102 protein-coding genes and 5 pseudogenes (2 of these 107 running past the window's edge) are annotated in these 113,169 nt (G+C 70.0%); 52 read left to right on the forward strand and 55 right to left on the reverse strand.

Annotation, left to right across the window (positions count from 1 at the left end; all coding sequences use genetic code 11):
* On the forward strand, positions 1-2,787 hold the 3' portion of the coding sequence (locus ACGFZQ_RS29380; protein WP_393842885.1) for a BTAD domain-containing putative transcriptional regulator. Its footprint begins 480 nt before the window's first position; only the last 2,787 of its 3,267 coding nucleotides appear in the window; the start codon falls outside the window, past its left edge; its stop codon occupies positions 2,785-2,787.
* Between the two features lie 19 nt (positions 2,788-2,806).
* Here ACGFZQ_RS29380 and ACGFZQ_RS29385 read toward each other — a convergent pair whose 3' ends face one another.
* Both ACGFZQ_RS29385 and ACGFZQ_RS29390 read right to left on the reverse strand, forming a co-directional pair.
* On the reverse strand, positions 2,807-3,640 hold the full coding sequence (locus tag ACGFZQ_RS29385; RefSeq protein ID WP_382526189.1) for an ABC transporter permease: 834 nt from the start codon (positions 3,638-3,640) through the stop codon (positions 2,807-2,809).
* Positions 3,637-4,644 carry an ATP-binding cassette domain-containing protein gene (locus ACGFZQ_RS29390; RefSeq protein WP_351731989.1) on the reverse strand — a complete coding sequence of 336 codons (1,008 nt, stop codon included), beginning with the start codon at positions 4,642-4,644 and terminating at the stop codon, positions 3,637-3,639. The genes ACGFZQ_RS29385 and ACGFZQ_RS29390 overlap by 4 nt, the downstream gene beginning before the upstream one ends.
* Positions 4,645-4,761: 117 nt before the next feature.
* Here ACGFZQ_RS29390 and ACGFZQ_RS29395 point away from each other — a divergent pair, with 117 nt between their 5' ends.
* Complete coding sequence (locus tag ACGFZQ_RS29395; protein WP_393842886.1) at positions 4,762-5,277, forward strand: GNAT family N-acetyltransferase; 516 nt, start codon at positions 4,762-4,764, stop codon at positions 5,275-5,277.
* A gap of 171 nt (positions 5,278-5,448) precedes the next feature.
* On the opposite strand, the gene panB is transcribed toward ACGFZQ_RS29395, so the two are convergent.
* Complete coding sequence (gene panB, locus ACGFZQ_RS29400) at positions 5,449-6,324, reverse strand: 3-methyl-2-oxobutanoate hydroxymethyltransferase (protein WP_393842887.1); 876 nt, start codon at positions 6,322-6,324, stop codon at positions 5,449-5,451.
* Positions 6,325-6,516: 192 nt separating this feature from the next.
* Between panB and ACGFZQ_RS29405 the strand changes: the two genes are divergently transcribed.
* The 4 genes from ACGFZQ_RS29405 (at position 6,517) to ACGFZQ_RS29420 (ending at position 11,479) form a co-directional block, all read left to right on the forward strand.
* Complete coding sequence (locus ACGFZQ_RS29405) at positions 6,517-8,115, forward strand: MFS transporter (RefSeq protein ID WP_382526177.1); 1,599 nt, start codon at positions 6,517-6,519, stop codon at positions 8,113-8,115.
* 84 nt (positions 8,116-8,199) lie between these two features.
* Positions 8,200-8,847, forward strand: a complete 648-nt coding sequence (locus tag ACGFZQ_RS29410; RefSeq protein WP_393842888.1) for a TetR/AcrR family transcriptional regulator — start codon at positions 8,200-8,202, stop codon at positions 8,845-8,847.
* Between the two features lie 201 nt (positions 8,848-9,048).
* Positions 9,049-10,101, forward strand: coding sequence for an endonuclease/exonuclease/phosphatase family protein (locus tag ACGFZQ_RS29415; protein WP_393842889.1), 1,053 nt, complete (start codon positions 9,049-9,051; stop codon positions 10,099-10,101).
* A 154-nt stretch (positions 10,102-10,255) separates the two neighbouring features.
* Entirely contained in the window at positions 10,256-11,479 is a 1,224-nt protein-coding gene (locus tag ACGFZQ_RS29420) for an MFS transporter (RefSeq protein WP_393842890.1), read from the forward strand.
* Between the two features lie 1,005 nt (positions 11,480-12,484).
* Here the strand turns inward: ACGFZQ_RS29420 and ACGFZQ_RS29425 are convergent.
* Both ACGFZQ_RS29425 and ACGFZQ_RS29430 read right to left on the reverse strand, forming a co-directional pair.
* Positions 12,485-12,841: an ATP-binding protein gene (locus ACGFZQ_RS29425; protein ID WP_351692675.1), complete on the reverse strand. Its 357-nt coding sequence runs from the start codon at positions 12,839-12,841 to the stop codon at positions 12,485-12,487.
* Positions 12,838-13,065, reverse strand: a complete 228-nt coding sequence (locus ACGFZQ_RS29430) for a hypothetical protein (RefSeq protein ID WP_393842891.1) — start codon at positions 13,063-13,065, stop codon at positions 12,838-12,840. Before ACGFZQ_RS29430 ends, ACGFZQ_RS29425 begins: the two co-directional genes overlap by 4 nt.
* A gap of 133 nt (positions 13,066-13,198) precedes the next feature.
* Here ACGFZQ_RS29430 and ACGFZQ_RS29435 point away from each other — a divergent pair, with 133 nt between their 5' ends.
* Together ACGFZQ_RS29435 and ACGFZQ_RS29440 are read left to right on the forward strand one after the other, a co-directional pair.
* Entirely contained in the window at positions 13,199-14,062 is an 864-nt protein-coding gene (locus ACGFZQ_RS29435) for a helix-turn-helix domain-containing protein (RefSeq protein ID WP_393842892.1), read from the forward strand.
* Positions 14,034-14,240: a DUF397 domain-containing protein gene (locus ACGFZQ_RS29440; RefSeq protein WP_393842893.1), complete on the forward strand. Its 207-nt coding sequence runs from the start codon at positions 14,034-14,036 to the stop codon at positions 14,238-14,240. Before ACGFZQ_RS29435 ends, ACGFZQ_RS29440 begins: the two co-directional genes overlap by 29 nt.
* Before the next feature lie 66 nt (positions 14,241-14,306).
* Here ACGFZQ_RS29440 and ACGFZQ_RS29445 read toward each other — a convergent pair whose 3' ends face one another.
* The 3 genes from ACGFZQ_RS29445 to ACGFZQ_RS29455 all read right to left on the reverse strand — a co-directional run bounded on the left by ACGFZQ_RS29445 (position 14,307) and on the right by ACGFZQ_RS29455 (position 17,836).
* A complete protein-coding gene (locus tag ACGFZQ_RS29445; protein WP_393843032.1) occupies positions 14,307-16,223 on the reverse strand; it encodes a protease pro-enzyme activation domain-containing protein in 1,917 nt (638 codons plus the stop codon).
* Positions 16,224-16,547: 324 nt separating this feature from the next.
* Positions 16,548-17,174 (reverse strand): DUF305 domain-containing protein, encoded by a 627-nt coding sequence (locus ACGFZQ_RS29450; RefSeq protein WP_351732012.1) that lies wholly within the window; start codon positions 17,172-17,174, stop codon positions 16,548-16,550.
* Positions 17,174-17,836: a DUF3105 domain-containing protein gene (locus ACGFZQ_RS29455; RefSeq protein ID WP_393842894.1), complete on the reverse strand. Its 663-nt coding sequence runs from the start codon at positions 17,834-17,836 to the stop codon at positions 17,174-17,176. Before ACGFZQ_RS29455 ends, ACGFZQ_RS29450 begins: the two co-directional genes overlap by 1 nt.
* Before the next feature lie 460 nt (positions 17,837-18,296).
* On the opposite strand from ACGFZQ_RS29455, the gene ACGFZQ_RS29460 reads away from it, so the two are divergent.
* Positions 18,297-19,658 carry a glutamine synthetase family protein gene (locus ACGFZQ_RS29460; RefSeq protein ID WP_351732023.1) on the forward strand — a complete coding sequence of 454 codons (1,362 nt, stop codon included), beginning with the start codon at positions 18,297-18,299 and terminating at the stop codon, positions 19,656-19,658.
* Between the two features lie 230 nt (positions 19,659-19,888).
* Positions 19,889-21,322, forward strand: a complete 1,434-nt coding sequence (locus tag ACGFZQ_RS29465) for a hypothetical protein (protein WP_351732026.1) — start codon at positions 19,889-19,891, stop codon at positions 21,320-21,322.
* Positions 21,323-21,343: 21 nt separating this feature from the next.
* Here the strand turns inward: ACGFZQ_RS29465 and ACGFZQ_RS29470 are convergent, their stop codons facing one another.
* The 5 genes from ACGFZQ_RS29470 to ACGFZQ_RS29490 all read right to left on the reverse strand — a co-directional run bounded on the left by ACGFZQ_RS29470 (position 21,344) and on the right by ACGFZQ_RS29490 (position 26,073).
* Entirely contained in the window at positions 21,344-22,168 is an 825-nt protein-coding gene (locus ACGFZQ_RS29470; RefSeq protein ID WP_393842895.1) for an HAD family hydrolase, read from the reverse strand.
* A 74-nt stretch (positions 22,169-22,242) separates the two neighbouring features.
* Positions 22,243-23,265 carry a TolB family protein gene (locus ACGFZQ_RS29475; protein ID WP_393842896.1) on the reverse strand — a complete coding sequence of 341 codons (1,023 nt, stop codon included), beginning with the start codon at positions 23,263-23,265 and terminating at the stop codon, positions 22,243-22,245.
* Positions 23,262-24,530 (reverse strand): MFS transporter, encoded by a 1,269-nt coding sequence (locus ACGFZQ_RS29480; RefSeq protein WP_393842897.1) that lies wholly within the window; start codon positions 24,528-24,530, stop codon positions 23,262-23,264. Before ACGFZQ_RS29480 ends, ACGFZQ_RS29475 begins: the two co-directional genes overlap by 4 nt.
* Before the next feature lies 1 nt (position 24,531).
* Complete coding sequence (locus ACGFZQ_RS29485) at positions 24,532-25,404, reverse strand: alkaline phosphatase family protein (protein ID WP_393843033.1); 873 nt, start codon at positions 25,402-25,404, stop codon at positions 24,532-24,534.
* A 159-nt stretch (positions 25,405-25,563) separates the two neighbouring features.
* Positions 25,564-26,073, reverse strand: a complete 510-nt coding sequence (locus ACGFZQ_RS29490; protein ID WP_393842898.1) for a pyridoxamine 5'-phosphate oxidase family protein — start codon at positions 26,071-26,073, stop codon at positions 25,564-25,566.
* A 145-nt stretch (positions 26,074-26,218) separates the two neighbouring features.
* Between ACGFZQ_RS29490 and ACGFZQ_RS29495 the strand changes: the two genes are divergently transcribed.
* On the forward strand, positions 26,219-29,272 hold the full coding sequence (locus ACGFZQ_RS29495) for a bifunctional [glutamine synthetase] adenylyltransferase/[glutamine synthetase]-adenylyl-L-tyrosine phosphorylase (RefSeq protein WP_393842899.1): 3,054 nt from the start codon (positions 26,219-26,221) through the stop codon (positions 29,270-29,272).
* Between the two features lie 140 nt (positions 29,273-29,412).
* Here ACGFZQ_RS29495 and ACGFZQ_RS29500 read toward each other — a convergent pair whose 3' ends face one another.
* Complete coding sequence (locus ACGFZQ_RS29500) at positions 29,413-30,234, reverse strand: phosphatase PAP2 family protein (RefSeq protein WP_393842900.1); 822 nt, start codon at positions 30,232-30,234, stop codon at positions 29,413-29,415.
* Between the two features lie 82 nt (positions 30,235-30,316).
* Entirely contained in the window at positions 30,317-31,339 is a 1,023-nt protein-coding gene (locus ACGFZQ_RS29505) for a LacI family DNA-binding transcriptional regulator (RefSeq protein WP_393842901.1), read from the reverse strand.
* 394 nt (positions 31,340-31,733) lie between these two features.
* Between ACGFZQ_RS29505 and ACGFZQ_RS29510 the strand changes: the two genes are divergently transcribed.
* The 5 genes from ACGFZQ_RS29510 (at position 31,734) to ACGFZQ_RS29530 (ending at position 38,492) form a co-directional block, all read left to right on the forward strand.
* Positions 31,734-33,008: an extracellular solute-binding protein gene (locus ACGFZQ_RS29510; protein ID WP_393842902.1), complete on the forward strand. Its 1,275-nt coding sequence runs from the start codon at positions 31,734-31,736 to the stop codon at positions 33,006-33,008.
* 103 nt (positions 33,009-33,111) lie between these two features.
* Positions 33,112-34,116, forward strand: coding sequence for a sugar ABC transporter permease (locus ACGFZQ_RS29515; RefSeq protein WP_351732053.1), 1,005 nt, complete (start codon positions 33,112-33,114; stop codon positions 34,114-34,116).
* A gap of 13 nt (positions 34,117-34,129) precedes the next feature.
* A complete protein-coding gene (locus ACGFZQ_RS29520; RefSeq protein ID WP_393842903.1) occupies positions 34,130-35,041 on the forward strand; it encodes a sugar ABC transporter permease in 912 nt (303 codons plus the stop codon).
* 210 nt (positions 35,042-35,251) lie between these two features.
* Positions 35,252-36,967, forward strand: a complete 1,716-nt coding sequence (locus ACGFZQ_RS29525) for a glycoside hydrolase family 13 protein (protein WP_393842904.1) — start codon at positions 35,252-35,254, stop codon at positions 36,965-36,967.
* A 151-nt stretch (positions 36,968-37,118) separates the two neighbouring features.
* Complete coding sequence (locus ACGFZQ_RS29530) at positions 37,119-38,492, forward strand: alpha-amylase family protein (RefSeq protein ID WP_393842905.1); 1,374 nt, start codon at positions 37,119-37,121, stop codon at positions 38,490-38,492.
* Here the strand turns inward: ACGFZQ_RS29530 and ACGFZQ_RS29535 are convergent.
* A pseudogene (locus ACGFZQ_RS29535) lies at positions 38,468-38,620 on the reverse strand (transcriptional regulator); the annotation flags it as partial. The gene ACGFZQ_RS29530 and the pseudogene ACGFZQ_RS29535 sit on opposite strands and share 25 nt — an antisense overlap.
* A gap of 2 nt (positions 38,621-38,622) precedes the next feature.
* Between ACGFZQ_RS29535 and ACGFZQ_RS29540 the strand changes: the two are divergent.
* A pseudogene (locus ACGFZQ_RS29540) lies at positions 38,623-38,958 on the forward strand (SDR family NAD(P)-dependent oxidoreductase); the annotation flags it as partial.
* 152 nt (positions 38,959-39,110) lie between these two features.
* Here ACGFZQ_RS29540 and ACGFZQ_RS29545 read toward each other — a convergent pair.
* Together ACGFZQ_RS29545 and ACGFZQ_RS29550 are read right to left on the reverse strand one after the other, a co-directional pair.
* Positions 39,111-39,716 (reverse strand): DUF4232 domain-containing protein, encoded by a 606-nt coding sequence (locus ACGFZQ_RS29545; protein WP_393842906.1) that lies wholly within the window; start codon positions 39,714-39,716, stop codon positions 39,111-39,113.
* A 135-nt stretch (positions 39,717-39,851) separates the two neighbouring features.
* Positions 39,852-41,924: a carbohydrate-binding module family 20 domain-containing protein gene (locus ACGFZQ_RS29550; RefSeq protein WP_393842907.1), complete on the reverse strand. Its 2,073-nt coding sequence runs from the start codon at positions 41,922-41,924 to the stop codon at positions 39,852-39,854.
* A gap of 209 nt (positions 41,925-42,133) precedes the next feature.
* On the opposite strand from ACGFZQ_RS29550, the gene pulA reads away from it, so the two are divergent.
* From pulA to ACGFZQ_RS29565, 3 genes are all read left to right on the forward strand, one after another.
* Positions 42,134-47,500 (forward strand): pullulanase-type alpha-1,6-glucosidase, encoded by a 5,367-nt coding sequence (gene pulA, locus ACGFZQ_RS29555; RefSeq protein WP_393842908.1) that lies wholly within the window; start codon positions 42,134-42,136, stop codon positions 47,498-47,500.
* Between the two features lie 72 nt (positions 47,501-47,572).
* Positions 47,573-49,195 carry a SpoIIE family protein phosphatase gene (locus ACGFZQ_RS29560; protein WP_393842909.1) on the forward strand — a complete coding sequence of 541 codons (1,623 nt, stop codon included), beginning with the start codon at positions 47,573-47,575 and terminating at the stop codon, positions 49,193-49,195.
* A gap of 35 nt (positions 49,196-49,230) precedes the next feature.
* Positions 49,231-49,587: a 5-carboxymethyl-2-hydroxymuconate Delta-isomerase gene (locus ACGFZQ_RS29565; RefSeq protein WP_393842910.1), complete on the forward strand. Its 357-nt coding sequence runs from the start codon at positions 49,231-49,233 to the stop codon at positions 49,585-49,587.
* 120 nt (positions 49,588-49,707) lie between these two features.
* On the opposite strand, the gene ACGFZQ_RS29570 is transcribed toward ACGFZQ_RS29565, so the two are convergent.
* The 4 genes from ACGFZQ_RS29570 to ACGFZQ_RS29585 form a co-directional block, all read right to left on the reverse strand.
* Positions 49,708-50,397: a TetR/AcrR family transcriptional regulator gene (locus ACGFZQ_RS29570; RefSeq protein ID WP_393842911.1), complete on the reverse strand. Its 690-nt coding sequence runs from the start codon at positions 50,395-50,397 to the stop codon at positions 49,708-49,710.
* A 56-nt stretch (positions 50,398-50,453) separates the two neighbouring features.
* On the reverse strand, positions 50,454-51,482 hold the full coding sequence (locus ACGFZQ_RS29575) for a PDR/VanB family oxidoreductase (RefSeq protein ID WP_393843034.1): 1,029 nt from the start codon (positions 51,480-51,482) through the stop codon (positions 50,454-50,456).
* Positions 51,482-52,387, reverse strand: coding sequence for a metal-dependent hydrolase (locus tag ACGFZQ_RS29580; RefSeq protein WP_393842912.1), 906 nt, complete (start codon positions 52,385-52,387; stop codon positions 51,482-51,484). The genes ACGFZQ_RS29575 and ACGFZQ_RS29580 overlap by 1 nt, the downstream gene beginning before the upstream one ends.
* Positions 52,388-52,475: 88 nt before the next feature.
* Positions 52,476-54,404, reverse strand: coding sequence for a hypothetical protein (locus ACGFZQ_RS29585; RefSeq protein ID WP_393842913.1), 1,929 nt, complete (start codon positions 54,402-54,404; stop codon positions 52,476-52,478).
* Between the two features lie 159 nt (positions 54,405-54,563).
* Between ACGFZQ_RS29585 and ACGFZQ_RS29590 the strand changes: the two genes are divergently transcribed.
* On the forward strand, positions 54,564-54,971 hold the full coding sequence (locus ACGFZQ_RS29590; protein WP_351732087.1) for a hypothetical protein: 408 nt from the start codon (positions 54,564-54,566) through the stop codon (positions 54,969-54,971).
* 78 nt (positions 54,972-55,049) lie between these two features.
* On the opposite strand, the gene ACGFZQ_RS29595 is transcribed toward ACGFZQ_RS29590, so the two are convergent.
* The 9 genes from ACGFZQ_RS29595 to ACGFZQ_RS29635 all read right to left on the reverse strand — a co-directional run bounded on the left by ACGFZQ_RS29595 (position 55,050) and on the right by ACGFZQ_RS29635 (position 64,377).
* A complete protein-coding gene (locus tag ACGFZQ_RS29595; RefSeq protein WP_393842914.1) occupies positions 55,050-56,609 on the reverse strand; it encodes a DUF1996 domain-containing protein in 1,560 nt (519 codons plus the stop codon).
* 173 nt (positions 56,610-56,782) lie between these two features.
* Complete coding sequence (locus ACGFZQ_RS29600; protein WP_351732092.1) at positions 56,783-57,433, reverse strand: response regulator transcription factor; 651 nt, start codon at positions 57,431-57,433, stop codon at positions 56,783-56,785.
* On the reverse strand, positions 57,418-58,683 hold the full coding sequence (locus tag ACGFZQ_RS29605; protein ID WP_393842915.1) for a sensor histidine kinase: 1,266 nt from the start codon (positions 58,681-58,683) through the stop codon (positions 57,418-57,420). Before ACGFZQ_RS29605 ends, ACGFZQ_RS29600 begins: the two co-directional genes overlap by 16 nt.
* A gap of 169 nt (positions 58,684-58,852) precedes the next feature.
* Complete coding sequence (locus ACGFZQ_RS29610; RefSeq protein ID WP_393842916.1) at positions 58,853-59,863, reverse strand: SDR family oxidoreductase; 1,011 nt, start codon at positions 59,861-59,863, stop codon at positions 58,853-58,855.
* A 65-nt stretch (positions 59,864-59,928) separates the two neighbouring features.
* A complete protein-coding gene (locus tag ACGFZQ_RS29615; RefSeq protein ID WP_393842917.1) occupies positions 59,929-60,519 on the reverse strand; it encodes a winged helix-turn-helix domain-containing protein in 591 nt (196 codons plus the stop codon).
* Between the two features lie 329 nt (positions 60,520-60,848).
* On the reverse strand, positions 60,849-61,787 hold the full coding sequence (locus ACGFZQ_RS29620) for a DUF6891 domain-containing protein (RefSeq protein WP_393842918.1): 939 nt from the start codon (positions 61,785-61,787) through the stop codon (positions 60,849-60,851).
* 82 nt (positions 61,788-61,869) lie between these two features.
* Entirely contained in the window at positions 61,870-62,901 is a 1,032-nt protein-coding gene (gene glnII / locus ACGFZQ_RS29625) for a glutamine synthetase (protein WP_393842919.1), read from the reverse strand.
* Positions 62,902-63,185: 284 nt separating this feature from the next.
* Positions 63,186-63,887, reverse strand: coding sequence for a hypothetical protein (locus tag ACGFZQ_RS29630; RefSeq protein WP_351732105.1), 702 nt, complete (start codon positions 63,885-63,887; stop codon positions 63,186-63,188).
* Positions 63,888-64,008: 121 nt separating this feature from the next.
* Positions 64,009-64,377, reverse strand: coding sequence for an arsenate reductase family protein (locus tag ACGFZQ_RS29635; RefSeq protein WP_351732108.1), 369 nt, complete (start codon positions 64,375-64,377; stop codon positions 64,009-64,011).
* 124 nt (positions 64,378-64,501) lie between these two features.
* Between ACGFZQ_RS29635 and ACGFZQ_RS29640 the strand changes: the two genes are divergently transcribed.
* From ACGFZQ_RS29640 to ACGFZQ_RS29665, 6 genes and pseudogenes are all read left to right on the forward strand, one after another.
* Positions 64,502-65,374 carry a hypothetical protein gene (locus ACGFZQ_RS29640; RefSeq protein WP_393842920.1) on the forward strand — a complete coding sequence of 291 codons (873 nt, stop codon included), beginning with the start codon at positions 64,502-64,504 and terminating at the stop codon, positions 65,372-65,374.
* Positions 65,374-66,021, forward strand: a pseudogene (locus tag ACGFZQ_RS29645) (caspase domain-containing protein); the annotation flags it as partial. The gene ACGFZQ_RS29640 and the pseudogene ACGFZQ_RS29645, both read left to right, overlap by 1 nt.
* Positions 66,022-66,414: 393 nt before the next feature.
* A complete protein-coding gene (locus ACGFZQ_RS29650) occupies positions 66,415-66,969 on the forward strand; it encodes a peptidylprolyl isomerase (protein ID WP_393843035.1) in 555 nt (184 codons plus the stop codon).
* Between the two features lie 211 nt (positions 66,970-67,180).
* Positions 67,181-67,495 carry a hypothetical protein gene (locus ACGFZQ_RS29655; RefSeq protein WP_393842921.1) on the forward strand — a complete coding sequence of 105 codons (315 nt, stop codon included), beginning with the start codon at positions 67,181-67,183 and terminating at the stop codon, positions 67,493-67,495.
* 19 nt (positions 67,496-67,514) lie between these two features.
* Positions 67,515-67,931: a DUF2252 family protein gene (locus tag ACGFZQ_RS29660; protein ID WP_393842922.1), complete on the forward strand. Its 417-nt coding sequence runs from the start codon at positions 67,515-67,517 to the stop codon at positions 67,929-67,931.
* A 233-nt stretch (positions 67,932-68,164) separates the two neighbouring features.
* Positions 68,165-68,449: a hypothetical protein gene (locus ACGFZQ_RS29665; protein WP_393842923.1), complete on the forward strand. Its 285-nt coding sequence runs from the start codon at positions 68,165-68,167 to the stop codon at positions 68,447-68,449.
* A 28-nt stretch (positions 68,450-68,477) separates the two neighbouring features.
* Here ACGFZQ_RS29665 and ACGFZQ_RS29670 read toward each other — a convergent pair whose 3' ends face one another.
* The 6 genes from ACGFZQ_RS29670 to ACGFZQ_RS29695 all read right to left on the reverse strand — a co-directional run bounded on the left by ACGFZQ_RS29670 (position 68,478) and on the right by ACGFZQ_RS29695 (position 71,677).
* Entirely contained in the window at positions 68,478-69,062 is a 585-nt protein-coding gene (locus ACGFZQ_RS29670; RefSeq protein ID WP_393843036.1) for a hypothetical protein, read from the reverse strand.
* 2 nt (positions 69,063-69,064) lie between these two features.
* On the reverse strand, positions 69,065-69,985 hold the full coding sequence (htpX, locus tag ACGFZQ_RS29675; RefSeq protein WP_393842924.1) for a zinc metalloprotease HtpX: 921 nt from the start codon (positions 69,983-69,985) through the stop codon (positions 69,065-69,067).
* 137 nt (positions 69,986-70,122) lie between these two features.
* Entirely contained in the window at positions 70,123-70,380 is a 258-nt protein-coding gene (locus ACGFZQ_RS29680) for a hypothetical protein (RefSeq protein WP_393843037.1), read from the reverse strand.
* A 192-nt stretch (positions 70,381-70,572) separates the two neighbouring features.
* On the reverse strand, positions 70,573-70,710 hold the full coding sequence (locus ACGFZQ_RS29685) for a hypothetical protein (protein ID WP_393842925.1): 138 nt from the start codon (positions 70,708-70,710) through the stop codon (positions 70,573-70,575).
* 27 nt (positions 70,711-70,737) lie between these two features.
* Positions 70,738-70,998 (reverse strand): hypothetical protein, encoded by a 261-nt coding sequence (locus ACGFZQ_RS29690; RefSeq protein ID WP_393842926.1) that lies wholly within the window; start codon positions 70,996-70,998, stop codon positions 70,738-70,740.
* Between the two features lie 343 nt (positions 70,999-71,341).
* Positions 71,342-71,677 carry an EthD domain-containing protein gene (locus tag ACGFZQ_RS29695; RefSeq protein ID WP_393842927.1) on the reverse strand — a complete coding sequence of 112 codons (336 nt, stop codon included), beginning with the start codon at positions 71,675-71,677 and terminating at the stop codon, positions 71,342-71,344.
* A 151-nt stretch (positions 71,678-71,828) separates the two neighbouring features.
* Here ACGFZQ_RS29695 and ACGFZQ_RS29700 point away from each other — a divergent pair.
* Positions 71,829-72,194: pseudogene (locus ACGFZQ_RS29700) on the forward strand (MerR family transcriptional regulator); the annotation flags it as partial.
* A 321-nt stretch (positions 72,195-72,515) separates the two neighbouring features.
* On the opposite strand, the gene ACGFZQ_RS29705 reads toward ACGFZQ_RS29700, so the two are convergent.
* The 4 genes from ACGFZQ_RS29705 to ACGFZQ_RS29720 form a co-directional block, all read right to left on the reverse strand.
* Positions 72,516-73,007 carry a hypothetical protein gene (locus ACGFZQ_RS29705; protein ID WP_393842928.1) on the reverse strand — a complete coding sequence of 164 codons (492 nt, stop codon included), beginning with the start codon at positions 73,005-73,007 and terminating at the stop codon, positions 72,516-72,518.
* Positions 73,008-73,416: 409 nt separating this feature from the next.
* Positions 73,417-74,007: a hypothetical protein gene (locus tag ACGFZQ_RS29710; RefSeq protein WP_393842929.1), complete on the reverse strand. Its 591-nt coding sequence runs from the start codon at positions 74,005-74,007 to the stop codon at positions 73,417-73,419.
* Entirely contained in the window at positions 74,004-75,620 is a 1,617-nt protein-coding gene (locus ACGFZQ_RS29715) for a sensor histidine kinase (protein WP_393842930.1), read from the reverse strand. The genes ACGFZQ_RS29710 and ACGFZQ_RS29715 overlap by 4 nt, the downstream gene beginning before the upstream one ends.
* Complete coding sequence (locus ACGFZQ_RS29720; protein WP_393842931.1) at positions 75,617-76,306, reverse strand: response regulator transcription factor; 690 nt, start codon at positions 76,304-76,306, stop codon at positions 75,617-75,619. The genes ACGFZQ_RS29715 and ACGFZQ_RS29720 overlap by 4 nt, the downstream gene beginning before the upstream one ends.
* Positions 76,307-76,408: 102 nt before the next feature.
* Between ACGFZQ_RS29720 and ACGFZQ_RS29725 the strand changes: the two genes are divergently transcribed.
* Positions 76,409-77,350, forward strand: a complete 942-nt coding sequence (locus tag ACGFZQ_RS29725; RefSeq protein ID WP_393842932.1) for a DUF3152 domain-containing protein — start codon at positions 76,409-76,411, stop codon at positions 77,348-77,350.
* On the opposite strand, the gene ACGFZQ_RS29730 is transcribed toward ACGFZQ_RS29725, so the two are convergent.
* From ACGFZQ_RS29730 to ACGFZQ_RS29740, 3 genes are all read right to left on the reverse strand, one after another.
* Positions 77,323-77,850, reverse strand: a complete 528-nt coding sequence (locus tag ACGFZQ_RS29730; RefSeq protein WP_393842933.1) for a DDE-type integrase/transposase/recombinase — start codon at positions 77,848-77,850, stop codon at positions 77,323-77,325. The genes ACGFZQ_RS29725 and ACGFZQ_RS29730 overlap by 28 nt on opposite strands.
* 25 nt (positions 77,851-77,875) lie before the next feature.
* Positions 77,876-78,466: a hypothetical protein gene (locus tag ACGFZQ_RS29735; RefSeq protein WP_393842934.1), complete on the reverse strand. Its 591-nt coding sequence runs from the start codon at positions 78,464-78,466 to the stop codon at positions 77,876-77,878.
* Positions 78,467-78,737: 271 nt separating this feature from the next.
* A complete protein-coding gene (locus ACGFZQ_RS29740; RefSeq protein ID WP_393842935.1) occupies positions 78,738-79,226 on the reverse strand; it encodes a substrate-binding domain-containing protein in 489 nt (162 codons plus the stop codon).
* 658 nt (positions 79,227-79,884) lie between these two features.
* Here ACGFZQ_RS29740 and ACGFZQ_RS29745 point away from each other — a divergent pair.
* From ACGFZQ_RS29745 to fumC, 3 genes are all read left to right on the forward strand, one after another.
* Positions 79,885-80,757, forward strand: coding sequence for an SDR family oxidoreductase (locus ACGFZQ_RS29745; protein ID WP_393842936.1), 873 nt, complete (start codon positions 79,885-79,887; stop codon positions 80,755-80,757).
* Positions 80,758-80,903: 146 nt separating this feature from the next.
* A complete protein-coding gene (locus ACGFZQ_RS29750) occupies positions 80,904-82,559 on the forward strand; it encodes an NAD-dependent malic enzyme (protein ID WP_393842937.1) in 1,656 nt (551 codons plus the stop codon).
* A complete protein-coding gene (fumC, locus tag ACGFZQ_RS29755) occupies positions 82,556-84,013 on the forward strand; it encodes a class II fumarate hydratase (protein WP_393842938.1) in 1,458 nt (485 codons plus the stop codon). Before ACGFZQ_RS29750 ends, fumC begins: the two co-directional genes overlap by 4 nt.
* An 80-nt stretch (positions 84,014-84,093) precedes the next feature.
* Here the strand turns inward: fumC and ACGFZQ_RS29760 are convergent, their stop codons facing one another.
* A complete protein-coding gene (locus tag ACGFZQ_RS29760) occupies positions 84,094-84,492 on the reverse strand; it encodes a VOC family protein (RefSeq protein ID WP_393842939.1) in 399 nt (132 codons plus the stop codon).
* A gap of 244 nt (positions 84,493-84,736) precedes the next feature.
* Here ACGFZQ_RS29760 and ACGFZQ_RS29765 point away from each other — a divergent pair, with 244 nt between their 5' ends.
* Entirely contained in the window at positions 84,737-84,895 is a 159-nt protein-coding gene (locus ACGFZQ_RS29765) for a winged helix-turn-helix domain-containing protein (RefSeq protein ID WP_393843038.1), read from the forward strand.
* A 442-nt stretch (positions 84,896-85,337) separates the two neighbouring features.
* Complete coding sequence (locus tag ACGFZQ_RS29770; protein ID WP_393842940.1) at positions 85,338-86,372, forward strand: sensor histidine kinase; 1,035 nt, start codon at positions 85,338-85,340, stop codon at positions 86,370-86,372.
* Between the two features lie 337 nt (positions 86,373-86,709).
* Here the strand turns inward: ACGFZQ_RS29770 and ACGFZQ_RS29775 are convergent, their stop codons facing one another.
* The gene (locus tag ACGFZQ_RS29775) at positions 86,710-87,312 is read right to left on the reverse strand and encodes a TetR/AcrR family transcriptional regulator (RefSeq protein WP_393842941.1); all 603 of its coding nucleotides are present in this window, start codon (positions 87,310-87,312) and stop codon (positions 86,710-86,712) included.
* Between the two features lie 110 nt (positions 87,313-87,422).
* Between ACGFZQ_RS29775 and ACGFZQ_RS29780 the strand changes: the two genes are divergently transcribed.
* From ACGFZQ_RS29780 to ACGFZQ_RS29800, 5 genes are all read left to right on the forward strand, one after another.
* Positions 87,423-88,025 (forward strand): carboxymuconolactone decarboxylase family protein, encoded by a 603-nt coding sequence (locus tag ACGFZQ_RS29780; RefSeq protein ID WP_393842942.1) that lies wholly within the window; start codon positions 87,423-87,425, stop codon positions 88,023-88,025.
* A gap of 12 nt (positions 88,026-88,037) precedes the next feature.
* Positions 88,038-88,667 (forward strand): carboxymuconolactone decarboxylase family protein, encoded by a 630-nt coding sequence (locus ACGFZQ_RS29785; protein WP_393842943.1) that lies wholly within the window; start codon positions 88,038-88,040, stop codon positions 88,665-88,667.
* A gap of 100 nt (positions 88,668-88,767) precedes the next feature.
* The gene (locus tag ACGFZQ_RS29790) at positions 88,768-89,673 is read left to right on the forward strand and encodes an MBL fold metallo-hydrolase (protein WP_393842944.1); all 906 of its coding nucleotides are present in this window, start codon (positions 88,768-88,770) and stop codon (positions 89,671-89,673) included.
* Positions 89,674-90,043: 370 nt separating this feature from the next.
* Positions 90,044-90,892 (forward strand): oxidoreductase, encoded by an 849-nt coding sequence (locus ACGFZQ_RS29795; RefSeq protein ID WP_393842945.1) that lies wholly within the window; start codon positions 90,044-90,046, stop codon positions 90,890-90,892.
* Positions 90,892-91,506, forward strand: a complete 615-nt coding sequence (locus ACGFZQ_RS29800) for a TetR/AcrR family transcriptional regulator (RefSeq protein ID WP_393842946.1) — start codon at positions 90,892-90,894, stop codon at positions 91,504-91,506. Before ACGFZQ_RS29795 ends, ACGFZQ_RS29800 begins: the two co-directional genes overlap by 1 nt.
* A 414-nt stretch (positions 91,507-91,920) precedes the next feature.
* On the opposite strand, the gene ACGFZQ_RS29805 is transcribed toward ACGFZQ_RS29800, so the two are convergent.
* Complete coding sequence (locus tag ACGFZQ_RS29805; RefSeq protein ID WP_393842947.1) at positions 91,921-92,412, reverse strand: GbsR/MarR family transcriptional regulator; 492 nt, start codon at positions 92,410-92,412, stop codon at positions 91,921-91,923.
* A gap of 124 nt (positions 92,413-92,536) precedes the next feature.
* Here ACGFZQ_RS29805 and ACGFZQ_RS29810 point away from each other — a divergent pair, with 124 nt between their 5' ends.
* The 4 genes and pseudogenes from ACGFZQ_RS29810 to ACGFZQ_RS29825 form a co-directional block, all read left to right on the forward strand.
* On the forward strand, positions 92,537-94,102 hold the full coding sequence (locus tag ACGFZQ_RS29810) for a GMC family oxidoreductase (protein ID WP_393842948.1): 1,566 nt from the start codon (positions 92,537-92,539) through the stop codon (positions 94,100-94,102).
* Positions 94,103-94,146: 44 nt separating this feature from the next.
* Complete coding sequence (locus ACGFZQ_RS29815) at positions 94,147-95,589, forward strand: aldehyde dehydrogenase family protein (RefSeq protein ID WP_393842949.1); 1,443 nt, start codon at positions 94,147-94,149, stop codon at positions 95,587-95,589.
* Positions 95,586-96,752 carry a M20 family metallopeptidase gene (locus tag ACGFZQ_RS29820; protein ID WP_393842950.1) on the forward strand — a complete coding sequence of 389 codons (1,167 nt, stop codon included), beginning with the start codon at positions 95,586-95,588 and terminating at the stop codon, positions 96,750-96,752. The genes ACGFZQ_RS29815 and ACGFZQ_RS29820 overlap by 4 nt, the downstream gene beginning before the upstream one ends.
* A 222-nt stretch (positions 96,753-96,974) precedes the next feature.
* Positions 96,975-97,079 (forward strand): annotated as a pseudogene (locus ACGFZQ_RS29825) (transposase); the annotation flags it as partial.
* Between the two features lie 378 nt (positions 97,080-97,457).
* Here ACGFZQ_RS29825 and glnA read toward each other — a convergent pair.
* Positions 97,458-98,867 (reverse strand): type I glutamate--ammonia ligase, encoded by a 1,410-nt coding sequence (gene glnA, locus ACGFZQ_RS29830; protein WP_351732124.1) that lies wholly within the window; start codon positions 98,865-98,867, stop codon positions 97,458-97,460.
* 211 nt (positions 98,868-99,078) lie between these two features.
* Between glnA and ACGFZQ_RS29835 the strand changes: the two genes are divergently transcribed.
* Entirely contained in the window at positions 99,079-99,546 is a 468-nt protein-coding gene (locus tag ACGFZQ_RS29835; protein WP_351732125.1) for an RDD family protein, read from the forward strand.
* An 84-nt stretch (positions 99,547-99,630) separates the two neighbouring features.
* Here the strand turns inward: ACGFZQ_RS29835 and ACGFZQ_RS29840 are convergent, their stop codons facing one another.
* A complete protein-coding gene (locus tag ACGFZQ_RS29840; RefSeq protein ID WP_393842951.1) occupies positions 99,631-101,325 on the reverse strand; it encodes an FAD-dependent oxidoreductase in 1,695 nt (564 codons plus the stop codon).
* 162 nt (positions 101,326-101,487) lie between these two features.
* Here ACGFZQ_RS29840 and ACGFZQ_RS29845 point away from each other — a divergent pair, with 162 nt between their 5' ends.
* The 7 genes from ACGFZQ_RS29845 to ACGFZQ_RS29875 are packed head-to-tail and all read left to right on the forward strand — an operon-like array spanning position 101,488 to position 106,652.
* Positions 101,488-102,549: a SchA/CurD-like domain-containing protein gene (locus tag ACGFZQ_RS29845; protein WP_393842952.1), complete on the forward strand. Its 1,062-nt coding sequence runs from the start codon at positions 101,488-101,490 to the stop codon at positions 102,547-102,549.
* Between the two features lie 40 nt (positions 102,550-102,589).
* A complete protein-coding gene (locus ACGFZQ_RS29850) occupies positions 102,590-103,006 on the forward strand; it encodes a cupin domain-containing protein (RefSeq protein WP_351732132.1) in 417 nt (138 codons plus the stop codon).
* Positions 103,003-104,277, forward strand: coding sequence for a beta-ketoacyl-[acyl-carrier-protein] synthase family protein (locus tag ACGFZQ_RS29855; RefSeq protein WP_351732135.1), 1,275 nt, complete (start codon positions 103,003-103,005; stop codon positions 104,275-104,277). The genes ACGFZQ_RS29850 and ACGFZQ_RS29855 overlap by 4 nt, the downstream gene beginning before the upstream one ends.
* Positions 104,274-105,518, forward strand: coding sequence for a ketosynthase chain-length factor (locus ACGFZQ_RS29860; protein WP_393842953.1), 1,245 nt, complete (start codon positions 104,274-104,276; stop codon positions 105,516-105,518). Before ACGFZQ_RS29855 ends, ACGFZQ_RS29860 begins: the two co-directional genes overlap by 4 nt.
* A gap of 46 nt (positions 105,519-105,564) precedes the next feature.
* A complete protein-coding gene (locus ACGFZQ_RS29865) occupies positions 105,565-105,816 on the forward strand; it encodes an acyl carrier protein (protein ID WP_351325347.1) in 252 nt (83 codons plus the stop codon).
* Between the two features lies 1 nt (position 105,817).
* Positions 105,818-106,297: an SRPBCC family protein gene (locus ACGFZQ_RS29870; protein ID WP_351712734.1), complete on the forward strand. Its 480-nt coding sequence runs from the start codon at positions 105,818-105,820 to the stop codon at positions 106,295-106,297.
* Between the two features lie 22 nt (positions 106,298-106,319).
* Positions 106,320-106,652, forward strand: a complete 333-nt coding sequence (locus tag ACGFZQ_RS29875; protein ID WP_351732139.1) for a TcmI family type II polyketide cyclase — start codon at positions 106,320-106,322, stop codon at positions 106,650-106,652.
* Between the two features lie 78 nt (positions 106,653-106,730).
* On the opposite strand, the gene ACGFZQ_RS29880 is transcribed toward ACGFZQ_RS29875, so the two are convergent.
* The 6 genes from ACGFZQ_RS29880 to lipB all read right to left on the reverse strand — a co-directional run bounded on the left by ACGFZQ_RS29880 (position 106,731) and on the right by lipB (position 112,182).
* On the reverse strand, positions 106,731-107,795 hold the full coding sequence (locus tag ACGFZQ_RS29880) for a methyltransferase (protein ID WP_351732142.1): 1,065 nt from the start codon (positions 107,793-107,795) through the stop codon (positions 106,731-106,733).
* 43 nt (positions 107,796-107,838) lie between these two features.
* Positions 107,839-108,930 (reverse strand): nitrous oxide reductase family maturation protein NosD, encoded by a 1,092-nt coding sequence (locus ACGFZQ_RS29885; RefSeq protein WP_393842954.1) that lies wholly within the window; start codon positions 108,928-108,930, stop codon positions 107,839-107,841.
* A 150-nt stretch (positions 108,931-109,080) separates the two neighbouring features.
* Positions 109,081-109,782 carry a DUF4191 domain-containing protein gene (locus ACGFZQ_RS29890; protein WP_351732147.1) on the reverse strand — a complete coding sequence of 234 codons (702 nt, stop codon included), beginning with the start codon at positions 109,780-109,782 and terminating at the stop codon, positions 109,081-109,083.
* A gap of 70 nt (positions 109,783-109,852) precedes the next feature.
* Positions 109,853-110,050: a hypothetical protein gene (locus ACGFZQ_RS29895; RefSeq protein ID WP_351732150.1), complete on the reverse strand. Its 198-nt coding sequence runs from the start codon at positions 110,048-110,050 to the stop codon at positions 109,853-109,855.
* A gap of 214 nt (positions 110,051-110,264) precedes the next feature.
* Positions 110,265-111,254 carry a lipoyl synthase gene (lipA, locus tag ACGFZQ_RS29900; protein ID WP_393842955.1) on the reverse strand — a complete coding sequence of 330 codons (990 nt, stop codon included), beginning with the start codon at positions 111,252-111,254 and terminating at the stop codon, positions 110,265-110,267.
* Positions 111,255-111,381: 127 nt separating this feature from the next.
* Entirely contained in the window at positions 111,382-112,182 is an 801-nt protein-coding gene (gene lipB, locus ACGFZQ_RS29905; protein WP_351732155.1) for a lipoyl(octanoyl) transferase LipB, read from the reverse strand.
* Positions 112,183-112,430: 248 nt separating this feature from the next.
* Between lipB and ACGFZQ_RS29910 the strand changes: the two genes are divergently transcribed.
* Positions 112,431-113,169: the 5' portion of a regulator gene (locus tag ACGFZQ_RS29910; protein WP_393842956.1), read on the forward strand. The gene runs 731 nt beyond the window's last position; the window shows 739 of its 1,470 coding nt (coding positions 1-739); it begins with the start codon at positions 112,431-112,433; the stop codon falls past the right edge of the window.

Below are 113,169 nucleotides of genomic sequence, written 5' to 3' on the forward strand. Positions count from 1 at the left end.
GCCCGCCACACCGCCGCCCTCGCCCTCGGCCACGCCGAACAGGCCCTGCCCGAGCTGACCGCCCTGTGCGACGCCCACCCCCTGGACGAGCCCCTCCAGACGCTGCGGCTGCGCGCCCTGCACAGCTGCGGCCGCACCGCCGAGGCGCTGGCCGCCCACGACGCCGTACGGCACCTCCTCGCCGACCGCCTCGGCTCCGACCCCGGGCCCGAACTGCGCGCCCTGCACGCCGAGTTGCTCGACCCGGCGGCGGAGCCCGAGGAGCCGTCCCGGCCCGGTAACCTGCGCGCCCGGCTCACCTCCTTCGTCGGACGCGAGGCCGACCTGGAGGTCATCCGGGGCGATCTCGCCGGCGCCCGCCTGGTCACCCTGCTCGGGCCCGGCGGGGCCGGCAAGACCCGGCTGTCCCAGGAGGCCGCCGAGACCGTGCGGACCGCCGCCCGGGACGGGGTGTGGCTGGCCGAGCTGGCCCCCGTCGACGACCCGGCCGACGTCCCCGAGGCCGTGCTCAGCGCGCTCGGCGCCCGCGAGACCGTGCTCTACGGCGCCGGCGCCGAGGGTATGCGGGCCGCCGCCGACCGGCACGACGACCCGGTCGAGCGGCTCGTCGACCACTGTTCCCGGCGCCGGATGCTGATCGTCCTCGACAACTGCGAGCACGTCGTCGACGCGGCGGCCGACCTGGCGGCACAGCTGCTGGAGCGCTGCCCGGACCTGACGATCCTCGCCACCAGCCGCGAACCCCTCGGCGTCCCGGGGGAGTTGCTGCGCCCGGTGGAGCCGCTGCCCGAGCCGGTGGCGCTGCGGCTGTTCGCCGACCGGGGCGGTGCGGCCCGGCCCGGCTTCACGGTCGACGCCGACGAGGAGACCGCGGCGGCCAGCGCCGAGATCTGCCGCCGCCTGGACGGACTGCCGCTCGCCATCGAGCTGGCCGCCGCCCGGCTGCGGATGCTCACGCCCCGCCAGATAGCCGACCGGCTCGACGACCGGTTCCGCCTGCTGACCTCCGGCAGCCGTACCGTGCTGCCCCGCCAGCAGACCCTGCGCGCGGTCGTCGACTGGTCCTGGGACCTGCTCGACGCGGCCGAACGGGACGTCCTCGGCCGGCTCTCGGTCTTCGCGGGCGGCTGCGACCTGGCCGCCGCCGAGGCGGTCTGCGGTCCCGCCGCCCTCGACGCCCTCGCCTCCCTGGTCGACAAGTCCCTGGTCGTCGCCGCCCCTTCGGCCGGGCAGGAGATGCGCTACCGGCTCCTGGAGACCGTCGCCGAGTACGCCGGCGCCCGCCTCGACGAGAGCGGCGGGCGCGCCGCGGCCGCGCGCGCCCATCTGACGTACTACCGCGAACTCGCCCGCACCACCGACCCGTTGCTGCGCGGCTCCGGCCAGCGTGCCGCCGTGGCCCGGCTGGAGCTGGAGTACGAGAACCTGCGCACCGCCATCCGCCACGCCATCGCCGCCAAGGACGAGCAGGAGGCGCTGTGCCTGGCCCACTCCCTGGTCTGGTACTGGCAGTTGCGTGACAAGCGGGTCGAGACCCGCACCTGGTGCGCCGACATCATGGCCCTCGGCCCGGACCCCTTCGCCGAGCCGGTCCGCCGTGCCGAACCGGTGTGGCAGCGCGTGCACGACACCCCGCCGCCGTACACCGGGGAAGTCCTCGTCGAGGCCCGGCGTGGCATCCATCTGGCCCATCTGGCCTGTATGGACACCGAGTTGGAGGTCTGGCAGACCCCGGCCGCACAGGCCAAGATGCGCGCCGTCGTCCAGGCCTACGAGCCCGGCCAGCCGCAGACCTGCCGGGCCCCCGGCATGTTCTGGTTCTTCGCGGTGATGCTGACCGGCGGCCTGGAGCAGCTGCGCACCATCGTCGACGCCGGCGTCGAGACCAGCCGTCGTACGCCCGGCTACGAGTGGGAACTCGCCGGCGCCCTCCAGCTGCGCGCCAACGTGTTCGCCAACTTCGCCACCTCGGCCGGTGCCGCCACCCGCGACGCCGACGAGGCCCTGGAGATCTTCCGGCGCCTTGGGGACGACTGGGGCACCGCCGAGGCCTTCTCCGCGCGCGCCGAGTCCCGGGAACGCATGGGGGAGTACCGGGCGGCCGCCGCCGACTACGAGGCCGCCATCGAGTGCGCCGAACGGCTCGACGCCCGCACCCAGGTCGCCGTGCTCAACGCCCGCCTCGGCATGGCGCTGCTCGAACTGGGTGAGATCGAGCGCGGTGAACGGCTGCTTCGCGAGGTCATCGCCGACCACGACAGCAGCCACAACGAGGCGATGCCCGCCGCGCGGCTCTTCCTCACCGTGTGGCTGCTGCTGACCGACCGGATCGCCGAGGCCCGCGAGCAACTCCGGCTGCTGCGCGCCCAGTTCAAGATCTCCCACTTCGTCGTGTTCGACGCCATGATCCTCATCCAGGAGGCCTGGGTGGACGCCCTCGACGGCCTCCACGCGGACGCCCTGGCCAAGCTGCGCGAGGCGATATCCCACGCCGACGACCCGCTGTCCCAGGCCGTCACCCCGCACTCCGGCTCCTCCAGCCTGACCGTCGCCGCCTTCGCCCTGGCCGGGATGGACGACGGCGCCCGCGCCCAGGACGCCGCCCGCTGTCTGGGCGCCGCCGAAGCACTGCAGCCGCCCGGCCATGTCCCCTCCGGTATCGAACGCAGGCTGCGCGCCCGCGCCGAGGACCGGGTCCGCGCCGCGCTCGGCGACGCCGCCGCCTACGAGGCCGCATACGCCGAGGGCGGCGGCCTCTCCCTCGTGGAGGCCACCGCCCTGCTCTGATCCGGGCTGCCGGACGACGTCAGCTCTTGGTGCGGAACTTGTGGATCGCGTACGGTGCCGCCACCGCCGTGATCCCCACCGACCAGGCCAGCGTGATCCACAGGTCGTGGGCGACCGGGCCGCCGATCATCAGTCCGCGGGCCGCGTCGGCGAGCGTGGACAGCGGGTTGTAGTCGGTGAAGGCCTGCAGCCAGCCCGGCATCGACTGCGTCGGCGCGAAGATCGACGAGCCGAACTGCAGCGGGAACAGCACCAGGAACCCCATCGCCTGCACGGACTGCGCGCTCTTCAGGATCACGCCGAGGGTGAGGAACACCCACATGATCGAGGAGGCGAACACCGCGGACAGGCCCACGGCGGCGAACAGTCCGGCCCAGTGGGTGATGTGGAACCCGACCAGCACGGCGACGACCATCAGCACGGCGGTAGCGAACAGCATCCGCACCAGCTCGACGGAGATCTTCGCGAACAGCACCGAGCCGCGCCCGATCGGCAGCGACCGGAACCGGTCCATCACACCGGAGTTGAAGTCCTGGCTGAACCCGGTGCCGACGCCCTGCGAGAGCGTCATGCTCATCATCGCGATCATGCCCGGGATGACGTACTGGACGTAGCCGTCCTGGCCGCCGCCGAGGGCCTGCCCGATCGAGCCGCCGAAGACGTACACGAACAGCAGCGTGAAGACGACCGGCATCAGCAGGGCGTCGAACATGGACTCCGGGTCCTGCCGGATCCACAGCAGGTTGCGGCGGATCAGGGCCCCGGTGTGCCGCAGGTGGCCGCGCAGCGGGATCCGGGCGTCGGCGGCGCCCGGGACGGGGGTGACGGCCGGGGTGGTGGTGACGGCGCTCATACGGCGACCTCCTCGCGGTCGTCGGCGGGCGTGGCGTCCTGCGGGGCACTGGCACGGTGGCCGGTGAGGGACAGGAAGACCTCGTCCAGGCTGGGCAGTTCGGTGACGATGGAGCTGATGGTGATACCGCGGGCGGTGACGGCGCCGACCACGGCGGTCAGCTGCTCGTCGCTGAGGATCGGCACCAGCAGGGTGCCCCGCTCGGCGTCCACGGTGGTGGTGGCGAGCCCGGTGATCCCCAGCTCGTCGATCATGGTGGCGAGCGGCCGCACCTGGAGCGGGTCGACCGGCTGCACACGCAGCGTCCGCCCGCCGACCTTGGCCTTCAGCTCCTCCACCTTGCCGCCGGCGATGACCTTCCCGCGGTCCACGACGGTCAGCTCGGAGGCGAGCTGCTCGGCCTCCTCCATGTACTGGGTGGTCAGCAGCACGGTCACGCCCTCGCCGACCATCGCCTTGACCTCGTCCCACACCTCGTTGCGGGTGCGCGGGTCGAGACCGGTGGTCGGCTCGTCCAGGAAGAGCACCTGGGGGTGCCCGATCATGGAGGCGGCGAGGTCCAGCCGGCGGCGCATGCCGCCGGAGTAGGTGCTTGCCGGGCGCTTGGCGGCGTCGGTCAGCGAGAACCGCTCCAGCAGCTGGTCGGCCCGGGCCCGGGCGTCCTTGCGGGACAGGTCGAGCAGCCGCCCGATCATGTAGAGGTTCTCCCAGCCTGGCAGCTTCTCGTCGACCGAGGCATACTGCCCGGTCAGTCCGATCACCCGGCGCAGCTGGCGGGGCTGGCGCAGGACGTCGTAGCCGGCGACGGTCGCCTGCCCGGCGTCGGGTTTCAGCAGGGTGGACAGAATCCGGACAATGGTCGTCTTGCCGGCCCCGTTCGGCCCGAGGACACCCATCACGGTGCCCTCGCGGACGTCCAGATCAACTCCGTCGAGAGCCTTGGTGTCGCCGTAGTGCTTCACCAGCCCCCGGACGGTCACGGCGGTGTTGTCGATTCGCGTCATGGGAAGAACCGTGCCAGGCCCCACCGACAAACCACCGACAGGCCGCCGACACCCGCGTACGTCCTGCCGACAACCCGCCTACGAGCCGCCGACACGGGGCGGCGTAGCGTGCCCGCCATGACCGTCCTCGCTGCTGGGAGCATCGGCACCGACCGGCTGGAGCTGCTGCCGTTGCGCGTCGGGCACGCCGGGGAGATGGCCGCGGTGCTGTCCGACCCGGCCCTGCACACCTTCACCGGCGGCACCCCGGACACCCCCGAGGCCCTGCGCTCGCGCTACCGGCGCCTCACCGCGGGCTCCCCCGACCCGGCCGTCTCCTGGCTGAACTGGGTGATCCGGCTCCGCGCCGAGTCGTGTCTGACGGGCACGGTGCAGGCGACGGTCGCCGGCCCGGTCGCCGAGATCGCGTGGGTGGTGGGGACCCCGTGGCAGGGCCGTGGCATCGCCACCGAGGCGGCCCGCGCCCTGGTCGCCTGGCTCACCCGGCAGCCCGTACACACCGTCATCGCCCACATCCACCCCGACCATCACGCGTCCGCCGCCGTGGCCACGGCCGCCGGCCTCACCCCGACCGACGTATGGCACGACGGCGAGATCCGCTGGCACCGGGAGATGACCCCACCTCCCTGTTGACCACCACCGCCCGCGACCACGAACCCCCCGACGACCACCGCAACCATCAATTGAGCAACCCCCCCGGCGAGCACCACCTCCGCGAGAGCGGCGCCGGTTTAGGCGCAAAGAGGGGCCAGCCCGCCGACGGGGGAAGATCGGCGGGCTGGCCGTGGTGTTTCCGCAGTGGTTCTAGTGGACGGAGTGCTCCTCCAGCGGGAACGTTCCGCCGACGACGTCCTCGGCGTAGGCGCGGGCCGCGTCGCCCATGACCTCGCGCAGGTCCGCGTACTTCTTCACGAACTTCGGCACCCGGCCCGAGGTCAGGCCCAGCATGTCCGTCCAGACCAGGACCTGTGCGTCGGTCTCGGGGCCGGCGCCGATGCCCACCGTCGGGATGTGCAGCATCCGGGTCACCTCGGCCGCCAGCTCCGCCGGGACCAGTTCGAGTACGACCGCGAACGCGCCCGCGTCCTGGACCGACTTGGCGTCGCGCAGCAGCTGCTGGGCCGCCTCCTCGCCGCGGCCCTGCACGCGGTAACCCATCGCGTTGACGGACTGCGGGGTCAGGCCGATGTGCGCCATCACCGGGATGCCGGACTCGCCGAGGAGCCGGATCTGGTCGTGCGAGCGCTCGCCGCCCTCCAGCTTGACCGCGCCGACACCGGCCTCCTTCACCAGCCGGGTCGCCGAGCGCAGCGCCTGCGCCGGACCCTCCTGGTAGGAGCCGAAGGGGAGGTCGCCGACGATGAGGGCGCGCTGGGTGCCGCGGACCACGGCCGCCGACAGCATCGTCATCTCGTCCAGGGTGACGGGTACCGTCGACTCGTACCCGAGGTGGCAGTTGCCCGCCGAGTCGCCGACCAGGAGCACCGGGATCCCGGACTCGTCGAAGACGGAGGCGGTCATCGCGTCGTACGCGGTGAGCATGGGCCACTTCTCGCCGCGTTCCTTGGCGAGGGCGATGTCGCGGACCGTGATGCGGCGGGTGCCCTTCCCCCCGTACAGCGTCCTGCTGCCGTCGGAGGGGCTGTTCTGCACAGGCTGGGCAGCCGAGAGCTGCGTCATGGCAACGGCTCCTTCAAATCATCTCGAGGCACCCTGACGGTGTCCCCGGATCGGTTCCATGGTGGCACTTCGTGCCGTCCTCGGCCAGAGGACCGCCGTGTGATCCATCGGTCACCCGCCTTGCGTAAGGCCTCGGTAAAGGAATTCAGATACGAGACGGGTCCGTATTGAAATGGGCCTAGGCTCGTCGTCATGACAACTCCTGCCGACCGCGCTGCAACCGGCCCGCGCATATCCGAGGAGGTGCACCGGCGCCGCTGGGCGATCCTCGGCGTGCTCATGTTGAGCCTGCTGATCGTGGTGCTCGACAACTCGATCCTGAACGTCGCCGTCAAGACCATCTCCACCCCGGCCCCGGTCGGTCTCGGCGCCACCCAGAGCCAGCTGGAGTGGGCGATCAACGCCTACACCCTGGTCTTCGCGGGCCTGCTGTTCACCGCCGGCCTCGTCGGTGACCGGCTCGGCCGCAAGAAGGTGCTGATCGGCGGCCTCGTCGTGTTCGGCCTCGGATCCGCCCTGGCCGCCGAGTCCGGCTCCCCGGGCGAGCTGATCACCTACCGCGCCCTGATGGCCCTCGGTGCCGCCTTCGTGATGCCCGCCACCCTCGCCGTCCTGATGAACGTCTTCGAACGTCAGGAACAGCCCAAGGCCATCGGTATCTGGGCCGGCGGTGTCGGCCTCGCCATCGCGATCGGCCCGATCACCGGCGGTGTGCTGCTCGACCACTTCTGGTGGGGCTCGGTCTTCCTCGTGAACGTACCGATCGTGATCGTCGCGCTCGCGCTGATGGTGTGGCTGGTGCCCGACTCGCGCGACCCGCGTCCGGGCCGCCTCGACCCCGTCGGCGTGGTGCTCTCCGTCGTCGGTCTGGTCCTGCTGGTCTACGGCATCATCAAGGGCGGCGAGCTGGCCGACTTCACCGATGCCAAGGTGCTCGCCACCATCGCCGCCGGGGTCGTGGTCCTCGTCGGCTTCGTGATCTTCGAGATGCGCAGCGACCATCCGTCCCTGGACGTCACCTACTTCAAGAACAAGGTCTTCTCGGCCGCCATGGCCGCCATCGCGCTGGTCTTCTTCGCGCTGATGGGCGTGACCTTCTTCTCCGTCTTCTACACCCAGAGCGTGCGCGGCTACTCGCCGCTGCAGTCCGGTCTGCTGCTGCTCCCGCTGGCCCTCGCCCAGCTGATCTTCGCGCCGCGGGCCCGGCTGGTCGTGGAGCGGATCGGCAACAGGGCCACCACCACCGGAGGCCTGGTGCTGATCGCGGCGATGCTGGGCATGTTCGCCACCTTCGAGGCCGACACCCCGATCTGGCTCCTTGAGGTCGTCTTCTTCCTGATGGGCACCGGCATGGCGCACATCATGACGCCGACCTCGGTCGTCATCATGCAGGCCCTGCCCCGGGAGAAGGCCGGTTCCGCCTCCGCGCTCAGCAACACCTTCCGCCAGGTCGGCGGCGCCCTCGGTATCGCCGTCCTCGGCTCGGTGCTGTCGACGTCGTACCGCAACAGCATCGAGGGCAAGCTCGGCGCGCTGCCGCCCGGGCTGCGCGGGACCGCCGGCGAGTCCATCGAGGCCACCCTGGGCGTCGCCCAGAAGCTCGGGGCGCAGGGCAAGGCCCTGGTCACGCCCGCCAACGACGCCTTCCTGCACGCCATGCACATGACCGCCCTGTGCGGTGTGGGTGTCGCGCTGCTCGGTGCCGTGGTCACGGCCCTCTTCCTGCCGGGCAGGCCGCCGGCCGGTCAGCAGGGCGAGCGGGAACAGGAGTTGGTCGCCGCCGCGGAGTGAGCGGACGCACGATAGAGCACGGGTCGACGGGGGGAGGCTTGGGCTGCGGGAGAATTCCCGCAGCCAGTGAGAGGACGGTATGACGTGAGGCTTGCCGACAGTCGGCCGCGGTCCGTGGGTCCCGCCCGCGGCCGGCCCCGCAGCGAGGCGGTGGAGAGCGCCATCCTGGAAGGGGTCATGAAGCTCCTGGAGGAAGGCGTTCCGCTCGCCGAGCTGTCCATCGAGCGGATCGCCCGGACCGCCGGCGTCGGCAAGGCCACCATCTACCGCCGGTGGAACGGCAAGGAGGAGCTCTTCGTCGACGTCATGCGCGCCGCCGAGCCCCCCGACCCCGAACTCCCCGGCACCTCCATGCGCGACGACCTCGTCGTGATGCTCGAAGCGCTGCGGCAGCGGGGGCTGATGAACCGTTCGTCGGCGATCCTGCACAACGTCTTCGCCCAGATGAAGAGCAGCCCCCGCATCTGGAACGCCTATCACGTCAACGTCATAAACCCGCGGCGCGAACTCGGCAAGGAGGTGCTGCGCCGCGGCCAGCAGAACGGTGAACTCCGCGCGGACGTCGACATCGATCTGGCCAACGACATGTTCACCGGCCCGATGTTGGTCAGGGCCATTCTGCGCCCGGACGCGGAGCTCCCCGAGGGCCTGGCCGAACAGATCGTCGACTCGGTACTGGCCGGTCTACGGCCCGTCAGCTCACCGCACCCGCAGCTGCCGTCGCAGCCGTGAGGGCTCTTGTCGCCGTCGGCGGAATGTGCACGTTTCGTCACAGTCCATCCTGACCCGGCGGTAACCGGAACCCTATCGGCCGGTGTGTTCGTCCTCGTCTTCCGTACGGCCGTCATGTGACGGCGGGATCGGAGCCGATCATCCCCTAGGGTCGTATCCCGGGGGACGACGGTGTGCACGGCGGGTTGTGAGGCAGGCGGTATGGCGCAGCAGGCGTACATGACGGAGACGGACAACGGCGGCTCGGGGCCCGAGCGTCGGGGAGACCGGTTCCGGCGCCTGGTGAACCGCCTGCTGACCGGCTGGCGCGACGACCCACGCATCTGGCGCCGGGGCATCGTCCTCGCCGTCATCGCCCTGCTGCTGGCCGGCGTGATGCTGATGCACTCCCGCATCCCCAACGCCATCGGCAACCTCGGCAGTCTCACCGAGACGTTTCTGCCCTGGCTGGGCCTGTTGATCCCGGTGCTGGTGCTGCTCGGCGTCCTGCGCAAGTCGGCGACCGCGCTCATCGCCGTCCTGCTCCCGGCGATCGTCTGGCTGAACCTGTTCGGCGGACTGCTCACCGACAAGGCCGGCACCGGCGGCGACTTCACGGTCGCCACGCACAACGTGAACGCCGATAACCCCGACCCGACCGGCACCGCCGAGCAACTCGCCGCGTCCGGCGCCGACGTGGTGGCCCTGGAGGAGCTGAAGGCGTCGGCCGTACCGGCGTACGAGAAGGCGCTGTCGGCGACGTACAGGTACCACGCGGTCGAGGGCACCGTGGGGGTGTGGAGCAAGTACCGGCTGACCGGCGTCAAGGCCGTCGACATCAAGCTCGGCTGGACGCGCGCGATGCGGGCCACGGTCGCCACCCCGGAAGGGGCCCTCGCGGTCTACGTCGCGCATCTCCCCTCGGTGCGGGTCAAGATGAACGCCGGGTTCACCGCCCGGCAGCGGGACACGAGCGCGGACGCGCTGGGCGAGGCCATCGCCGACGAGAGCCTGCCGCGGGTGATCCTCCTGGGCGACCTCAACGGCACGATGAACGACCGTTCCCTCAACGGCGTGACCTCGCAGATGCGTTCCACGCAGGGCGCCGCGGGCAGCGGGTTCGGGTTCAGCTGGCCGGCCGCGTTCCCGATGGCCCGTATCGACCAGATCATGGTCAAGGGCGTGGAGCCGGAGAGCTCCTGGACCCTGCCGAGGACCGGCAGCGACCACCTCCCCGTCGCCGCCCGTGTGAACCTGACCACATCGGATTCGTAGAAGCCCCTGGTCAGGCCGGTGCGATCGCCTTTGTAAGGACAATCGGACACCGCACTGTAACCTGCCGGAATACTGGGCCTGGGATGCTTTGTTCCGCAGCTGAACTTAAATACGTCCGCACGGAACCCCGCTCCCCGAAAGGCAAAGCCCTCTCATGCCCCTGGCCCTGCTCGCCCTGGCCGTCGGCGCTTTTGGTCTCGGCACCACCGAGTTCGTGATGATGGGCCTGCTGCCCGACGTCGCCGACGACCTGCACATATCGATCCCCACCGCCGGCCACCTGGTCTCGGCGTACGCGCTCGGCGTCGTCATAGGCGCCCCGCTCCTCGCCGCGCTGACCGCGCGCATGCCCCGCCGCACGGTCCTCATCTCCCTGATGGCCCTGTTCGTGGCGGGCAACGCGCTGTCGGCCCTGGCCCCCACGTACGACTGGCTGCTCGCCGCCCGCTTCCTGAGCGGCCTGCCGCACGGGGCGTTCTTCGGCGTCGGCGCGGTGGTCGCCACCAACCTGGTGGCACCGGAGCGCAAGGCCCGCTCGGTCTCCCTGATGTTCATGGGCCTGACGGTCGCCAACATCGCGGGCGTTCCCGTCGCCACCCTCATGGGCCAGCACCTGGGCTGGCGGGCGACCTTCCTGGGCGTGAGCCTGATCGGCGTCGCCGCGATGGCCGCGGTCGCGCTGCTGATCCGAGGGGCCGACGCCCCGGCCCCGGTCTCCGGCCTGCGCGGCGAACTGACCGCCCTGCGCTCCCTCCCGGTCTGGCTGGCCCTCGCCACGACGGTCGTCGGGTTCGGCGCGCTCTTCTCCGCGTACAGCTACATCACGCCGATGCTGACGGACTCCGCCGGGTACGCCGACTCCGACGTGACCCTGCTGCTGGCGCTCTTCGGCGTCGGCGCCACCGCCGGCAACCTGATCGGCGGCCGCCTCGCCGACCACGCGATGCGCGGCACGCTCTTCGGCGGCCTGGCCTCCATGGTCGCGGTGCTGCTGCTCTTCCCCGTCCTCATGCACGCGCAGTGGAGCGCGGCCCTGGCGGTGACGCTGCTGGGCGTGGCCGCCTTCATCACCGGCTCCCCGCTCCAGCTGATGGTCATGGAACGCGCGGCGGCGGGCCCCTCCCTCGCCTCCTCCGCCAACCAGGCGGCCTTCAACCTCGCGAACGCGGGCGGCGCCTGGATCGGCGGCGTGGCGTTGGCAGCGGGCTTCGGTGTCACCTCCCCGTCGCTGGCGGGCGCGGCGCTCGCGGTCCTGGGCCTGGGCGTGGCGAGCGTGGCGTTCGCGGTGGACCGGCGGCGGGATGCCCCGTCGACGGGCGGCCGGAAACGGGTGGTCGCCTCCCACGTACCGGAGGCTACGGAGCCGGTGCATTCCTGACACTCCGACCGGACGCACTGGCCGACCGGACGCCTTGGCTGACCGGACGCCCTGGCCGACCGGACGCCTTGGCCGAGGTGATGGACCCGCGCGTTCGTCACCTCTGAAGCCAGACCGTCGTCGACCGGCCCCTGTCGCCGCGGACGACTCCGCGGAACCCTCCGTGGTCGAGGGAGACACGGCGTGCCTTGGCCGAGAGGTTGCTGTGAGGCCGCTCGCTTCCTGTGATTGTCGTGCCTCCACGGCCCGCGTCAAGGGCGCTGCGTTCCGCTGCGCTCCACTCCGCGTCGCCTGACGGCGATCGGCCTGCGGCCGCCCCTTGACCCGGTCCGTTCCAGCACGGGGAAGAAGCGAGCGAGCGGCCCGAAGGAGCGGTGGCCCCGCCCGGCGCTGCCCGCCGGGTGCGCTGCGAAGATGCCGTCGGCGGAGGGGCGCAGTCGCGTCTCGCCTGCACGCCGGGAGGGCCAAGCGGCGAGCGGCCGGCCTTGTGTGGCGATTGGCGGATTTGTGCCAGGCGCCTGGAGTGAATCCGTGGTCTGGGTGGCTCGTCCGGCGCGGAGGTGGCACACATCATCCAATTCCCGTATCTCTGCGAGCAGAGGGGCGGATGAGATGGCCGGGTAGGCCTTCGGTAGTGGTTCCGGGCGTGCCTCCCGCGCCCGTGCCTCCCCACGCCCCACCCTCCGACGGCCGCCAAGCCGACCCGGCGTCCATGCGAGACGCGACCGCGCCCCAAGCCGCCGCGCGAACGCAGCCGGCGCGAAGGGTCGGCGGGCCTGAGTCGGCCACTTTCCCCGGGCCGCCCGCTCGCTTCTTCCCCGTGCTGGAGCGAGGCGTGTCAAGGGTGACCCGGAGGGTCATCGCCGAAGGCGACGCGGAGTGGAGCGGAACGCAGCGCCCTTGACCCGGCTCGCGGAAGCGCGACACTGAGACGAAGCGGGCGGCCCCACGGCAACGTGTCGGCGTCTGCTCACATCAACCGCCCCTCGGCGACTTCGGCGCGGCTCAGTTCCGCAGCTCGCACCAGACCGTCTTGCGGTCCTGCCCCTGCTCCACGCCCCACCGGTCGGCAAGCGCGTCCAGGAGGGCCAGGCCGCGGCCGGACTCCTCCGTTGCGGTGGCGGACAGCAGGACGGGCGATGCGCCGGGGGCGGGGTCGGTCACCTCGATACGGGTGTGGTCGGGGGATGCCGTAGGGATGACACGGACCGTCACGGGGGCACCCTCGCCCACGTGGTCGATGACGTTCGTCAGCAACTCCGTTGCGCACAGCCGTACTTCGAAGGCGTGGCCGCGTAGCCAGTGGCGCAGTTCCGGTGCGGCCTTCGGGGTGGCCAGGAGGTGGAGTTCCAGGTGCGTCATCGCTCTGCCGCCGCCGTCATCCTGAGCGCGGCGGCGAGGGCCCGGGCCGTGGCCGTGTTGCAGTTCCCGAGCGCGACGAGGCCGGCGGGTGGGGTGTACGTACCCGCGAAGCTCGGCAAATCGACTCGGAGCGATGGGAGCGTGATGCCGTGCTCGGCGAGGGCGGTGCGGAGGTCCTCGACGCACAGGGCGACGTCGTAGGCCGTGGGGGAGTGGTCGGGCATGAGAGGGGGCAACTTCCTGTGCGGTGTGTGACGAACACCTCACAGGCTGTCGATCGGCTCGCTACCGTGGAAGAGCATTCGCGTCCGCGACGCGAACTGCGGAAACGGCCCGGTGAGTTACGGCGGTGAGCACGTGGTGCGGCGCAAGGACATCGACGGCTCGGTGAGCGTCCCGACCTTCTACGGCAAGGAGTTGCGGTGGAAGCGGGAGGCGGCGGGACTGTCGTTGGAGAAGCTCGTCGAGGGCAGCTTCTACGGCAAGTCCCACCTGAGTGACATCGAGCGCGGGGAGCGCCGGATGCCGTTGGAACTGGCCCGGCATGTGGATCGGGTGCTGGGGACGGACGGGTACTTCGAGCGGCATTGCGAGGATGTGCGGAGGGCGAGAAGAGGGCCGCATGCCGCGTACTTCGAGAAGGTCTTGGAGGCGGAGAGGCACGCGGAGTCGATCGAGGAGTGGTGCCCCAGCACGTTCCCCGGGCTGCTTCAAACGGCCCCGTACGCAAGGGCGTTGGTTCAGGCTGCCCATCCGTCGGCGTCCGATGACTGGATCGAGGAGAAGGTGCAGGCCCGGCTCGATCGTGCCGGTCTCCTCGACGACGGCCACTTGGTTCCGGAGTACTGGGCCGTCCTGCACGAGTCGCTTCTCACGGACGCCATCGTGCCGCCGCAGGAAATGACCGCGCAGCTTGACCGCATCACGGAGTTGGCGGACCGACGCAGGATCACTCCGCAGATCGTTCCGCGGAATTGCGGCGCGTATCCCCTCATGGCCGCTTCGATCACGATCATGGCCTTCCCGGACGCCCCACCACTGCTGTACGTCGAGGCGTCGTACAGCGGGGACACCATCGACGATCCGGCCCTCGTGAGTCAGTACCGCAAGGCATACGATCGGCTCAGGGCCGTTGCGCTGTCACCAGACACGTCCCTCGCCATGATCAAGGCAGCGGCAGAGGATTACCGAAATGGCAAGCAAACGAGTCGACTTGAGTGACGCGCTCTGGTTCAGGAGCAGTTACAGCAACGGTGATGGAGGGAACTGCGTCGAAGTCGCTCACGGAGTCCCCGGCCTCATCCCCGTCCGCGACTCGAAGGCGGCCCCCCACGGCCCCGCCCTGCTCCTCCCCGCCACCGCCTGGGCCCCCTTCATAGCCTCCCTCAAGTCGGCGTAACGCAAAGGGGCGTGGGGGCCTCCGAAGAGAAGGACCCCACGCCCCTTAGTCAAGCCGCGCAGCGGATCAGTGCTTGCGGTGCGCCTTGTACGACTCCACGTAGCCGTTCGCCGGGGTACCGACGCCCGTCACGTCGTCGTAGCCCTTGACCGCGGACAGGGAGCTGTCCTTGCCGAGGCTGCGGACCGAGGTCAGCAGGCCGTCGGTGGCGTCGTAGCCGTTGGCGAAGTCGACGCGGGCGACCGCGAGGTCCTTGCCGGTCGGCTTGTCCGTGACGTCGTGGTAGGCCTTCGTGCCGTACTTGGAGTAGATCAGCGGGTTGGCGAAGCCGATCGCCTTGCCGCCGCCCGCCTCCTGCGCGAGGGCCTGGACCGCCGCGATGACCGGAGCGGCCAGCGAGGTGCCGCCGATGCGGTACTCGCTGTACGCCTCGGTGCCGTCCGCCTGGGTCTGCGTCTGGCCGACCTTGAAGCCGGTGTTGGGGTCGGCGATCGCCGAGATGTCCGGGACCACGCGGTTGCCGGAGGCGCTGTTGGCCTTGGCGAGCGCGTCCGGGACGACACCCTTCTGGTACGACGGCTCGTTCACCGTCTTGCTGGTGCCGCCGCCCGCGCCCGAGGTGAACGGGCCGGGGAAGCCGGTCCAGCTCTTCCCGTCGGCCGACAGCGAGGCCTTCTCGGTGCCCCAGCCGGTCTCCCACAGGTACTTGTCGCCCTTGCCGACGGCCAGCGAGGTTCCGCCGACCGCCGTCACCCAGGCGGAGTTGGCCGGGGTGTCGACCTGCTTCGTGTCGGTGTTGGCGACCTCGTCGCCGTTGTCACCGGAGGAGAAGTAGAAGCCGATGCCCTGCACCGCGCCCAGCTGGAATACCTGGTCGTAGGCGGCCGCGAGGTCCGGGGTCTGGTTGGCCTCGATGTCGCCCCAGGAGTTGGAGACGATGTCGGCCAGGTGGTTGTCGACGATCTTGCTGAGGGAGTCCAGCAGATCGTTGTCGAAGCAGGACGCGGCGCCCACGTAGGTGACGTCGGCGTCCGGCGCGACCGCGTGCACGGCCTCGACGTCGAGGGTCTCCTCGCCGTACCAGCCGGAGGCGTCACACTCGTCGGCGCCGGTGTTCGTGTAGTTCGAGGGCAGCACCTGGTGCAGCTGGCTCGTCTTCCACGCGGCGTCGCCGTGCGCCTTGGCGTAGGTGCCGGCGTCGTAGGCGATGGTCGGCGAGGCGAACGCGTCGGTGATCGCGACGCGCACGTGCTTGCCGGTGTACTTGCCGGCGCCGTAGGCGGCCCGCAGCTGCTTGCCGGTGTAGCCCTCGACGGCGTACGGGATCTTGGTGCCGTACGCGTCCGGCAGCGTGGTCGCGGTCTTCGAGCCGTAGTACGACGAGAACGGCCCGGAGTTCTTGAACACGCCGGCCGGGGGCGGCAGCGTGTCGTCGTGGGTCGCCTTGTGCGGCGCGTTGTCCAGGCCGGTGACGGTGAGGATGGAGCTGCTCACGGCCGCCGGCACCGACGCGGTCTTCACCGGCGCGCGGTAGGTCTTCGAGCCCTTGGCGTAGTTGTGCAGCTGGGTGCCGAACGCCTGCTCGACGGTGGACACGTCGCCGGCGACGGCTATGTAGTGCTGGGTGACCTCGGTGACCTTCAGGCCGGAGGCGGCCAGCCAGGACTTGACGGCCTTCACCTGGGCCGCGGTGGCGCCGAAGCGGGCCTGCGCCTGCTTGGCGCTGAGGTACTTGCCGTAGTACGGCGAGCTGGGGTCGGACACCGCCTTCGCGTAGGCCGCGAGGCCGCTGGCGTTCCGGCCGGCCAGGTAGACCCGGGCCTTGACCTGCGCGCTGTCGGAGGTGGCGCCCTTGTCCGCCTTGGCCGTGGCCCAGGTGGGCTTGGTGCCCTTCAGGGTGTCACGGGCCGGGCTGTCCGCGGCGTGGGCCGCGGGTATGCCGAGTGCGAGCGCGCCGGCGATCATCGGCAGTGTCGCTGCCATGCTCACGCTGGCCCGCACCTTGGCACGGTTCGATCTCATACTGCCCCCTGCTATGCGGTTCGACGCATGGAGTGGTCGGTCAGGCGTGATCATCGGGAGGCCGGCGGCGGAACGGCCCGTGAATGGATCACACGATGGACGTCACTCTTACGGTGAACTGTTCATGCCAGGGGAATGAAAAGGCCAAGGAAACCCCAAGGGGGCGTTGATTAGGGGTTTTTGACCGGATTTCGACGCCGCACCAAACGTTACGGATCGATTGCGATTGCCCGTAAGCCCTTGCGGTGCCGTTAAGTCGACAAATCCCCCACCCTGTACGCCAGTTCAGGCGCGCGGCTCGGCGCCCCGCTCCTTCAGCATCTGGGCCATCGTCGTCAACTCCGACTGCTGCGCGTCCACCATGCCCTGGGCGAGGTTCTTCTCCACCGTGACGGTGCACTTGGCCACACACCCCTCGGCCATGTGGATACCGCCCTTGTGATGGTCCGTCATCAGCTGCAGATAGAAGATCTCCGCCTGCTTGCCGTTGAGTGTCCCCAGCTTCTTCAGCTCGGTGTTGGTCGCCATGCCCGGCATCAGCGCACCGTCCTTGCCGGAGGCCATGTCGCCCATGCCCATCCAGGTCATCGGCGGATCGGCCGACACCTTCGGCAGCCCCCACAGGTCCAGCCAGCCCAGCAGCATGCCGCGCTGGTTGGCCTGCGTCTGCGCGATGTCGTAGGCGAGGCGCCGTACGTCGGTGTCCTTCGTGCGGTCGCGCACGATGTACGACATCTCGACGGCCTGCTGGTGATGGACCGCCATGTCCCGCGCGAACCCCGCGTCCGCCGAGTCGGCGCTCGGGACCGTAACGCCACCGCCGTCGCCGTCCTCGCCCGCGACCGCGTAGGTGATCGCGCCGGCCGCGACCAGCACCGCCACCGCGGAGCCCGCGATGAGCACCGACCGCATCACTGGCCCTTACCGCCCGTGCACGCGGCACCCGGCTCGGGGGTCTGCTTGCCCTGCACGAACTCCTCGAAGAACTTGCCCACGTTCGGGTCGTCGGCCCCGGTCACGGTGCGCTGGTGCGCCCACGCCGTCATCATGATCGGGTCCTTCTGCTTGTCGTCCGGGCTCATCAGCGTGTACGGCGTCTGCTTCACCTTCGCCGCGAGCGCGTCGACGTCGGCCTTCTTCGCCTTGCTGTTGTACGTCACCCAGACCGCGCCGTGCTCCAGCGCGTGCACGGCGTTCATGTTGTCGATCGCCTCGGTGTAGACGTCGCCGTTGCAGTTCTGCCAGACCGGGTTGTGGTTGCCGCCCACCGGGGGCTCGGTCGGGTAGTGCACGGTCGTCGTCACGTGCGTCCGGCCCAGCGTGCCCTTCCAGGTGTTCACCCCGTCCTTGCCGGTCACGAAGTGCCCCGAGGTCTTCGCGTCGGCCGCCGTGGTGTCGTCACCGGACCGGTTCTTCACCAGCACCACACCGCCGACCACGAGGCCGGCGACGACCACCACGCTCGCGGCGATCGTGAGGATCCGGCCGCGACGCTCACGCGCCTGCTCGGCGCGCCGCATCTCCTCTATGCGCGCCTTGCGCTCGGCGCTGTTGCTCTTCTTCGCGGAACCCATGGGATGTGTCCTTCTGGGGGAAAGGGACGTGGAAGGTGGGGCCCGCTGATCGTAATGGGGGAGATGGGGCCGGTCGTAGGGAGGACACAGGAAAGACCTGGAAATGCCGGTGATTCGACAGGAAACCGATAATCGGAACGCGGGGGCGCGCATGGGTGTGGGGTGTGGCCCGCGCCAGGCACCGGGCATCGAGTGGGTCTGCATCTGATATTCATCTTCATGAGTCGGGTGTGACGTGCGCCGGAATCGGATCGGCCATTACGGATGTCGGTGCGAGCAGGCAAGATGGGCGCCAGGGCGGTACACCTGCCGTACGGGAGCCGTTCAGGCCGAGGACGCCGGGGCGATCATGGTCCGCAACGCGCATGAAATGCTGTTGTGGTGTGATGCTCAGGTGCCCGACCGCCTCCTGTGGGACCGGGAACAGGCGGCCTGACCAGCAAGGATGGGGAAGCGGAAGATGGACAAGCAGCAGGAGTTCGTGCTCCGGACCTTGGAGGAGCGGGACATCCGGTTCGTACGCCTGTGGTTCACGGACGTGCTGGGCTTCCTCAAGTCCGTCGCCGTGGCCCCGGCCGAGCTGGAACAGGCCTTCGACGAGGGCATCGGCTTCGACGGCTCCGCGATCGAGGGCTTCGCCCGGGTCTACGAGTCGGACATGATCGCCAAGCCGGACCCGTCCACCTTCCAGGTCCTCCCGTGGCGCGCCGAGGCCCCCGGCACCGCCCGCATGTTCTGCGACATCCTCATGCCGGACGGCTCCCCGTCCTTCGCGGACCCGCGGTACGTGCTGAAGCGTGCGCTGGCCCGCACCTCCGACCTGGGCTTCACCTTCTACACCCACCCGGAGATCGAGTTCTTCCTCCTGAAGGACCGCCCGATGGACGGTTCCCGCCCCACCCCGGCCGACAACTCGGGCTACTTCGACCACACCCCGACCAACGTCGGCATGGACTTCCGCCGCCAGGCGATCACCATGCTGGAGTCGATGGGCATCTCGGTCGAGTTCTCCCACCACGAGGGCGCGCCCGGCCAGCAGGAGATCGACCTGCGGTACGCGGACGCGCTGTCGACGGCCGACAACGTCATGACGTTCCGCCTGGTCATGAAGCAGGTGGCGCTGGAGCAGGGCGTGCACGCGACCTTCATGCCGAAGCCCTTCTCCGAGCACCCCGGCTCGGGCATGCACACCCACCTCTCCCTCTTCGAGGGCGACCGGAACGCGTTCTACGAGTCGGGCGCGGAGTTCCAGCTCTCCAAGGTCGGCCGTTCCTTCATCGCGGGCCTGCTGAAGCACGCCGCGGAGATCTCGGCGGTCACCAACCAGTGGGTGAACTCCTACAAGCGCATCTGGGGCGGCTCCGAGCGCACCGCCGGCGCCGGCGGCGAGGCCCCCTCCTACATCTGCTGGGGTCACAACAACCGCAGCGCGCTGGTCCGGGTTCCGATGTACAAGCCCGGCAAGACCGGCTCGGCGCGCGTCGAGGTCCGCTCCATCGACTCCGGAGCCAACCCGTACCTGGCCTACGCCCTCCTGCTGGCGGCCGGCCTCAAGGGCATCGAGGAGGGCTACGAGCTCCCGCCGGGCGCCGAGGACGACGTCTGGGCCCTCTCCGACGCGGAGCGCCGCGCGATGGGCATCGAGCCCCTCCCGCAGAACCTCGGCGAGGCCCTCACCCTGATGGAACGCAGCGACCTGGTCGCCGAGACCCTCGGCGAACACGTCTTCGACTTCTTCCTCCGCAACAAGCGCCAGGAGTGGTACGAGTACCGCTCCGAGGTCACCGCGTTCGAGCTGCGGAAGAACCTGCCGGTGCTGTAAGGGCGGGTCGCCGGCAAGGGCGGGTCACCGTCCTGGCCCGAGCCGGTGTCGACGGCCCCCGTGTGCTCTCGCGGCCACGGGGGCCGTCACTCGTTCGGCGGGTTCGGGCCGGGATGTTCGAATTGACACCGGGTTGCCGGGACCCCGTACTGAACACGAGGGACTTCTGGCCAGTTTCCCTGTGGGGGGATTCCACCACCCGTGATCCATCCCGCCTTCAGGGAGGCACCGTGACGGTGCAGCAACAGCAATCCACGATCCCGACGATCCTGGTGTACGAGGAGGACCCCGGATCCTTCGGGCACGTCAACATGCCCGTGCCGCATGCCGTTCCGCAGCTCGACACCCAGCCCTTCCCCGCCGCCATCGCCGAGACCGCACCGCAGCCGGACAGCGCGGGACCGGGCACCGAGGCGTTCCGCTACTGGGTCGCGGCCGACGCGCTCAGCAGCGCATGCCAGGCCTGGGGCCCGCTCGTGCCGACCGGCACGCACTGGCACCCGACGGTCGGCCGCGCCCTCACCGCCCATCTCGACGCCGGAAACGACCTCAACGCCTTCTACGACCGCAGGGGCTTGTGGTTCTTCCGCCGCACGGTGGCCGGCGTCACCGTCGCCTCGTGTGAGAGCGGCGACGTCGTCAGGCACGAGGCCGGACACGCGATCCTCGACGCCCTGCGCCCCCGGCTGTTCAGCGCGTCGAGCGCGGAGGCGGCCGCCCTGCACGAGGCGTTCGGCGACATCAGCGCGCTGGTGTCGGCACTCCGGCAGGAGTCGCTGCGCAGCTCCGTCCTGGCCGAGACCCAGGGCGACCTCGAAGTCTCCTCGCGGGTGTCCCGGATGGCCGAGCAACTGGGCTGGGCCATCCGCCAGGCCCACCCGGGCGGGGTCGACCCCGACTGCCTGCGGAACATGTCGAACAGCTTCTTCTACCGCGACCCGGTGCTGCTGCCGCCGAGCGGCCCCGCGAACATGCTGTCCAGCGAGCCGCACTCGTTCTCCCGGGTGTTCAGCGGCGCCTTCCTGAAATGCGTCGCCGGGATCTTCCGGCAGCAGGACCTGCAGGACCAGGCCGGTCTGGGCCTCGCGGTCGAGATCGCCGGGCAGCTGCTGGTGGACGCCGTCGTCGCCGCGCCCGTGGTGTCGGCCTACTACGCGCAGGTCGCCGGCCACATGATCGCCGCCGACCAGCGCCGCAACGGCGGCCGCTACGGCCCGTTCCTGCGCTCGGCGTTCGTCCGGCACGGCATCCTCTCCCTGGAGGCCGCCACGTCGATCACCGAGTCGGAGGTGTCGCGCCGGAGCGTCGGCATGGCCGAGGCGACGCCGGGCGGCGGTGACGAGGAGGGGCTGATGCCCGTCACGGTCCACGGGGCGACGTACGGCCTGAACCAGCCGATCACCCTGTCCGCCCCGGCGGAGGAACGACGGTTCGGTATCGCGGCCTCCGACCCCGCCGGCGGCTCACTGCGGCCCGCCGACCCCGACCGGGTCGCCACGTCGTTCCTCGAGGACCTCGTCCGGCGCGGCCGTGTCGACGTCCCCGAGGAGTACCGCACCGCCTCGGCGGTCGTCGACAACAGCCCGTCGCGGATCAAGACCCACGAGATCGCCCGGAGCTCGACCGGCGAGGGCCTCGCCCTGGTCCGGCGCTTGTTCGACTGATCCACCGGGAGAGCTTCGGCGTCAGCCGAAGAAGCGCAGACGGCGGGCGGTCAGCCGCCCGTCGTCCTCGCGCCTGACGACATGCGTCGTATCCGCCGTCGGCTCCTCACCCTCGAACACCGCCTCGCCGCGCGCCAGCAGGTCGTTGACGAACTTCTCGGCCGCGACCCGCTCGGCGTCCCCGTCCGGCTCCGCACCGCCGAGCACGTCCGGCTCCTCGCCGGCCCGCACGCCGTCACCGGTGGTGTCCACCGGCCCGCGCAGGTCGACCGTGAACCCCGCCCGCTGCAGCGCCTCGGCGCCCCGCGTGGTCACCATGGCGAGCGCGAGGCGCTCGGAGACGACCTCCACGACGACGGCCTCGGTCGCGTCCACGGCCGTGTCCAGATCCGGGCCGTCCGGGCCGGCGGGCGACTCGATCCGGGCCCGGAGCACCGGACGGTCCTCCGTGGCGGCCCGGGTGAACACAGGGTGGGCCGCCGTACGCATCCCCGCCTTCCGTGCGAACGCGCGCTCGCGGGCGTCCTCGCCCACGAAGACACAGCCGTCGGCCGTCCCACCGGCGCTCGCGACGGCCCGGTCGAAGAGGGCGCGGCTGTCCTTCGCGCCCCAGTGCACGAGGGCCACGTCGGTGAAGCGGCCCGGGAACGCCTCGTGCAGCGCGGCCGCCACCCGTTCGGCGTCACCCTGGTGGGTCCCGGGGTTGGAGATGATGCCCTGGCGCAGCTCGCCGAGGTCGTCGAGCACGGCCAGGACACGCGGCAGGGGACGGAGCGCCAGGGAGCCGTCCGGGTTCAGCCGGGGTTCCGCCAGGGTCGCCCCGATGTCGAAGAAGATCACAGGCATGGGAAGTGCCTCCCCACGGCGGACGCCTTCGAGTCGCAACCGCCCGGGACAGGGCCCCACATTCACCCGGGCGGCTACGGACCGACGTACGCCGGTGACACCGCCGAGGCGCTGATCCGCCGCGGTTTTCCCGATCCGTCCGCCGGTACCTCGTACAGGTCCGCCCCGTAGTCGCCCGGCAGCGCGTACACGACCGTACGCGCGTCCTTCCAGACCGCCTGGTCGTCCACGCTTCGGGTCTCCGCCAGCGGTGTCTCGCGCATCGTCCTCAGGTCCAGGACGTACAGGCGCCAGGGGGAGTCCTTGGGGAGGCCCTTCACGCGCTTCTTGTAGGCGATGCGCGTGCCGTCGGGGGAGAGGGACGGGCACTCGACGTTCGGGTGGAGCGTGGTCACCGTGCGGGTGCGGAGGCTGCCGCGCACGAGGTACGTCGTGCCCTTCGTCGCCAGGGTCGCGTAGAAGGTGTCGTCGTCCGAAGCGAAGGTCAAGCCCCAGAAGTTGACGTCCGCGGACTGGTAGGAACGGCCGTCCCTGACGATCCGGAACGCCTCCAGGGACGGGATCAGTCTCCCCGTGCGCGTGTCGGCTATGGCCGTACGCGTCGAGAAGTTCGTGCCCGCGTACGAGTCGCCGCCCACGAACGCGGTCCATGCGGCGTAGTGGCCGGTGGGGGAGACCCGGGCGCGGGAGGGGATGCCCGGGACGTCGTAGTGGGCGCGCGTGTGCAGCTTCGCGTCCAGGATCAGGGCGCGGTAGGTGTCCGAGACCGGGCCGTGCACGGCCTGGAGGCACACTCCCGTGCCTGAAGCGGCGTAGAAGCGCAGGCATTTCACGCCGGAAGCCGTGCGCGGGCCGGCCGGGTCGGTCGCCGGGGTCGTCGTCAGTTCGTCCCGGTGCGGGCCCCAGGCCATGTTGCGGAAGATCATGTTGCCGGGGGTGGTGAGCGTCACCGTTCCCGAGGTGACCTTCGGGCCGCCCGCCTGGGTGTGGTCGCGGCGCTCCGCCCGCGCCGACGCGTGCAGGACGGAGGCCAGGGCTGTCGCCCCCAGCGCGGCCAGGGCCGCGACGAGGATCAGGATGCGGGACCTCAGGGTCATACGGCAGCCTTCCGGAAGGGGCGCAGGGTCAGGGCGTACGCGGCGCACACCGCCAGGGCCACCGCCGACACGCTCAGCGCCGTACGGTCGCCCCACAGCGTCCAGGCCGCCCCGAACGCCAGTGAGCAGGCGAAACGCGCCCCCGCCTGGCCCGTCTGGACCAGCGCCAGGCCCGACGAGCGCAGCGCCTCCGGCACGCTGTCCGACGCGGCCGCCATCAGGACCCCGTCGGTCGCCGCGTAGAACGTGCCGTGCAGGGCGAGGACCACGTACGGCAGCGCCGTGCCGTGCCAGGACGTGAGCAGCGACGCGTACGTCAGCAACAGGGCTCCGTGACCCGCCAGGAACACCCGCCAGCGGCCCCAGCGGTCCGCCAGCCGGCCCAGGGGGACGGCCAGGAGGAGGAACCCGGCCGCCGTGCCCAGGGGGAGCAGGGCGAACCAGCGGTCCGGGACGCCGAGCCGCCGTTGCAGCAGCAGGTACACGAACGAGTCGCTCACCGTGGCGAGGCCGAGGAGCAGGGCGCAGACGGTGATGCGGCGCAGGTCCCGGTTGGACAGCAGGCCCACGGCCGCGCGCAGCGTGGGGCGCGCCGCCGCGTCGGCCGTACGAGAGCGTTCACCCGGTACGAAGAGCACCAGGACCAGTACCCCGACCACCGCCACGCAGAAGCTCACCGTGAAGACCGCGTCGTAGCCGTCCACCGTCGCCCGCAGGATCAGGAACGCCGCCAGGGGGCCGAGCAGGGCGCCCGCCGTGTCCATCGCCCGGTGCACGCCGAAGGCGCGGCCCCGGGTCTGAGGGGTGCTGGAGAGGGAGATCAGGGCGTCGCGCGGAGCCGTGCGCAGGCCCTTGCCCGTGCGGTCCGCCGCGAGGACCAGGCCGATGGGGGTCAGGGTGTGGGCGATCAGCAGCAGGGGCTTGCACAGCGCCGAGAGCGCGTAGCCCGCGCCCGCCACCCACTTGTGCCGGCCGCCGCCGCGGTCGGCGAGGTGGCCGCCGACCAGGCGTACGACCGCCGAGAAGCCGTTGTAGACGCCGTCCAGGAGCCCGAAGCCCAGCGGGGACAGGCCCAGGCCCGTCACCAGGTACAGCGGGAGGACCGCGGTCACCATCTCGGAGGACACGTCCGTGACCAGGCTGACCGTGCCGAGGGCGAGGACGGTGGGAGCGACCGCGGTGCGGTACCGCCCGGCTGTCACCGGCCGGGCGGTACCTTCCGCGGACGCCGCGGGAGTGCTCGCGCGGCTGTCCGCTACATACACGTCAGGACGCCCAGATCCCGGTGATGTCGTCGGCCGAGGCCGCGTTGCCCGCGTGCGCGCTCAGGCCCTGGCCGTCCTCCAGGGTGCGCAGCAGGTCGTAGTGGTTGTAGGTGGTGGAGGAGGTCGACCCCGCCTTGACCGGCTGCCCGTACAGGACCGTCGGGATGCGGTTGCCGGCCAGGCGGTTGTCCTCGTCCATGGTGACGACGAGGAGGCTGTTGTGGGTCTTGGCCCAGGTCGCGTACGCGCCGAGGTTGTTCTTCAGCCAGGTGTCACCGGTGGACACCGAGCAGTCGTGCATGTCGCTGCACAGGTTGGGGGTCACGAAGGAGAGCTGGGGCAGGGTGGTGTAGTCGGTGGGGAACTGGGCGAACGTCTTCGCGGTCGACGTCGGCACGTTGCTGAAGCCGAACCACGGGTTGTGCTTGCGCGCGTAGTTGCCGCTGCTGCACGTGGTCGAGCCCTGGCTGGGCAGGGTCTCGTTGTAGCTGGCCCAGGTGCGGCCGGCCGCGAGCTGCTCGGAGGCCAGGTTCGCCGCCGAGGAGAAGCCCGCGGTGTAGCAGCCGTCGTCGGTGATGCCCTGGGTGGCGCCGGAGAACAGGGCGAAGTAGTTCGGCTGGCTCGGGTGGGTCTCGGCGTACATCTGGGTCAGGTTGGCGCCGCCGGTCGCCAGCGAGTTGATGTACGGGGCGCTGGAGGAGCCGACGACCTGGCTGTAGGCGTGGTTCTCGAAGACCACGACGATCACGTGGTCCGGGGTCGGTACGGCACTCGCGGCGTGCGCGGACGTGCCGCCGAGCCCGGTCCACAGGCCGATCGCGGCCGCGGTGAAGGCGGTGGCGGAGGCCACCGTCGTACGGGCTCGGCGCAGCATGGCCGAACGTGCGGAACTGCCGGACACATCAACCTCCGGTGGTGGGGGAAGGGAGGGACTGGTGGCGGTACGGACAGAGCATGCACACGCCAATTATCCCCTGTCCCACCGCGCCCGGCCAGACGGATGAAGAGCCGGTGAACTGCTCCCGCAGGACGCCTAGTCGGGCCACGTCCACTTCGTCTGGCCGAACGGCTCGCCCTTGCCGAAGCCGAGGACCTTGCGGGGCCGCACCGCGAAGACCAGGGCCGGCCCGGGCGCGTGGTGGAAGCAGCCGTCGGCCACCTCGTAGTGCCAGACGGGGCCGTACTTCGCCGCCCAGGCCGCCGCCAGCTCGCGCAGCCGGCCGTCGTCGGTGACCCGTACCGCCTCGCCCTCGACGGTCAGGTCGTACCCCTTGTCCCAGCCGTTGGTGCCGGTGGTCAGGACGACGTGCGGGTTCCCGGTGAGGTTGCGCTCCTTGCGTTCGCCGGGGCCGGTGCAGAAGTGCAGGGCGCCGTCGTGCCACACCGCGAGCAGCGGGGTGACATGCGGCCGCCCGTCCGGCCGAACCGTGGAGAGCCAGAACAGCTCGGCGCCGGTGAGCAGCTTCTCCGCCTCGGACCAGTCGTGGGCCCGGGTGCCGGGGCTGCTGTAGCGGGCGTCCAGCACACCCTCGGGTTCGCGCATGATGCCTCCTTCGGTTACCTGCCGGTGCGGACCCGGTACAGACCACGATCCCGCCGGAAACTCATCGGCGCTCGTGGCAGGGTCTGCGGTTAGGCTCTGGCGTGGACGACCTTGATCCGGTTCTCGATCCCTGGGGAGGCCGCGGATGACGCCGGGGCGCAGGAGCAGTACCTTCACGCGACTGCTGCGGCACGGCTTCACCGATGCCTCGGCCGCCGAGCGGCTGCTGGACAGCCCCGAGCTGGCGGCCGTACGCGACGACCCGGTCCTCCTGGAGGCACTGGGTGCCACCGCCGACCCGGATCTCGCCCTGCACGGCCTGGTACGGCTGCTGGAGGCCCAGCCCGGCCCCACCGCCCACCGGGAGCTGCTCGACACCCTGATAGCGGCCAAGCCGCTGAGGGACCGCCTCCTCGGCGTCCTCGGCGCCTCCGCGGCCCTCGCCGACCATCTGGCCCGGCATCCCCGGGACTGGGAGGCCCTGGTCACCTACGAGCCCCGGGACCTGCACCCCGGGGTGGCGGAGTTCGAGCGCGGCCTGGCCGAGGCCGGCGACCCGGTCGGCCTCCGGGTCGCCTACCGGCGCTGCCTGCTGTCCATCGCCGCCCGGGACGTCTGCGGCACCACCGACGTCGCCGAGACCGCCGCCGAGCTCGCCGACCTCGCCACCGCCACCCTGCGCGCCGCCCTCGCCCTGGCCGAGCGCGCCGCGCCCGAGGACGCCGCCGCCTGCCGGCTCGCGGTGATCGCCATGGGCAAGTGCGGCGGCCACGAGCTGAACTACGTCTCCGACGTCGACGTCATCTTCGTCGGCGAGGCCGCCGCCGGCGCCGACGAGGCCAAGGCCCTGCGCTCCGCCACCAAGCTCGCCTCGCACATGATGCGGATCTGCTCGGAGACCACGGTGGAGGGCTCGATCTGGCCGGTCGACGCCAACCTCCGGCCCGAGGGCAGGAACGGCCCGCTGGTGCGCACCCTCAGCAGCCACCTCGCCTACTACCAGCGCTGGGCCAAGACCTGGGAGTTCCAGGCCCTGCTCAAGGCCCGCCCGGTCGCCGGCGACCGCGAACTGGGGCAGGAGTACATCGACGCCCTCGAACCGCTGGTCTGGAAGGCCGCCGAGCGCGAGAACTTCGTCGCCGACGTGCAGCAGATGCGCCGCCGGGTGGTGGAGAACATCCCCGTCGCCGAGGTCGACCGCGAGCTGAAGCTCGGCCCCGGCGGCCTGCGCGATGTCGAGTTCGCCGTCCAGCTCCTCCAGCTGGTGCACGGACGGGCCGACGCCACCATCCGCTCCGGCACCACCCTCGTCGCCCTCCAGGCCCTCGCCGCCGGCGGCTACGTCGGCCGCGCCGACGCCACCCAGCTCGACGACGCCTACCGCTTCCTGCGCTCCATGGAGCACCGCATCCAGCTCTACCGGCTGCGCCGCACCCACCTGGTCCCCGAGGACCAGGCCGACCTGCGCCGCCTCGGCCGCTCGCTGGGCCTGCGGACCGACCCGGAGACCGAGCTGATCCGCGAGTGGAAGCGGCACACGGGTGTCGTACGACGCCTGCACGAGAAGCTCTTCTACCGCCCGCTGCTCGACGCGGTCGCCCAACTCGGCCCCGCCGAGGCCAGGCTGAGCCCGAAGGCGGCCCGGGAACGCCTGGAGGCGCTCGGCTACGCCGACCCGGCCGCCGCCCTGCGCCATCTGGAGGCCCTCGCCTCGGGCGTCACCCGCAAGGCCGCGATCCAGCGCACCCTGCTGCCCGTCCTGCTGGGCTGGTTCGCCGACTCCGCCGACCCGGACGCGGGCCTGCTGAACTTCCGCAAGGTCTCCGACGCCCTCGGCAAGACCCCCTGGTACCTGCGGCTGTTGCGGGACGAGGGCGCCGCCGCCGAGAACCTCGCCCGGGTGCTGTCGGCCGGCCGGCTCGCCCCCGACCTGCTGATGCGCGCCCCCGAGGCGGTCGCCCTGCTCGGCGACGGCGACGGTGTCCGCGAGGGCGGCAGCCCCGGCGGTGGGCTGGAACCCCGCGAACACGCCCAGCTGGAAAGGGAGATCCTCGCCGCCGTCGGCCGCGCCGACAACGCCGAGGACGGCGTTCGGGCCGCGCGCGGTGTCCGCCGCCGCGAGCTGTTCCGTACGGCCGCCGCCGACATCGTCGACTCCTACGGCACCGAGACCAATCCCGCCCTGGCCGACCAGGGCGCCCTGGTGGACCGGGTCGGCGGCGCGGTCTCCGACCTCACGGCGGCGACCCTGGCCGGCACCCTGCGGGCGGTGGTCCGGTGGGGGTCCCCCCGCTCGAGCGAAGCCGAGAGTGGGGGAGGCTGGGGCGACACCCTGCCGACCCGGTTCGCGATCATCGCCATGGGCCGGTTCGGCGGGCACGAGCTGGGCTACGGCTCCGACGCGGACGTGCTGTTCGTGCACGAGCCGCGGGACGGAGTGGCCGAGCGGGAGGCCGCCGACGCGGCGAACAAGGTCGTCTCCGAGATGCGGCGGCTGCTCCAGATCCCGAGCGCCGACCCGCCCTTGCTGATCGACGCCGACCTGCGGCCCGAGGGCAAGTCCGGGCCGCTGGTGCGCACGCTCAAGTCCTACGAGGCGTACTACCGCCGGTGGTCCCTGGTGTGGGAGTCGCAGGCCCTGCTGCGGGCCGAACCGGTGGCCGGTGACGAGGAGCTGGGGCGCAGCTTCATCGACCTGATCGATCCGCTGCGGTATCCGGCCGAGGGCCTCGGCGAGGACGCGGTACGCGAGATCCGGCGGCTGAAGGCCCGTATGGAGTCCGAGCGGCTGCCGCGCGGGGCCGACCCCAAGCTGCACACCAAGCTCGGGCCGGGCGGGCTGTCCGACGTCGAGTGGACCGTGCAGCTGCTCCAGTTGCGGCACGGCTGGGCCGAGCCGGGGCTGCGGACCACCCGGACCCGCGAGGCGCTGGCCGCGGCGTGCGCGGCGGGGCTGCTGGGGGCCGAGGAGGCCTCGATACTGGACGAGGCGTGGGTACTGGCCACGCGGGTGCGGAACGCGGTGATGCTGGTGCGGGGGCGGGCCGGCGACACGTTTCCTCCGGAGAGCCGGGAGCTGGCCGCGGTGGGCCGGTACCTGGGGTACGGGGACGGGCATGTGGGGGACATGCTGGACGCGTACCGGCGGACCGCGCGGCGGGCTCGGGTGGTGGTGGAGGAGCTTTTCTACGGGGCGTAGGAGGGGGCGAAGATCAGGACCGTCCCGGCGAAGCCCACGAAGAGGTCGGTCGGGCGGGTGCCGGACAGGACGCGGGGTGCGGCCCACCGCCGCCGGACCGGCCGTCCCCCCGGCCGCGTCGGCCCGAGCCGCCCGCCGGGCTACGCCCGTCTCGGCAAGGTGTGCGGCAGCGTGCCGTACCACAGGCCTGCCAGGGTGAGGCCGAAGGTCAGGCAGAGCATGCCGCCCGCGGCGTCGAGCCAGAAGTGGTTGGCCGTGGCGACGATGACCAGCAGGGTCGCCGTCGGGTAGAGGAGGCCCAGGATGCGCGCCCAGGGTGCCGATGCCAGGGCGAAGATCGTCAGGCCGCACCACAGGGACCAGCCGATGTGCATGGACGGCATCGCGGCGTACTGGTTGGACATGTGCTTGAGGTCGCCGGAGGCCATCGAACCCCAGGTGTGGTGGAGCATCACCGTGTCGATGAAGCCGCCGCCGTTCATCAGCCGCGGCGGGGCGAGCGGGAACAGGTAGTAGCCGAGCAGGGCCACGCCCGTCGTGGCGAAGAGGGCGAGGCGGGCCGCCGCGTAGCGGCCGGGATGGCTGCGGTAGAGCCACACCAGCACACCCAGCGTCACCACGAAGTGCAGTGTCGCGTAGTAGTAGTTCATTCCGACGATCAGCCAAGTCGCCGAGTTCACGGCGTGGTTGACCGAGTCCTCGACGGCGATCCCCAGATGGTGCTCGGCCCGCCAGATCCAGTCCGCGTTGCGCAGCGCCTGCGCCCTCTGCTCCGGGACCGCGTTGCGGATGAGCGAGTAGCTCCAGTAACTCACCGCGATCAGCAGGATCTCGAACCAGAGCCGGGGCCGGCGCGGCGTGCGCAGCCGGCGCAGGAACCCCTGTTCTCCCTCGCCCGTGACGGTCCGCGGAAGGGTCTGTTGTGCCCGCCCTTCCGGCTCTGTCACGGTCGAGTCACTCATAGGAACAGAGTCTGCCAGAAAAGACATCCTCGACAGATCATCCCAAGGTTGGGTTCAGCGTGCATGTTCTACGGCGGGACGACTACTTCCCTGGTACCGCTGCCGTAGAACCGCGTACCACCAGTTCCGGCATGAAGACGAACTCGCTGTGCGGAGCCGGCGTCCCCCCGATCTCCTCCAGCAGGGTGCGCACCGCGGCCTGCCCCATCGCCGGGACCGGCTTGCGGATCGTGGTGAGCGGCGGGTCGGTGAAGGCGATCAGCGGGGAGTCGTCGAAACCGACCACCGAGATGTCCTTGGGGACGTCGAGACCCCGCTGCCGGGCCGCCCGTATCGCGCCGAGGGCCATCATGTCGCTGGCGCAGACGATCGCCGTGCAGTTGCGGTCGATCAGTGCGGTGGTCGCCGCCTGACCGCCCTCCAGGGTGTAGAGGGAGTGCTGGACCAGCTCGGTCTCGATCGTCCCGGCCGGCAGCCCCAGCTGGTCCTGCATGGCCCGGACGAAGCCCTCGATCTTGCGCTGCACGGGGACGAAGCGTTTCGGGCCGAGGGCGAGGCCGATCCTCGTGTGCCCCAGGGACGCCAGATGCGTCACCGCCAGCGCCATCGCCGCCCGGTCGTCGGGGGAGATGAACGGCGCCTGCACCTTGGGCGAGAAGCCGTCCACGAGGACGTACGGCACGCCCTGCGCCCGTAGCCGCTCATAGCGCTGCATGTCGGCGGTCGTGTCCGCGTGCAGGCCGGAGACGTAGATGATGCCCGCGACCCCGCGGTCCACCAGCATCTCGGTCAGCTCGTCCTCCGTGGACCCGCCGGGGGTCTGGGTGGCGAGCACGGGGGTGTAGCCCTGCCGGGTCAGCGCCTGCCCGATGACCTGGGCCAGAGCCGGGAATATCGGGTTCTCCAGCTCGGGGGTGATCAGCCCCACCAGGCCCTCGCTGCGCTGCCGCAGCCGTACCGGACGCTCGTAGCCGAGCACGTCCAGGGCGGCGAGCACGGACTGGCGGGTGGTGGCGGCGACGCCCGGCTTGCCGTTGAGCACCCGGCTGACGGTCGCCTCGCTCACCCCCGCCTGCGCTGCGATGTCGGCAAGCCGTGTGGTCACGGCACTGGACTGTACCGGCCGTATGTCCCCTTGCACACCGATCGGGCGCCTGATGCGGCCTGGGGGGCGGCCCGGTGCGGGCTGCTGCGTCATCGCACTCCCTCGTGAAACGTGATGGCAAGAGCTTGCAGAGTCTTGCACAAGTGGCCGTCGTAGCGCTCTACCGCCGTAAACAAGCAGCAAGCAAGCGTCTCACGGTGGTCGCCGACAGGTCACGCCCGGATAACTTCGGAGATCTCTTGCACTTTTTTGCTGCAAGGTCTTTCGTCGCGCTTACATCGCTGTTACGTTCCCTGACGCCCGGCCGCCGCAACGGCGCTGTCGGCACGACGGCGAGGACGGCGGACGGGGCCGCCCTCGCATCACTCGGGCTTTTCACCCTCAAGGAGAACTCATGCGGCGTGGCATAGCGGCCTCCGCGCTGGTGGCGTCCCTCGCCCTCACGGCGACGGCGTGCGGCGGGAGCGACAGCGACAGCAAGTCGGACGGCCCGGTCACCATCACCTGGTGGGACACCTCCAACGCCACCAATGAGGCACCGACGTACAAGGCCTTGGTCAAGGAGTTCGAAGCCGCGAACAAGGACATCAAGGTCAACTACGTCGACGTCCAGTTCGACCAGGCGCAGAACAAGTTCGACACGGCCGCCCAGTCCGGCAAGGGCGCCCCCGACGTGCTGCGCTCCGAGGTCGGCTGGACCCCGGCCTTCGCCAAGGCCGGCTACTTCCTGCCGCTGGACGGCACCAGCGCGCTCGCGGACAAGGACAAGTTCCAGTCCAGCCTGATCACCCAGGCCCAGTACGAGGGCAAGACCTACGGCGTCCCGCTGGTCACCGACACCCTCGCGCTCGTCTACAACAAGGCCCTGCTGAAGAAGGCCGGCATCGCCGAGGCCCCCAAGACCTGGGCCGAGGTGAAGACCGACGCCGCCAAGATCCAGGACAAGGCCAAGGTCACCGGCTACTGGGGCCCCGAGGCCGCCTACTACACGCAGCCCTTCCTCTACGGCGAGGGCACCGACATGGTCGACGCCGCCGCCAAGAAGATCACCATCACCTCGGCGGCGGCCGAGAAGGGCTACCAGACCTGGCTGGACCTCTACTCCGGCAAGGGCCTGCAGAAGGCGGACACCACCGCCGACGCCTACGCCCACCGCCAGGACGCCTTCGTCAACGGCAAGGTCGCCATGACCATCGAGGGCCCCTGGGAGATCACCAACTTCTACAAGGGCTCCGCGTTCAGCGACAAGTCCAACCTCGGCATCACCACCGTCCCGGCCGGCTCCACCGGCAAGGCGGGCGCCCCGACCGGCGGCCACAACCTCTCCATCTACGCCGGCATCGACAAGGCCCACCAGGAAGCCGCCGAGAAGTTCGTCGCCTTCATGACCTCCGCCAAGTCCCAGACGGAGATCGCCCTGAAGAACTCCACCCTGCCGACCCGCTCCGACGCCTACACCGCCGAGGTCAAGGCCGACCCGGGCATCGCCGGCTACCAGGCCGTCCTCTCCTCCGCGCAGCCGCGTCCGGCGCTCGCCGAGTACTCCTCACTGTGGGGTCCGGTCGGCACCGAGCTGACCAAGATCGCCGGCGGCAAGGAGTCCCTCGGTAAGGGCCTGGGCACCGCCGAACTCGGGATCGAGAAGCTCGTCCCCGACTTCAGCAAGTAAGCCCCGGGTGGCCGTCGGATCCCCCTGACACATGGGGGGAGGGATCCGGCGGCCACCGGCCTGTGCCCAGCCCGATCCCGGAAAACCCAGAAGGTGTCGAACCATGACAGTCGCCATCGACCGTGCGACCGGCAAGCGCCACGGAGACCGCGCGCCCCGCCCCGGGCTGGGCCGCCGGCTCCGCACCAACTACCAGAAATACTGGTACGCCTACGCGATGATCGCCCCCGTGGCCGTCGTGCTCGGGGCGCTCGTCATCTACCCGCTGGTGTACGGCTTCTACCTGACGCTGACGGACGCCAACAGCCTCAACACCGCCCGCACCATCGGCGTCAACCACATCGACGCCACCTACAAGTTCATCGGCCTGGACAACTACAAGGACATCCTGTTCGGCCCGACGTCCTACGACCGCTTCTGGTCGCACTTCGTCTGGACGATCGTCTGGACCGCGCTCTGCGTCACCCTGCACTACACCATCGGCCTGGGCCTGGCCCTGCTGCTCAACGAGAAGTTCCGCGGCCGCACCTTCTACCGCATGGTCCTGGTGCTGCCCTGGGCGGTGCCGACCTTCGTCACCGTGTTCGGCTGGCGGTTCATGCTCGCCGACGGCGGCATCATCAACGCGACGCTGCACTTCCTCCATCTGCCGCAACCCGACTGGCTGGAGGACACCTTCTGGCAGCGGGCCGCCGCCATCCTCGTCAACACCTGGTGCGGTGTGCCGTTCATGATGCTCTCGCTGCTCGGCGGCCTCCAGGCCATCGACGGCACGCTCTACGAGGCCGCCGAGATGGACGGCGCCACCGCCTGGCAGCGCTTCCGGTACGTCACCCTGCCGGGGCTGCGGTCGGTCAGCTCCACGGTCGTCCTCCTCGGCATCATCTGGACGTTCAACCAGTTCGCCGTCATCTTCCTGCTCTTCGGCAACACCGCCCCGGACGCGCAGATCCTGGTCACCTGGGCGTACTTCCTCGGCTTCGGACAGCAGCCACGTGACTTCGCCCAGTCCGCCGCCTACGGCATGCTGCTGCTGGCCGTCCTGATCGTCTTCACCTCCTTCTACCGCCGCTGGCTCAACCGCAACGATCAGCAGCTCGCGATCTGAGGCAGGAGTTTTCATGAGTACGACCACTGTCGAGACCTCCGCCCAGGTCGCCGAGGAGGCCCCTGTGACCAGCAGTCCGCGCCGTGTCCGCCGCCGGGACGAGCGCGGCCCGCTCGGCACCGCCGTCACCCACGGCATCCTGGGCGTCGCGAGCCTGATCGCGTTCTTCCCGGTGGCCTGGCTGATCTTCCTCTCCCTCGGCCCGGACAAGGACGACTACCTCCATCCGAGCGGCATCTGGCACAAGATGACGCTGGACAACTACTCCTTCGTCCTCCAGCACACCGGCTTCTGGGACTGGTTCAAGACGACGATGATCGTCGTCGGCGGCACCACGGTCATCGGGCTGATCCTCGCCTCGACCACCGGCTACGCCGTCTCCCGGATGCGCTTCCCTGGCTACCGGAAGTTCATGTGGCTGCTGCTGGTCACCCAGATGTTCCCGATCGCCGTGCTGATCGTGCCGATGTACCAGATCCTGTCGAACCTCGGCCTCATCGACAGCTACCTCGGCCTGATCCTGGTCTACTGCACCACGGTCGTCCCCTACACGGCCTGGCTGCTCAAGGGCTACTTCGACACGATCCCCTTCGAGATCGACGAGGCCGGCCGGGTCGACGGGCTCTCGCCCTTCGGCACCTTCGTGCGGCTGATCCTGCCCCTCGCGAAGCCGGGCCTCGCGGTCGCCGCGTTCTACAACTTCCTCACCGCCTTCGGGGAGGTCGCCTTCGCCTCCACGTTCATGCTCAGCGACGACAAGTACACGTTCGCGGTGGGGCTGCAGAGCTTCATCAGCGAGCACGACGCGCAGCGCAACCTGATGACCGCGACGGCGGTGCTGATCGCGATACCGGTGGCCGTGTTCTTCTACCTGGTGCAGAAGAACCTGGTGACCGGGCTCACCGCGGGCGGTACCAAGGGGTGACCGGCGGTTGCCGAGAAGCCGCCTCGGCCGTCGTTCGTCTGCGGCGCCGTTGTGGCTGGTCGCGCAGTTCCCCGCGCCCCTTTCGGGCGCGGGGTGGCGGCCGCGGTCACCATCCGACCCCGCTGTGACCGCGGCCGCCTCGTCACCCCGCCCGTCTCCATATCCGCATCCACCTCTGACCCGATGACTCCGTTACATATCAAGGACGCCATGAGCCAGCAGCAATCCGCCGCACCGGCCACCGCCACGACCACCGTCGCCCGTCGCCGCGACTGGTGGCGGGACGCGGTGATCTACCAGGTCTATCCGCGCAGCTTCGCCGACAGCAACGGCGACGGGATGGGGGACCTGGAGGGCGTACGTTCCAGACTCCCGTACCTGCGTGACCTCGGTGTCGACGCCGTGTGGCTCAGCCCGTTCTACGCCTCCCCGCAGGCCGACGCCGGCTACGACGTCGCCGACTACCGGGCCGTGGACGCGATGTTCGGCAACCTGCTCGACGCGGACGCGCTGATCCGGGACGCCCATGAACTGAGCCTCAGGATCATCGTCGATCTGGTCCCGAACCACTCCTCCGACCAGCACGAGTGGTTCAAGCGGGCGCTGGCGGAGGGCCCCGGCTCGCCGTCGCGGGACCGCTACCACTTCCGGCCGGGCAAGGGCGAGAACGGCGAACTCCCGCCCAACGACTGGGAGTCCATCTTCGGCGGCCCGGCCTGGACGAGGGTGGCGGACGGGGAGTGGTACCTGCATCTCTTCGCCCCCGAGCAGCCCGACTTCAACTGGGAACACCCCGCCGTCGGCGACGAGTTCCGCTCCATCCTGCGCTTCTGGCTGGACATGGGCGTGGACGGCTTCCGTATCGACGTGGCGCACGGTCTGGTCAAGGCGGCGGGTCTCCCGGACCTCGGCGGCGGCGACCAGCTGAAGCTGCTGGGCAACGATGTCATGCCGTTCTTCGACCAGGACGGTGTGCACGAGATCTACCGCCAGTGGCGGCACGTCCTCGACGAGTACGCCGAAAATGAGTGGGGGCCCGAAGGGCCTTCCGCAGAAGGGCGGTGGTGGGCGACGGGCGGGCGCATCTTCGTCGCGGAGGCCTGGACGCCGACCGTGGAGCGCACCGCCAACTACGTCCGCCCGGACGAGCTGCACCAGGCCTTCAACTTCCAGTACCTGAGCACCGACTGGGACGCGAAGGAACTGCGCACCGTCATCGACCGCACCCTGGAGGCCATGCGCCCGGTCGGCGCCCCCGCCACCTGGGTCCTCTCCAACCACGACGTCACCCGGCACGCCACCCGCTTCGCCAACCCGCCCGGCCTCGGCACCCAGATCCGCACGGCCGGAGACCGGGCGCTGGGCCTGCGCAGGGCGCGGGCGGCCACCCTCCTCATGCTCGCGCTGCCCGGATCGGCGTACATCTACCAGGGCGAGGAGCTAGGGCTTCCGGACGTCGTCGATCTGCCCGACGAGGTCCGGCAGGACCCCGCGTACTTCCGTGGTGCCGGGCAGGACGGCTTCCGGGACGGCTGCCGGGTACCGATCCCGTGGACGCGGGAGGGCTCGTCGTACGGCTTCGGCGGCGGGGGCAGCTGGCTGCCGCAGCCCGCGAGCTGGGGCGAGCTGAGCATCGAGGCACAGACCGGGGTGGCCGGTTCCACCCTGGAGCTGTACCGCACCGCGCTGCGCGTCCGTCGTACACAGTCCGATCTGGGCGCGGGCGAGGCGGTGGAGTGGCTGCGTGCCCCGGAGGGCGTACTCGCCTTCCGGCGCGGGGAGTTCGTGTGCGTCGCGAACACCAGCGGGGAGTCGGTGACCACTCCGGCGTACGGTCAGGTGCTCCTGACCAGCGGTGAGGTGACCGAGGCGGGCGGCGAGGCGAAGCTGCCGGCCGACACCACCGTGTGGTGGACGACCGCCTGACGGACCGTCACTCGGTAACTTCTTGCGGCAATTTCTGAGGGCCCGCTACCCATCCGGGGAGCGGGCCCTTAACATCTGCGCAACCGCAAGGTTTCAGCAACCTTTCAGCAAGAGCCTTCAACGGCGCCTTCAAAGACGAAGGAACCCCCACATGGCACCCAAGACCCTCTCCGCCGCACTGGCGCTCGCCGCCTGCAGCATTGTCATGACCCCGTCCGTCGCGTCGGCCTCCCCGCCCGGCACCAAGGACGTCACCGCCGTCCTCTTCGAGTGGAAGTACGCCTCGGTCGCCAAGGAGTGCACCGCCACTCTGGGCCCCGCCGGCTACGGATACGTCCAGGTCTCCCCGCCCGCCGAGCACATACAGGGCTCGCAGTGGTGGACGTCGTACCAGCCCGTGTCGTACAAGATCGCGGGCCGGCTCGGCGACCGTACGGCCTTCCAGAACATGGTGAACACCTGTCACGCGGCCGGCGTGAAGGTGGTCGTCGACACGGTGATCAACCACATGTCGGCGGGCAGCGGCACCGGCACCGGCGGCTCGTCGTACACGAAGTACGACTACCCCGGCCTGTACTCCTCCTACGACTTCGACGACTGCACCTCCCTCGTCTCGAACTACGCCGACCGCTGGAACGTCCAGCACTGCGAACTCGTCGGCCTCGCCGACCTGGACACCGGCGAGGAGTACGTCCGCAAGACCATCGCCGGCTACATGAACGACCTGCTGAGCCTGGGCGTCGACGGCTTCCGCATCGACGCGGCCAAGCACATCCCGGCCGAGGACCTGGCCAACATCAAGACCCGGCTCACCAACCCGTCGGTCTACTGGAAGCAGGAGGTCATCTACGGCAGCGGGGAGGCCGTCCAGCCGACCGAGTACACCGGCAACGGGGACGTCCAGGAGTTCCGCTACGCCTACGACCTCAAGCGCGTCTTCAACAACGAGAACCTCGCCTACCTGAAGAACTACGGCGAGGGCTGGGGGTACATGAGCAGCTCGGTCGCCGGCGTCTTCGTCGACAACCACGACACCGAGCGCAACGGCTCCACGCTCAACTACAAGGACGGCGCCAACTACACCCTGGCCAACGTCTTCATGCTCGCCTACCCCTACGGCGCCCCGGACATCAACTCCGGCTACGAGTGGACCGACGCCGACGCGGGGCCGCCCAACGACGGTACCGTCAACGCCTGCTGGCAGGACGGCTGGAAGTGCCAGCACGCCTGGCCGGAGATCATCCGCATGGTCGCCTTCCGCAACGCGGTACGCGGCGAGTCGGTGACGAACTGGTGGGACGACGGAGCCGACGCGATCGCCTTCGGGCGGGGCGCCAAGGGCTACGTCGCCATCAACCACGAATCGGGCTCGCTGACCCGGACCTACCAGACCTCCCTGCCGGCGGGGACGTACTGCAACGTGCAGGCGAACACCTCGGTGACGGTGAACGCGAGCGGTCAGCTCACCGCCACCCTGGCCTCGAACACCGCCCTCGCGGTCTACGCCGGGAAGTCGACCTGCTGAGGATCCATCCGCTGGGTACCGATCACCGACAGCAGCCGCAGCGCCTCCTCGGACCGTGAGCCCGGAGTCGCGGTGTAGATCACGACCTGCTGGTCCCGGTCGGTGAGGTCGAGGGCGTCGCAGTTGATACAACTCGTCCGTCGGCAGCCTGGGCGCCAACCCCGTCCTGCCGGTCTACGGCGCCCTGAAACGCGCCGTCAACAGCCTCACCGAGTCCGCCGCCGTCACCTACGGCCCCGAGGGCATCCGCGTCAACGCGATCGCCCCCGGCGGCACGCTCACCGAGATGGTCCGCGCCTGGGAGGAGGCCACCCCCGGCGTCATCGACCGCATGAGGTCCACGACCCCGCTGGGCCGCACGGCCGCCCCCGACGAGATCGCCGAGCCCGCCGCCTGGCTGCTCAGCGACCGCGCCTCCTGTGTGACGGGCGCGGTCCTGCGAGTGGACGGCGGGGCGCGGGCCTAAGCGGGCCCGGCGAAGTCCGCAGCGGTTCGGCAGCGCCCCGAAGGGGCGCGGGACTGTATCGATATGCGGCTTCGCCGCGTGGGCGCGACCAGCCACGACGGCGCCGCAGTCGGCAGCCGGCACATCGCGGCACTTCCGGCGCAGCGCTCAGGTCACGGAGTGACGTTGATGTGCCTGGCCAGCGCGGTGACCGAGAGGTCGGCGTGGTCGACCCACTGGGGAAACGCCAGCGTCTTGTGCTTGGTCGAGGCGGGCGGCGTGATCTCCAGGTAGGAGGCGTGCACCGCACCCGAGGTGCCGGTGTTGGCGTGGGTCCAGGCGACGACGGCCTCGGCGCTCTGGCCGTCCTTGAGGACCAGGGTCTTCTTGCCGGGGTCCTTGGCGTACCAGGTGCTGCCCCAGTGCGTGTGGGTCGTGACCGCCTTGTGCGCGGAGTTCTCCAGGCCCAGGCCGGGGTAGCCGCGCAAGGCGCAGGTCTTGCCGCTGAGGTTGCGCAGCCGGATGACGACACCCTGGTGGTTCATGCCGCCGGCGAGCTGCTGGCCGAAGGTTGCCTTGAGCGCGGCGGCGGAGCAGGTGGGCGCGGCCTTGGCGGCGGCCGGGGTCGCCGCATTGGCGGTACCCGCCCAGACGAGGCCCAGACCGGCGAGGGCGGCCGCGCCTCCGGCAAGCTTGGCGCGGCTGATCCCGCGGCGGGCCCGGTGCCTGCCCGCGAACCCGGCGGTGTCGGTGCTGTAGGTGTTCAGGTCTTCGTTCACGGCGACGACGCTCCACTCGTGTCGTGAGGCACGGGGCGTGGTCTGCGCCCCGTGCCGTCCTCTGGTGCCTTACACGAGGTTCGATGCACGACACCGCGGATTTGTTCGCGCCGTGCCGCGGGAAACTTTCCGGGCCTACTTCCAGCTGTCACTCGTCGTGTAGCCGGAGGAGCTGCCCGTGGTGTAGGAGCGGTTCGTGCCCGACTCCCACGTCACGTTCCCGGAGCTGTCCTTTTTGATGAATTTATAGGTAAATGTCGTGCTCTTCGGGACGATCACCAGCTTGCTCCATGTCGGGTACGACTCCGACGACAGCGGGATCGCGTCGCTCGTGTTCCAGGAGCCGAGGGACGCGATCGAGCCGACGACGTAGACGTTGGTGCCCCAGTCGGTGGTGGCGTACTCGTTGAAGGTGACGTCGGTGGCCGAGTCGCTCGCCACGTTCCAGGAGTTGTTCAGCGAGATCGCCGAAGTCGTCGTGGCCGCCGCTCTGTTGGCGTTCGACTCCCAGGTGACGTTCCCGGAGCTGTCCTTCTTCACGTATTTGTAAGTGAAGGACGTGTTGATCGGCACGTTCACCGCGCCCGACCAGATCGGGTAGCCGGAGGACGACAGCCGGACCGCCTTCGAGGTGTCCCAGCCGCCCAGGGCGGAGATGGAGCCGACGACGTAGACATCGGTGCCGCTCGTCGTCGGGGCGTACTCGTTGAACGTCGCGCTCACCGTCGACGTCGAGCCACCGCCACCTGTGTCGTCGCAGCCGACCGTGCACGTGTAGTCGGCGTTGTAGAAGGCGACCGCGTCCTTCGCGGGGATGGTGATCGACGCGTTCCCGCCGGAGACCGTCACCGTGCTCGCGCCGCCGTCGACGACGTTCGCGTACGTGCCGTCCGCCATGCCGGTCGCGAAGGTGTAGGTGGCCGCGCCGGAGCCGTTGTTGACGGCGAAGAAGCCGGCGCCGCTGCGGCCGAAGCCGATGACGGAGGACGACTTGGTCGACCAGTCGGAGACGGCCGCGCTGCCGGCCGCGTTGTGCCAGGCCACCATGCCGACGACCGCCGTGTCCCGGTCCAGGCAGTTCCAGCCGTTGGAGCAGTCGGTGTCGGTGACGAACCCGGCCGAGTTCGGCGGCGCCTGGTCGCTCTGCGTCCACTGCCAGCTGGAGTAGATGGTCGGCGTCGACCACTTGTAGGCGAGCTCGAAGAGGTTGGCGAGCTTGTAGCTGTCGCCGTCCTTGTAGCTCATGTGCAGGCCGTTGCGCTCGGTGTCGTGGTTGGTCACGAAGGACACCGAGTTGGCGGCGGGCAGGATGCCGCTGCTCTCCAGGGAGGACAGGTCGCTGACGTTGCCCTGGAACGCCGACTTCATCCTGCTCGCGTAGGTGAAGTCGAGGACGTCACCCGAGCCGTAGTAGTCGCTGGGCTGCGGGGTCGAGCCCGGGTACACCTCGTCGAAGACGTACGGCGCCGCACCGGACGTCGTGGTGTTCAGCCTGGCGACGATGGCCGCCATGTCGGTGGCCGGGATGTGCTTGGCCGAGTCCACCCGGAAGCCGTCGACGCCCAGGGCGATCTGCTTGTTGAGGAAGGCGGCGAGACCCGAACGGACGTTGTCCGCACTGGTCTTGAGGTCCGGCAGGCCGAGGAGTTCGCAGTTCTGGACCTGGGTGAGGTTGGAGTAGTCCTGGATGGTCAGGTCGGAGGTGGGGCAGTCGGCGGAGGTGTGGTAGTCGCCGGGGTCCCATTCGGGGGTGTCGTACTTGCTGGTGAGCGTGGTGCCGTCGTAGCCGGTGCCGGTCTGCGCGGCGGTGTGGTTGATCACCGCGTCCGTGTAGACCTTCACGCCCGCCGCGTGACAGGCGGAGACCATCGACGCGAACTGGGCCGCCGTACCGAAACGGCTGTTCAGGGTGTACGAGTACGGCTGGTAGACGTCCCACCAGTAGTAGCTGGACTGCTTGAGGGACTCGGAGGGCGGGGCGACCTGGACCGCGCCGTAGCCGGCCGGGCCGAGGACGTTGGTGCATTCGGACGCGATCGAGTTCCAGTTCCACTCCCACAGGTTGGCGATCACATCGCCCTTGGCGGTGGTGTCCGCCTGTGCGGGCGAGGCCGGGAGGGCGATCACGCCGGCCAGCGCGAGGGCGCCCGCGGCCAGTGCGCCCGCTGTGCGGCGGAGGACACCCGGGGGTCGGTGTCTGGTGGTCATGTGCGGCTCCGAAAGGCTCGGAAAGGCTCGGAAAGGATTGGGGCAGGCTTCAACAACCCGTGAGAGTGCGGCAGTTGGGATACCGCGTCAATACACCTCGTGAAAGTTCTTGCTGTGAATTGCAAGCCTCTTGCTGTAAGCCTTTCGGCGGCGGTACGGTCGCGCGGGGTCGGACCCAAGAGAGCCGCAATCGCTAGGAGTTCACACCGGTGATACATGTCAGACGGGTCGCGGCCGTCGCCGTCGCCGCCCTCGCCGCCGCGCTCGTGCAGCCCCTCGCCGCACACGCCGCCGCCCCGCCCGCACCGCCCTCCGACGCGAAGCTCGCCGCCGAGCCCGCCCGGCACGACGACACCCGCGAGCAGTTCTACTTCGTCATGCCGGACCGTTTCGCCAACGGCGACACCGGCAACGACCAGGGCGGCCTCACCGGCTCCCGCCTCTCCACCGGGTACGACCCCACCGACAAGGGCTTCTACCAGGGCGGTGACCTCAAGGGCCTGACCAAGCGGCTCGACTACATCAAGGGGCTCGGCACCACCGCCCTCTGGATGGCCCCCATCTTCAAGAACAAGCCGGTGCAGGGCACGGGCAGCAACGCCTCGGCCGGCTACCACGGTTACTGGATCACCGACTTCACCCAGGTCGACCCGCACTTCGGGACCAACAAGGACCTGGAGACCCTGATCTCCAAGGCGCACGCCAAGGGGATGAAGGTCTTCTTCGACGTCATCACCAACCACACCGCCGACGTCGTCGACTACGAGGAGAAGTCGTACGACTACCTCTCCAAGGGCGCCTTTCCCTACCTGACCAAGGACGGGCAGCCCTTCGACGACGCCGACTACGCGGCCGGCGGCAAGAGGTTTCCGGCCGTCTCCGCCGCCTCCTTCCCGCGCACGCCGACCGTGGCCGACGACAGCAAGGTGCCGTCCTGGCTCAACGACCCGACGATGTACCACAACCGGGGCGACTCGACCTTCGCCGGCGAGTCCGCCACCTACGGCGACTTCTCCGGCCTCGACGACCTGTGGACCGAGCGTCCCGAGGTCGTCAGCGGGATGGAGAAGATCTACCAGCGGTGGGTGCGGGACTACGACATCGACGGCTTCCGGATCGACACCGTGAAGAACGTCGACATGGGGTTCTGGACCCAGTGGGCGACCGCGCTCGACACGTACGCGGCCCGGCACGGCCGTGAGAACTTCTTCATGTTCGGCGAGACCTACTCCGCCGACACCTCGGTCACCTCCCCGTACGTCACCCAGGGGCGGCTGGACGCGACCCTCGACTTCCCCTTCCAGGACGCGGCCCGCGCCTACGCCTCCCAGGGCGGCAGCGCGCAGAAGCTCGCCTCGGTCTTCGGCGACGACTACAAGTACACGACCGACAAGGCCAACGCCTACGAGCAGGTCACCTTCCTCGGCAACCACGACATGGGGCGGATCGGGTACTTCCTGGAGCAGGACAACCCGAAGGCCACGGACGCCCAGCTGCTGGCCAAGGACCGGCTCGCCAACGAGCTGATGTTCCTCAGCCGCGGCAACCCGGTCGTCTACTACGGCGACGAGCAGGGCTTCACCGGCTCCGGCGGGGACAAGGACGCCCGGCAGACGATGTTCGCGTCGAAGGTCGCCGACTATCTCGACGACGACGAGATCGGCACCGAGCGCACGCATGCGAGCGACGCCTATGACACCAGTGCACCGCTCTACCGGCAGATCAGTGCTCTCTCCAAGCTGCGCGCGGCCAACCCGGCCCTCGCCGACGGCGTGCAGACCGAGCGCTACGCGGCCGACGGCGCCGGCGTCTACGCGTTCACCCGGACGGACGCCAAGACCGGCCAGGAGTACGTCGTCGCCCTCAACAACGCCGAGGCGCCGAAGACCGCGTCCTTCACCACCGGCTCCGCCGACATGCGCTACCGCGCGCTCTACGGCACGGACGGGGCGCTGACCTCCGACGGCGCGGACCGGCTGACCGTCACCGTCCCGGCCGGATCCGCCGTCGTCTACAAGGCCACCGGCCCCCTCGACAAGCCCGCCACCAGCCCGGAGATCACCCTCGCCGCCCCGGCCGCCGGCGCCACCGGCACCGTCGACCTCACCGCGGACGTCACCGGTGGTCAGCTCGACCGGGTCGTCTTCGCCGCCCAGGTCGGCAACGGCGGGTGGACCACCCTCGGCTCCGGGGACCACGCCCCCTACAAGGTCACCCAGACCCTCGCCGAGGACCTCCCGGCCGGCACCGCGCTGCGCTACAAGGCGGTCGTCGTCGACTCGGCGGGCCACCGGGCCTCCGCCACGGCCGAGAGCAGCTCCGGCACCCCGCCCGTCCCCGAGACCCCCACCGCCTCCTCCCGCGACTACGCGATCGTCCACTACAAGCGCACCGACGGCGACTACGCCGACTGGGGCCTGTACGCCTGGGGTGACATCGCCGACGGCGAGGCGACCACCTGGCCCGCCGGGCACCCGTTCGTCGGCCGCGACTCGTACGGCGCCTTCGCCTACGTCAAGCTGAAGTCCGGCGCCTCGAACGTGGGCTTCCTCGTCGTCGACAAGGACGGCGACAAGGACGTCTCCGTCGACCGCTCCATCGACGTCACCAGGACGGGCGAGGTCTGGATCGAGCAGGGGAAGGCGGACGTGATGACCGAACGGCCCGCCTACCCGGCCCAGGACACCACCAAGGCGGTCATCCACTACCACCGTGCCGACGGGAACTACGACGGTTGGGGCCTGCACGTCTGGACGGGCGCCGCGAACCCCACCGACTGGTCGAGCCCCCTGAAGCCGGTGGCGACCGACGCCTACGGCGCGGTCTTCGAGGTACCGCTCACCGAGGGCGCCACCAGCCTCAGCTACATCATCCACAACGGTGACGAGAAGGACCTCTCCGCCGACCAGTCCCTGGACCTCACCTCCAGCGGCCACGAGGTGTGGCTGTTGAACGGCCAGGAGAAGTACCTGCTCCCGCAGCCCGCCGGCAGTGCGGCCGCCCTCGACCTGACCACCTCCGCGGCGGTCTGGATCGACCGGTCCACGGTCGCCTGGGACGGCGCCGACGGTGCCGCCTCCACCCAGCTCCTCTACTCCCACGACGGTTCGATCGCCGTCGCGGACGGGACGCTGACGAGCGACGACGAGCGGTGGCTGCGGCTGACGAAGACCACCCTCACCGACGCCCAGAAGGCCAGGTTCCCGTATCTGAAGGACTACACGGCCTGGTCGGTCGACCCGCGCGACCGCGACCGGGTGCGCGAGGCGCTCGACGGACAGCTCGTCGCCTCCCAACGGGCGGCGAACGGGGCGGTGCTGGCCGCGACCGGCGTACAGATCGCCGGGGTGCTCGACGACGTGTACGCCAAGGCGACGACGGCGAGTCTCGGTCCGGTCTTCCACCGCGGAAAGCCGACCCTCTCCGTCTGGGCGCCGACCGCGCAGAGCGTGGGCCTCGAACTCGACGGCTCCACCGTGGCCATGAAACGGAACCCCGCCACCGGCGTCTGGTCCGTCACCGGCCCCAAGTCCTGGAAGAACAAGCCCTACCGGTATGTCGTGAAGGTCTGGGCGCCCAGCGTCCGGAAGCTGGTGACCAACAAGGTCACCGACCCCTACTCGGTCGCTCTCACCGCCGACTCCGAGCGCAGTCTCGTCGTCGACCTGGCCGACAGGTCCCTCACCCCGGGCGGCTGGTCGACCTACACCAAGCCCAAGGCCGTGCCGCTGAAGGACGCCCAGATCCAGGAGCTGCACGTCCGGGACTACTCGGTGGCGGACTCCACGGTCCCGGCCACCGACCGGGGCACGTACCTGGCCTTCACCGACAAGGGCAGCGACGGCTCGAAGCACCTGCGCGCGCTCGCGAAGTCCGGGACGTCGTACGTCCATCTCCTCCCGGCCTTCGACTTCGCCACCGTGCCCGAGAAGAAGGCGGACCAGGCGAGCCCCGACTGCGACCTGGCCTCCTACCCGGCCGACTCCGACCAGCAGCAGGAGTGCGTCGCCGCGACCGCCGCCAAGGACGCCTACAACTGGGGGTACGACCCCTACCACTTCACGGTCCCCGAGGGGTCGTACGCCACCGACCCGGACGGCACCGCCCGCACGGTCCAGTTCCGGCAGATGGTCAAGTCGCTGAACGAGGACGGCCTGCGGGTCGTCATGGACGTCGTCTACAACCACACCGCGGCGAGCGGGCAGGCGGACACCTCCGTCCTCGACAGGATCGTGCCCGGCTACTACCAGCGGCTGCTCGCCGACGGCTCGGTCGCGAACAGCACCTGCTGCGCCAACACCGCGCCCGAGAACGCCATGATGGGCAAGCTGGTGGTCGACTCGATCGTCACCTGGGCCAAGGAGTACAAGGTCGACGGCTTCCGCTTCGACCTGATGGGCCACCACCCGAAGGCCAACATCCTGGCGGTCAGGAAGGCCCTGGACGCGCTGACCCTGAAGAAGGACGGCGTCGACGGCAAGAAGATCATCCTGTACGGCGAGGGCTGGAATTTCGGCGAGGTCGCCGACGACGCCCGGTTCGTCCAGGCCACCCAGGCCAACATGGCCGGCACCGGCATCGCCACCTTCTCCGACCGCGCCCGGGACGCCGTACGCGGCGGCAGCCCCTTCGACGCGGACCCCGGCGTCCAGGGCTTCGCGACCGGGCTCTACACCGACCCCAACGCGTCGACGGCCAACGGCACTCCGGCCGAGCAGAAGGCCCGGCTGCTGCACTACCAGGACCTGATCAAGATCGGCCTGAGCGGCAACCTGGCCAGGTACCGGTTCACCGACACCGACGGCAAGGAGGTCACCGGCGCCGAGGTCGACTACAACGGCTCGCCCGCCGGCTACGCGGACGCGCCCGGCGACGCCCTCGCCTACGTCGACGCGCACGACAACGAGTCGCTGTTCGACGCGCTGACGTACAAGCTGCCGGCCACCACCAGCGCCTCCGACCGGGCCAGGATGCAGGTCCTCGCGATGGCCACGGCCGCCCTGTCGCAGGGTCCGTCGCTCTCCCAGGCGGGTACGGATCTCCTCCGCTCCAAGTCCCTGGACCGCAACTCCTTCGACAGCGGAGACTGGTTCAACGCCATCCACTGGAACTGCTCCGACGGCAACGGCTTCGGGCGCGGGCTGCCCATGGCCGCCGACAACGCGTCCAAGTGGCCGTACGCCAAGCCGTTGCTGGGTTCGGTGCGCGTCGGCTGCGCGGAGATCGACGGGGCCTCGGCCGCCTACCGTGATCTACTGAGAATCCGTACGACCGACAGCGTGTTCTCGCTGGACACGGCTGGACAGGTGCAGTCGAAGCTCTCGTTCCCGCTGTCCGGGAAGGACGAGACGCCCGGCGTGATCACCATGGAACTCGGAGACCTGGTCGTCGTGTTCAACGCGACGCCGGAGCGGCAGGAGCAGCGGGTGGGCGCGCTGGCCGGCACCGGTTACCGGCTGCATCCGGTGCAGGCGGCCGGCGCGGATTCCGTCGTCAAGTCCGCATCGTACGACCGGGAAGCGGGTACGTTCATCGTTCCGGGACGCACCGTGGCGGTGTTCTCCCGGACCGCATGACATCCGCACTACTTTGGTGGGGCAGGCCCAGAACCGGGTGCTGCCCCACCGGCGTTGTCCAGGGGCTGGTAAATGGACGTCAACGGCAAGCTGACAGACACCACCGTGCTGATCGTGGACGACGAGGCCGCGAGCCGGTACGCGATGGGCACCGTGCTGCGCCGGGCCGGTCACGAGGTCGTCCCGGTCGCCTGCGGCCAGGAGGCGCTCAGCGAACTCGACGTACGGCTGCGCAAGGGCCACCTGCCCGACGTGGCCCTCATCGATGTGCACCTGCCGGACATGAGCGGCTTCGAGCTGTGCCGCCGGCTCAGGGAGCGGCCGCACATGGCCGGTCTGCCCGTGGTGCACTTCTCGGCCCTGACCTCCGCCCCGGCGGACCGCTGCCCGGGGCTGGAGACGGGCGCCGAGGCGTATCTGACCGTGCCCGCCGAGCCGGAGGACATCGAGGCGGCGGTCCGGACCGCGGTCCGTGCCGCCCGGCTGCGCGCCGACAACCAGGCGCTGGTACGGCGGCTGAGGCAGCTGTCGGAGACGATCGTCACCATCCAGTCGGCGCGCTCGCTGCACGAACTGGCCGACGCGGCGGCGGACGGCGCCGCCCGGCTGCTCGGCTGCCCCGCCGCCGTCTTCGTCCTCGACCGGGACGGCGAGCTGTACCGCGGCCTGAGCCGGGAGCGCACCTCCCTCGCCCTGCCCGACGAGGGCGCCCACCGGGACGTGGCCGGGCTGCTGCGGCGGCTCACCCGAGGGCAGTCCGGGGTGCAGATCACCACCGTGCCGGCCCCGCTGTGGCCCGCCGGGTTCTTCCGGCCCGGGGTGCAGCACGACGCCCGGCTGGCGGTGGTCCTCACCCAGGACGGCAAGGCGCCGGTCTGCCTGGCCACGCCCACCCGCGGGCTGCGCCGGGTCAGCCCCGACGGCGAGGCACTGCTGGCCCAGCTGGCCCAGGCCACCGCGCTGGCCGCCGAGCCGCTGCTCATGTACCAGGTGGAGCGGCATGTCGCGCTCACCCTCCAGCACAGCTTCCTGCCCCGCCCGCACCGGCTGCCCGAGCTGCCGGGCGTCGACATAGCGGTGCGTTACGAGCCCGCCTCCCAGGAGACCGAGATCGGCGGCGACTTCTACGCCGCGCTACGGGTCGGCGACGGCGTGCTCACCGCGGTGGGGGACGTCGTCGGGCACTCGCTGGACGCGGCCACCGTCATGGTCGAACTGCGGCACGCGCTGCGCGCCTACTGTCTCGCGGAGAGCGACCCGGCCGCGCTCGCCGAACGGCTCGACCAACTGCTCCAGCACTACCACGCCGAGGTCACGGCCACCCTCTGCCTGGCCCTGATCGACCCCGGCACCGGGCGCACCCGGATCGCCAACGCCGGCCACATCCCGCCGCTGATACTGGGCGACGACGGCAGCGCCGAGTACGTCAAGGCGTCCGGTCCGCTGCTCGGCGTGGGCCTGCCGCACCCGCCGCCCACCGAACTGGTCCTCGGACCCGCCGACCGGCTCCTCATGGTCACCGACGGCCTGATCGAGACCCGGGGCACCGACCTCACGGTCTCCATGGAACACCTCCGCGCCGCCGCCGTCGGCGCCCTGCCCGGCCTGGAGGCACTCTGCGACACGCTGCTGGCCTGTTTCGGACGGGACCGTGAGGACGACGTCGCCCTGCTGGCACTGAGCCTGGCGGACTAGGCTGGCCACCAGTTCCACGTTGACCAGGAGGGTCCATGCCGCAGATCACCGTCGACCACACCGCCGCCGCGGAGGGCGTCTTCGACCGGGAGGGCTTCGCCCGGGCCCTGCACACCGCCGTCGTCGAGATCGCGGCCGCCAAGCCCGAGGCCTGCAAGACGCTGTTCCGCGCCGCGGACGGGACCGCCTTCGGCTATGACGCCGAGGGGGCGCATGTCATCGTGCACGTCACCTTCGGCCTGCTCGCCGGCCGCACCGACGAGACGAAGGCGAAGCTGACCGAGACGACCCTGGAGCTGCTGCGGGAGCACCTGAAGCCGGAGGGGTTCGTGCTGCACGCGTCGGCGGAGGTCCGCGATCTGGATCCGTCGTACCGGAAGTACGAGGGCTGAACGCTTCGCTGTAAGCGCCGTGGTGTGTCGTCGTTCGGCTGCGGCGCCGTCGTGGCTGGTCGCGCCCCGCGGCGGAGCCGCATATCGATGCAGCCCCGCGCCCCTATGGGGCGCTGCAGCTCAGCCCGCCAGCGCGAGCAGTCGGACCGCCAGGTCCGCGAACGGGCCGTCGCCCGGCTCGTCCTTGACCATCCGCTTCAGCAGGGTGCTCATCTCGTCGTCCTGGGCGGCGCTGACGGCGGCCAGCGCCGCGAAGTCGTGGACGAGCTGGACCTCCAGTTCGGCGCGGGGGATGCGCCGGCCGTCCAGCCAGATCAGCGCGGTCGACTCGGCGAGGGAGATCCAGGAGCGGACGACCAGTTCCAGACGGGCCGGTGCCTCGGTGACGTCGAGATGCGTGAGGATCTGCTCGTAGGCGGCCTGCCGTACGGAGTCGATGAGCGCGTTGGTCGCGGAGGAGCCGACCGCCGGGCCGCCGCGCATCAACGCGGCGAAACCGGGCCCGTGTTCGTCGACGAAGTCGAAGAAGCGCCGCATCACCCGCAGCAGCCGCGCCCCGAGCGGGCCTTCCTGCGGCTCGGCGAAGCGGCCCGCGAGATCCTCCGAGGCACGCTTCAACGCGGCCTCGTACAGGCTGAGTTTGCCGGGGAAGTAGTGGTAGACGAGGGGCCGCGAGATGCCCGCGGCCGACGCTATCTCGTCTATCGAGACCTCGTCGGGCGATCGACGGCTGAACAGTTCGAGGGCGACGCCGATCAACTGCTGCCGCCGCTCCTCGACTCCCAATCTGCGGCGTACCCCGGTACTCATACGAACACCTTACCGATCGGATCCGGCCTTCAACGGACCTGACCCGTCATGGGCGTTCACAGATCCAGCACAAGTCTCCCCCCGCGTGCCCGGGATACGCAGATCAGCATCGAGTCGGCACGCTCCGTGTCCGTCAGCAGCTCGTCCCGGTGCTCCACCTCCCCGGCCAGCACCCGCTGCCGGCAGGTCCCGCAGAACCCCTGTGCGCAGGAGTACGCCGTGTCGGGCAGTTCCGTCCGCACCGCGGCCAGCACGGTCGAGTCGGCCGGCACCGTCAACGTCCGTCCGCTGCGCCGCAGTTCCAGCTCGAACTCCTGGTTGCCCGCGCCGGCGGTGCCCGGCGCGAAGCGTTCGAGGCGGACGGCGGGGAACCGTTCCTCCACCGCCGCCGTCAGCCCCTGCGGGCCGCAGCAGTACACCAGCGCACCCTCGGGGACCGTCAGCGCGTCGAGGTCCGGGCGGCCGTCCTCGTCCTCCGCGACGACCGTGACCCGGTCGTCCCCGGCCAGCTCCGCCAGGAACGGCATCGACGCCCGGCTCCGCCCGCAGTACAGCAGCCGCCACTCCGCACCCGCCGGCACGGCCCGCACCATCGACAGGATCGGGGTGATGCCGATGCCCCCGGCGACGAAGACATAGGAGTCGGCCCCGACGAGCGGGAAGCGGTTGCGCGGCCCGCGGACCTCCAGCTCCATGCCCTCGGCCACCTGCTCATGGACCTCCCGGGAGCCGCCGCGCCCGTCCGTGACCAGCCGCGTGGCGATCGTGTACGACGAGGTGTCCACCGGGTCCCCGCACAGCGAGTACTGCCGGACCAGCCCCGACGGCAGCACCACGTCGAGATGCGCTCCCGGTTCCCAGCCCGGCAACCGCCCGCCTTCCAGGCGCAGTTGCACGACGCCGTCCGCGACCGTCTGGCGCGAGGCGACCCGCAGCCGCAGCGCCCGGGAGCGCGGCTGTCCGGAGGTCGGCGGGTCCAGGGCCGGCATCGGCCACAGCGGCGAGACCTCGATACGGCGTCTCATGGCCCGCTTGACGAGCAGCGCGGCGCCCGCGAGGGCGACGACGGTCCGCAGCCTCGGTATCACTCGGCCCCCTTCCCGGCGTGCTCCGCGGCCAGCGCGGCGGGGGAGGAGGCGAGGTAGGCGACGGCCTGGGCGGTGGAGCCCTCCTGGGAGGGGTGGTAGCCGCGGCCCAGGTACCTCGGTATGGACCTGAGCATGTCGCCGGTGGCGGGCAGGGTGCCGCGCCGGCCGGCGAGATAGAAGTCCTTCAGCCGGGCCCGGCCTTCGAGGAGCGTCGGGTCGTTCGCCATGAAGAAGCGGGCGCCGCGCTGCCACAGGAACACGATCGCCGCGAACGCCGTCGCCCAGGTCCGCACCCGCCGCCGGTAGCCGCCGTCGACGTGCTGGAACAGGTCGAAGGCGACCGACCGGTGCTCGACCTCCTCGGCGCCGTGCCAGCGCAGCAGGTCCAGCATGGTCGGGTCGGCGCCGCGCCGGTCCAGTTCGTCGGCGTTGAGCACCCAGTCGCCGAGGAAGGCGGTGTAGTGCTCGATGGCCGCGATCAGCGCGACCCGTTCGAGGAGCCACCAGCGGCGCGCCCGTCCCGGCGGCAGGGTCCGGTCGCCGAGCAGCTTCTCGAAGAACCAGTCGACCTGCGCGGTGTACGGCGCCGGGTCGAGCCCCAGCTCCTTGAGGTGGGGCAGCACCTCGTCATGGGCCTGGGAGTGCATCGCCTCCTGCCCGATGAACCCGACGACGTCCGCGCGCAGCCGCTCGTCGTGGATCAGGGGCAGCACCTGCTTGTAGACGTGCACGAACCAGCGCTCGCCGGCGGGCAGCAGCAGATGCAGCACGTTGATGGTGTGCGTGGCCAGCGGATCGCCGGGCACCCAGTGCAGCGGGGTGTCCTGCCAGGCGAAGGACACGTTGCGGGCCGTGAGCGCGATGTGCTCGGACGCCACCGGTTGCGGCTGCTTGTTGGACATGGCGTCAATGTACTGACGGGTAGGCAGCGTGGGAAGACCTGTGGCAGAGCTTGTTTACGGAAGTGTCAGCAAGGGTCAGCGGAGGTTCTCACCGTAGCCCGCTGATCTCGCTCCCGTCCTCCAGCCTCCCCGTCAGGTCGGCCTGCGCCCCCTGCTTCGCCTTGGCCGCCAGCAGTGTCCCCTGAGCCGACGCGGTGACCCCGCCGGTCGCCCGGATCGACGCCGTGTCGCGGCTGCCCGCGGCCAGCAGGTACCACTGCCCAGCCCCGGACTTCCACAACACTCCGGCCAGCACCTGCGGATCACGCGGACCGCACGCCGTCACGCCGGACCCCTTCGCCGCCACCGCCCCGAACCGGCCGCCCGGCGTCCGGAACTGGGCCAGTGACGCCGCGCCGTCACCCCGCCAGGTCTCCGCACGCGTGCACACCCACGACGCGGTGCCGCCGGCGTCCGGCAGCGGCTGCTCCGCGAACGCCCAGGCGTTGACGCTGCGCACCCCGGCGGACCGCTCCGCGGACAGCGAGCAGGCGAACGGCGCCCAGTCGCGCAGCGCCTTCGCGCCCGAGGCCTCGTCGGTGTACCCGGGCCGGCCCGAGGTGAGGCGGGCCGGCACCAGTTCGCCCAGGTCGGTCGAGAGGTGCGCACCCTGCGCGTCGGTCAGCTGGAGCGTGTTCCAGGACGTGCACGCCCCCTGCTGGAGGGCGGGGCTGGCCAGCGGACCGGTCACCCCGTCGGTCAGCCCGAGGTCCATCGCCCCCGCGGTCGGTTTCACCAGGTCCCGCTCGGCCGCCCTGGTCACCCAGGGAGCCGTCAGATAGCGGACGTTGCCGTCGGAGCGGCCCAGTACCATCGCCTCCGCCTCGACGCCGGCCGCGCCGTCGACGCGGGCGAAGTCCAGGGCCGCGCCCTGGGTGCCGTCCTTAGGCTCGGCGTAGCGGGCGATGCGCAGACCGTCGTAGAAGATCACCACCCGGGCGCTGTCGACGACGCCCGCGTACAGCAGCTGGGGCGGTCCTGCCGGGCCGCCGGTCTGGGTGCCGGGGGTCGCCGAGACGCGGACGGTCTCGCCGGGGCGGGCCCAGACGGCGAGGGCGCGGCGCAGCAGCGCGGTGTCGCCGGTGAGGGCGCCGCGCGCGGGCCAGGCGGAGAAGTCGGTGCGGGCGGCGGTCTTCCAGGCGGTGGCCGGGGCCCTCGTCAGCTGGGCCGGGTCCAGGGCGGCCTGGGCGGCCGGGTTCTGCGCGTACACCGGCGCGGCCGCGCCGTCGGCGCCCCAGCCGCCGCCCGGCAGTGCGACCAGCGCCCCGCACACCGCGAGCGCGGCCGCGGCGGCCAGCGCGGCCTTGGAGTGCTGGCGGCGCCGCATCAGATCGGTGGGCCGCACCTGCAGGGAACAGGGGTCGAACTCGGGGGAGTCGAGCAGCGGGTACTCGGCCGGCACGCCGTTCGCCTCGGCGAGCGCGCCGTCCGGGTCCGCCACCGCGGCCTCCCGGAGGATCTTGCGGACGTCGCCGTCGGGGAGCTGCTCGAGACCGCGCAGGGCATAGGCGGCGCGGGCCGGGCCGGACAGGGCGGCGAGGCGCTGGTCCAGGGCGAGTTCGTCGGCGCCGCCGGAGCGCGGGAAGAGCCTGAGGCCCCACACCTGGGGGAGCAGCGGCGGCAGCTGCGCCCGCTTGGGCCACGCGGTCAGCCTGAGCGGCAGGCCCGCCTCCAGTGCCGTACGCACCACTTCGAGGCGGACCAGGGCGTACCCGGGGTCGGTGTTCCGGCCGGTGGACTGGGCCGGGATCACCGGGGCCTGCTTACGGCCCCGCGGCAGCGCCCGCTGGACCAGGGAGTGCGCGGTCAGGACGCGGCGGCCCCGGGGCAGGCCCGGCGGCAGCACCAGATAGGCGAGCCGGACCAGCCGTGGGTAGTGCTCGACGAGCGCGGCCTCGGCCTGCTCGACATCGACGGCCGGACCCAGGGCTCCGGCGGAGGCTGCTGCGTGACGCTGGGCTACATCCTGTGACTGCACGTCCTGAAGAACGAGCGACTCGTTGGTAGGTCACCGCCACCCGGGTGACCACGGCATCCTGGACCCCTATTCGATTTGAGCGCCCCGCGCCCCACAGCCGTATCGAAGGGGAGGGCCCCGAAGCCATTCCCGGGGCCGGCAACGCGACCGGAGGAACAGATGAGGTTGACCCGACCGATGCTCGCCGTGGCCGGCGCGGCGGCCGTACTGGCGCTGGCGGGCTGTGGATCCGGTGACAGCAGCGCGGAGGCGAAGATACCGGTCACCGCGACCGGCAGCCTGGAGAGCCTGGCCGCCAAGGTGAAGTGCACGCCGGACATGCAGATCGACTCCGACGAGGTCCGCCAGGCCATCTGCAAGACCACGGCCGGCAAGTTCGTCTTCGCCACCTTCGCCACCGACCGCGGCCAGCGCGAGTGGATCAACGACGCCAAGGACTACGGCGGTTTCTACCTCGTCGGCCGCAAGTGGGTCGCCGTCGGCGACGACAAGGTGGTCAAGGCGCTCCGGACCACGCTGGGCGGCGAAGAGGAGATCGGGACCGACCACAGCAAGCACACCAGCTGAACCTCCCGGCACACACGAGAAGGCGGGCGGTGGGATCTCCCACCGCCCGCCTTCTCGCTGTCGGCTGCTAGGTGTTGCTCACTGGCACTTGCGGCCGGTGTTGATGCAGTTGGCGATCTTCGCCGCCAGATTGTTCTTGGTGACGCTGATGAAGTCGTCGTGGTCGGTCGACGGCTTGTGCAGCTGCTCCGGGAAACCGTCCACGGCGTAGGCGTTCTTCACCGTGCCGTCCGCCTGGATGGTGGGGGGCGTGATCTTGTAGACCAGGCTCATCGTCAGCTGCGGGATCGCCTTGAAGCCGTTCCCGCAGACTCCGCTCGCCGGGTCCGCGAAGGCCACGTGCGAACGGTGGTTGGCGCTGTCGACGTTCACGCCGTCCCAGCAGCTCTGGAAGGCGAAGATGCGGACCACGTTGCTGCCCTGCGGGCAGATCGGGTACTGCTCCGTCAGCTGCACCTTGTTCTCGAAGCCGGTGCAGCTCCAGTGCGCGTTGGCGTTGGCCAGACCGTTGGTCGTGGTCTTGGCGTCACCGGTGATGATGCGCAGGAACTGCGGCATCGCGACGACCTTGCTGGCCGGGCTGCCGACGTACTTGATCTGCGCCGACTGCGGGGTCAGGATCTTGCCGACGTTGCCTTCCTTGCCACCGCCGTCCGCGTTCTGGTCGAAGTCCTGCGAACCGTCCTGGACACGCACGACCGGCCAGTAGTACGACGACAGGTCGCTCTGGTTCTGGCAGGAGCTCGGCGCCGCCAGCATCGAGTCGTTGGTGGCGAACGCGTTGACCTTCTGGTTGCCGACGTAGTCGTGCAGGTGGTGCGCGCCGTTGGTCACGCCGGGCGCCACGATGACGTTGTCGGTGTTGTGGTTCTTGTTCGCGTTCACACCGCAGCGGGTGGTGAAGGTACCGGTCGAAGCGTTCTGCTGCTTCTGCGGCTTGGCCAGGACGTTCGGCGCGACCTTCGTGATGTCCACGAAGTCGGCCGCGACCGGGCCGTTGCCCGCCTGCCCGCCGATGTTGGCCGGGGCGCTGGCGCTGGCACTCGGGGCGGCCGTGGCCTGGCCGTTGTTCCCGTTGTTGTTCCCGCCGTTGTTCTGCCCGCCGTTGTTCTGGCCGTTGTTGTTCTGACCACCGTTGTTGTTACCACCGCCGGCGGTGGTCTGGTTGGCGGTCTGCGTGGTGCAGGCGGCGAGCTGGGCCAGCGAGCTGTCGAACTGTCCGCCGACCCGGGTGATGTCGATCCGGATCCGGTCGATCGTGGCCGCCCGCTTCTCCTTCAGGGGGCCGACGATCGCGTTCTGCACGAAGTTCGCGTCGTTCGCCTGGGCCTGACGGGTGGAGGCGAGACGGGCGTAGGCCTCGGTGATCTGCTTGTCGAGTTTCGCCAGTTCCGCCGCCACCCCCATCTTGGCCTTGGCGGGCACGTTCGTCAGCTTCTGGCCGACGTCCGGGCAGGAGATCGTCGCGACCGAGGCGGCGGCGGCCTTCGTGTAGTTCTGCGCCGAGTTGTTCGACTCGTGAGCCGAAGCGTTCATCTGCGCATAGAGCAGCCCGCCCCCGCCGAGTGCGACAGCCGCCGATGCGGCTATGACCTTGACGGTCAGCGGCGAACGGCGTTTGCGTATGTTGCGTCCCATGGAACTCCTCAGACCTTCCTTGCGGGGCGGCATCGAGGCGCCCGACAGGAGTGAAGCGGCGTCCTTTCATACGCAGCCCGTCTCAGACGTGTTCAGGCGTCTCACAAATTCATCAGAGACTTGTTACGTACTTGGGGCACAACTGCCGTTTGAGCAGGGAGATTTCTGGAAAATCAGCGGTCGCGGTCCAGATACGCGAGCACCGCCAGGACGCGCCGATTGTCGTCGTCCGACACCTCAAGTCCCAGTTTGGTGAAGATGTTGGAGGTGTGCTTCGCGATGGCCCGTTCCGTGACGACGAGCTGCCCGGCGATCGCCGCGTTCGAGCGGCCCTGCGCCATCAGCTCCAGCACCTCCTGCTCGCGCGGTGTCAAGCCGGCGAGCGGCCGGTCGCCGGAACGCCGGGACAGCAGCTGCTGGATCACCTGCGGGTCCATGGCCGTACCGCCCGCCGCGACCCGCCGTACGGCGTCCACGAACTGCTCCGCGTCGAACACCCGGTCCTTCAGCAGGTACCCCACCCCGCCGCTGCCGTCGGCCAGCAGCTCCCGCGCGTACAGCTGCTCCACGTGCTGGGAGAGGACCAGCACCGGCAGCCCCGGCCGGTCCTGCCGGGCCCTGAGCGCGCACTGCAGCCCCTCGTCGGTGTGCGTGGGCGGCAGCCGTACGTCCACCACCGCCACGTCCGGCTCCAGCTCGGCCAGCGCCCGGGTGAGTTCGGGGCCGGTCTCGACGGCGGCCGCGATCTCGAAGTCGTAGGCCTCCAGCAGCCGGACCAGCCCGTCGCGCAGCAGGAACAGGTCTTCGGCTAGGACAACGCGCACGGAATCTCCATGGTGACCATGGTGGGGCCGCCCGCGGGGCTGCTGACGGCCAGGACGCCGTCGAATGTACCGAGCCGCCGCTCGACCCCGGCGAGCCCCGACCCGGCGCCGATGACCGCGCCGCCGCTGCCGTGGTCGGTGACCGAGATCCGCAGCATGCCCTCACGGTGATGCAGGTCCACCCAGATCCGGTCGGCGCCGGCGTGCTTGACCGCGTTGGTCAGCACCTCGCTCACCGCGAAGTACGCGGCCGACTCCACCGGCGCGTCCGCCCGGCCCGGCAGGTCCACGGTCACCTCGGTGGGCACCGGCAGCCGCAGCGCCAGCGCCCGTACCGCGTCCCCGAGGCCGCGCTCGGCCAGCACCGGCGGATGAATGCCCCGCACCAGGTCGCGCAGTTCCCCCAGGGCCTCCACGGACGCCCGCCGGGCCTGCGCGAGCAACTGCCTCGCCTTCTCCGGATCCTTGTCCAGGAGCATCTCGATGGTCCCCAGGTCCATGCCCATGGCGACCAGCCGGGCCTGGGCCCCGTCGTGCAGATCCCGTTCGATCCGGCGCAGCTCGGCCGCCGAGGTGTCCACCGCGTCCTTCCGGGTCTCGGTCAACACCCGCACCCGCTCGACGAGTTCGCCCTGACCGGTGTCGAGGACGGCGCGGGTGAGGTTGAAGTGGACGGTCAGCAGGGCCGGGGCGTAGCGGAAGGCGGCGACGAGGATGACGGCGCCGAGCCCGGCGGCGGCGAACGCGGTGGCCTGCCCGCTGACCGGCACGAAGCCGTACCAGTAGCCGTCCCCCAGCACCCGCCACAGCCCGGCGGCCACCGCGAACCCCTCGAAGGGATAGAACACGAGCACCGCCGGCAGCAGCGCCGTCACGAACCCGGCCGTCATGTCCACCAGCAGCCACAGCACGTCCCGCCCGACCTGCGGGTCCTGGAGCAGTGCGAGGGTGCGGGTCCAGGGGTTGGCGTTCGCCGGCACCGGCCGGTACGCCGACGGGATCCGCACCCCGCACCACTCGTGGGCGAGCCGCCGCCGGACGTCCGCCACCTCCCGGACAGCCTCCAGGATCCGGGGCGTCGTGACGATCCCGACGCCGATGGGGATCAGCGCGACGGAGACCGCGGTCAGGACAGAGCAGAGGATCGAGATCGCCGGCATCACCAGCGCCAGCACCAGCCCCCGTACGGCGGCCAGCAGCACCTCACGCGCCCTGCCGCGGAAGCCACCGCTGTTCGTGTTCGTCGTCATGCGGCCAGTCTGTCCGACCGGATATGCAGGGGTCACTGGGCCGAACCCCCATGTCAAGGGGTGGTGCTACGTACACCCCGGGACTGCAGCGCCCCGATAGGGGCGCGGGGCTGTGTCCGACATGCGGCTCCGCCGCGTGGGCACAAGCCCCCACCGACCCGCAGATTGATCACGACCCTCCTGCCGGAAGGCCAAGCACCCTCGCCTCCACCGCCGGGTCCAGCCCCAGGGCCGTACGGCCCGGCTTGAGCGGCGCCTCGTCACCGATCTCCTGGAGCCACCGCCACGTATCCGCCACGGTCTCCTCGGCCGACCGGCACACCAGCCCCGTCGCCACCGCCCGCGACACGTCCATGCGATGCATGGCGTCGTGCGACTCGCTCCCCGGCGGCACCCACACCGGCAGCTGAACCCACGGCTCGATCCCGGCGGCGAGGACCACCTCGGGGTCGGTCCAGCGGAGCTCCGCCGCCGAGCCCGTGATCCGGCGGCACGCCTCCAGCAACGCGCCCATCGTGGTGTGGCCGGGCGGGCAGACCAGGTTGTACGGCCCGGACAGGCCCTTCTCGACCGCGCCCAGGGTCCACTCGGCGAGATCGCGGGCGTCCACGAACTGGACGGGCAGGTCGTGCGGGCCCGGTGCCAGCACCGGGCCGCCCCGGGCGATCCGGTTCAGCCACCAGGGCAGCCGGCCGACGTTCTCGTACGGCCCGAGGATCAGCCCGGCCCGCACCAGTACCGAGCCGTCCGCGCCGAAGGACTCCACGGCGGCCAGCTCACCGCCCCGCTTGTCCTGCGCGTACTCGGTCGGCCCGGCGTCGGCCGCGGCCCCCGTCACCAGTGCCGTGTCCTCGGTGAAACCGGCCGGGCGCGGCCAGTCGTACACCGAGCAGCTCGACACGTACGCGTACCGTCCGGCGCGGTCCCGCAGCAGCCGTGCCGTCTCCCGCACGGCGCGGGGCGCGGCCGACCAGGTGTCGACGACCGCGTCCCATTCGGTGCCGCCGGCGAGGGCGGCGAGACCGTCGGGCGCGGTGCGGTCGCCGTGCAGCGCCCGCACGCCCGGCGGGGGCGGTTGCTGTCCCCGGTGGAAGACGGTCACCTCCCAGCCGCGCTCCAGCGCCGCCGTCACGACGGCCCGCCCCACGAACTCGGAACCACCCAGTACGAGAAGTCTCATGCCGGTGATCGTGCCCGGAAGGGACGCCGGACGGAACGGGACTCTGCCGAGGGCAGAACGGCTCGTCAGCGGCCGGTCGGCGGGGTGTACTTGTAGCCGACCCGGCGGACCGTCTGGATCGCGCCCCGATGCTCCGCGCCGAGCTTGCGGCGCAGCCGGGCGACATGGACGTCGACCGTGCGGCCGTCGCCGACATGGCCGTAGCCCCAGACCGTGGTGACCAGCTGGTCGCGGGTGTGCACCCGGTTCGGGTGCGCGACCAGATGGGCGAGGAGCTCGAACTCCAGGTAGGTGAGGTCGAGTTCACGCCCGTCGACCTGGGCGGTGCGCTGCCCGGAGTCGACGGTGACGAGCGGCAGGATGCCGCTCGCGGCCCGCCCGGCCGCTACGTCGGCCTGCTCCTCGGCGTCCGGCACCGCGACGGGCAGGAACGGCGGCCGCTGGTCCGCCGGCACCAGCACCAGGTAGCCGATCATCGGCGGCTGGCCCGGCAGGGCGGGCAGGGTGTGCTGCGGGGCGGGCAGCCAGGTGGCGCCCGGCGGCAGGAAGTCCGCCATGTCCACCACCTCGTCCCGGTCGACGGCACGCAGCCGATGCCGGGCGGTGGAGGAGGCGGCGAGGGCGGAGGCGGGGGAGAGAGAACGAGTGGTCGCCATGAGACGTCAGCTCTTTCGCGCGAGGAGTTCGTCGGTCGGGACGACGGCCGCGATTCGTGGTCGGGCGCGCCGGGGACGTTCTGCGTTCCGCGCTGGCCGAAGGCCGGGGTGTACGGCTTTAGAGGGCCCGCGCGTTCATCGCGCGGCAACACACCCGGTCGAAGTCGTGGTGCTGACGGGAAGGCCAGAAGGGCTCGAGGTCATGGCGACCCGTCGCGGTGTACCTCTGGTAGCTGGCCATGCGCCCATTGAAGCAGACACAGCCCGGAAACAGGACCCTCCTCTCACTGCTTGGACGCGTCCCCGGCGGGATCCTGATGCCGCCCGCCTCATCCCACCAGCCGTTTGTGCCAGGTCAGCGGGGCGAGCTCGATCGCCTTGTCCGGATTGCCGTCCCACACTGCGGACAGCCCGGCGGCGGTCAGTGCGGCGACCACCGCGCGGCCGACGGACGTGGTGGTCCCGGCCGAGCCGTCGAAGCCGCCGTAGTAGAGGCTGAGGCCGTGGCCCTCGGCGGCGGAGCGGGTGCCCTGGTGGTGGAAGAAGACGAAGCCCCGGGCGCCGCCCGCGTCCTCGGCCTCGGCGCCGATCTCGGTCATGCCGCAGGAGCGGCAGCAGGTGAAGTCCTCGCGGGCGACCACGCCTTCGCGCTCCAGGGCCGTGAACGCCCGCGTCAGCCGGTCCGGGTCGGTGAGCCCGGTCCACGCCCGCTGCTCCGCCACCCGCGCCATCCAGAGCCGCTCCACGATCTCGCGCGCCTGGGCCGGGGAGACCGGCGCGGCGCCGTCCCGGTCGTCGTCCGCCATCAGGTCCACGGTCTCCCGGACGAGCCGGTCGATCCCCAGGTAGCCGTCCCGGAGCAGGGCGTGCACCTGCTCCTCGGCGCGGGCCGCCACCTCGGCCGCGAGCGGGGGTATCTCCTCGCTCGGCGGCACCGGGACCGGTTCCCAGGCCACGCCCGCGTCCCACCCGTCGTCCTCCCGCGCCCAGCCGGCCAGCAGGTCCGCCACCCGGTCCGGGTCCGTGAGGTCGGTACCGGAGAACTCGTCCGCGCCGCGCCGGTGTTCGAGGCGGTAGTCGCCGCCCGCCTCGTGCCACACCTGCGCGAACACCTTCGGCAGGTCCGGGACGCGCTGGGCGATCAGGAAGCGGTTCCCGGGCGCACCGAGCCCGCGCACCGCCTGCCGCAGCTCCTCCGGCGAACTCCACAGACACCTCTGCCCGTTCTCCGTCCAGGTGTTGACGGCGAGCACCTCGTCGATCTCCATACGCCCACCATGGCACGCGCCACTGACAACGCCGCAGGGGCGCCCACCGTGACGGTGGACGCCCCTGCGGGGAGCTCGCGGATCAGACCTGGCCGGCCTTGTCCAGGGCGGTGCAGCAGGTGTCGACGATCAGCCGGGTCACCAGGTACGGGTCGACGTTGGCGTTCGGGCGGCGGTCCTCGATGTAGCCCTTGCCGTCCTTCTCGACCTGCCACGGGATACGGACCGAGGCACCGCGGTTGGAGACGCCGTAGGAGTACTCGTTCCACGGGGCGGTCTCGTGCAGGCCGGTCAGGCGGTCGTCGATGCCCGCGCCGTAGTTCTTGACGTGGTCGAGCGGCTTGGAGCCCTCACCGAGCGACTCGCACGCGGTGATGATCGCGTCGTAGCCCTCGCGCATCGCCTTGGTGGAGAAGTTGGTGTGCGCGCCGGCGCCGTTCCAGTCGCCCTTGACCGGCTTGGGGTCGAGGGTGGCGGAGACGCCGAAGTCCTCCGCGGTGCGGTAGAGCAGCCAGCGGGCCACCCACAGGTGGTCGGAGACCTCCAGCGGGGAGACCGGGCCGACCTGGAACTCCCACTGGCCGGGCATGACCTCGGCGTTGATGCCGGAGATCGCCAGACCCGCCTTCAGGCAGTTGTCCAGGTGGGCCTCGACGATCTCGCGGCCGAAGATCTCGTCGGCGCCGACACCGCAGTAGTAGCCGCCCTGGGGGGCCGGGAAGCCGCCCTCGGGGAAGCCCAGCGGACGGGCGCCGTCGAAGAAGGTGTACTCCTGCTCGATGCCGAAGATCGGCTCCTGCGCGGCGAACTTCTCCGCGACCTCGACCAGCGCGGCACGCGTGTTGGAGGAGTGCGGGGTGAAGTCGATGTCCAGGACCTCGCACAGGACGAGTATGTCGTCGCCGCCGCGGATCGGGTCCGGGCAGGTGAAGACCGGCTTCAGCACACGGTCCGAGGAGTGCCCCTCGGCCTGGTTCGTGGAGGACCCGTCGAAGCCCCAGATCGGCAGCGCGTCGAGACCGGCGGGGGCGCCCGCGATGATCTTCGTCTTCGAACGCAGCTTGGCCGTCGGCTCGGTGCCGTCGATCCAGATGTACTCAGCCTTGAAGGTCACGGGCCACATCCTTCGGGGTGGGTCGGGCGCACTTGCGGGTGCAGTGGCGCTACGGCACTGGGGCGCCTCGGTGTTGCCCGGCAGCCTGTCAACAGGCGATTTCCCGATCATTGCTCGAATGTGAACCCGGTGTTACCTGGTGGTTCTGTGGCGCGACTCACGTTGTGAGACGCGGGCAGGCGGGGTACGGAGCCCATTTCGGGCGCCGTGCGCCATCCCTGCGCGGCGGCCGCCGGCTTTCCCTCCGTGAAAGCCGGCGGCCGAGCCGTGACACGCTTCGTCGATCAGCCGACCTTCTGGATCAGGGCCCGGCGGATCAGGAACTTGCCGGGTTCCCGGACCTGCTCGAAGGCGGCGTTGTTGAGCAGCACGCAACTGCCGGACACCGAGGTGACCTTCACCGTCGTGGACTTGTTGTTGTCCAGGTTGGTGACCTTCAGCGTGGTTCCCGCCGGGAACTGGTTGCTGGAGGCGGCCGGGGCACCGGCCTCGCCGGACAGCGTGACGGTCGAGCCGTTGCAGACCTGCTGGCCCGCGGCGGCGGCACCGCCTCCGGTGTTCCCGGTGGCCGCGCTCTTCGAGGGCGCCGGCGTGGCGGCCTGCTGGCCCGTCTGACCGGTCTGGCCCGTCTGCGTCCCGCCCGCCGCCTGGGAGCCCTGAGCCGACTCCCCAACGACGCAACCGGACGCCTTCTGCTGGACCTTGATCTGCGCGATCACCGCTTCGCGGTTGGTGATCCGGGCCGCCGACTGGGCGTCCGGGTTCGCCTTCTGGTCCGCGATGAACTTCTGGTTGTTGCCGAGGGCGGTGGCCAGCCCCGAGCAGACGGTCGAGTCCGCGGCCGACGACAGTGTCTTCGCGTTCTGCGGGGTCTGCGCGGCGTTCGAGGTGGACGCCAGGACGAAGGCCCCGCCGCCGGCGACGGCGGCGGCGCCGACCAGCAGTGCGATCGACTTCTTGGCGCCGAGACTTCTCCTACGCGACATGCGCGCCTCCTGAAGAGGGGTGGGGGAGCGTACGCCGCTATGTACGAGGTATCGAACGCCGTTACTCAGCGGTTACAGGAGTCGCTGAAGTAACGTACGTCACATCGGAGTTGAGGGATATTCAACTCCTGCCCCTGGCCAGCGCTTCCTGCACGGCCTCGTCGGTGCGGGCGACGAGCGCCGTCCCGTCGTCCGCGGTGATGATGGGCCGTTGGATGAGCTTCGGGTGCTCGGCGAGCGCCGTGATCCAGCGGTCGCGCGCCGCCTCGTCCCGCGCCCACCCCTTCAGCCCCAGCTCCTTCGCCGCCGCCTCCTGGGTGCGGGTGATGTCCCAGGGTTCGAGCCCGAGCCGTTCCAGTACGGCCCTGATCTCGCCCTCGCTCGGCACGTCCTCCAGATAACGGCGGACGGTGTAGTCGGCCCCCTCGGCATCGAGCAGGCCGATCGCGGTACGGCACTTCGAGCAGGCCGGGTTGATCCAGATCTCCATACCGGCCACGGTAGCCAAACCACCGCGCCGGCCGGCCGCACCGGTGACCCGGCAGCGCAGACGGATCACCCTCGGCGGCCTTTTTCCCTATCGTGGTCGGACGGCGAACGGAATCGGGGGAGCGATGCGGGTCCTGATAGCGACGACGGCGGACGGCGGGCAGGACGCCGTACGAGATCTGTACCGATGGCTGCGCGAGGATCCCGACGTGCGCCGCTCGGCCACGCCCACGCTGGTGCCCGCACCGGACGCGGCGGGGGAGCACCCGGGCACCGCCATGGGCGCGGTCGAGATCATCGACCTGGTCCTCGGCCAGGGCTTCTCGGCGCTGAACCTGGCGCTCGCGTACGCCGCCTGGCGCGGCCAGCGGCCGGCCGCCCCGCCGATCGTCATCCAGCTCGGGGACGGCCGGTCCGTCACCGTGCACGACGGATCGGCCGAGACGGTACGCCGCATCGTCGCCGCCCTGGAGGAACCGACCGGCCACCCACAGCCCGCGGACCCGGCCTCGGCCCCGGCCCCGGCCCTGGGCGCGGCCCCGGCCCCGGCCCTGGGCGCGGCCCCGGCCCTGGGCGCGGGCGCGGGCGCGGCCCCGGCACTGGGCGCGGCCCCGGCACTGGGCGCGGGCGCGGCCTCGGACCCGGCCCTGGGCGCGGCCCCGGCACTGGGCGCGGGCGCGGCCTCGGACCCGGCCCTGGGCGCGGCCCCGGCACTGGGCGCGGCCCCGGCACTGGGCGCGGGCGCGGGCGCGGCCCCGGCACTGGGCGCGGACGCGGCCTCGGACCCGGCCCTGGGCACGGACCCGGCCCCGGCCCCGGACGGGACCGGGGCGGGAACCCCGGGAACCCCGGGAACCCCGGGAACCCCGGGAACCCCGGGAACCCCGGGAACCCCGGGAACCCCGGGGACGCCGGGAACCCCGGGGACGCCGGGAACCCCGGGAGGGTCGGGGACGCCGGGAGCGCCGGGAGCGCCGGGAACTCCGGGAGGGTCGTGATGGGCCTGCCCGACCCGGTCGCCTCCCGCGCGCTGCTGATCGGCGTGAGCGACTACGCCACCCTGCCCGGACTGCCCTCCGTGGCCGACGGCGTCGACGACCTCGCGGCCCTGCTCCGCGCCGCGGACCTGTGGGGACTGCGCCGCCCCAACTGCCGCGTCCTGCACGACCCCGCGTCCCCGGAAGCGGTCCTGGACGCCGTCCACGAAGCCGCCGCCGAGGCGACCGACCTGATGCTGGTGTACTTCGCGGGCCATGGACTGGTGTCCCAGGACGGCGACCTGTACCTGGCCCTGCCCCGCGCGGACGCGAGCCGGCTCTACCGGGCGGTGCCCTACGACGCGATCCGCCGGATGCTGGTGTACGAGTGCGACGCGCCCCGCAAGGTCGTCATCCTCGACTGCTGCTACAGCGGCCGGGCGATGACCGGCCACCTGGGAGCGGACGCCACGCTCGCCAACCTGGCCGAGGCGGACGGCACCTATCTGATGACGGCCGCGACCGAGACCAGGACGGCCTGGGCGCCGGAGGGGGAGAAGTACACCGCGTTCACCGGCGAACTGATCGCCGCGCTCGGCCGGGGCGTGCCCGGCGGGGCCGAACTCCTGCAGATGGACACCCTGTTCTGGCACGTCCACCGGGAACTCACCGCCAAGTCCAGACCGAAGCCGCAGCAACGCGCACGCAACGGCGGACACGGCATCACGCTCGTACGGAACCGGTGGACCGAAAGCGGGGCGGACACGGCGGGCACCGGTAGGGCGGACATGGCGGGCACCGGTAGGGCGGACATGGCGGGCACCGGTGGAGTGGGCGCGGCGGGCACCGGTGGAGTGGGCGCGGCGGGTGCCGGTGGACTGGGTGCGGCGGCTGGTTGGGAGGGCGCGGCGGCTGGTGGGACGGCGGTGCCGCTCAGCCCTGCTGCTGGGGCGGCCGCCGCGGAGCCCGTGCAGGCGGCGGTGCCGCGCAACCGGGCTGCTGGGGCGGCCGCCGCCGAACCCGTCCGGGCGGCGGTGGCGGTCAACCGGGCGCCCGCCGGCGTGCCGGCCCGTCACCGCGTCCCCGACGGCGAACTCCACGCCGTCCTGCACACCAGCGCCGGGGACATCGCGCTGCGGCTCCTGCCGGACCACGCGCCCGACACCGTACGGAACTTCGTCGAACTCGCCGAGGGGAAGCGGGAGTGGACCGACCCGCTCAGCGGTCGCAGAACCCGCGCCAGGCTCTACGACGACACCGTCTTCCACCGGGTGATCGAAGGGTTCATGATCCAGGGCGGCGACCCGCTGGGAACCGGAACGGGCGGCCCCGGCTACCAGTTCCGGGACGAGTTCCACCCCGACCTGAAGTTCGACCGGCCGTACCGGCTGGCGATGGCCAACGCCGGCCCGAACACCAACGGCTCGCAGTTCTTCGTCACCGTGGCATCCACCACCTGGCTGAACGGCAAGCACACCATCTTCGGCGACGTCCTCGACGCGGCCGGCCGGCGGGTCGTCGACGCCATCGCCGCGACTCCCACCGGGTCGGGCGACCGTCCCCGTGGGGATGTCGTCCTGCGCGGCGTCAGCGTGCTCGGATCCGGCCACGCGTGAGAGGTCGGCGGCCAGCCTTGTTCGAATATCTGCGGCCTCATACGCACCATCAGAAACCGCCGAAACGGAACCGCGATTCCCTTCGTCACCTGCTGTTTTGACGGATCGTTCGGAGTCCCCGATTGTCAGTGGCGGCCAGTACACTGGAAGCAGTGTTCGAGAGAGTCGCCGGGGTGTCCGGAGGCCCTCTGACCGCGACAGGAGGATGCCTGTGCCGGCTGCCGCACTGAAGCCGAAGCCCTTGCCGACCCAGTCCACCGCGAAGCGTGCCGTCCTGCTCGACTCGCCCTACGCGCCGGCGGAGAAACGCCCGCTGCCGGCCGGGCGCCCACGCGAGTGGTACGTCACGCACAACCGCCGCCTCAAGGCCATGCGCCTCGCCATCGCCCTGCTCGACTCCGGCGTCTACCTGCCCAACCAGGCGCGCGACGAGACGATCCGGAGCACGGCGGAGAGCATCGGCGTCCATCCGCCGTCGGACACCACGTGCCACATGGTGCGCGCACTGATGCGCTACTCGCGGTGAGCCGGTGGCGCCGGGTGCCGTGTGTCCGACGCGGCTCCCGGCGCCTTCGTCACCGGGGCTCCCGCCCCCGGTCACCCGTCCTCACCGAGGAGCGCCGGCTCCTCCTCGGCCGCTGCCGCTTCGTCGACGCGGCCCGCAGTTCCGTGCCTTCTGCCGGCGCCGGCTGCGGGGCATGAAGGGCTCCGCAGCGATCGCCGCCATGGACCCGAAGGGTCTGCGGGGCTACGCCGCCCGGTGCGACAGGACCCTGGCACGCGCCCACGTCCGCTCCGGCGACCGCATCGCCGTCGCCGCCTGCCTGGGCGGCACCGACACCTTCGGCCACGCGCTCACCGACTTCGCCCTCGCCTGCCTACGCCGACCAGACACCACCGACCACGCCGTCCTCGACGCGGCCGTCACGGCGGGCGTCCTGACGGCGGCACCGGGGGTCTGAAAGCCGACCTGCCCCCTCATACGGGCGCTCCCCGAAAACGGGATGCACGCCGAGTGACCGGATCCCTACGCTGGAGACGCGTTCCGGAGCCGTCCACCACCGCTTTCCGAAGGGCCGACCGCGCCCTGGGGACTCGGGGCTACTCTGCTACGCACCGACGGACGGCCGCCCGTCCCCCGCGTGCCGTCGGGTCCGTCGACCGCTCACACACGCTCACGCCACGGAGGCCCGTCATGGGCACCATCGTCCTATCCGGAACTGTCGTCCTGGTCATCCTCGGATTCGGAAACCACAACTGGTGGCTCGCCGCCGTCGCCCTGCTCTTCCTGTACGTCCACTACGGGCGCGGCTCGTCGTCGGCATCCTCGTCGGGCGGTTCGTCCGGCGGGGGCGGGGGCACACCGAACGACTACAAGACGTACCGCGACCGCCGTGACCGCCAGGCCAAGTGGGAGCGCCGCTACCGGCGCGAGCGCCCCCTGGAGTTCCGGCGTCAGGAGCGGAACAAGGGTCAGTAAGGGCCCGTAGGCGGGTGTCCCCGGCCGGTCAGAGGCCGGGGGCGCCCCATACCGGGAACCAGCGGCTGAGGTCCTGCTCGATCCGCAGGTCGTTCGCGAGGGTCGCCTTCACCTGCAACTCCAGTGCGCTGTCCCGCCGTTCGCCGGACCCGGGCAGCGGCGCGAAGGGGTAGAACGTCGCCCGCTTGTAGAGATAGACGAGCGCGAGTCTGCGCCCGCGCTCGTCCTCGAAGGAGGCCAGGGAACAGAGCAGTTGCGGGCCGAAGCCGTTGACCTCCATCGAACTGTTCACCGCGTGCAGGTCGTTGACCAGCTGCGGAAGCTGGTCGGGGGTGCGCCGCGAGACCAGCCAGGAGTAGCCGTAGTCGTCCTGGTGCAGCTCGACCGGGGAGTCGCCCCGGTCGGTGTCCGCGTCGAGCAGCGCCTGCACCTCGCGGTGGGTCTGCTCGAAGGCCGCGCCCTCCACGGTGGCGAAGCACACCGCGCCCAGGCCGGTCGGCCGGAACCCGGCCGCCGCCTCCAGGGTCACCGCCGCCGACGGCAGCGCGAACAGCTGGTCGAGGTCGGGAGCGACGGGCTTGGTGCGGCCGAGCAGGATGTCCAGGAACCCCATGCTCACCCGGCCTTCCCGGGCTTCGCCGCCTCGCCCAGCTCCGCCGAGATCCGCCCCAGCTGCTCCAGCCGTGCCTCCAGGGTCGGGTGGGTGGAGAAGAAGCGCTCGATGCCGGGCTCCTTGCCGGTCGCCGGGGTGAAGTAGAACGCGTTGAAGGCCTGGGCGGTCCGCAGGTCCTTGGTCGGGATCCGGGCGATGTCACCGGAGACCTTGGTGAGCGCCGACGCCAGCGCGGAGGGCCGCCCGGTGAGCTGGGCGGCCGCCCGGTCGGCGGCCAGCTCCCGATACCGGCTCAGCGCCCTGATCAGCAGGAAGCTGAGCGCGTACACGGCCGCGGAGACCCCGATCACGATGGCGAAGACGGCGGCCGTGTTCTGGTCCCGCCTGCCTCCACCGAAGATCTGCGAGTAGAAGGCGAACCGCACGATCAGCCCCGCGATCACACCCAGGAACGACGCGATCGTGATCACGGCGACGTCCTTGTGCGCCACGTGCGACAGCTCGTGCGCGAGCACCCCCTCCAGCTCGGCGGGCTCCAGCCGCCGCAGCAGGCCCGTGGTCACACAGACCACGGCGTGATCGGGGTTCCGCCCGGTGGCGAACGCGTTCGGCATGTCCATCGCGGACACGGCGACCACGGGTTTCGGCATGTCGGCGATGGCACACAGCCGGTCCACCACCGCGTGCAACTCGGGATACTCCTCCCGCTCCACGACCCGCCCGCGCATGGCGAACATCGCGATCCGGTCGGAGAACCAGAACTGTGCCACGAACATCGCGCCCACCAGTACGACGACCAGCAGCCACGACTTCAGCAACACGATCAACGCGGCAACGAAGCCGACGTACAACAACCCGAGCAGGAACAGCGTGACCGTCATACGCACGGTCAGTCGCCGGTCGCTCCGGAAGCGGCTCTGCATCTGCCATCACCCCGCAGTCAGGCACTCGTCCCGCTGTCCAGTGTGCACCTGCCGGGGGCAATGAGGAGGCCCCGAACGTGCCTAGTAGCGGCAAAAGGTCGCTGTGAACGTGCGGTGCCGTCACGGCGGCGGCCGGGTCAGTACGGCGACCGGGTCTGTAGGTACCCCAGCAGGATGATCACCGCCGCCACACACCCCAGTACCAGGACCGTGGACACCCACGACGACCGGCGTGGCTCCGCCGGCCCCGGGTCGGCCCGGAACGGCACCGGGTCCGGTGGGTTCTCCTTCCAGCGCGCGGCCAGCATCCGGGCCCGCGCCGACGGCTCCTTGTGCTCCGCCCGGTCGGCCCAGCGCAGGTCGAACTCCTGCTCCTCGTCACCCTGTTGGGACATCATGGTTCCCCCGTCTCGAACATGAGTACAGCCGCACGATACGACGAAGCCCCCGCCCTGAGAAACCAGGAACGGGGGCGTCGAGGGCCGGAATCGGCCTCTGTCACACGTCGAAGTAATGCACGTCCAGTCTTCTGGCCTGCGCTTTCGTCCCGTCGTCAAGATCGTCTTGCACAGGCGTTGCACATCGGGTCAGGCCGTGTGCTGGTAGATGCTGCGCAAGGCGGCGCGCAGCTTGGTGCCGGTGTTCGGCACGCGATGCACGTATCTACGCAGGGTGAAGGCCGGGCCGGAGTGGCCCAGCCGGTCGGCGAGCGTGTAGACCTCCACGCCGTGGCTCGTGCTCCATGCCGTGTGCTATGCATCGGCCGTAGCGCTCATGTCGTCACCGCGTCCTTGCGCCGCGTACTCGAGAGCGGCGAGTTCGGAGTGCAACGACGCCCCCGCCTGACGCACCGCGCCCAGCCCTCTGGCCCACTCAAGCAGTTCGCGGTAGCCGACGGAGCCCAGCAGATTTCCGGCTCTGGTGGCTTCGGTGATCACGCCCGCGCCCAGGGTGTCCCCGGAGGCGGATGCTCTGACGATGAGGACCAGGACGACGTCGTTGACCGCAGGCACGCGCCCTGCACACGGCCTGGGGCTCGCCCCGCAAGTGCCGGCCCTCGTCCTCGGCGCCGCCCGCCCTCGCGGGTAAGAGGGCGCGCAGACAGGGCTGGTGGCGGCACCCCGGCTGCGAAGCAGGCACAGGTCTTGGCGATCACGGAGTTGCGACGCTCTGTGATCGCTGGAGAGACCTGTCCCCGCGCTGCCGTAACTATGCTTTCACAGCCTCAGGTATGCAGAGAGGGCCAACCACGCCACATGGGCTACGGCCAGGGCGGGAACGATCGGCGAACCTGAGCCACCATCACAATGATGGCCCGCCGCATCGCCCGCGGCACGGAGCGGGCAGCCCAAAGGGCTAGATCACAACCCTTTCTTCAGTGACCATTACTGCCACTGAATTCATATCGATGAACTTACTCTCGTCCGGGTTCACCAAATCCTTGTAATTCTTAGACGCGAAGAAGGCGTCGTGATCAGCCCAGTTTTCAAACCAGATTTCAGTGAGGCCGTCGTAGGCCGGACCGGGGTACCCTTCAGCGGGTATCGGGTGAGAGATGGCGTACCTCCTCACGTACTGCCGCGCTTCCGGAATGGAGGTAAACAACGGGGCGTGGCGGTCTCGGTGATGCTCAACGAATTCCTCGAAGGTCATTCCATCGATACGGTTGATCATGAAAGCGAACTTGATCATGGACTTCTCCCTTTCGTGCTCTCGCGAACGCGAGAGGCAGGCGACCGACCTGATACCCCGGTAGCGGGTCGCAAGTCATGGGGGTTAACCTAAACGCTCACATCGATGTCAAGGGCAAGTTACTGTGACCCAATGCACACGAGGGGTTGAGATGCGGATCGGTGAACTGTCCGCCCGGACAGGAGCAAGCCGTCGATCGCTGCGCTACTACGAGCAGCAGGGTTTGCTGGTCAGCACAAGGTCCCCCAGCGGCCAGCGGTGCTACGACGGCGAGCACGTCCAGCGGGTGGCTCTGATTCAGGTATTCCTGGCCGCCGGAATGTCCAGCAGAACCATCGCCCAGTTGGCCCCCTGTATGACGCAGCCCAACATCGACAGAGCTCGGCAAGCCTTGACGGCAATGGACGAGGAGCGGACCCGCCTTTCATCCACGATTGACAGCCTGGCCGCCGCCAGGGAAGCACTCGATCACCTGATTGACGTCAACCGGAAATTTCTGGCGAACGTGGCGGATGACTCGGCCTCGGACAGCCTGAATCAACGTTCTGGTTTTCCTCCAGCGACATGCTCCAATACAGCTCGCGCTCAGAAGGATTCCCTGGCTGATATCTTCCGCGATCCGCCGGGTCTGGGTCTGTGAACGGCCCGAGGTCGTCCAGGCGGTCCAGGGTCGAGGCGAGCAGCGGGGGCCTCGACGCGGACATGCGGGTAGGACCCGATACGCTTCTTCACCTGGAAAGTGCCTCCGGCGGTGGCGGGAACAAGGACCTCAGCAATCCTCATTCTCGCTGGTCAGAGGCACTTTCTGCTTTCGTGATCACCAGTCGGACAGCCCACCTCATGAAAGCGCGAGGCCAGGCAGTTCGGTGGCTGCGGTGGCCGCCGCGATCCATTCGGGTAGCCGGTCGCCTTGCAACTGGGTGACCATGCGGGCGAAGGCGCGCACGTGCTTGGCGAGTACTCCCAGTTCAGGACGGTTGACCAGGACGGCCTTCAGGTGAAGTCGGTCGTTCTCGTTCAGGGCATCGGCGGGGTGGGTGAGGATCCAGCGCGTGACGGCTCTGGCCGACGGCGGCCGGGACCCGACCGGCCCAGGCATGCCGCGAAGAGTACTGCTGATGTAGTTGCGGACGTTGCCGTAGCCGCGCGGGTAGCCCTGTTCCTTGATCTCCTCCCATAGTTTCCAGGCGTTGGTACAGCCTTCCTGTCGGCGCTGGTCGAGGTAGGGCCTGTAGCCGTCGAGCTTGGTCGGACGGCTTTGCCACTGGCCGGTGAACAACTCCTCCGGGGTGGTGGCGCGGGAGAAGCGCAGGACGGTGTTGAGGGTCATGCCGAGTTGTCGGGCGACGGACCGCTTGCTGTGCCCGGCACCCAGAAGCGCGTGGATGGTGGCGTGTTCGGCGCGGGTGCGTTCGGCGAACCGATGGCCCGTCGGCCAGGGCGACCACGTGGCTGGCTCTGCCTCCTCCTGCGCTTCGTCCGCCGGGGGAGGCATCAGGGACGACACCGGCCGCTGTCGGGAGCAGGGTCCCGGCCGAGTCCCGGCCGTCCGTCCTCGCTTGTCACGGCGGCTCTCGCCTCACCGGCCAGGGGGGTACTGGCGTCGGTGGACGCGGCCCGGGTCAGGGGGTGGGCTCTGCCGGTGGACGCGGGTGCCCGCCCGCAACAGAGGTTCTGCCATGAGACCGCCTGAGCGCCGGCCGTTCGGGTCCTACGCCGCGTACCGGTCCCGGCTCCCGCTACGACGGGAGCAGGTCGGGGCACGAGTTCCCGGACAGTGCGGTCGCCCAACCGTCCCCGCTCACCTTGACTTCCGTGCGGGCGAGGGAGTCGTGCCTGGTATCGGGAGGGGCCACGGAGGCGCCGCCGCCCGGGCCGCCCGAGGGCTTTGCGATCAATGGCCTGGCAACCCCGGCCACGGTGCACGTCAGCTGCATCAGGGCCAGATGCCCTGGGTGGCCTGCGTCTTTGGGGAGCCGGACGCTGAGGATGTTCTCGCCGTCGATCGCTACGTCGGGCGCGCCCGGCAGGCGGGGCAGCTTCGTGGCGGCCGATCGGGACTCCTGCTCGTCCGGCCCGTCGAACAGCATGTCCAGGACGGATGGGAAGTCCGCGGGGTTGTCGATCTTGCGCGGATAGGGCTTCAGATCACCGTCGTGGATGAAGTAGAGAGCGATGACGGTGCGTGTCGTGGGCTTCGCGCCGGGGGAGAAGATCCCGCTCGCCGCCGGGCCGGCCTGGATGACGCCGGACGGAGGGACTCCACATCCCGCCAGCGCGAGCCCGGCCGCGAGACCGGTCAGCAGCACCGGCACGCGAGAGCGCCTCACCGGGCACCTGCGAAGGCGGTGTGGTCAGGGGCCGAGGACTCGCGGTGCAGGGGGAGTTCGACGGTGAACGCTGCCCCGCCCCAGGGCAGGTTCGCCGCGCTGATGCGTCCGCCGTGCAGGTACACGTTCTCCGCCGTGATGGCCAGGCCGAGCCCGCTGCTCTCGCTCCTGGCCCGCGAGGTACCGGCCTTGTAGAAGCGCTCGAAGATGTACGGCAATGCCTCCTCGGCGATCCCGGGTCCGCTGTCGGTCACCTCGATGACGGCCCACGCCACGTCCGCTCGCTCCTTGCGCACGCTCATGGTCAGCCGCACCGGCGGGGCCCCGTGCCGCAACGCGTTGCCGACCAGATTGGCCATGACGACATCGAGGCGGCGCGGATCCACGCGCGTCCTGAGCACGCCGGGTACGGGCAGGTGGGTTTCCACCTGGTCCTGCCAACCACGGGAGGCGAGGGTGCGCCGTACGGACTCGGCCAAGTCGACCTCGTCCAGGTTGAGTTTGATCGCGCCCGCGTCGAAGCGGGAGATCTCCATCAGGTCTTCCACCAGCCCGCTCAGCCGCAGCGTTCCCTCGCTGATGAGCCGCAGCGCGTCGCGGGTCTCCTGGTCGTGATGCAGCGCGTTCTCGTCCAGCACGTCGGTGAGTGCTGCCATCGCTGTGAGTGGCGTCCGCAGTTCGTGGGAGACGTCCGCGGCGAAGCGGCGCGCCCGGGCCTCCATGCGGCGGAGCTCCGCGACCGATCGCTCAAGCGCGGCGGCCGTGTCGTTGAAGGACTGCGAGAGTTCCGCCAGCTCGTCGGAACCGTTGACGGCCAGGCGGACGTCGAGATGCCCCTCGGTCATCCGGCGCGTCGCCCGGCGCAGCGCCCGTACGGGGCGGAGCACACCGCTCGCGGCCAGTAGCGCCAGGACGACGGCGAGGGCCAGCGCCACCGCAGTGGCGCGCTCGATGCCGCTGACCATCGCCTTGACGTAGCCCTCTTCGGTGCCCTGCGACACGATCAGGTACATCGCAATACCCGACAGCCTGGACTTTTTTCCTTCGCTGTCGTTGTAGGTGACCGGCGTACCGACGACCAGCCAGGGGCGCCCGTCGACGTTGACCCGCTGGAACACCGTGGCGCTTGTGGTGGCCACGGCCTGTCGTAGTTCCGGGCTCAGCTCTTCGAAATCGGCACTCGGCGCCCAGGCGCGGAGGCTGCCGTAGGTGGCCATCACCCGCCAGCCCTGCGACGGGTTGTCGTAGAGCACCTGGTTCACCGCCGCCTGTAGTTCGCCTTGGTTCGGTGTCGCGGATGTGTACGGGGACACGCGGTCGACACTCTTCCGGAACTGCTGGATCACCGAGTCCTGGCTCTGCTGGAGCACCCCCGTGCGCGCCTCCCGGAAGGCGAGGGCCCCGGTGCTCAGGGCGCTGACGACGGCCACCAGGACAAAGGCCGCCACCAGCCGTGTGCGCAGTCCGCGCAGCGGAAGCGGGATGTGCGCCAGGAGCGCCTGGAAGAACCGCACAGTCCTGGCGCCCCGCTCGACGGTGACGGGCTCGTGCTCGCGTACGGTCGGGCGCCTGCCTTCGGCCTTGCGCGCCCCTGCGGCTTTCCTGCCGTTCACGGGGAGACGAACCGGTAGCCGAAGCCACGTACGGTCTGGATGTACTGGGCATCCCCGCTCAGCTCACCGAGCTTGTTGCGGAGTCGCTTCACACAGGCGTCCACGAGTCGTATGTCGCCGTGGTAGCTGTGCTCCCAGACCGCTTCCAGCAGTTGCTGGCGGCTGAACGTCCGGCCGGGCGAGGCCGACAGGGTCAGCAGCAGTCGAAGCTCTGAGGGAGCGAGCGCGACAGATGAGCCGTGGTGTGTCACCACGAGCCCGGCCCGGTCGATGACCAGTTTGCCGTGCGACTCCGCCCTGGGTCGGACGCCGTCGGCGAACGACGGGGCCTGCCTGCGCAGTACGGCCCGTATTCGCGCGTCGAGCACCCGGGCCTGCACGGGCTTGACCACGTAGTCGTCCGCGCCGGCCTCCAGCCCTACGACCACGTCGATGTCGTCGCCCTTGGCGGTCACCATGATGATCGGCACCTGGTCGCGGTCCCTGATCCGGCGGCAGACGTCGAGGCCGGACATGCCGGGCAGCATGAGGTCGAGCACCACCACGTCCGGACGGAAGGAGTGGAGCTGTTCCAGACCCTCTTCGCCCGTCCCGGCAGCCTTGACGTTGTGGCCCTGATGCCGCAGCGCCAATTCGACGGCGTTACGCACATCCGGGTCGTCTTCGACAATAAGGACTCGTGACACCTCGACAGTGTAGGTGGACCGCGTTCGGTGGCAGCTCTGGACAGAGCTCCTCTTCGGGCTTGTGGCAGAACGGTCATAAGAGGAGTCGGCCGTTACCCTTCCGTGGCCATTCGAACCCAGGATGATCATCTGAAATGGCCAGTCTGGGCTGCCATGTATTCGGCACGAGAGCGGGAATCCGCATCGCCCACCGATGGCTCGGCCTCCCATCGCAGTCGTCGGCTGAGAGAGCCCCGGCGCGGTGGGCCCCACCAGTCCTCCCATCGCCGGAGCGGTCCGCGCCATCTCGGCGTGCGTTTTCTGATCACGGCGCTGGCGGCCATCGGCCTGCTCGGCTCCGTGACGTTCTTCCTGAACGGCGGGCGAAGCGATGCATCGAGCAGTAAGGCGCCCCCGTCGAGCGTGGCGCACGTCACCCACTCGCCCAGGTCCACTCCTACACCCACCCCTACCCCGACCGAGATCGACGTCCCCCCGACGGGCAGCGGCACGTTCATCACCGCGCGTGCCGGTGGGTCGAAGGTCGGTCGTGGTGCGCATCTGATCCGCTACGCGGTGCAGGTCGAGAGCGGGCTCGACATTTCGCCGGATCAGGCAGCCGAGGAGATCGCCGGCATACTCGCCGCCCCCCGGGGCTGGACTCACAGCGGGAACAACTCGTTCCGGTCGGTGGGTGCGGGGGAGCCGTACGACCTCATGATAAAGATCGCGACACCCGGGACGGCCGACGCACTGTGCTGGGCGGGGATCCACCAGAGCACCCACGGCGAGTACAACTGCGAGATTCCCGGCGGTGTGGTGGTGAACCTCAAGCGCTGGATCAAGGGCTCGCCCACGTTCGACGGACCAATACATGAGTACCGTGCGCTGGTCATCAACCACGAGATGGGACACGCCCTGGGCCTCACACACATGACCTGCGCGGGTCCCGGACAACTGGCCCCCGTCATGATGCAGCAGATCAAGGGTCTGCACGGATGCATCGCCAATGCCTGGCCGTACAACAAGAACGGTAGCTACGTCTCCGGCCCGCACGTGCCCTGAACGGCGACGACCGGATGACCTTGAGGGGCCTCGCTGAGGGCGTTGTCGAAACACGAACCGACGCGGCCCATGGACTGGGTCCCGCCCAAGCGGCGACAGGCCCGGCGAAAGCGCCGGGAGCCGTATTCGCTGCCGCGGTCGCTGTGGAAGATCACGCCCTTCACGTCACCCCCGCGGGTGGCCGCGGCCATGTTCAAGGACGCCACGACCAGTTCGGCGTCATGGCGTGTGCCCCTCGCGCAACCGGGCAGCCGGCGCGAGAACAGGTCGATCTCCAGCTCGCGTATCCGCTTGTCCTTCTCCGACATCTCCCGCCGCAGCCGCTCCGGCTCGGCGCGCTCGGCCTCGCGCATCCGGCCACCCGGCGGCGCGGGCTCGGTCGGCCGGTCGGACGACGCCGACCCGTTGCGCCGCCACCGCGACACCCAGCTGTGCAACGTACCGGAATGCACGCCGAGCTCCTCGGCGACCTCCGGGATCGGCCTGCCCGTCTCGATCACGATGCGTACAGCACCCTCACGAAACTCAGGCGGGTACGTCCGTGGCTTGGACCCCATGAACCCCAACTTCCCCTGCAATCACGGACTCCACGCTACGAGGGAGGGACAAAGCAGGTGCCCTGAGCGACGAGACCGGATCCGGTGCGGCGGTGATGGCGGTGACCTCCGTATCGCTGATCCGGAGGGCCGGAAGCCAGTCATGCACGGGCGGCAGCAGATCCGTCGGCGCGTCCCTGAAGGCGCGTTGCCGATGGCGCCCGCCCTCGCCAGGGAACAACGGCGGCTTCGGCTTGCCGAAGCCGCCGCCGGGTTCACGCCCGGTCAAAGCCTGCGAGCGGGCCAACCATCGAGAAGCGTCGAAGCCGAGCTTCACGCCTGCCGGGTAGCACTCCAGCGTCAGAGCGCGGGCCGCGGTGAAGTGCTGCTTCTCGTCAACCTCCAGGATCTGCTGCTGCCCGTTCTCGTAGGTCGGCAGGACATCCAGGCTCTCCGCCGCCCACGAGAAGGAGCCTGCTCCGGCAGGACCAGCCCCGTGAGCACACGGTAGATCGCCGCGACCGTCTCCCACATGCCAGCGCACTCGATCTGCCCTGGCCGCCGCAACCGGGTCGGACACCTCTCTGGTTCGATCTCCGCCTTGACCACGTCAGTCAGTAGGCGGGGGGAGGCCCTGTGCGCGCCCGGCGCGATGCCGACCGCACATATCGAGCGCCCGGCCACCCTCACCGTCCGGCTGCGCAATCCGGACCTGGCCGAGATGGCGACATGGCTGGAGCGGGAGCGGGAGCCGGACCAGGACGACCCGGCCGTCGTGCATCTCAGGGACGACGACTTCGTTCGGCTCTACCGCACTTTCACCCATGCTCGTCATGCTCACGCGAGCGTATCTACTGAGTACGTCGCCGCACGAGGCCGGCCGTGCTCTCGCGCACCTTCAACGTGAACGGGGCACGCACGTCCTGCGGCTCGGGGTTCTTCGCACCGCGTCCGCCCCGGATCGGGTCCACCCTGCGGTCGGCCAGGTTCACGGCGGTTTCGGCGATCGCCGCCTTGTCCGGGGCGATGGTCGTCAGGGAGGGCAGGCTGTAGCCGCCCTCGGCGATGTCGTCGAAGCCGGCGATGGCAACCTGGTCGGGGATCGAGATGCCGCCGCCTGTGCTGACACCGTTGTAACCGACCGAGGTGATGTCGCCTGCACCGAGTTGTCGGTCGCGTCGCCTGAAGGCGCAGCTGGTTTCCGGGGACCTGGGCATGGGGGACGTTGCCGTCGGGCGGTTCAGTTGGACATGCCGTGCGATTCGCAACGAAGGTGACGCCGTGGATGCCCCGACAGAGGCTGCGCCGGACACCGAACAAGCCCGCCGCAGGTAGCTCATGAGGCTACGGAGGCTACCGAGAAGCCTGACGACGGACCTGCCCGGGGAGGGCGCAGGTGTCGCCGCGGAAGCCCAGCGGTGCAGCGCCTTCAGCAGGACGGCTACCAGGTCATCGCCCCACCCCACACGCTGCGCGGCATACCCCAGGACTCGACATACCTGAACAGCCTCCCGGCAGGGCAGCAGGCTCGGTGCCACCGCGTTCACCGTGCTGGGCGCAAACGTCTCGGACGGCTTGCCCGGAGCGAGGCGCGCCCTACGTCGGTGACCTCGTCGGCGGCGGAGAACCCTGAGCTCTTCCACTGACCGCGATGGAACGCGAACTCCAGGTAAGCCCTTGAGGCCAACAGCCCTGAGATGCCGAACCGTTGGCACCTGAATCCAATGCGGGCCAGATCGAGCGGGCTGAGTTGCCGGGAGCCGCACGCGGGCCCAGACTGGGTATTAAGTACGACCTGGGGACCGTCGGGGCCCGATCTGAAGATCCGGGTGGCGCTGCGTGTGACATGCGGCTTCGAGGCTCCACCATGGCCACCTCATCCAGCCTCACTCCTTTTGCTCCAAGCCATCGCGAGGCGCGTGCCGTTGGGTGTTTCCTGCAGCGCGCCGGTCCCTGCAGCGCCGTGGAGTAACGAGGACGTGAAGGGAACGACTCCACATGGCGAATGCAGCATTGAAGGACTCGAAGAAGGTCCTCATTACGGGAGCAGGCACCGGATTCGGGTTCGAGGCCGCCATGCGCCTCGCCGAGAAGGGCTTCGACGTGATCGCCGGGGTGGAGATCTACGCCCAGGTGCGGACGCTGAAGTGGCAGGCGGCGGAGCGCGGAGTCCAGCTTCAGGTCGTGAAGCTCGACGTCACGAACGACGGAGACCGCCGCAAGGCCCTCGACTGGGGTGTGGAGATCCTGGTGAACAATGCCGGTGTCGGTGAGGGCGGCTCCACGGTTGACATTCCCGAGGAGAACATCCGGCATCAGTTCGAGGTCAACGTCACGGGTCCGCTGGTCCTCACCCAGGGAATCGCCAAGCAGATGATCAAGCGCGGGGCCGGCCGCGTTGTTCGGGTGTCTTCGCGGGAGGGCCTGAACGTCAATCCCTTCACCGCCATCTACTCCGCCTCGAAGCACGCGATCGAGGCCATCGCCGAGACCATGGCCTACGAGTCGCAGGAGCACAACGTTGAAGTCGCCACGGTCAACCCGGGGCCCTTCCTGACCGGCTTCAACGACCGCGTGTTCCAGACCTGGCAGAGCTGGGAGGACGATGCCTCGCAGCGGCTCTTCGACTACTCCAAGCTCGCCTTCCCCCGCCCGCAGTTCGACCCCGAAGCGGTGTTTGCCACGCTGACGGCCGTTGCCGCTGGGGAGGTCGACAGCTTCCGCGACCTGGAGCCCGAATCGATGCTTGAGGAGACCAAGCAGCTCCAGGCGGTTCCATGGGAGCGCAAGGTCACGGACGGCCTGGGGACCCGGCATCCGGCTGTCCAGCACTCCTACGAGATGAAGCCCGAGACTCCTGTGACCGTCTGAGGGGGCTGAGGGGAGTGGCACGGGCAGGCCGTGGACGCAAAGCAAGCGCTCGGGGGAGCCGACCGGGGCCCGGGACGGTTCCCGTCGTGTGAAGCCACGCTCGCTCATGAGCGCGCAGCACCCGTAACAGCTGGAGGTACACCGAAATGCGTGTCAAGCCGACCGTGCTGCAGGATCGGTATCGCAACCGCGGTACCGCGTACACGCTGGAGGAGCGGGCGAGGCTGGGGATCACGGGGCGGCTGCCGGCAGCGGTCGAGACCCTCGACGAACAGGCCCGCCGGGCCTACGCACAGCTGCTGCAGCAGCCTTCCAGCCTGCACGAATACATCTACCTCAACGAGGTCCACGACCGGAACGAGGTGCTGTACTTCAAGCTGCTCGCCGACCACCTCGAGGAGCTGCTCCCGGTCGTCTACGACCCCACGGTCGGCGAGGCGATCGAGAAGTGGTCGGTCGACTACCGCGACTCGCGCGCGGTGTACCTGTCGATCGATCGTCCGGACGACGTAAAGCCCTCGTTCCAATCGCTGGGCCTCGGCGCGGACGACGTCGATCTGATCGTCGTCTCCGATGCCCAGGAGATCCTGGGCATCGGAGACTGGGGCGTCAACGGGACCGACATCTCCATCGGGAAACTCGCCGTCTACACGGCCGCCGCGGGCATCGACCCCGACCGCGTCATCGCCGTGAACCTCGACGTGGGGACGGACAACGAGCAGCTGCTCAACAATCCGTCCTATCTGGGCAACCGGCACGCGCGCGTGAGCGGCCGGCGCTACGACGACTTCATCGCCCGGTACCTGCAGACCGCGTCCGAGCTGTTCCCGAACGCGTTGCTGCATTTCGAGGACTTCGGGCCGTCGAACGCCCGGCGGATCCTGGTGGAGAACGCCGACAAGTACCGGATCTTCAACGACGACATGCAGGGTACTGGCGCGATCGTCATGGCTTCGGCGTTCTCGGCCCTGAAAGTCACCGGGGGACGGTGGCCCGAGCAGCGGCTCGTCGTCTTCGGGGCGGGCACCGCCGGCACCGGCATGGCCGACCAGATCCACGCGGCGATGCTCAGGGACGGTGCGCCCCCTGACGAGGCGAAGAAGAACATCTGGCTGATCGACATCCACGGCCTGGTGACCGATGACATGCCGGACCTCCCCGACTACCAGCAGGTCTACGCGCGGTCGAAGTCCGAGGTCGGGGAGTGGGGCGACGGTGAGATCGATCTTCTCACCACGATCCGACACGTCAAGCCCACCATCCTCATCGGCACCTCCACGGCACACGGCGCGTTCACCGAGGATGTCGTGAGGGCGCTGGCGGAGGGTGTCGAGCGCCCGATCCTGCTGCCCTTGTCGAATCCGACGAGTCGCATCGAGGTCATGCCGTCGGACGCGGTGCCCTGGACCGAGGGCAGGGTGCTGATGGCGGTCGGCATACCGGTCGAGCCGGTGCAGTACAACGGGGTCTCCTACGAGATCGGGCAGGCGAACAACGCCCTCCTCTACCCGGGCCTCGGTCTCGGCACGATCGTGTCGGGAGCCAGCCGCGTCACGGACAACATGCTGCTCGCCGCCGCCGAGGCAGTGGCAGGCCAGGTCGATGTGTCGGCGCCCGGAGCACCGCTGCTGCCGCCGGTTGCGAACCTGAGGGCGTCGTCCGCGACGGTCGCGGTCGCCGTCGCCAAAGCCGCGGCAGCGGACGGGGTCGCGACAAAGTCCCACGACAACCTCATTCAGGCGGTCCAGGACGCCATGTGGGACCCGGTCTATCGCCCGGACGACCTGGAGGACGGGCAATGAGCGACAACCAGTCGACCCCGGAGATGAAGGACCTGCCGATCGGGATCCAGGCCGGCGGCAGCCGGCAGGAATTCGACAGCATGGGCACGGTCGACGTGCCGGCGGACCGGTACTGGGGAGCACAGACGCAGCGCTCGCTGCTCCACTTCTCCATCGGCGGCGACCGGATGCCGAAGGAGGTCTACCACGCCTACGGCTACGTGAAGAAGGCGGCAGCACTCGTCAACGCTGCCGCCGGACGGCTGCCCAACTGGAAGGAGCAGGCCATCGTACGGGCGGCGGAGGAGGCCGTCGCGGGCAAGCTCGACGACCACTTTCCGCTCTACGTCTGGCAGACGGGCTCGGGCACCCAGAGCAACATGAACGTCAACGAGGTCATCTCCAACCGCGCTTCACAGCTGCTCGGCGGCACGCTCGGAACCCAGGAGCCGGTCGCCCCGAACGACGACGTCAACATGGGGCAGTCCAGCAACGACAGCTTCCCGACCGCGATGCACGTCGCCTCCGTCCAGGAGATCGACGAGCACCTGCTGCCGCAGGCCCGGCAGCTCGCCGCGTCCATCGAGGCGAAAGCCACGGAATGGGCCAAGGTCGTCAAGATCGGCCGCACGCACCTTGAGGACGCCGTACCGCTCACCGTCGGGCAGGAGTGGTCCGGCTACGCGGCGCAACTGCGCGCCTGCATCGAGGAGATCGAGCACAGCCGCGCCGGCCTGCTCGAACTCGCGCTGGGAGGCACCGCCGTCGGCACGGGGCTGAACGCACCCGAAGGCTTCAGCCGCGACGTCGCCGGCAAGATCGCCGAGCTGACCGGCAAGGCCTTCGTCACGGCCGAGAACAAGTTCATGGCCCAGGGGTCCCTGGACCCGATGGTGCGGGCGCACGGCGCACTGCGCGGGCTTGCCGTCGCCCTGATGAAGATCGCCAACGACATGCGGTGGCTGGCCTCCGGCCCGCGTACCGGCTTCGCAGAACTGGAGCTACCGCAGAACGAACCCGGTTCCTCGATCATGCCCGGCAAGGTCAATCCGACCCAGTGCGAAGCCATCGTCATGATCGCCATTCAGGTGCTCGGCAACGACGCGGCAGTCGCCTTCGCCGGCAGCCAGGGCAACTTCGAGCTGAACGCCATGCGCCCGATGCTCATCAACAACTTCCTCCACTCCACGCGCATCCTCGCTGACGGAATGGAGAAGTTCCGCATCTACTCCGTCAGCGGTACGCAACTCAACCGGGAGAAGATCGGACAGTACGTGGAGCAGAGCCTGATGCTGGTCACGGCACTCAGCCCCGTCATCGGGTACCAGAACGCGGCACACATCGCCGAAGACGCGCTGGCCCACGGCCAGACGCTCAAGGAGGCCGCGCTGGCAAGCGGTCACGTCGACGAGAAGACGTTCGACTCCGTCGTCGACCCCCTTTCCATGGTCGGTCACGGTGCCTCCGGCGCCTGACACGCTCCGGCAACGGCGGCAGCCCAGCCGAGGCGTCGTGCGCGCATGGGCACCTGAGGGTGTCGCAAGGCGCAGAGGCCTCAGCCCGCGTCTGCGCCGAATGGGTGTGAAGTGGTGATGACGCGCCGGGTGCCGTCGGGCTGGATGCGGCCCGGCACCCGTATCACCTCGCCGCCGAGCCGCTGCGCGACCGCGGCCAGTTCCTCAAGGGTGTCGGCGCGCAGGCTCCAGAACATCCACCGATCGCCGTCCTCGACGACCCGGTCGAACCAGGCGGCCCCCGCATCCCGCTCGGCTGCGGGGGCCGTCACCGCCTCGACCTCCAGGTAGACGTCCCCGCCGAGGGGGAAGATCGTGTTGGCGAGGCCGCCGGGGAGGACGCCCCCGTCGTAGTGGGCGAGTCCTGTCTTCTCCTGCACCCGGCGGACGCCGTCGCCCAACTCGCGGACGCCCGGGCAGAGGTGATCAAGATGAAACACGTCGATCCTTGCCGGGTTCACCACGTCACGGGGAGTTCGTGCACCCCGTAGACGATCATGTCGTGCTTGAACTTGATCACGTCCAAGCACTCGGGCACGGACGCCGACCTGGTCAAGACGCTGCCCGGGCTGGGCCTGCCCACCAACGTGCTCGCGCCCTCGACGTCCGACGGGATCGCGGCCCGGGGGGCGTCGACGGGATCGACGCCCCCTGGGCCGAGGCAGCGCGCAGGTTCGTGGAACTCTGGGCCACCGGCCCCTCCAGTACGACTTCGGCGGCAACTCAGTGGTCGTCGAGCGCTTCGTCTCCAACCTCCGCCGCAAGATCGACCACGGTCGCGCCCCGTTGCTGCACACCGTCCGCGGCGTCGGCTACTCCCTGCGGCAACCGGCCGTCCGATGAACCTCGCGGGGCTGCACGGTCGCCTTCGCCCGTCCCGGGCCGGCGTCCGGCTGCGCATCCTGGCCGGACTGGCGGTCCTGCTCGTGGCTGGGCTGACGGCCAGCTCGGCGACCGGCGCGCTGCTGCTGGGGGACTATCTCCACAAACGCTACGTCCACACCCTGCAGGACAGCGCCACGCGGGTGCGGGCCGTCATCGCCATGGGCCCCCAGGTCGCCGACGGCGATCAGCTCTCTGCACTGCTGGGTCCGCCGCTCGGCAGCATCGCCGTGGACGCGCACGACCGGATCCTGGTGTCCAGCGGGGCGGCCGACCTCGCTCCCGAGGCGTTGGTCCGCGCCACCGCCACGGTGCCCGCAGGCCGCGTCGTCGGCTTCGAGAACGCCAAGAACGGCGACGACCTCAGCGCGCCATCCGCATCCCCAGCCCCGGTATCACCCTGGTGCGCACCGGCGAGCCCGCCGTGCAGCCCACTGCCGTCATCCTGGTCGTCGACACCTCCGTCGACGACGCCACCACCGACACCCTCCTCGCCCGCCAACTGGTCATCGTCGCCGGCACCCTGGTCCTGCTGCTCGCCCTCGCCGTCCTCGTACTGCGCCTCGGCCTGCGACCGCTGGCCACGATGGCCGACAGCGCCGATGCCATCGCCGAAGGGCATCTGACCGAGCGCCTTCCGACCCGCGGCGACCGCAGCGAGACCGACCAACTGGCCGAAGCGGTCAACCGGGCCTTCGACGCCCAGGCCCGCGCCGAGGCCGCCGTCCGCTCCCTGGCAGCGGACACCTCACACGAACTGCGCACTCCGCTGTCCACCATCTCCGGCTGGCTCGACCTGCACCGCCAGGGCGGACTCACCGGCCCCCGCCTGGAGACCGCGCTCGGCCACATCGAGAACGAGGTCGGCCGCATGCGGCTGCTGGTTGAGGACCTCTCGCTGCTCGCCCGCCTCGACGCCGGCCGGCCCCTCGAACAAGCACCGCTCGACGTGACCGCGCTGGCCGCCAGCGTGGTGGAGGACGCGCACGTCATCCACCCCGACCGCGCCATCACGCTGACCGCCGTCGGCGGCCGCGCCCGGGTAACCGGTGACGCCGCCCGCCTCCAGCAGGTACTGCGCAACCTGGTCGGCAACGCCGTCCAACACACCCCGGTGCAGACCGCTGTGCGCGTCACCGTCACCACGGTCCCCCGACGCGTCCAGATCGACGTGGCCGACGACGGCCCGGGCATCGCTCCCCAAGACCTGCCCCGCGTCTTCGAACGCTTCTGGCGCGCCGAGGCCAGCCGTAGCCGTTCCTACGGCGGTTCCGGCCTGGGACTGGCCATCGTCGAGGCGATCGTCCACGCGCATCACGGGCAAGTCTCGGTGGAATCCGCAGTCGGCGTCGGCACCACTGTGAGCGTGCGACTCAGCCCGGATCCACCGCGCGATAGTCGGTCTGTGGATAAGGGACTGAGAAGAGGCGCCCGCTGACCTGGGATGATGGGAGTTCCGCAGGCCTGAAGACCTTCCGGATCCTGACCAAGGTGCGCATGCACCCGCGGCACGCGACCGCGCTGGTACGGGCCCTGCTGTTACTGACGCACCACCAGGTGGCACGGTGACGGACGATCTCCCCGCCACGATCACTGTGACGAGCTGCCCCAACACCCCGACGACTCACCACACCAGCTCCGGTGACCTGCACGAATCACGATGAAACTTCCTCAATCGACTCAAAGCGCCTTCAGTGGCGGGCCGGCACTCTCAACGGCCTCGTAGCCGGCACCGGCCTGGCCCGACGATCCACCGTCACTCTGACCAGCCGAAGTCAGGAACGAACTCGACTCGGCCATAGTGTCCGGACGGCATCAGGGAACGCGGCTACGCCGTGTGGTCCGAGCAGGGCCAGGTCGAGCAGGAATCCCGGCAGGATCGAGAGGATCACCTTGGCGAGCGCGTCCGCGGGTGCCTCTGTCCAGTCCCGGGCTTGCTGGTGCTCGCGGACGAGTGCGGCCATGGTCTGACTCATGTCGACCGTGGCCGCTTCCAGGCGTTCGGCCAGCGCCGGATTGTGCATGGCCTCGGACCAGACGATCAGTGCTACGGTGGCCAGCTGCTTGTCGCGATGCCGTTCGATCACCGCCTCCAAAAGTTCCGCCATGACTTGACCGACGCCGCGCCGGCCGTCGCGGGGGCTCAGCGCGGTGCGCAGGACCTCGGTGATGTCGTCCAGGTTCTGGGCGGCGACGCCCACGATCAGGTCTTCCTTCCTGGGGAAGTACCGGCAGACGGCGCCTGCTGATTTGCCGGCCTCGGCGAACACGTCCAGCATGGATGTGCGATGGAAGCCGTTGCGGACGAAGCACGGGCGCGCAGCCGCAAGGATCCCGGCGCGTTGATCTTCCTTGTGCTGCTGGCTCACCCGCGGCATGGGCCTTCCCTTCCTCTTCAGTTGACATCCGGCGGTCACGAGTCCAGCTCAAAAGAAGCGGATGTCCGTCCTCTATGGCTTGTCCGTATCACTGAAAGAGGAGGAGACCCATGCGCCTGCCAATGCTTCGCCCGGCGGACCTGACCGCTGAGCAGGAACCCGTGTACCGCGCCATGGACGCCATGGTCGAGGGAGAGGAGTACGCGGGCTTCGAGGTGCGCAACGCCGAGGGCGCCTTCGTCGGACCGTGGGGAGTGATGCTCCACTTCCCGGAGCTTGCGCAACCGCTCAGTCGTTTCATCGACCTTGCCCAACGGCTTCCCGGTCTGTCCGAGCGCGCGCGGCAGGTCGTGATCCTGACCATCGGGGCGCGCTTCAACGTCGCCTACGAGATGTACGCGCACGCCCGTCTGGCGTCGCGGGCCGGGCTGCGGCCGGACCAGGTAGCGACGCTGTGCGCGGGCGGCCGCCCGTCCGACCTGGCCGCGGAGGAGGTCCTGGCGGCTGACGTCGCAACCGCCCTGACAGCAGCGGGCCCCGTGCCGGGACCGCTGTACGACGCCGTCATCGAGGAGATGGGCCAGCAGGCCTTCGACGCGATCGTGTTCGTGACCATCCACTACCTGGCGCTCGGCGCCCTCCTCAACGCCTACGACGTGGAGGTGCCCGCTGGCCCTGCGAGCGCCCGGAAGCAGGACGAGACCACGGTCTGAGAGGTCGGCGGCGTGGCGAAGACCGAGCCTGTCCACACGCCCGCGAGAAAGGGCATTCCCATGTTCGATGGCACCCCTGACCCCGCAGACTTCGGAACATTCGGCCGCTACCGGGAGCTCCCGGTCGAGGAAATGCCGCCGGAAACACGCAGCGCCTACGAGTACACGCGGCAACTGCGCGGCCTGGTGCCGGGCCCGCACAAGATCTGGCTGGCCAACCCCAAGCTGTCCAAGGCAATCGTGCCGACCGGAGCGTACTTCCAAGAAGACTCGTCACTGTCGAAGTCCGAGATCGAGATCGTCACGAACATCGTCACCGGCCACTGGAGGGCCGCCTACGCGGTCTATGAGCACGAGAAGATCGGCGTGCGGCTTGGCGGTCTGCATCCACAACAGGCCGAGGCCCTCATCGCCGGCCTTCCGACGTCGTTCGACGACCCCCGTCAGCAGATCGTGTACGAGCTCGCGTCAACCCTGGTGCAGCCACGCGTGGTTCCCGGCAACCTTTACCGCCGGGCCGAAGAGACGATCGGCGCGGAAGGCATCGTCGACGTCACCGTGTTGATGGGCTGGTTCACCGGCGTCTCGCTGACGCTTGCCGCCTTCGACGTGCCCTCGAACGCGGTCGGCCTGAAGCAATAGCCGGTGGGCTTTGGCCAATTCATCACCCCTCCCAGCGGCGCTTGAGCGATCCCGTGCAGCGCTCGGGCGCGCGTTGGAACATCCCGAAGGAGAAGAGACCATGACGAAGCAACTCCCCATGCCCTCGCCTCTGCCGGAGACGATCCCGATCCCGAAGGCCGACCCGCCCGAGGGGATGGACCTTGTTGCGGTGCCGACCGGCGTGAACCACCGGACGGCCGCGTACGCGTACGCCGGCGGCTCCATCTTCGACAAGCGCGACTTCTACATCGGGTCCGCACTTATCAAGCACCCGCAAGGCGATCTTCTGGTCGACTCCGGTTTCGGACGCGACATCGTGAAGCAGATCGCCACGATGCCCCGCTTGTTCCAGAAGATGACCAAGTACGAGGTCTGGAAGACTGCCGCTGACCAACTGGAAGCAGCAGAGTACGACTTCGACCGGCTGTCCGGGATCCTGCTGACCCACGCACACTGGGACCACATGAGCGGCATCCCCGACTTCCCCGGCCTGCCGGTCCTGGTCTCCCGTCGTGACCGAGCCGCATTCCACAATCCGGAAATGTTCGGCAACTTCCGCGGATACTTCCAGGAAATCCCGTTCAACTGGCGGGAGTTAATCTTCGAGGGCGGGCCCTACCTTGGCTTCCCCCGCCACCACGACGTGTACGGTGACGGCTCGATCGTCTGCGTCCCGGCCCCCGGGCACACGCCGGGCAGCGTCATCGTCTTCGTGACACTCCCGAAGCAGGTGCGCTACGCCCTGGTGGGGGATCTGGTATGGCAACGCGAGGGACTCACCCGCCGCGTGGAGCGTCCGTTCCCCATCAGGCGCCTGGGAGACTTCGACGCAGAAGGAAACCGTCAGAACATCCTCCGGATGGTTTCCATCATGCAACGCATCCCTGACCTGATCGTCGTACCGGCCCATGACCAGCGCGCCTTCGCGGAGATGAACCAACTGCCGAACGTCACCACCAGGGGCCTGACCCTGTCAGCTCAGTGACGTTTTCTCGACGGCGATCATTCCAGATCTGTTGAGGACGATGGCTGCCCGGGTGATGTCGCCGATCCGGCTGGGACTGATGGTGACGCGCTGGAGGGCGCGCCGGCGCTGTCACGGTTTCTGAGAGCCGATCGAGGGTCGGACGGGGGCCGGTGGCCGTTTCTTGATCTTGCTCGCACAAAGGACCTTTTGTGGGTGTGACTGTGTACGCCTCCGACCTCTGCTCTCGCCCTGAGGAGATCGCCATGGGGTGGTCGGCGGAGCCGTAAGGCGTCACCAGAATCTGCATGACGATGACAAAAATCGACGCCGTGTAGAATTGGAGGTGAGGGAGCAACCAGGCTCCTTCCGAGTCCCAGCCGGAGGAACAATGCAGGAACAGAAGTGGCTCATCACCGGCGTCAGCACGGGCCTCGGACGTGCCTTCGCCCAAGCGGCCCTGGCCGCCGGGCACACCGTCGTCGGCACGGTCCGCTCCGAGGAGGACCTGCGGGCCTTCGAAGGGCTCGAACCCGGGCACGCTCACGGCCGCATCCTGGACGTGACGGACGGCGACGCCGTCTCGAATGTGATCACGGAGGTGGAGCACAGCGTCGGAGCTCTGGACGTCGTCATCGCCAACGCCGGCTACGGCCTGGAGGGCACCTTCGAGGAGACGGCGCTGGCGGACGTGCGGCGGCAGTTCGAGGTCAACGTATTCGGGGCAGTGGCCACCCTGCAGGCGGCACTGCCCCACATGCGCCGGCGCCGCCGCGGACACCTGATGGCCGTCACCTCCATGGGCGGGCTCATGGCCGTGCCCGGCCTGTCCGCCTACTGCGGCAGCAAGTTCGCGCTGGAAGGCATCCTCGAGGCGCTGGGCAAGGAGGTCGCGCAGTTCGGGATCCATGTGACGGCGATCGAGCCGGGCTCCTTCCGCACCGACTGGGCCGGACGGTCCATGACACGCACGGCGCAGTCCATCGACGACTACGACGAACTGTTCACCCCCATCCGCGAAGCGAGGCAGAAGGCAAGCGGGAACCAACTGGGCAACCCGGCCAAGGCCGGGGACGCCGTCGTGCACATCACGACGGTGGACCAGCCGCCGGCCCACCTCGTCCTGGGCTCGGACGCGCTACGACTGGTCACCGCCGCGCGCACAGCCGTGGACGAGGACATCCGCACATGGGAGACGCTCTCCCGTACGACCGACTTCGCCGAGGGTGCCCAGCTCTGATGTCCGGCCACCACCCTGCGCGGAGCCGTCGCCCCACCGAACGCAAGGGCGATGTCCGGGAGCGGGCCATCCTCGACACTTGCGAGGCCCTGCTGGCACAAAAGGGCTACGACGCCATGACCGTCGGCGACATCGCCCAGGGCGCCGGCATCACACGCGGTGCCCTGTACTTCTACTTCGGCTCCAAGCAAGAAGTGGTCACGGCGCTCGTGGCCCGGACCGTCGAGCACCTGTGGGAGCGGTCCCGGGCAACCGCGCAGACCGACGAGCCACGCCAGGCCATCGCAGCAGCCATGCGGCGCACGGTCGAACTGTGGAACGAGCACGGCCTGGTCATGCGCACGGCGATCGACCTGTCGTTGACCGTGCCGGAGATCGGCGAGCTGTGGAACCGTACAGCCGACTTGTTCATCACGGCCATCACCGCGGTCCTGGAACGAGCCGGCATTCAGGCCGGCACCGAACCGGAACAAGCGTCGGCGGTGGCACGCGCCCTGTGCTGGATGATCGAGCGGACCTTCTACCACGCCTCGCAGGAGTCCCGCGAGAATTTGCAGAAGGCATCCTCGACCTGCGAACATATCTGGCTGGTCAGCGCCGGCCTGACCGTCTGATGCATCTGGCATGGACGGTGGAGCATAAGAACCGGACGTCGCGATTTCGAACAAAGCTCCTGTACATGGATCACCTGCGTCCCATCCACTCCTCGTCGGCGAGCAGGTCGAGCGGGAACTCGCCACCGCCCGGCGCCGATCGGGCGATTTCCGCCTCGGGCGGGGTTCGGAGGCCGGCCACAGCACGGCGGAGGCGATCTCCTCGGGTTTGCCGAGACGGCCGACGGGCTCGTCGGCGATGAGCCCTTCCCGGCCGCCGGGACGGCCCTCGCCGAAGCGGCGGGTCGCCAACCGCACATCGCCGGAGCGCGAGGTGCGGGCACCTCGCCGTTGAGTGCGCCTCGGCTGTCAAGGCCGCGCCGAGCACGCACATGCAGCGCTCTACCCGTGGTCACCACTGAGCACTGCCAGGAGTCACTGCTCGCCAGCGCGTAGCTGTCGCCTGTATTCGTCGAGCAGGCGTTGCAGTTGCTGCACCATGAAGCCGTAGTAGGCGCCCATCTCACGCAGCCGCGTCTGCTGGATGCGCGGCAGTCGGCTGCCACGTTCTTGCGCGGTTTCCGCAAGCTCCAGCAGCTGCTTGGTCTGGTCGAGTTGGTGCTGGAGGCAGCCGCCCCAGGCGTCGTCGCGCCACTCGTACACGGCCTGGCGCACACCTGGCATCTTGACACGGTCGACCGTGCCGTTGGTCATGAGCAGGCGGGTCATTTCCGACGCCGACCCCTTGCTGGCGCCCAGCGCCTGCTGCAGTTGCGAAAGCGTCATGGGGGCCGGGCTGAGCATCAATATGCCCGCCAGCCGTCCGGCCATGGGGGGCCATCCCATCGCCCCCCCGATCCGAAGACCGAAGTCCTCGATCAGCTGACTGTTGTCCGCGGCTTCGGTGTCGTCGGCGGCTCGCGACATCGATCCCTCCTGTACAGGAAAAACTGAACATTCACTCTTGACTGAACACTTCGGGTACGTCAGATTACCAAGCATCCGCGCCGGACTCACGGACGCGAGACGCTCCCGTATCTAGGGGTAGGAAATGGCAAAGCGCGACTGGGACCTTATCGTGGTCGGCGCGGGCTCGGCGGGTGCGGTGGTCGCCGCCCGTGCCGCCGCTCAGGGCCGGAGGGTGCTGCTGCTGGAGGCAGGCCCCGACTACCGCTCGGCTCAGATGCCGGAGGTGTGGCGCTCGCCGAATCCCGTGGTGGCCTTGATGGATCCCGCGGCCTCGGCGCATCTGGTCTGGACCGGCCTGGACTCCTGTCGGACCGAGAAGCAGCAGCAGGCCCCGTACTGGCGTGGCCGGGGCGTGGGAGGAAGTTCGTCCATCAACGGCCAGATCGCGATCCGGCCGCCGATGGAGGACTTTGAGGAATGGGCCCGGTTCGGTTGCGAAGGGTGGGCGCCGGAAGACGTCCTGCCGTACTTCGCCAGACTCGAGGACGACGGCGACTTCGGCGACCAGCCTTATCACGGTCGCGGCGGGCCCACCCCGATCTACCGGACCCCGAAGGAGGCCTGGGGAGCCGTCGACCACGTCTTGGCCGGCTCGGCCCTCTCCGCCGGGTTCGGATGGGCGCCCGACGTCAACGCTCCCGGTGCCACCGGGGTGTCGCCTTACCCGATCAACTCCCGTGACGCGCGTCGCGTCAGCGTCAACGACGCCTACCTCGAACCGGCTCGTGATCAGCCCGGTCTCACCATCCGCGGCGATGCTCTCGTGGACACCGTCGTCTTCGAGAAAGAGCGCGCGGTCGGCGTCCGCGTCGTGCTCGACGGAGCGGCCGTCACCGAGTACGCGGACGAGGTGATCCTGAGCGCGGGCGTGATCCATTCGCCGGCGATTCTGCTGCGCTCGGGCATCGGCCCCGCCGGCCGGCTGCGGGCGCTGGGGATCGAGGTCCGTCAGGACCTCCCGGTCGGACTCGGCATGCAGGATCATGCGATGGCACTGCTCTCGCTGCCCTTGCGGCCCGATGCGGCCATCAGGTCTCCGCACGACCGGCACACGAACATCTGCGTGCGCTGGTCCAGCGAGGCGGGCACGCACTCGAACGACCTTCTGTTCGCCGCGCTGAACCAGAACGTGCTGGCGATGGCCACCGCGGACGCCCGATCGCCCGCCGGTGCCTTCGGTGTCTGGCTGAACCAGACGCACTCGCGCGGTGAGCTCACGCTGGTCTCGACCGATCCTTCGGTGCACCCGCACGTCGTCCAGAGGATGCTTTCCGACGAACGCGATCTCGCCCCGATGAGAGAGGGGGTGCGCGCCCTCGTCGAGCTGGGCCGCAGCGGTGAGACCGCCACCATCCTCGCCGGACCGCTGGAAGAGGCGAACCGGCCGCTGTTCGACGTGCTCGCGAGCGACAGCGATCTCGCTGATCACCTGCTGGCCACGGTCATCGATGCCCAGCACGGCACGAGCACCTGCCGGATGGGCGCACCAGGCGCCGCGGAGACGGTCGTCGACCCCGCATGCCGGGTGCTGGGCGTACAGGGCCTGCGGGTCGTGGACGCCTCGATCTTCCCCTCGGTACCGCGCGCCAACACCAACCTCGCCACCATCATGGCCGGCGAACTCATGGCCGACCGGCTCGATGACTGACCGGCTCGATGGCCGACCACGCTCAGTACCGAACAGAAACGGCAATGACCATGGAAGCCTTGCAGAACCTCATCGGCGGCCGATGGGAAGACTCCGCCAGTGAGGATGTCGTCACTGTGGTCAACCCCGCCACCGAGGAAGTGTTCGCGCGCTTCGGCGCGGGGTCCGCAGACGACGTCGACCGCGCCGTCGCGGCGGCGGTCACGGCACAGCCCCAGTGGGCCGGGCTCACCGTCACAGAACGCGTCGAACGCATTCACACCTGGGCCGACACGGTTGCCGCACACGCTATGGAGTTGGCCGAACTGGAATGCCGTGAAATGGGCAAGCCGGTTGGAATCGGGCGCTCCTTCATCGACGGGGCCGCAGCCGGGTTGAAGGCTGCCGCGGCGCAGGCGCTCACCTACCCGTTCACCGAAACGGTGACCGGTCCCGGAGGAGACCGAACTGACATCGTCCGCCACCCGCTCGGCGCCACCGCGGTGATCACGCCGTGGAACTTCCCCGTGACCATGGTCCTCGGCGCCCTCGGCCCGCTGCTTGCCGCCGGGAACACCGTCGTGGTCAAGCCGTCCGAGCGTTCACCCGTTTCGGCCGTGCGTCTCTTCGAACTGGCCGAGTTGGCCGGGCTGCCGGCGGGTGTGTCGAACCTGGTCCTGGGGGACGGCCGTGCCGGAGCGGCGCTGACGGAACACGAGGATGTGCAGCTCGTCCACTTCACTGGCTCGGTGGGGGCCGGCCGGGTCGTGGGGGCGGCGACCGGCCGTCGCCTGCGCCGCTGTGTGCTCGAACTCGGCGGCAAGGACCCCGTCGTGGTCGACGCCGGAGTCGATCCGGTGGCGACCGCGCAGGCCGTCGCGTTCGGCGCCTTCGTCAACACCGGCCAGATCTGCACCTCCATGGAACGGATCTACGTCCACGAGCAGATCGCGGACGAGTTCGTCGAAGCACTGGTAGCCGCGGCGCAGACCTTCGCCATCGGCGACGGGATGGAGCCTGCCACGGTGCTCGGGCCGCTCGTGGACGAGCGGCAGCGCGACATTGTGCGACGGCACGTCGAGGACGCCGTCCAGAAGGGCGCCACCGTCCGCACCGGCGGAGTGGTGCCGCGGCGGCCCGGCTACTTCTACCCGGCGACCGTGCTTACCGATGTAGACGACACCATGCTCGTCATGACCGAGGAGACGTTCGGCCCGGTCGCGCCCGTCGTCGTCGTGCCCACCTTCGAGGAAGGCATGGCGCGGGCGGCCGCCTCCCGCTACGGCCTCGCCGCCACCGTGTACACCGACGACCCCGAGCACATCGCGGCAGCCGCGCAGCTCCCCGCAGGTGTCGTCTGGGTCAACCAGTGGCAGGGCGGGGGCCCAGAGCGTCTGTACGAGCCTGACCGCGACAGCGGCATGGGAGCCACCGGAGCTCGCGCCGCCTACGACGCAGCGACCCGACCCGCCGCCGTCCACGTCGCCGCCTCGACGGTCAGCCGATGACCACCGCCAAGGACGCCGCCGCTCGGCACATCCGTGCTGCCGGTGACCAGCTGGTCGACCTCTCACACCGGATCCACGCCCACCCGGAGCTGGCCTTCGAGGAGTACCTGGCCAGCCGCTGGGTCGCGGACGCCCTGAGCGACGCCGGGTTCGACGTCCAGCACGGATGCTACGGGCTGCCGACGGCGGTGGCGGCGACCATCGGCACCGGGCCGACACACATCGCGGTCTGCGCGGAGTACGACGCCCTGCCGGACATCGGACACGCCTGCGGCCACAACGTCATCGCCGCCGCGGCTGTCGGCGCCGGCATCGGACTCGCCCCTTTGGCGGACGATCTCGGACTGACCGTGCGCGTACTCGGTACTCCCGCCGAGGAAGGCGGCGGCGGCAAGGTCCTCATGCTTGAGCAGGGCGCTTTCGACGGCTTGCGCGCCGCCATGATGGTCCACCCGGCCGCGGTCGAAATGGCGGCGATGCCCGGCCTGGCCGTCACCCAGTTCGATGTGACCTACCGCGGCAAAACCGCACACGCCGGCGCCTACCCCGAACTCGGCGTCAACGCTGCTGATGCCATGACCCTGGCCCAGGTCGGCATCGGGCTACTGCGCCAGCAGACTGCCGCCTCCGACCGTATCCATGGCATCAGCACCGAGGCCGGCGTCGCCCCGAACATCATTCCCGACGTCAGCCGCGGCCACTGGATGGTGCGCACGGACAGCCTGGACACCCTGCAGACGCTGGCCCGCCGAGTGCACCGCTGCTTCGAGGCCGGTGCTCTGGCCACCGGCTGTGAACTGTCTACCGCGCCGGTGGGCCCCGACTACGCCGACCTGCGTCCGGACCAGGACCTGCTGGCGCTGTGGGTCGCCAACGCCACGGCACTCGGGCGGTCCTTCCCGAACCTGCCGAACAGCGTCGCGGGCGCCGCCACCGATATGGGTAACGTGTCACACGTGGTGCCCACCATCCACCCCATGCTCGGTCTGGACTGCCGGCCTGCCGTCAACCACCAGCCCGAATTCACCGCCGCGTGCATCACGCAAGCAGCTGACCGAGCCGTACTCGACGGAGCGATCGGTATGGCCTGGACGGCCATCGATCTCGCCCTCGACGCAGCCGGCCCGCCCAGCGGCCTCCAGGCGAGGGGGAACAGCCGATAACCGCCACTTCAGAAGGCGCGACTTCGGCGCTTGCGCTGTGGTCACGTCCGCTGGGAACAGTGTTTGCCCCTTACGCGCACCCTCGCGTTCATCGAGCTGCAAACCTGGCTGCCCGTTTACTCCGGTCCTCGTGCGCGAAGTCCGTCTGGTTTGAAGATCAGGCAGAAACGCCCAGCAGCAGCGGAACAGAACCATCCGCTACATCCATGATCACGCTACGGCGTGAGCCGGCGGAAGCCGTACCCCAGCGACCTGTCCGACGCCCGATGGGCCTTAATCGAGCCGACGTTGACGGCCTGGAGAAAAGCTCGCCCCGATCGACAACCTCCCCAGGCGCATAACGGACGAGACGACACCCGCCTGGCGAGGAACTTACTAGCAGATAAAGGGCAATCCCCCTAGATCAAACGCCCTGTGATGCTTGACGCCCATGCCGGAGTGGGTTCGCGTCAGAACGATCGGGCGTGGGGCAGTGTTCTCTCGTCATCGGCCCAAGGTATCCGTCATCACTGTATGTGACGGCTGTACGAGATCCGGCGTGACTGGCGCCATGTCGGACTTCCAAGATCATCTTGCACCTGCGTTGCCCAAGACGCTGAAAACCATCGATGGTCAGGGGTGGCTGGTGAAGCGACGAATCCGCAGTTCACAGCGGATTTTAGGCGGTGTGCCCCCTGAGGGCAGGGGGCACACCGTCCGGGTGGATCACACGTCGAAGTACAGCTCGAACTCGTGCGGGTGCGGACGCAGCTGCAGCGGGGCGATCTCGTTGGTGCGCTTGAAGTCGATCCACGTCTCGATCAGGTCCGGCGTGAAGACGTCGCCCGCGAGCAGGAACTCGTGGTCGGCCTCCAGGCGGTCGAGGACGGCCGGGAGGGAGGTCGGGACCTGCGGGACGCCCGCGTGCTCCTCGGGGGCCAGCTCGTAGAGGTCCTTGTCGATCGGCTCGGCCGGCTCGATCTTGTTCTTGATGCCGTCCAGGCCCGCGAGCAGCAGCGCCGAGAAGGCGAGGTACGGGTTGCCGGAGGAGTCGGGCGCGCGGAACTCGACGCGCTTGGCCTTCGGGTTCGAACCCGTGATCGGGATACGCATCGCGGCCGAGCGGTTGCGCTGCGAGTACACCAGGTTCACCGGGGCCTCGAAGCCGGGCACCAGGCGGTGGTACGAGTTCACCGTCGGGTTGGTGAAGGCGAGCAGCGACGGGGCGTGCTTGAGGATGCCGCCGATGTAGTAGCGGGCGGTGTCCGACAGGCCCGCGTAGCCGGCCTCGTCGTAGAACAGCGGGTCGCCGTTGGCCCACAGGGACTGGTGCACGTGCATGCCCGAGCCGTTGTCACCGAAGATCGGCTTCGGCATGAAGGTCGCGGTCTTGCCGTTGCGCCAGGCCACGTTCTTCACGATGTACTTGAAGAGCTGGAGGTCGTCGGCGGCCGCGAGCAGCGTGTTGAACTTGTAGTTGATCTCCGCCTGGCCGGCGGTGCCCACCTCGTGGTGCTGGCGCTCGACCTTCAGGCCGTTCTTCTCCAGCTCCAGGGAGATCTCGGCGCGCAGGTCGGCGAAGTGGTCGACCGGCGGGACCGGGAAGTAGCCGCCCTTGTAGCGGACCTTGTACCCACGGTTGTCCTCCAGGGCGCCGGTGTTCCAGGCACCCGCCTCGGAGTCGATGTGGTAGAAGGACTCGTTCGCGGTGGTCGCGAAGCGGACGGAGTCGAACACGTAGAACTCGGCCTCGGGGCCGAAGTACGCGGTGTCGGCGATACCCGTCGACGCGAGGTACGCCTCCGCCTTCTTCGCCACGTTGCGCGGGTCACGGGAGTACTGCTCGCCCGTGATCGGGTCGTGGATGAAGAAGTTGATGTTGAGCGTCTTGTCGCGGCGGAAGGGGTCGACCCGGGCCGTCGACAGGTCCGCGCGCAGCGCCATGTCGGACTCGTGGATCGCCTGGAAGCCACGGATCGAGGATCCGTCGAAGGCGAGCTCCTCGTCCGGGTCGAACGCATCGACGGGCACCGTGAAGTGCTGCATGACGCCCGGCAGGTCGCAGAACCGGACGTCGACGAACTTGACGTCCTCGTCAGCGATGAACTTCTTGGTCTCGTCGGCGTTCTGGAACATCCAGCTCCTCCTACTTCCGGGCGTTCCCGCGCCGGGGTGGTAGTTCGTTCGTGCGGCCAGTGCGGTGGCACACGCTGTCCCCGACCCTAGGGACGGGTGATTTCTCGGGCGTGACCCATTTGTTTCGCTGAAGTTAACCGCCCTTGTTCCACCGTAGCCCCGGGGCACCCCGCCGGACCCTGTGTGTTTGCCCGGGCAGTACCGTGTCCGGGTGGACAACAGGCAAGCAATGGGATCGTGGCTCTCGGGACCCCGCGCGGCCATGGAAGAGGCCGGTGCGGAGTTCGGGTACCGGGGCGAGCAGCTGGGTCTGCCGGAGGACGGGCCGGGCTCCATCGCCCGTCCGGGGCGGCGGCTCGGCGCGCTGGTCGTGGACTGGGCGCTGTGCGTCTTGATCGCATACGGCCTGATCACCGACGGCTACAGCCCGGCTACCGGCAACTGGGCACTGCTCGTCTTCTTCGTCCTCGGGGTCCTGACCGTCGGTACGGTCGGCTTCACGCCGGGTAAGCGGCTGTTCCGGCTGCGGGTGGTCGGTGTGGGGACGGGGCGGGTGCAGCCGCTGCGCGCGCTGGCCCGCACGGTGCTGTTGTGTCTCGCGATCCCGGCGCTGGTGTGGGACCGGGACGGCAGGGGGCTGCACGACCGGCTGGCGAAGACCGTAGAGGTACGGATCTGAGGTAGTCGTTCGGCTGCCGGCCGGTGGGGGCCGGTCGCGCAGTTCCCCGCGCCCCTTCAGGGCGCTACGACCCCACCCCCCGGCTCACCTTCTCCGCAGCAGCCGGGCCAGTACGTCTCGCAGTTCTCCCTCCGGGTCCGGTACCGCGCCCTCAGAGCGCCAGGCCACGAATCCGTCCGGCCGTACCAGCACCGCGCCGTCCGCCGTCGTCCCGTGCGCGGCCGCCCAGTCCATGCCCTCCCCGTCGTGGACGAGGTCCGACCCCGCCGCCCCGATCCGGTACGTGTCCAGTCGTAGCCGCTCGGTGTCCGCGATCCGGCGGGCCGCCGCGTGCCAGGCCCCGCCCGCCGCCGAGCCCGCGTCGCTGAGCAGCACCAGGGACCGCTCGTACAGGTCGAGCGTCGAGAGCCGTTCGTCCGCGCGGCGCAGCCACAGGTGGGGGGCCCGGCTGCCCGGCTGGCCGGTCAGGTTCATCCCATCGGGTACGACCGGCTGGCCGGGGTCCGCGCCGGCGACCGCGCCCTTCGGGTACCGGTAGCCGAGGACGATGTTGAGGATGCCGCCGCGCTTGCCGGCGCCGATGCCGGGCGCGGGCGCGAACCCGGGGTGGCTGTGCTCCACCGAGCGGGCCGAGGCACGGGCGCTGGTGGCGAGGGCGACCGGGCGGCGCTCGGTGTCGTACGACTCCAGCAGCCCGGGGCCGGCCCAGCCGTCGAGGACGGCCGCCAGCTTCCACGCCAGGTTGTGCGCGTCCTGGATGCCGGTGTTGGAGCCGAACGCGCCGGTCGGGGACATCTCGTGCGCGGAGTCGCCGGCCAGGAAGAGCCGCCCGGACCCGTACCGTTCGGCGACCCGTTCGGCGGCCCGCCAGGAGGCGCGGCCGGTGATCTCGACGTCGAGGTCGGGGACGCCGACCGCCCGGCGGATGTGCCGGGTGAGGCGCTCCTCGGTGAACTCGTCGAGGGTTTCGCCGCGTTCGGGGTGCCACGGGGCGTGGAAGACCCAGTGCTCCTTGTTGTCGACGGGCAGCAGCGCGCCGTCCGCCTCGGGGTCGGTGAGGTAGCAGCAGATGAAACGCCGGTCCCCGACGGAGTGGGCGAGCAGCTTGGAGCGGAAGGTGATGCTGACGTTGGCGAACAGGTCGCCGGGGCCCGTCTGGCCGATGCCGAGCCGGCCCCGGACCGGGCTGCGCGGGCCGTCGGCGGCGACCAGGTAGTCCGCGCGGACGGTGTACATCCGGTCGGAGTCACGGTCGCGGACGTACGCCGTCACCCCTTCGGGGTCCTGCTCGAAGGACTCCATCTCGTGGAAGTAGCGCAGGTCGCCGGTGAGGGATTCGGCCGCCTGGCGGAGTACGGGTTCGAGGTCGTTCTGGCTGCACAGGCACCACCCCGTAGGGCTGAACTTCGCGATTCCGCCGCCCGGGTCGATCTCCTTGAACAGCCATTCGCCGGCGTCGCCGACCAGCGTCGGGGTCTGCAGGATGCCGTGGTTGTCGGCGAGGAGTGAGGCGGCGGACTTGATGGCGGGCTCGATGCCGGCCTTCCGGAACAGCTCCATCGTCCGCACGTTGTTGCCCCGGCCGCGTGGATGGATCGAGGTCCCGGAGTGCCGTTCGACGAGCATGTGGCGTACGCCCAGGCGGCCCAGGAAGAGGGACATGGACAGGCCCACGAGGGAGCCGCCCACGACGAGGACGGGGACCTGGTGATCGGTTCTCTGCTGCAACGGGGACTCCAGGGGCCGGTGGTGGTGCGTCAGGTGCGTTGGAACTTCCATGCCCCCTCCGCGCCCCTTCCCGAGGGGTTCCGCGTGCTCAATCACCCACCTGGTTCACGCGAGTCGCGCGCTTCGGAGGACCGGCACAGGATCAAAAAGCGCTGACGCCGCGTCATCGGCGAAGGCGCAGGCCGCTGCCCCCGCGAAGGAGATGTGCGAAGCATGACGACGATCTCGGAAAAGGTTTCGGAAAAGCTGACCCGCCCGGTGTCGAAACGGGTCTCCCAGTCCGTCTTCGACGGCTCCCGGCTCCGGGTCGTCCTGCTGGTGGACGTCTACGACGGCGCGCAGCAGCAGTTCCTGGAGGCCTACGAGCAGCTGTGCAACCAGGTCGCCCAGGTGCCCGGTCACGTCAGCGACCAGCTCTGCCAGTCGATCGAGAACCCCTCGCAGTGGCTGATCACCAGCGAGTGGGAGAGCGCCCCGCCGTTCCTCGCCTGGGTGAACAGCGAGGAGCACGTGGAGATGGTCAAGCCGCTGCACAACTGCGTGCGCGACACCCGTTCGCTCCGCTTCCAAGTCGTCCGCGAGACCGGCGGTCCGGCGGCGGACGCGGTGCGTGTCCTGCAGGCCGAGCCGCGGATGGGCGACGGCGTGATCCGCCACGCGCTCACCTTCACGGTCCGGCCGGGCAGTGAGGCCGACGTCGCGAAGATCCTCGCGGACTACGCCTCGCCCAAGGCGGAGGTCGACGACTCCACCCGGCTGTGCCGCACCTCCCTGTTCATGCACGGCAACCGGGTGGTGCGGGCCATCGAGGTGCGCGGCGACCTGATGGCCGCCCTGCGCCATGTCGCCCGGCAGCCCGAGGTGCGGGCCGTCGAGGAGGCCATCAACCCCTATCTGGAGCAGGACCGCGACCTCGACGACCAGGACTCCGCACGGGTGTTCTTCACCCGGGCGGCGCTGCCGGCCGTGCACCACGTCGCCGCCGAGGAGCTGACCGAGGGCGACCGCCACGCGCTGTACTACCCGGCCCGCCCGGGCTGCGGGATGCGGCTCGCCGAGCTGCTCGCGCAGCAGGACGAGGCCGCCGCCGAGGACCCGGCGAGCCCGGTGCTGCACAGCACGGTCTTCCAGCGCGACGACGTCGTCGTACGACTGGTCGAGCAGCGGCCCGGCACCCCGGTGGACACCGTCCCGGCCCATGCGCTGACCGCCCTGCTGGACGGCGACGCGGTGCGGATGCGGCTCCTCACCGACCGCCGGTCGCCAGACGCCTGACCCCCCCACCGCCGGATCACCCTCAGGGAGGAACGTAGAGATGAAGCCCATTCCGAAGATCGTGGACCTCAGCGAGATCGAGCCCAACACGCGGCGCGGCGGCGATCTGCGCGCCATGCTCACCCCGGCCACGGTGGGTTCCACCAGCGGTTTCATGGGTGTGGCCATCGTGCAGCCGGGCGACCGCATCGCCGAGCACTACCACCCGTACTCCGAGGAGTTCGTGTACGTGGTCTGCGGCGAGATGGAGGTCGACCTGGACGGCGAGCCGCACCCGCTGCGGCCCGAGCAGGGGCTGATGATCCCCATCAACATGCGCCACCGCTTCCGAAACGTGGGCAATGTCGAGGCCCGGATGGTCTTCCACCTCGGCCCGCTGGCCCCGCGCCCGAGCCAGGGTCACGTCGACACGGAGGAGACGGAAGCCGCCGTCGCCGTGGGGCAGGTCCGGTCGTGACCCGGCGCGTGGCGGTTACGGGCATAGGCATCGTGGCTCCGGGGGGTGTGGGCGTACCGGCGTTCTGGGACTTGCTCGCCTCCGGCCGGACCGCGACGCGCGGCATCACCTTCTTCGACCCCTCCGGCCTCAGGTCGCGGATCGCCGCCGAGTGCGACTTCGACCCGGTGGCGCACGGCCTGGACGCCGAGGAGATCGAACGGGCGGACCGTTACATACAGTTCGCCCTGGTCGCCGGTGACGAGGCGGTCCGGGACTCAGGCCTCGACTTCGGCCGGGAGGACCCCTGGCGGATCGGGGTCTCCCTGGGCACGGCCGTCGGCGGCACCACCCGTCTGGAGCACGACTACGTCCTGGTGAGCGCCGGCGGCCAGCACTGGGACGTGGACCACCGGCAGGCGGGACCCCAGCTGCACCGGGCGTTCTCGCCGAGCACCCTCGCCTCCGCGGTGGCGGAACGTTTCGGCGCCCAGGGTCCGGTACAGACCGTCTCCACCGGCTGCACCTCGGGCCTGGACGCCGTCGGCTACGCCTTCCACACCGTGCAGGAGGGCCGCGCCGACATCTGCATCGCCGGTGCCTCGGACTCCCCGATCTCCCCGATCACCATGGCCTGCTTCGACGCGATCAAGGCCACTTCCCCGAACAACGACGACCCCGAGCACGCCTCGCGCCCCTTCGACAACCGCCGTGACGGGTTCGTCATGGGCGAGGGCGGCGCGGTGCTCGTCCTGGAGGAGCTGGAGCACGCCAAGGCCCGCGGCGCGCACATCTACTGCCAGCTCGACGGCTACGCCACCTTCGGCAACGCCTACCACATGACCGGTCTCACCAGCGAGGGCCTGGAGATGGCCCGGGCCATCGAGACCGCCCTCGACCACGCCCGCCTCGACCCCACCGCCATCGACTACGTCAACGCGCACGGCTCCGGCACCCGGCAGAACGACCGCCACGAGACCGCGGCCGTGAAGAAGGCGCTCGGGCAGCACGCGTACAGCACGCCCATGAGCTCCATCAAGTCCATGGTGGGCCACTCGCTCGGCGCCATCGGCGCGATCGAGGTCGTCGCCTGCGTGCTCGCCCTGGCCCACCAGGTCGTCCCGCCCACCGCGAACTACGAGACCCCCGACCCCGAGTGCGACCTCGACTACGTGCCACGGGTCGCCCGCGAACGGCCCCTGAGCGGTGTCCTGTCCGTGGGCAGCGGGTTCGGGGGCTTCCAGTCCGCGGTGATCCTGACCCGGCCGAGAGGAAGGACAAGGACACGATGAGCGGATCCCGTCCTCGGCGGGCTGCGGTCACCGGTATCGGTGTCGTCGCGCCCAACGGAACCAGCACCGAGACCTTCTGGAAATCCGTCCAGGAGGGACGCAACGTCCTCGACAAGGTGACCCGCGACGGCTGCGAGCACCTGCCCATGAAGGTGGCCGGAGAAGTCCGTGACTTCGACCCGGCGGCCGCCGTCGAGGAACGTCTCATCGTCCAGACCGACCGCTTCACGCACTTCGCGATGGCCGCGGCCGACCTGGCACTCGAAGACGCCCGGCTCGGCCGCGCCGACACCGAGGGCTCGCCCTTCGACATCGGCGTGGTCACCGCCGCCGGCTCCGGCGGCGGCGAGTTCGGCCAGCGCGAGCTCCAGCAACTCTGGGGCAAGGGCAGCCGGTTCGTCGGCCCCTACCAGTCCATCGCCTGGTTCTACGCGGCCAGCACCGGCCAGATCTCCATCCGGCGCGGCTTCAAGGGACCCTGCTCGGTGGTCGCCGCCGACGAGGCCGGCGGCCTGGACGCCCTGGCACACGCCGCCCGCGCGGTCCGACGCGGCACCGACGTCATCGTGGCCGGCTCCACCGAGGCGCCCATAGCTCCGTACTCGATGGTCTGCCAGCTCGGCTACCAGGAGCTCAGCCGGGAGACCGACCCGACCCGCGCCTACCGCCCGTTCACCGAACAGGCCTGCGGGTTCGTGCCGGCCGAGGGCGGCGCCATGCTCGTCGTGGAGGACATCGGCTCGGCCCGGGAACGCGGGCTGCCGGTACGGGCCACCCTCGACGGACACGCGTCCACCTTCACCGGGGCCTCCCGCTGGGCCGAGTCGAGGGCCGGGCTCGCCCAGGCGATCCGCGGCGCCCTCGCCGAGGCCGGCTGCGCCCCGGAGGAGGTCGACGTGGTCTTCGCCGACGCCCTCGGCGTCCCGGAGGCCGACCGGGCGGAGGCGCTGGCCATCGCCGACGCCCTGGGCGCGCACGGCCGGCGCGTGCCCGTCACCGCGCCCAAGACCGGGATCGGCCGGGGGTACTGCGCGGCCCCCGTCCTGGACACCGCCGCCGCGGTGCTCGCCATGGAACACGGTCTGATCCCGCCGACCCCGGGTGTCCACGACATCTGCCACGACCTCGACCTCGTGACCGGCAGCGCCCGCGCCGTCGCACCACGCACGGCGCTGGTCCTCAGCCGGGGACTCATGGGGTCGAACTCGGCACTCGTGCTGCGCCACGGCACGGCCGGGTGAGCCGGAGAAAAACCAGCTGCCCAGCAGCGAAGAAGAAGGAGTTCCTATGAGCATCACCGTGGACGAACTGTCCGAACTCATGAAGAAGGCCGCCGGTGTCACCGTCGCCCCGGCCGACCTCCAGGACCGTGCCGACAGTGGCTTCGACGTCCTCGGCGTCGACTCGCTCGGCCTGCTCGGCATCGTCGGCGAGCTGGAGAACCGGCACGGCGTGCCCATGCCGGTGGACGCCGAGCGGTGCAAGACCCCCCGCCAGTTCCTCGACCTCGTCAACAGCGCCATGCCCGCGGGAGCCTGACATGACCGGACACACCCAGAACGAGATCACCATCGCCGCGCCCGTCGACCTGGTCTGGGACATGACCAACGACGTGGCCAACTGGCCCCAGCTGTTCAGCGAGTACGCCAGCGCCGACATCCTCGAGGAGGAGGGGAACAAGGTCACCTTCCGGCTGACCATGCACCCCGACGAGAACGGCAAGGTGTGGAGCTGGGTCTCCGAGCGCGAGACGGACCGCGCCCGCCTCCGCGTCAAGGCCCGCCGGGTCGAGACCGGACCGTTCGCGCACATGGACATCCTCTGGCAGTACGAGGAGGTCCCCGCCGGCACCCGGATGGTCTGGACCCAGGACTTCGCGATGAAGCCGGAAGCCCCCGTCGACGACGAGTGGATGACCGACAACATCAACCGGAACTCCAAGGTCCAGATGGCCCTGATCCGGGACAAGATCGAGAAGGCGGCCACCGGCCGGCGCCCCGACCCGGCCCTGGCCGACTGAGCCGGACGACAGGAGAGACACCGTGCACCAGGCCCTGATCGTCGCCCGTATGGCACCGGGCTCCGCCCCCGACATCGCGAAGGTGTTCGCGGAGTCCGACCGGGGAGAGCTGCCGCACCTCGTCGGGGTCACCCGGCGCAGCCTCTTCCAGTTCGGTGATGTGTACATGCACCTCATCGAGTCCGAGCGCGAGCCGGGACCGGCCATCGCAAAGATCACCTCGCACCCCGAGTTCAGGGACGTCAGCGACCGTCTCACGGCGTACGTCAGCGCGTACGACCCGGAGACCTGGCGCTCCCCGAAGGACGCGATGGCCCAGCGCTTCTACCTCTGGGAGCGCGACGGCGGCGTGTGAACCGACGTACCGCCGTACGCCAACGGTGCCGGACCCGCGCAGAACGCGGGCCCGGCACCGGCGTGTCCGGGGCCTGCCTCAGGCGGGCACCGTGCAGTCGAAGGCGTGCAGATACGGGTTGACCGGGCGGATGTCGTTGACGCTCAGACCCGCCTCCGTCAGCCGGCGCACCATGCTGTCGGTGGTGTGCTTGGCCCCGCCGACGTTCAGGAGCAGCAGCAGGTCCATCGCGGTGCTGAACCGCATCGACGGGGTGTCGTCGACCAGGTTCTCGATCACCACGACCCGGGCTCCGGGGCCGCCCGCCGCGACCACGTTGGCCAGCAGCTGCGCGGTGGACTCGTCGTCCCACTCCAGGATGTTCTTGATGATGTAGACGTCCGAGTCGACCGGCACGGCCTCCCGGATGTCACCCGGCACGATGCGCGCCCGGTCCTCCAGGTCACCGCCCGGGCGCAGCCGCGGCAGGGCCTTCTCCACCACCCGCGGCAGGTCCAGCAGATACCCCTTCATCGCCGGGTACTTGTCCAGCAGACAGGCCACCACGTGCCCCTGGCCGCCGCCGAGGTCCGCGACCGACCGGCTGCCGGACAGGTCGAGCAGGGCCGCGACCTCACGGGCCGACTGCTCGCTGGAGGTGGTCATCGCCCGGTTGAAGACGTCCGCCGACTCCGGCGCGTCCTCGTTCAGGTAGACGAAGAACTCCTTGCCGTAGAGGTCCTCGATGACGTTGCGGCCGCTGCGCACGGCCTCGTCCAGCTTCGGCCAGGCGTCCCAGGTCCACGGCTCGGTGCACCACAGGGCGATGTAGCGCAGGCTGTGCGGGTCGTCCTCGCGCAGCAGCCGGGAGGTCTCGGTGTGGGCGAACGTCCCGTCCGGGCGCTCGGCGAAGACGCCGTAGCAGGACAGGGCGCGCAGCAGCCGGCGCAGCGGCCCGGGGTCGGTCTTCACCGCCGACGCCAGGCTCTCCACGGTCATCGGGGCGTCCCCGAGGGCGTCCGCGACGCGCAGCCGGGCGGCCGCGCGGACGGCGGCGGCACAGGCCGCCCCGAACACGAGTTCGCGCAGCCGCATCGAGGGCGGCGGTGCGTCGCCCCGCGCCGGGTCCTTCGGCGCCGAGAGGTCGCGTGCTGGTGCGGTCATGTGCCGCCTACCTTCCTTGTGGGGGTGTCGTAGGGCCGTCAGGTCAGCACAGACCGGCGGGCTTGGACTTCTTGCAGGTGTTGCTCTTGAAGCTGTTGCCGTGCTTGGCGGCTTCCTGGTTGATCAGGTCGGCGGGGGCGTTGCCCGACAGCTTGTTGCGGGTGACCTGGTTCTTGTCGTTGGTGGCGCCCACGAAGCTCTTGAAGACCACGATGCCGCCGGACAGCGGGGACTTGCCGGAGTTGCCGGTGACGGTGTTCCCGGTCACCAGGGTGTCCTCGGCGCCGGTCAGGACGATGCCGGAGCCCTGCAGGAAGAAGAGCCGGGCGGTCTTCTTGCAGTACTTGTTGTTCTTCACGACCTGGTTGTCGGCGACGACGATGTGACCGGCCTTCGGCTTGTTCTCGTCGCCGACGACGAACACGCCCGCGCAGTTGCCGCTGACCGAGTTGTCCGAGACGGTCAGGTTGCGCAGCCGGCGCACGGTGACGCCGGTCCGGTTCTTCTCCAGCAGGTTGTGGTCGACCACCGTGCCGTCGGTGTCGGTGGAGCCCTTCTCCGCGGTGATGGTGTTGGCGAGGAACAGGCCCGCGTCGCCGTTGTTCCGGGCGACGTTGTACCGGTAGGTGCTGTGCACGGAGCGCTCTTCGGCGATGCCCCACTGGCCGTTCTTCACGGCGGCCACGCCGTGCACGTTCAGGTTGGCCGTGCCGACCGCCATGACACCGGTCCGGGAGAACCCGGTCACGGTCATCCGGGCGATGGTGACGTTCTCGACGGGCCGGCTCTTGGTGCCGACCACGCAGATGCCGTTGCCCATCTCCGCGCACGACTTCTGGGCGGCGGCCTTCTTGGCCTTTTGGGCCTTCTTGGCCTTCTTGGCCGGCTGGAGCACGGTCTCCTGGCCCGCGCCGCGCAGGGTGAGGTCGGGCGTGGTCACCTTGACGCTCTCGTGGTACGTGCCGGCCAGCACGAGGACGGTGTCGCCGGGCTCGGCCGCGTCCACGGCCTTCTGGATCGACTCACCCGGATGCACCACGAGGGTGCGGTGGGTGGCGGTGGCCGGGGCGGCGCCGAGGAGGGAGCCGCACAGGGCGGCGGCGCAGGCGAGGTATGTGATATGGCGTTTTGTCACATTTAGCAGGCTAGGAGCCGATGACCCGATTACCCGCTGGATACGCCGTTCGGCGGCGTGTCACCCGGGCCGCGGCGAACCGGGGCCGGAAAACACGAAGACGCGGCGGTCGCATCAGCGACCGCCGCGTCCCGAGGTTCTCGGCTGTGCCTACCGCCCCCGCGGCCCGCCCTTGGGCATCCGCATGCCCTTCGGCATCGGCCCCTTCGGCAGCGGCATGTTGGTCATCAGGTCACCCATCGCCCGCAGCCGGTCGTTGGTGGTCGTCACCTGGGGACCGGTCAGCACGCGGGGGAACTTCAGCATCGTGGTCCGCAGCTTCTTCAGCCCGACCTGGCCCTCGCCCGTGCCCACGATCACATCGTGCACCGGGACGTCGGCCACGATCCGGGCCATCTTCTTCTTCTCGGCGGCCAGCAGGGTCTTCACCCGGTTCGGGTTGCCCTCGGCGACCAGGACGATGCCGGCCTTGCCGACGGCCCGGTGCACCACGTCCTGGCTGCGGTTCATCGCCACCGCCGGTGTCGTCGTCCAGCCCCGCCCGATGTTGTCCAGAACGGCGGCCGCGGCGCCCGGCTGGCCCTCCATCTGGCCGAAGGCCGCCCGCTCGGCCCGGCGGCCGAACACGATCGCCGTCCCGAGGAAGGCGAGCAGCAGGCCCAGGATGCCCAGATAGACCGGGTGGCCGATCAGGAACCCGATCACGAGGAAGACGGCAAGGATGCCGAGACCGACACCCGCGAGCACAAGACCGATCGTCTTATCGGCCTTGCGGGTCATCTTGTACGTCAGGACGATCTGCTTCAGTCGCCCGGCATTCGCAGCGTCCGCTGCGGGTTCCTTCCTCGCCATGCCCCGAAGTCTACGTGGCCCCGGGAGTGCCGACGACGGCGGTGCCCGGAGAAAGGGGCCTGGGGTGCCGTCAGGAGCGGCCGGCGGCCTGCTCCAGGAAGAGCTGCGCCTCGACCCGGTCCTTGGCGCGACGGCGGTCTTCCAGCACGGAGGTCCAGGCGTTCTGGCGGGCGGTGCGCTGGCCGCCGCTCATCAGGAGGGACTCGACGGCGCGCAGCGCGTCGGTGAAGGACGGGATGGCGGTGGCGCGAACGGGCGCGGCCTGCATGGTGAAGGTCCCCCCTCGGAGTGGGTGTACGTGCTGTGATACCAGGGTCACTGTTTGGTGTTACCAGGGCGTGACCGACCGGTCAAACACCAATGAAACCTTGATAGGCGGGTCCCGCACGCTGACGCGGTCCTGACGGGCGTCCTCATCAGCGAGGACGGTCAGGACCGCGGTCATTCGGTCATTACTGGCCGGTAGTAACTTGTGCGCGAATTCACACAGCCTGTACGGCTACGAACGCGCCGCCCCGCTGCGGAGCAGCTGACTGACGCAGCTCGATCGCCATCTGGTAGAGGCGACCGGCCCGGTAGGAAGAACGGACCAGCGGCCCGGACATCACACCGGAGAAGCCGATCTGCTCGGCCTCCTCCTTCAGTTCCACGAACTCCTGCGGCTTGACCCAGCGCTCCACGGGGTGGTGCCGCACGCTTGGGCGCAGGTACTGCGTGATGGTGACCAGCTCGCAGCCCGCCTCGTGCAGCTGGCGCAGCGCCTCGGAGACCTCCTCGCGGGTCTCGCCCATGCCGAGGATGAGGTTGGACTTGGTGACCAGGCCGAAGTCACGGGCCTGGGTGATGACCTTCAGCGAGCGCTCGTAGCGGAAACCGGGACGGATCCGCTTGAAGATCCGGGGCACCGTCTCGACGTTGTGCGCGAACACCTCGGGGCGGGACTCGAAGACCTCGCGCAGCAGCTCCGGGACGGCGTTGAAGTCCGGGGCGAGCAGCTCGACCTTGGTGCGGCCGGCCTCGCGGTCCGCCGTCTGCGCGTGGATCTGGCGCACGGTCTCGGCGTACAGCCAGGCGCCGCCGTCCTCCAGGTCGTCGCGGGCGACGCCGGTGATGGTGGCGTAGTTCAGGTCCATGGTGACCACGGACTCACCCACGCGGCGCGGCTCGTCGCGGTCCAGCGCCTCGGGCTTGCCGGTGTCGATCTGGCAGAAGTCGCAGCGCCGGGTGCACTGGTCGCCGCCGATGAGGAAGGTCGCCTCGCGGTCCTCCCAGCACTCGTAGATGTTCGGGCAGCCGGCTTCCTGGCAGACCGTGTGCAGGCCCTCGCTCTTCACGAGGTTCTGCATCTTGGTGTACTCGGGGCCCATTTTCGCCCGGGTCTTGATCCACTCGGGCTTGCGCTCGATGGGGGTCTGGGCGTTCCGGACCTCCAGGCGCAGCATCTTGCGTCCGTCGGGTGATACTGCGGACACGTCGGCTCCCTGTAACTTCGATTCCTCGGCGTACACCAGGGTACGCCCGTGATTGCTGGGCCCTTCCGTGGAGGCCAACCCCTCGGCCGCAGGGCGCATTCCCTCGGTCGGCCTGGGGTCTTCTCGGTCAGGCCGGGGTCTTCTCGATCTCGCGGGGCTTGAGCTCCGCGTTCTCCAGGATGTCCGTCAGGTGCCGCTCCACCACCGGCAGCACCTCCTCGATCGTCACGTCCCGGTCCAGCTCGCCCGCGAGGGAGGCCACCCCGGCGTCCCGGATGCCGCACGGGATGATCCGGTCGAACCACTTCATGTCCGGGTTCACGTTGAACGAGAAGCCGTGCATGGTGACACCCTTGGCGACCCGGATGCCGATCTGGGCGATCTTGCGGTCCTCGCGGCGCTGTCCGGCGTTGGAGGGCGCGTACTCCGGGCCGTTGAGGCGGGGGTCGAACTCGTCGTCCGTCAGCCGGGGGTCGAAGTCCAGGGAGAGCCCGCCGAGGGCCTGCGGCCGCTGCTCGACCGGGTCACCGAGGACCCACACGCCGCTGCGCCCCTCGACCCGGGTGGTCTCCAGGCCGAACTCGGCGCAGACGCGGATCAGCGCCTCCTCCAGGCGCCGTACGTGCGCGACCACGTCCACCGGGCGCGGGAGCTTCTGGATCGGGTAGCCCACCAGCTGGCCCGGGCCGTGCCAGGTGATCTTGCCGCCACGGTCCACGTCGATCACCGGGGTGCCGTCCAGCGGCCGCTCGTTGTCCGCGGTGCGGCGGCCCGCCGTGTACACCGGGGGGTGTTCGAGCAGCAGGACCGTGTCGGGCACCTCGTCGGCGAACCGCGCCGCGTGCACCCGGCGCTGCTCGTCCCACGCCTCCTGGTACTCGACGGCATCCGCGCCGAACCCCATGCGGACGAACCGCAACTCACTCACGGCAAGCGCCTCCCTCGGGCGATGGGTGTGTCAGGCACATAACGCGCCCAAGCCACTGTACGTCCGCCCGTAGCGCGTCAGCCCTGGGGTCAATCCTCACACGATCGGATGAATGAACGTCGAAATGTGCGATCGGCTGCTCACTCTCCGCTACATTCGCGCCGTCCACGAGCGCCAAAAGGGCTGCTCACCGGCAATCCGGGCACAAGCTACCGAGCTGAGCCAGAAGGCAGGAGACCGCACCGCAGATGACGGACCGACCCGCGCAGCGCACCCCCAACCGCCAGCTCGCCGCGCTCATCGCAGAAGCAGGGTTCTCCAACGCGGGTCTGGCCCGTCGGGTCGACCAGCTCGGTCTCGAACACGGGCTGGATCTCAGATACGACAAGACGTCGGTCACCCGATGGCTGCGCGGCCAGCAGCCCCGGGGCACCACGCCCGCCCTGATCGCCGAGGTCTTCACCCGGCGCCTCGGCCGCCGGCTCACCGCCCAGGAACTGGGTCTCGACGCCTGCGCCCCGGTGTACGCCGGGCTGGAGTTCGCGGCCACCCCCGAGGAGGCCGTCGACATCGTCAGCGGGCTGTGGCGCAAGGACTCCGGCAGCCACGCCGAGCTCCGCAAGATCGCGTTCACTCCGGCCGGGCTCGTGGTGCCCAGCCGGGACTGGCTGATCGGCCGGGCCGACGACCGGGTGGCCCGCGGCGAGACGGCGCCGCCGGCGGCCGCCCGGGTGCCGGCCCAGATCCGGCCCGCCGGGGCCAAACAGCCGGCCCCGCCGGGACGCTCGCGCGGGCAGGCCGAACGCGGGCCCGGCCAGCGGGTCACCGGCGGGGACATCGCCGCGCTCCGCTCGGTCGGCGAACTGTTCCGCACGCTCGACGACACGTACGGCGGCGGGCACGCCCGGCAGGCCCTGGTGCGCTATCTGGAGCACGAGTGCGAGCCGATGCTGCGCGGCACGTACGGCGAGCAGACCGGCCGCAAGC

The organism is Streptomyces sp. NPDC048254 (genome assembly GCF_043201895.1).
In the GTDB taxonomy this organism is placed as follows: Bacteria; Actinomycetota; Actinomycetes; order Streptomycetales; family Streptomycetaceae; genus Streptomyces.

Excerpts from the sequence above, each read along its gene's own strand:
- ACGFZQ_RS29385 (WP_382526189.1), bottom strand. The coding sequence starts at position 3,640 with ATGAGCGCCGTCACCACCACCCCGGCCGTCACCCCCGTCCCGGGCGCC.
- ACGFZQ_RS29390 (WP_351731989.1), bottom strand. The coding sequence starts at position 4,644 with ATGACGCGAATCGACAACACCGCCGTGACCGTCCGGGGGCTGGTGAAG.
- ACGFZQ_RS29395 (WP_393842886.1), top strand. The coding sequence starts at position 4,762 with ATGACCGTCCTCGCTGCTGGGAGCATCGGCACCGACCGGCTGGAGCTG.
- panB (WP_393842887.1), bottom strand. The coding sequence starts at position 6,324 with ATGACGCAGCTCTCGGCTGCCCAGCCTGTGCAGAACAGCCCCTCCGAC.
- ACGFZQ_RS29405 (WP_382526177.1), top strand. The coding sequence starts at position 6,517 with ATGACAACTCCTGCCGACCGCGCTGCAACCGGCCCGCGCATATCCGAG.
- ACGFZQ_RS29415 (WP_393842889.1), top strand. The coding sequence starts at position 9,049 with ATGGCGCAGCAGGCGTACATGACGGAGACGGACAACGGCGGCTCGGGG.
- ACGFZQ_RS29420 (WP_393842890.1), top strand. The coding sequence starts at position 10,256 with ATGCCCCTGGCCCTGCTCGCCCTGGCCGTCGGCGCTTTTGGTCTCGGC.
- ACGFZQ_RS29425 (WP_351692675.1), bottom strand. The coding sequence starts at position 12,841 with ATGACGCACCTGGAACTCCACCTCCTGGCCACCCCGAAGGCCGCACCG.
- ACGFZQ_RS29430 (WP_393842891.1), bottom strand. The coding sequence starts at position 13,065 with ATGCCCGACCACTCCCCCACGGCCTACGACGTCGCCCTGTGCGTCGAG.
- ACGFZQ_RS29440 (WP_393842893.1), top strand. The coding sequence starts at position 14,034 with ATGGCAAGCAAACGAGTCGACTTGAGTGACGCGCTCTGGTTCAGGAGC.
- ACGFZQ_RS29445 (WP_393843032.1), bottom strand. The coding sequence starts at position 16,223 with ATGGCAGCGACACTGCCGATGATCGCCGGCGCGCTCGCACTCGGCATA.
- ACGFZQ_RS29450 (WP_351732012.1), bottom strand. The coding sequence starts at position 17,174 with ATGCGGTCGGTGCTCATCGCGGGCTCCGCGGTGGCGGTGCTGGTCGCG.
- ACGFZQ_RS29455 (WP_393842894.1), bottom strand. The coding sequence starts at position 17,836 with ATGGGTTCCGCGAAGAAGAGCAACAGCGCCGAGCGCAAGGCGCGCATA.
- ACGFZQ_RS29460 (WP_351732023.1), top strand. The coding sequence starts at position 18,297 with ATGGACAAGCAGCAGGAGTTCGTGCTCCGGACCTTGGAGGAGCGGGAC.
- ACGFZQ_RS29470 (WP_393842895.1), bottom strand. The coding sequence starts at position 22,168 with ATGCCTGTGATCTTCTTCGACATCGGGGCGACCCTGGCGGAACCCCGG.
- ACGFZQ_RS29475 (WP_393842896.1), bottom strand. The coding sequence starts at position 23,265 with ATGACCCTGAGGTCCCGCATCCTGATCCTCGTCGCGGCCCTGGCCGCG.
- ACGFZQ_RS29485 (WP_393843033.1), bottom strand. The coding sequence starts at position 25,404 with ATGCTGCGCCGAGCCCGTACGACGGTGGCCTCCGCCACCGCCTTCACC.
- ACGFZQ_RS29490 (WP_393842898.1), bottom strand. The coding sequence starts at position 26,073 with ATGCGCGAACCCGAGGGTGTGCTGGACGCCCGCTACAGCAGCCCCGGC.
- ACGFZQ_RS29495 (WP_393842899.1), top strand. The coding sequence starts at position 26,219 with ATGACGCCGGGGCGCAGGAGCAGTACCTTCACGCGACTGCTGCGGCAC.
- ACGFZQ_RS29500 (WP_393842900.1), bottom strand. The coding sequence starts at position 30,234 with ATGAGTGACTCGACCGTGACAGAGCCGGAAGGGCGGGCACAACAGACC.
- ACGFZQ_RS29510 (WP_393842902.1), top strand. The coding sequence starts at position 31,734 with ATGCGGCGTGGCATAGCGGCCTCCGCGCTGGTGGCGTCCCTCGCCCTC.
- ACGFZQ_RS29515 (WP_351732053.1), top strand. The coding sequence starts at position 33,112 with ATGACAGTCGCCATCGACCGTGCGACCGGCAAGCGCCACGGAGACCGC.
- ACGFZQ_RS29520 (WP_393842903.1), top strand. The coding sequence starts at position 34,130 with ATGAGTACGACCACTGTCGAGACCTCCGCCCAGGTCGCCGAGGAGGCC.
- ACGFZQ_RS29525 (WP_393842904.1), top strand. The coding sequence starts at position 35,252 with ATGAGCCAGCAGCAATCCGCCGCACCGGCCACCGCCACGACCACCGTC.
- ACGFZQ_RS29530 (WP_393842905.1), top strand. The coding sequence starts at position 37,119 with ATGGCACCCAAGACCCTCTCCGCCGCACTGGCGCTCGCCGCCTGCAGC.
- ACGFZQ_RS29550 (WP_393842907.1), bottom strand. The coding sequence starts at position 41,924 with ATGACCACCAGACACCGACCCCCGGGTGTCCTCCGCCGCACAGCGGGC.
- ACGFZQ_RS29560 (WP_393842909.1), top strand. The coding sequence starts at position 47,573 with ATGGACGTCAACGGCAAGCTGACAGACACCACCGTGCTGATCGTGGAC.
- ACGFZQ_RS29565 (WP_393842910.1), top strand. The coding sequence starts at position 49,231 with ATGCCGCAGATCACCGTCGACCACACCGCCGCCGCGGAGGGCGTCTTC.
- ACGFZQ_RS29570 (WP_393842911.1), bottom strand. The coding sequence starts at position 50,397 with ATGAGTACCGGGGTACGCCGCAGATTGGGAGTCGAGGAGCGGCGGCAG.
- ACGFZQ_RS29580 (WP_393842912.1), bottom strand. The coding sequence starts at position 52,387 with ATGTCCAACAAGCAGCCGCAACCGGTGGCGTCCGAGCACATCGCGCTC.
- ACGFZQ_RS29590 (WP_351732087.1), top strand. The coding sequence starts at position 54,564 with ATGAGGTTGACCCGACCGATGCTCGCCGTGGCCGGCGCGGCGGCCGTA.
- ACGFZQ_RS29595 (WP_393842914.1), bottom strand. The coding sequence starts at position 56,609 with ATGGGACGCAACATACGCAAACGCCGTTCGCCGCTGACCGTCAAGGTC.
- ACGFZQ_RS29605 (WP_393842915.1), bottom strand. The coding sequence starts at position 58,683 with ATGACGACGAACACGAACAGCGGTGGCTTCCGCGGCAGGGCGCGTGAG.
- ACGFZQ_RS29610 (WP_393842916.1), bottom strand. The coding sequence starts at position 59,863 with ATGAGACTTCTCGTACTGGGTGGTTCCGAGTTCGTGGGGCGGGCCGTC.
- ACGFZQ_RS29615 (WP_393842917.1), bottom strand. The coding sequence starts at position 60,519 with ATGGCGACCACTCGTTCTCTCTCCCCCGCCTCCGCCCTCGCCGCCTCC.
- ACGFZQ_RS29620 (WP_393842918.1), bottom strand. The coding sequence starts at position 61,787 with ATGGAGATCGACGAGGTGCTCGCCGTCAACACCTGGACGGAGAACGGG.
- ACGFZQ_RS29630 (WP_351732105.1), bottom strand. The coding sequence starts at position 63,887 with ATGTCGCGTAGGAGAAGTCTCGGCGCCAAGAAGTCGATCGCACTGCTG.
- ACGFZQ_RS29635 (WP_351732108.1), bottom strand. The coding sequence starts at position 64,377 with ATGGAGATCTGGATCAACCCGGCCTGCTCGAAGTGCCGTACCGCGATC.
- ACGFZQ_RS29640 (WP_393842920.1), top strand. The coding sequence starts at position 64,502 with ATGCGGGTCCTGATAGCGACGACGGCGGACGGCGGGCAGGACGCCGTA.
- ACGFZQ_RS29665 (WP_393842923.1), top strand. The coding sequence starts at position 68,165 with ATGGGCACCATCGTCCTATCCGGAACTGTCGTCCTGGTCATCCTCGGA.
- ACGFZQ_RS29670 (WP_393843036.1), bottom strand. The coding sequence starts at position 69,062 with ATGGGGTTCCTGGACATCCTGCTCGGCCGCACCAAGCCCGTCGCTCCC.
- htpX (WP_393842924.1), bottom strand. The coding sequence starts at position 69,985 with ATGCAGAGCCGCTTCCGGAGCGACCGGCGACTGACCGTGCGTATGACG.
- ACGFZQ_RS29680 (WP_393843037.1), bottom strand. The coding sequence starts at position 70,380 with ATGTCCCAACAGGGTGACGAGGAGCAGGAGTTCGACCTGCGCTGGGCC.
- ACGFZQ_RS29695 (WP_393842927.1), bottom strand. The coding sequence starts at position 71,677 with ATGATCAAGTTCGCTTTCATGATCAACCGTATCGATGGAATGACCTTC.
- ACGFZQ_RS29705 (WP_393842928.1), bottom strand. The coding sequence starts at position 73,007 with ATGACCCTCAACACCGTCCTGCGCTTCTCCCGCGCCACCACCCCGGAG.
- ACGFZQ_RS29740 (WP_393842935.1), bottom strand. The coding sequence starts at position 79,226 with ATGAGCTACCTGCGGCGGGCTTGTTCGGTGTCCGGCGCAGCCTCTGTC.
- ACGFZQ_RS29745 (WP_393842936.1), top strand. The coding sequence starts at position 79,885 with ATGGCGAATGCAGCATTGAAGGACTCGAAGAAGGTCCTCATTACGGGA.
- ACGFZQ_RS29750 (WP_393842937.1), top strand. The coding sequence starts at position 80,904 with ATGCGTGTCAAGCCGACCGTGCTGCAGGATCGGTATCGCAACCGCGGT.
- fumC (WP_393842938.1), top strand. The coding sequence starts at position 82,556 with ATGAGCGACAACCAGTCGACCCCGGAGATGAAGGACCTGCCGATCGGG.
- ACGFZQ_RS29775 (WP_393842941.1), bottom strand. The coding sequence starts at position 87,312 with ATGCCGCGGGTGAGCCAGCAGCACAAGGAAGATCAACGCGCCGGGATC.
- ACGFZQ_RS29780 (WP_393842942.1), top strand. The coding sequence starts at position 87,423 with ATGCGCCTGCCAATGCTTCGCCCGGCGGACCTGACCGCTGAGCAGGAA.
- ACGFZQ_RS29790 (WP_393842944.1), top strand. The coding sequence starts at position 88,768 with ATGACGAAGCAACTCCCCATGCCCTCGCCTCTGCCGGAGACGATCCCG.
- ACGFZQ_RS29795 (WP_393842945.1), top strand. The coding sequence starts at position 90,044 with ATGCAGGAACAGAAGTGGCTCATCACCGGCGTCAGCACGGGCCTCGGA.
- ACGFZQ_RS29800 (WP_393842946.1), top strand. The coding sequence starts at position 90,892 with ATGTCCGGCCACCACCCTGCGCGGAGCCGTCGCCCCACCGAACGCAAG.
- ACGFZQ_RS29805 (WP_393842947.1), bottom strand. The coding sequence starts at position 92,412 with ATGTCGCGAGCCGCCGACGACACCGAAGCCGCGGACAACAGTCAGCTG.
- ACGFZQ_RS29810 (WP_393842948.1), top strand. The coding sequence starts at position 92,537 with ATGGCAAAGCGCGACTGGGACCTTATCGTGGTCGGCGCGGGCTCGGCG.
- ACGFZQ_RS29815 (WP_393842949.1), top strand. The coding sequence starts at position 94,147 with ATGACCATGGAAGCCTTGCAGAACCTCATCGGCGGCCGATGGGAAGAC.
- ACGFZQ_RS29820 (WP_393842950.1), top strand. The coding sequence starts at position 95,586 with ATGACCACCGCCAAGGACGCCGCCGCTCGGCACATCCGTGCTGCCGGT.
- glnA (WP_351732124.1), bottom strand. The coding sequence starts at position 98,867 with ATGTTCCAGAACGCCGACGAGACCAAGAAGTTCATCGCTGACGAGGAC.
- ACGFZQ_RS29840 (WP_393842951.1), bottom strand. The coding sequence starts at position 101,325 with ATGGAAGTTCCAACGCACCTGACGCACCACCACCGGCCCCTGGAGTCC.
- ACGFZQ_RS29845 (WP_393842952.1), top strand. The coding sequence starts at position 101,488 with ATGACGACGATCTCGGAAAAGGTTTCGGAAAAGCTGACCCGCCCGGTG.
- ACGFZQ_RS29850 (WP_351732132.1), top strand. The coding sequence starts at position 102,590 with ATGAAGCCCATTCCGAAGATCGTGGACCTCAGCGAGATCGAGCCCAAC.
- ACGFZQ_RS29860 (WP_393842953.1), top strand. The coding sequence starts at position 104,274 with ATGAGCGGATCCCGTCCTCGGCGGGCTGCGGTCACCGGTATCGGTGTC.
- ACGFZQ_RS29865 (WP_351325347.1), top strand. The coding sequence starts at position 105,565 with ATGAGCATCACCGTGGACGAACTGTCCGAACTCATGAAGAAGGCCGCC.
- ACGFZQ_RS29870 (WP_351712734.1), top strand. The coding sequence starts at position 105,818 with ATGACCGGACACACCCAGAACGAGATCACCATCGCCGCGCCCGTCGAC.
- ACGFZQ_RS29880 (WP_351732142.1), bottom strand. The coding sequence starts at position 107,795 with ATGACCGCACCAGCACGCGACCTCTCGGCGCCGAAGGACCCGGCGCGG.
- ACGFZQ_RS29890 (WP_351732147.1), bottom strand. The coding sequence starts at position 109,782 with ATGGCGAGGAAGGAACCCGCAGCGGACGCTGCGAATGCCGGGCGACTG.
- ACGFZQ_RS29895 (WP_351732150.1), bottom strand. The coding sequence starts at position 110,050 with ATGCAGGCCGCGCCCGTTCGCGCCACCGCCATCCCGTCCTTCACCGAC.